General features: G+C 64.3%; 84 protein-coding genes and 5 pseudogenes. 44 read left to right on the top strand and 45 right to left on the bottom strand.

What is annotated here, in order from left to right:
* The 4 genes and pseudogenes from CWO91_RS03770 to CWO91_RS03785 all read right to left on the bottom strand — a co-directional run.
* A pseudogene (locus CWO91_RS03770) lies at positions 1-1,765 on the bottom strand (hypothetical protein); the annotation flags it as partial.
* Between the two features lie 529 nt (positions 1,766-2,294).
* Positions 2,295-2,798: an RES family NAD+ phosphorylase gene (locus CWO91_RS03775; RefSeq protein ID WP_130212299.1), complete on the bottom strand. Its 504-nt coding sequence runs from the start codon at positions 2,796-2,798 to the stop codon at positions 2,295-2,297.
* Complete coding sequence (gene parS, locus CWO91_RS03780) at positions 2,795-3,268, bottom strand: type II RES/Xre toxin-antitoxin system antitoxin (RefSeq protein WP_130212300.1); 474 nt, start codon at positions 3,266-3,268, stop codon at positions 2,795-2,797. Before parS ends, CWO91_RS03775 begins: the two co-directional genes overlap by 4 nt.
* An 86-nt stretch (positions 3,269-3,354) precedes the next feature.
* Positions 3,355-3,942, bottom strand: a complete 588-nt coding sequence (locus tag CWO91_RS03785; protein ID WP_130212301.1) for a PadR family transcriptional regulator — start codon at positions 3,940-3,942, stop codon at positions 3,355-3,357.
* A 196-nt stretch (positions 3,943-4,138) separates the two neighbouring features.
* On the opposite strand from CWO91_RS03785, the gene CWO91_RS03790 reads away from it, so the two are divergent.
* The 4 genes from CWO91_RS03790 (at position 4,139) to CWO91_RS03810 (ending at position 10,061) form a co-directional block, all read left to right on the top strand.
* Positions 4,139-4,522 (top strand): nuclear transport factor 2 family protein, encoded by a 384-nt coding sequence (locus CWO91_RS03790; protein WP_130212302.1) that lies wholly within the window; start codon positions 4,139-4,141, stop codon positions 4,520-4,522.
* 113 nt (positions 4,523-4,635) lie between these two features.
* Positions 4,636-6,426 (top strand): acyl-CoA dehydrogenase C-terminal domain-containing protein, encoded by a 1,791-nt coding sequence (locus CWO91_RS03795; RefSeq protein WP_130212303.1) that lies wholly within the window; start codon positions 4,636-4,638, stop codon positions 6,424-6,426.
* A gap of 57 nt (positions 6,427-6,483) precedes the next feature.
* Positions 6,484-7,692 carry an acetyl-CoA C-acetyltransferase gene (locus CWO91_RS03800; RefSeq protein ID WP_130212304.1) on the top strand — a complete coding sequence of 403 codons (1,209 nt, stop codon included), beginning with the start codon at positions 6,484-6,486 and terminating at the stop codon, positions 7,690-7,692.
* Positions 7,693-7,847: 155 nt separating this feature from the next.
* A complete protein-coding gene (locus CWO91_RS03810) occupies positions 7,848-10,061 on the top strand; it encodes an FAD-dependent oxidoreductase (RefSeq protein ID WP_130212305.1) in 2,214 nt (737 codons plus the stop codon).
* A gap of 398 nt (positions 10,062-10,459) precedes the next feature.
* Here CWO91_RS03810 and CWO91_RS03815 read toward each other — a convergent pair whose 3' ends face one another.
* Both CWO91_RS03815 and gstA read right to left on the bottom strand, forming a co-directional pair.
* A complete protein-coding gene (locus CWO91_RS03815) occupies positions 10,460-10,768 on the bottom strand; it encodes a hypothetical protein (protein ID WP_130212306.1) in 309 nt (102 codons plus the stop codon).
* 241 nt (positions 10,769-11,009) lie between these two features.
* Positions 11,010-11,624: a glutathione transferase GstA gene (gene gstA / locus CWO91_RS03820; protein WP_091885197.1), complete on the bottom strand. Its 615-nt coding sequence runs from the start codon at positions 11,622-11,624 to the stop codon at positions 11,010-11,012.
* 126 nt (positions 11,625-11,750) lie between these two features.
* Here gstA and CWO91_RS03825 point away from each other — a divergent pair, with 126 nt between their 5' ends.
* The 3 genes and pseudogenes from CWO91_RS03825 (at position 11,751) to CWO91_RS03835 (ending at position 14,395) form a co-directional block, all read left to right on the top strand.
* Positions 11,751-12,248 carry a MarR family winged helix-turn-helix transcriptional regulator gene (locus tag CWO91_RS03825; protein WP_130212307.1) on the top strand — a complete coding sequence of 166 codons (498 nt, stop codon included), beginning with the start codon at positions 11,751-11,753 and terminating at the stop codon, positions 12,246-12,248.
* Positions 12,249-12,346: 98 nt separating this feature from the next.
* Positions 12,347-13,716 (top strand): annotated as a pseudogene (locus CWO91_RS03830) (glutamate--cysteine ligase).
* 112 nt (positions 13,717-13,828) lie between these two features.
* Positions 13,829-14,395 carry a PAN domain-containing protein gene (locus CWO91_RS03835; protein ID WP_128936825.1) on the top strand — a complete coding sequence of 189 codons (567 nt, stop codon included), beginning with the start codon at positions 13,829-13,831 and terminating at the stop codon, positions 14,393-14,395.
* Positions 14,396-14,514: 119 nt separating this feature from the next.
* On the opposite strand, the gene CWO91_RS03840 is transcribed toward CWO91_RS03835, so the two are convergent.
* From CWO91_RS03840 to CWO91_RS03855, 4 genes are all read right to left on the bottom strand, one after another.
* A complete protein-coding gene (locus CWO91_RS03840) occupies positions 14,515-15,081 on the bottom strand; it encodes a nucleotidyltransferase family protein (protein WP_130212308.1) in 567 nt (188 codons plus the stop codon).
* Positions 15,082-15,209: 128 nt separating this feature from the next.
* Entirely contained in the window at positions 15,210-15,989 is a 780-nt protein-coding gene (gene lepB, locus CWO91_RS03845; protein ID WP_130212309.1) for a signal peptidase I, read from the bottom strand.
* Positions 15,986-17,413 carry a metalloprotease TldD gene (tldD, locus tag CWO91_RS03850; protein ID WP_130212310.1) on the bottom strand — a complete coding sequence of 476 codons (1,428 nt, stop codon included), beginning with the start codon at positions 17,411-17,413 and terminating at the stop codon, positions 15,986-15,988. Before tldD ends, lepB begins: the two co-directional genes overlap by 4 nt.
* A gap of 116 nt (positions 17,414-17,529) precedes the next feature.
* Positions 17,530-18,063: an invasion associated locus B family protein gene (locus CWO91_RS03855; RefSeq protein WP_130212311.1), complete on the bottom strand. Its 534-nt coding sequence runs from the start codon at positions 18,061-18,063 to the stop codon at positions 17,530-17,532.
* Positions 18,064-18,511: 448 nt separating this feature from the next.
* Here CWO91_RS03855 and coxB point away from each other — a divergent pair, with 448 nt between their 5' ends.
* The 9 genes and pseudogenes from coxB to CWO91_RS03900 all read left to right on the top strand — a co-directional run bounded on the left by coxB (position 18,512) and on the right by CWO91_RS03900 (position 25,580).
* Positions 18,512-19,351: a cytochrome c oxidase subunit II gene (coxB, locus tag CWO91_RS03860; protein WP_130212312.1), complete on the top strand. Its 840-nt coding sequence runs from the start codon at positions 18,512-18,514 to the stop codon at positions 19,349-19,351.
* 87 nt (positions 19,352-19,438) lie between these two features.
* Positions 19,439-21,055, top strand: a complete 1,617-nt coding sequence (ctaD, locus tag CWO91_RS03865) for a cytochrome c oxidase subunit I (protein WP_130212313.1) — start codon at positions 19,439-19,441, stop codon at positions 21,053-21,055.
* A 59-nt stretch (positions 21,056-21,114) separates the two neighbouring features.
* Positions 21,115-22,059, top strand: a complete 945-nt coding sequence (locus CWO91_RS03870) for a heme o synthase (protein WP_130212314.1) — start codon at positions 21,115-21,117, stop codon at positions 22,057-22,059.
* 7 nt (positions 22,060-22,066) lie between these two features.
* Complete coding sequence (locus CWO91_RS03875; protein WP_018644977.1) at positions 22,067-22,231, top strand: hypothetical protein; 165 nt, start codon at positions 22,067-22,069, stop codon at positions 22,229-22,231.
* 5 nt (positions 22,232-22,236) lie between these two features.
* Positions 22,237-22,875, top strand: a complete 639-nt coding sequence (locus CWO91_RS03880; protein WP_130212315.1) for a cytochrome c oxidase assembly protein — start codon at positions 22,237-22,239, stop codon at positions 22,873-22,875.
* 79 nt (positions 22,876-22,954) lie between these two features.
* Positions 22,955-23,850, top strand: a pseudogene (locus CWO91_RS03885) (cytochrome c oxidase subunit 3).
* A 99-nt stretch (positions 23,851-23,949) separates the two neighbouring features.
* A complete protein-coding gene (locus tag CWO91_RS03890) occupies positions 23,950-24,351 on the top strand; it encodes a DUF983 domain-containing protein (RefSeq protein WP_130212316.1) in 402 nt (133 codons plus the stop codon).
* Entirely contained in the window at positions 24,348-25,100 is a 753-nt protein-coding gene (locus CWO91_RS03895; protein WP_130212317.1) for an SURF1 family protein, read from the top strand. The genes CWO91_RS03890 and CWO91_RS03895 overlap by 4 nt, the downstream gene beginning before the upstream one ends.
* A gap of 114 nt (positions 25,101-25,214) precedes the next feature.
* The gene (locus CWO91_RS03900) at positions 25,215-25,580 is read left to right on the top strand and encodes a nuclear transport factor 2 family protein (protein ID WP_130212318.1); all 366 of its coding nucleotides are present in this window, start codon (positions 25,215-25,217) and stop codon (positions 25,578-25,580) included.
* On the opposite strand, the gene CWO91_RS03905 is transcribed toward CWO91_RS03900, so the two are convergent.
* Positions 25,577-26,917 carry a histidine kinase gene (locus CWO91_RS03905; RefSeq protein WP_130212319.1) on the bottom strand — a complete coding sequence of 447 codons (1,341 nt, stop codon included), beginning with the start codon at positions 26,915-26,917 and terminating at the stop codon, positions 25,577-25,579. The genes CWO91_RS03900 and CWO91_RS03905 overlap by 4 nt on opposite strands.
* An 86-nt stretch (positions 26,918-27,003) precedes the next feature.
* Here CWO91_RS03905 and CWO91_RS03910 point away from each other — a divergent pair, with 86 nt between their 5' ends.
* The 5 genes from CWO91_RS03910 (at position 27,004) to CWO91_RS03930 (ending at position 32,323) form a co-directional block, all read left to right on the top strand.
* Complete coding sequence (locus tag CWO91_RS03910; protein WP_091885239.1) at positions 27,004-27,648, top strand: response regulator transcription factor; 645 nt, start codon at positions 27,004-27,006, stop codon at positions 27,646-27,648.
* 549 nt (positions 27,649-28,197) lie between these two features.
* A complete protein-coding gene (gene thrC / locus CWO91_RS03915; RefSeq protein WP_165405214.1) occupies positions 28,198-29,616 on the top strand; it encodes a threonine synthase in 1,419 nt (472 codons plus the stop codon).
* A complete protein-coding gene (locus CWO91_RS03920) occupies positions 29,613-30,902 on the top strand; it encodes a M16 family metallopeptidase (RefSeq protein WP_130212321.1) in 1,290 nt (429 codons plus the stop codon). The genes thrC and CWO91_RS03920 overlap by 4 nt, the downstream gene beginning before the upstream one ends.
* 36 nt (positions 30,903-30,938) lie before the next feature.
* Positions 30,939-31,526 (top strand): GNAT family N-acetyltransferase, encoded by a 588-nt coding sequence (locus CWO91_RS03925; protein ID WP_130212322.1) that lies wholly within the window; start codon positions 30,939-30,941, stop codon positions 31,524-31,526.
* A gap of 146 nt (positions 31,527-31,672) precedes the next feature.
* A complete protein-coding gene (locus CWO91_RS03930) occupies positions 31,673-32,323 on the top strand; it encodes a hypothetical protein (RefSeq protein ID WP_130212365.1) in 651 nt (216 codons plus the stop codon).
* A gap of 194 nt (positions 32,324-32,517) precedes the next feature.
* Here the strand turns inward: CWO91_RS03930 and CWO91_RS03935 are convergent, their stop codons facing one another.
* From CWO91_RS03935 to CWO91_RS03955, 5 genes are all read right to left on the bottom strand, one after another.
* Positions 32,518-33,003: an ATP F0F1 synthase subunit B gene (locus CWO91_RS03935; RefSeq protein WP_130212323.1), complete on the bottom strand. Its 486-nt coding sequence runs from the start codon at positions 33,001-33,003 to the stop codon at positions 32,518-32,520.
* Between the two features lie 5 nt (positions 33,004-33,008).
* Positions 33,009-33,575, bottom strand: a complete 567-nt coding sequence (locus CWO91_RS03940; protein WP_130212324.1) for a F0F1 ATP synthase subunit B — start codon at positions 33,573-33,575, stop codon at positions 33,009-33,011.
* A 65-nt stretch (positions 33,576-33,640) separates the two neighbouring features.
* Positions 33,641-33,871, bottom strand: a complete 231-nt coding sequence (locus CWO91_RS03945) for a F0F1 ATP synthase subunit C (protein ID WP_007599451.1) — start codon at positions 33,869-33,871, stop codon at positions 33,641-33,643.
* 53 nt (positions 33,872-33,924) lie between these two features.
* Positions 33,925-34,674, bottom strand: a complete 750-nt coding sequence (locus tag CWO91_RS03950; protein WP_128936811.1) for a F0F1 ATP synthase subunit A — start codon at positions 34,672-34,674, stop codon at positions 33,925-33,927.
* 108 nt (positions 34,675-34,782) lie between these two features.
* Complete coding sequence (locus CWO91_RS03955; RefSeq protein ID WP_130212325.1) at positions 34,783-35,157, bottom strand: AtpZ/AtpI family protein; 375 nt, start codon at positions 35,155-35,157, stop codon at positions 34,783-34,785.
* 75 nt (positions 35,158-35,232) lie between these two features.
* Here CWO91_RS03955 and CWO91_RS42680 point away from each other — a divergent pair, with 75 nt between their 5' ends.
* The 3 genes from CWO91_RS42680 to CWO91_RS03970 all read left to right on the top strand — a co-directional run bounded on the left by CWO91_RS42680 (position 35,233) and on the right by CWO91_RS03970 (position 36,674).
* A complete protein-coding gene (locus tag CWO91_RS42680) occupies positions 35,233-35,475 on the top strand; it encodes a hypothetical protein (RefSeq protein WP_165405215.1) in 243 nt (80 codons plus the stop codon).
* A 41-nt stretch (positions 35,476-35,516) separates the two neighbouring features.
* The gene (locus tag CWO91_RS03965; RefSeq protein ID WP_130212326.1) at positions 35,517-36,038 is read left to right on the top strand and encodes a hypothetical protein; all 522 of its coding nucleotides are present in this window, start codon (positions 35,517-35,519) and stop codon (positions 36,036-36,038) included.
* Positions 36,039-36,200: 162 nt separating this feature from the next.
* Positions 36,201-36,674, top strand: a complete 474-nt coding sequence (locus CWO91_RS03970) for a secondary thiamine-phosphate synthase enzyme YjbQ (RefSeq protein WP_130212327.1) — start codon at positions 36,201-36,203, stop codon at positions 36,672-36,674.
* A 69-nt stretch (positions 36,675-36,743) separates the two neighbouring features.
* Here CWO91_RS03970 and CWO91_RS03975 read toward each other — a convergent pair whose 3' ends face one another.
* On the bottom strand, positions 36,744-38,378 hold the full coding sequence (locus tag CWO91_RS03975) for an MFS transporter (RefSeq protein WP_245471112.1): 1,635 nt from the start codon (positions 38,376-38,378) through the stop codon (positions 36,744-36,746).
* Positions 38,379-38,672: 294 nt separating this feature from the next.
* Between CWO91_RS03975 and CWO91_RS03980 the strand changes: the two genes are divergently transcribed.
* Positions 38,673-39,344, top strand: coding sequence for a response regulator (locus CWO91_RS03980; RefSeq protein ID WP_130212328.1), 672 nt, complete (start codon positions 38,673-38,675; stop codon positions 39,342-39,344).
* Between the two features lie 6 nt (positions 39,345-39,350).
* Here the strand turns inward: CWO91_RS03980 and CWO91_RS03985 are convergent, their stop codons facing one another.
* Complete coding sequence (locus CWO91_RS03985) at positions 39,351-42,191, bottom strand: ATP-binding protein (RefSeq protein WP_130212329.1); 2,841 nt, start codon at positions 42,189-42,191, stop codon at positions 39,351-39,353.
* Between the two features lie 199 nt (positions 42,192-42,390).
* Between CWO91_RS03985 and CWO91_RS03990 the strand changes: the two genes are divergently transcribed.
* From CWO91_RS03990 to CWO91_RS04000, 3 genes are all read left to right on the top strand, one after another.
* On the top strand, positions 42,391-42,810 hold the full coding sequence (locus tag CWO91_RS03990) for an organic hydroperoxide resistance protein (RefSeq protein ID WP_130212330.1): 420 nt from the start codon (positions 42,391-42,393) through the stop codon (positions 42,808-42,810).
* A 35-nt stretch (positions 42,811-42,845) separates the two neighbouring features.
* Positions 42,846-43,868, top strand: a complete 1,023-nt coding sequence (locus CWO91_RS03995) for an alpha/beta fold hydrolase (RefSeq protein ID WP_130212331.1) — start codon at positions 42,846-42,848, stop codon at positions 43,866-43,868.
* 72 nt (positions 43,869-43,940) lie between these two features.
* Positions 43,941-44,495 carry a cytochrome P460 family protein gene (locus CWO91_RS04000; RefSeq protein WP_130212332.1) on the top strand — a complete coding sequence of 185 codons (555 nt, stop codon included), beginning with the start codon at positions 43,941-43,943 and terminating at the stop codon, positions 44,493-44,495.
* A gap of 36 nt (positions 44,496-44,531) precedes the next feature.
* On the opposite strand, the pseudogene CWO91_RS04005 reads toward CWO91_RS04000, so the two are convergent.
* Both CWO91_RS04005 and hemA read right to left on the bottom strand, forming a co-directional pair.
* Positions 44,532-48,040 (bottom strand): annotated as a pseudogene (locus CWO91_RS04005) (PAS domain-containing hybrid sensor histidine kinase/response regulator).
* Positions 48,041-48,360: 320 nt separating this feature from the next.
* Complete coding sequence (hemA, locus tag CWO91_RS04015; RefSeq protein WP_130212367.1) at positions 48,361-49,590, bottom strand: 5-aminolevulinate synthase; 1,230 nt, start codon at positions 49,588-49,590, stop codon at positions 48,361-48,363.
* 334 nt (positions 49,591-49,924) lie between these two features.
* Between hemA and aroQ the strand changes: the two genes are divergently transcribed.
* Entirely contained in the window at positions 49,925-50,356 is a 432-nt protein-coding gene (gene aroQ / locus CWO91_RS04020; protein ID WP_130212334.1) for a type II 3-dehydroquinate dehydratase, read from the top strand.
* A gap of 41 nt (positions 50,357-50,397) precedes the next feature.
* Here aroQ and CWO91_RS04025 read toward each other — a convergent pair whose 3' ends face one another.
* The 6 genes from CWO91_RS04025 to CWO91_RS44000 all read right to left on the bottom strand — a co-directional run bounded on the left by CWO91_RS04025 (position 50,398) and on the right by CWO91_RS44000 (position 57,832).
* Positions 50,398-51,459, bottom strand: a complete 1,062-nt coding sequence (locus CWO91_RS04025) for an MBL fold metallo-hydrolase (RefSeq protein ID WP_130212335.1) — start codon at positions 51,457-51,459, stop codon at positions 50,398-50,400.
* Between the two features lie 290 nt (positions 51,460-51,749).
* Positions 51,750-53,891 (bottom strand): methyl-accepting chemotaxis protein, encoded by a 2,142-nt coding sequence (locus tag CWO91_RS04030; protein WP_130212336.1) that lies wholly within the window; start codon positions 53,889-53,891, stop codon positions 51,750-51,752.
* Positions 53,892-54,055: 164 nt separating this feature from the next.
* The gene (locus CWO91_RS04035) at positions 54,056-54,778 is read right to left on the bottom strand and encodes an outer membrane protein (RefSeq protein ID WP_130212337.1); all 723 of its coding nucleotides are present in this window, start codon (positions 54,776-54,778) and stop codon (positions 54,056-54,058) included.
* A gap of 225 nt (positions 54,779-55,003) precedes the next feature.
* The gene (locus tag CWO91_RS04040) at positions 55,004-55,324 is read right to left on the bottom strand and encodes a hypothetical protein (protein ID WP_130212338.1); all 321 of its coding nucleotides are present in this window, start codon (positions 55,322-55,324) and stop codon (positions 55,004-55,006) included.
* 91 nt (positions 55,325-55,415) lie between these two features.
* On the bottom strand, positions 55,416-56,927 hold the full coding sequence (locus CWO91_RS04045) for a fused MFS/spermidine synthase (protein ID WP_245471116.1): 1,512 nt from the start codon (positions 56,925-56,927) through the stop codon (positions 55,416-55,418).
* Complete coding sequence (locus CWO91_RS44000) at positions 56,810-57,832, bottom strand: hypothetical protein (protein WP_245471113.1); 1,023 nt, start codon at positions 57,830-57,832, stop codon at positions 56,810-56,812. Before CWO91_RS44000 ends, CWO91_RS04045 begins: the two co-directional genes overlap by 118 nt.
* Positions 57,833-57,949: 117 nt before the next feature.
* On the opposite strand from CWO91_RS44000, the gene CWO91_RS04050 reads away from it, so the two are divergent.
* Entirely contained in the window at positions 57,950-58,234 is a 285-nt protein-coding gene (locus CWO91_RS04050) for a hypothetical protein (protein ID WP_130212339.1), read from the top strand.
* 11 nt (positions 58,235-58,245) lie between these two features.
* Here the strand turns inward: CWO91_RS04050 and CWO91_RS04055 are convergent, their stop codons facing one another.
* From CWO91_RS04055 to CWO91_RS04090, 7 genes are all read right to left on the bottom strand, one after another.
* Positions 58,246-59,184, bottom strand: coding sequence for an AEC family transporter (locus CWO91_RS04055; protein ID WP_130212340.1), 939 nt, complete (start codon positions 59,182-59,184; stop codon positions 58,246-58,248).
* Between the two features lie 125 nt (positions 59,185-59,309).
* Positions 59,310-59,519 carry a hypothetical protein gene (locus tag CWO91_RS04060; protein ID WP_130212341.1) on the bottom strand — a complete coding sequence of 70 codons (210 nt, stop codon included), beginning with the start codon at positions 59,517-59,519 and terminating at the stop codon, positions 59,310-59,312.
* Positions 59,516-59,869 carry a hypothetical protein gene (locus CWO91_RS04065; protein WP_130212342.1) on the bottom strand — a complete coding sequence of 118 codons (354 nt, stop codon included), beginning with the start codon at positions 59,867-59,869 and terminating at the stop codon, positions 59,516-59,518. Before CWO91_RS04065 ends, CWO91_RS04060 begins: the two co-directional genes overlap by 4 nt.
* Before the next feature lie 179 nt (positions 59,870-60,048).
* Positions 60,049-61,668: an ABC transporter ATP-binding protein gene (locus CWO91_RS04070; protein ID WP_165405216.1), complete on the bottom strand. Its 1,620-nt coding sequence runs from the start codon at positions 61,666-61,668 to the stop codon at positions 60,049-60,051.
* 2 nt (positions 61,669-61,670) lie between these two features.
* Positions 61,671-62,510 (bottom strand): ABC transporter permease, encoded by an 840-nt coding sequence (locus CWO91_RS04075; RefSeq protein ID WP_130212344.1) that lies wholly within the window; start codon positions 62,508-62,510, stop codon positions 61,671-61,673.
* Complete coding sequence (locus CWO91_RS04080) at positions 62,507-63,478, bottom strand: ABC transporter permease (RefSeq protein ID WP_130212368.1); 972 nt, start codon at positions 63,476-63,478, stop codon at positions 62,507-62,509. The genes CWO91_RS04075 and CWO91_RS04080 overlap by 4 nt, the downstream gene beginning before the upstream one ends.
* A gap of 246 nt (positions 63,479-63,724) precedes the next feature.
* Positions 63,725-65,275 (bottom strand): ABC transporter substrate-binding protein, encoded by a 1,551-nt coding sequence (locus CWO91_RS04090; protein WP_130212345.1) that lies wholly within the window; start codon positions 65,273-65,275, stop codon positions 63,725-63,727.
* 441 nt (positions 65,276-65,716) lie between these two features.
* On the opposite strand from CWO91_RS04090, the gene irr reads away from it, so the two are divergent.
* On the top strand, positions 65,717-66,214 hold the full coding sequence (gene irr / locus CWO91_RS04095; protein WP_130212346.1) for a Fur family transcriptional regulator Irr: 498 nt from the start codon (positions 65,717-65,719) through the stop codon (positions 66,212-66,214).
* A gap of 57 nt (positions 66,215-66,271) precedes the next feature.
* On the opposite strand, the gene CWO91_RS04100 is transcribed toward irr, so the two are convergent.
* On the bottom strand, positions 66,272-67,834 hold the full coding sequence (locus CWO91_RS04100) for a winged helix-turn-helix domain-containing tetratricopeptide repeat protein (protein WP_130212347.1): 1,563 nt from the start codon (positions 67,832-67,834) through the stop codon (positions 66,272-66,274).
* A gap of 133 nt (positions 67,835-67,967) precedes the next feature.
* On the opposite strand from CWO91_RS04100, the gene mddA reads away from it, so the two are divergent.
* Both mddA and CWO91_RS04110 read left to right on the top strand, forming a co-directional pair.
* Positions 67,968-68,753: a methanethiol S-methyltransferase gene (gene mddA, locus CWO91_RS04105; RefSeq protein ID WP_165405217.1), complete on the top strand. Its 786-nt coding sequence runs from the start codon at positions 67,968-67,970 to the stop codon at positions 68,751-68,753.
* An 85-nt stretch (positions 68,754-68,838) separates the two neighbouring features.
* A complete protein-coding gene (locus CWO91_RS04110) occupies positions 68,839-69,261 on the top strand; it encodes a GFA family protein (protein WP_130212348.1) in 423 nt (140 codons plus the stop codon).
* A gap of 156 nt (positions 69,262-69,417) precedes the next feature.
* Here the strand turns inward: CWO91_RS04110 and CWO91_RS04115 are convergent, their stop codons facing one another.
* A complete protein-coding gene (locus CWO91_RS04115) occupies positions 69,418-70,977 on the bottom strand; it encodes a winged helix-turn-helix domain-containing tetratricopeptide repeat protein (protein ID WP_130212349.1) in 1,560 nt (519 codons plus the stop codon).
* Between the two features lie 392 nt (positions 70,978-71,369).
* Between CWO91_RS04115 and pcaB the strand changes: the two genes are divergently transcribed.
* Complete coding sequence (gene pcaB, locus CWO91_RS04120) at positions 71,370-72,731, top strand: 3-carboxy-cis,cis-muconate cycloisomerase (RefSeq protein ID WP_130212350.1); 1,362 nt, start codon at positions 71,370-71,372, stop codon at positions 72,729-72,731.
* 113 nt (positions 72,732-72,844) lie between these two features.
* Positions 72,845-74,101, top strand: a complete 1,257-nt coding sequence (locus tag CWO91_RS04125; RefSeq protein ID WP_130212351.1) for an aminopeptidase — start codon at positions 72,845-72,847, stop codon at positions 74,099-74,101.
* Between the two features lie 103 nt (positions 74,102-74,204).
* Here CWO91_RS04125 and CWO91_RS04130 read toward each other — a convergent pair whose 3' ends face one another.
* The gene (locus tag CWO91_RS04130) at positions 74,205-74,840 is read right to left on the bottom strand and encodes a hypothetical protein (protein WP_245471114.1); all 636 of its coding nucleotides are present in this window, start codon (positions 74,838-74,840) and stop codon (positions 74,205-74,207) included.
* 240 nt (positions 74,841-75,080) lie between these two features.
* Here CWO91_RS04130 and CWO91_RS04135 point away from each other — a divergent pair, with 240 nt between their 5' ends.
* Positions 75,081-75,536: a cupin domain-containing protein gene (locus CWO91_RS04135; RefSeq protein WP_130212352.1), complete on the top strand. Its 456-nt coding sequence runs from the start codon at positions 75,081-75,083 to the stop codon at positions 75,534-75,536.
* A gap of 83 nt (positions 75,537-75,619) precedes the next feature.
* Here the strand turns inward: CWO91_RS04135 and CWO91_RS04140 are convergent, their stop codons facing one another.
* From CWO91_RS04140 to CWO91_RS04170, 7 genes are all read right to left on the bottom strand, one after another.
* Entirely contained in the window at positions 75,620-76,672 is a 1,053-nt protein-coding gene (locus CWO91_RS04140; RefSeq protein WP_130212353.1) for an amidohydrolase family protein, read from the bottom strand.
* Positions 76,673-76,903: 231 nt separating this feature from the next.
* Complete coding sequence (locus tag CWO91_RS04145) at positions 76,904-77,425, bottom strand: hypothetical protein (protein WP_165405218.1); 522 nt, start codon at positions 77,423-77,425, stop codon at positions 76,904-76,906.
* 65 nt (positions 77,426-77,490) lie between these two features.
* Positions 77,491-78,306, bottom strand: coding sequence for an MBL fold metallo-hydrolase (locus CWO91_RS04150; protein ID WP_130212355.1), 816 nt, complete (start codon positions 78,304-78,306; stop codon positions 77,491-77,493).
* A gap of 71 nt (positions 78,307-78,377) precedes the next feature.
* Complete coding sequence (locus tag CWO91_RS04155; RefSeq protein ID WP_130212356.1) at positions 78,378-78,773, bottom strand: type II toxin-antitoxin system VapC family toxin; 396 nt, start codon at positions 78,771-78,773, stop codon at positions 78,378-78,380.
* A complete protein-coding gene (locus tag CWO91_RS04160; RefSeq protein ID WP_130212357.1) occupies positions 78,770-79,024 on the bottom strand; it encodes an AbrB/MazE/SpoVT family DNA-binding domain-containing protein in 255 nt (84 codons plus the stop codon). The genes CWO91_RS04155 and CWO91_RS04160 overlap by 4 nt, the downstream gene beginning before the upstream one ends.
* 85 nt (positions 79,025-79,109) lie before the next feature.
* Entirely contained in the window at positions 79,110-80,636 is a 1,527-nt protein-coding gene (locus tag CWO91_RS04165; protein ID WP_130212358.1) for a permease, read from the bottom strand.
* Positions 80,633-81,382: an ABC transporter ATP-binding protein gene (locus CWO91_RS04170; RefSeq protein WP_130212359.1), complete on the bottom strand. Its 750-nt coding sequence runs from the start codon at positions 81,380-81,382 to the stop codon at positions 80,633-80,635. Before CWO91_RS04170 ends, CWO91_RS04165 begins: the two co-directional genes overlap by 4 nt.
* 250 nt (positions 81,383-81,632) lie before the next feature.
* Between CWO91_RS04170 and CWO91_RS04175 the strand changes: the two genes are divergently transcribed.
* The 6 genes and pseudogenes from CWO91_RS04175 to CWO91_RS04200 all read left to right on the top strand — a co-directional run bounded on the left by CWO91_RS04175 (position 81,633) and on the right by CWO91_RS04200 (position 88,429).
* Positions 81,633-82,508: a branched-chain amino acid ABC transporter permease gene (locus CWO91_RS04175; RefSeq protein WP_128936774.1), complete on the top strand. Its 876-nt coding sequence runs from the start codon at positions 81,633-81,635 to the stop codon at positions 82,506-82,508.
* Between the two features lie 5 nt (positions 82,509-82,513).
* Positions 82,514-83,665 carry a branched-chain amino acid ABC transporter permease gene (locus CWO91_RS04180; RefSeq protein WP_130212360.1) on the top strand — a complete coding sequence of 384 codons (1,152 nt, stop codon included), beginning with the start codon at positions 82,514-82,516 and terminating at the stop codon, positions 83,663-83,665.
* A complete protein-coding gene (locus CWO91_RS04185) occupies positions 83,662-84,420 on the top strand; it encodes an ABC transporter ATP-binding protein (RefSeq protein WP_060737253.1) in 759 nt (252 codons plus the stop codon). The genes CWO91_RS04180 and CWO91_RS04185 overlap by 4 nt, the downstream gene beginning before the upstream one ends.
* A 4-nt stretch (positions 84,421-84,424) precedes the next feature.
* On the top strand, positions 84,425-85,213 hold the full coding sequence (locus tag CWO91_RS04190) for an ABC transporter ATP-binding protein (RefSeq protein WP_008541389.1): 789 nt from the start codon (positions 84,425-84,427) through the stop codon (positions 85,211-85,213).
* A 78-nt stretch (positions 85,214-85,291) separates the two neighbouring features.
* Positions 85,292-87,129 (top strand): annotated as a pseudogene (locus tag CWO91_RS04195) (AMP-dependent synthetase/ligase).
* Between the two features lie 100 nt (positions 87,130-87,229).
* Positions 87,230-88,429, top strand: a complete 1,200-nt coding sequence (locus CWO91_RS04200; protein WP_130212361.1) for an ABC transporter substrate-binding protein — start codon at positions 87,230-87,232, stop codon at positions 88,427-88,429.
* A 183-nt stretch (positions 88,430-88,612) separates the two neighbouring features.
* Here CWO91_RS04200 and CWO91_RS04205 read toward each other — a convergent pair whose 3' ends face one another.
* Together CWO91_RS04205 and CWO91_RS04210 are read right to left on the bottom strand one after the other, a co-directional pair.
* Complete coding sequence (locus CWO91_RS04205; RefSeq protein WP_130212362.1) at positions 88,613-89,728, bottom strand: lysozyme inhibitor LprI family protein; 1,116 nt, start codon at positions 89,726-89,728, stop codon at positions 88,613-88,615.
* A 314-nt stretch (positions 89,729-90,042) separates the two neighbouring features.
* Complete coding sequence (locus tag CWO91_RS04210; protein ID WP_130212363.1) at positions 90,043-90,774, bottom strand: transglutaminase-like cysteine peptidase; 732 nt, start codon at positions 90,772-90,774, stop codon at positions 90,043-90,045.
* Between the two features lie 622 nt (positions 90,775-91,396).
* Between CWO91_RS04210 and CWO91_RS04215 the strand changes: the two genes are divergently transcribed.
* Positions 91,397-97,285, top strand: a complete 5,889-nt coding sequence (locus CWO91_RS04215) for a VCBS domain-containing protein (protein WP_433995545.1) — start codon at positions 91,397-91,399, stop codon at positions 97,283-97,285.
* Between the two features lie 145 nt (positions 97,286-97,430).
* A complete protein-coding gene (locus tag CWO91_RS04220) occupies positions 97,431-99,662 on the top strand; it encodes a CHASE2 domain-containing protein (protein ID WP_130212364.1) in 2,232 nt (743 codons plus the stop codon).
* Positions 99,663-99,731 lie beyond the last annotated feature (69 nt).

Consider the following 99,731-nt stretch of genomic DNA (forward strand, 5'->3'; position numbering starts at 1 on the left):
CGATCGGAGCGGGCTCCATCGGGGCAGCCATGGGCATCCGCGGCGCAGGGGCGGGCGGCACGGTGCGCACCGCGCGCAGATCGCCCTCGATCATGGAGAGGCGGTCGACGACGTGGCCGAGCGTGTTGTGAACGGCTTCGAGCGAATCCTGCGTGTGCCGGTTGGTCTCGGCCTGGCTGAAGCGGATATCGGAGAGCTCGCGCTTGACGAGATCGACCACGCCGGAATCGGCAGTCGGCGCCGAACTGCGGCTCTCGGCCAGCGCGGAATAGGTTGCCTGCTGCCGTTCCAGGTGCCTGAGGATGTCGTGCAGCCCGTCCTCGACGCGGCTCAAATTGCCGCTGCGCGGATCGGAGGCGGTCTCGATCCGCTCCAGCAGATACGAGACGCGCTGCTCGAGATGGGCGAAGGTCGAGGCCGAGTCGTTGCCGACCTGCATGCGGTCGAAGCGGTCCGACAGCGCGCGGATCGCAGCTTCCAGGTGCTCGGTGCTCTCGGACGGCTGAGGCCGCTCGCGCGTCTCGAGTGCGGCGGTGAGCGCCGCGATGCGCTGCTCCAGCACCGCGAAGCTGTCGCTGGGGCCGGAGGCGCGGGTGATCTGGTCGACCTTGGACGACAGCAGCTGCACGTCTTCGGACAGACGCGCCAGCGCTTCGTTGGAGGCGACGTTGGAGACGATGCTGCGCAGCGCCGAGATCGCGTCTTCGAGCTGGCGCACCGTCGAGGGATCGTCATTGGCGCGCAGGATCAGATCGAGCTTGGCGCCGAGATTGCGGATCGCCTCGTCATAGCCGGTGAGCTGCTCGGCCGGGGTCAGCGTGCGCAGCACCTGCTTGATGTCGGACAGCGCCCGCTCGATGCCGGAGAGAACCTGGCCGTCGGTGCCGTTGGAGCGGGTCTCGTCGATGCGACGGTGCAGCGAGCGGATCTCGTTCTCGATCGATTCGATCGCGCGCCGCGGCATCGCCTCGGTGATGGCGTGGCGGATCTCGGCAAGCTCACTGCGGAAGGCGGTGATCGCCTGCTCGGTATTGTCAGGGCGCTGGAGCGACTCGATCTGGCTCGTGATCTTGAGCAGATGGCGCTCGAGCGACGAGAAATCGGGCCCCGGCTGCGGGGGCGGCGGCGCGTAGGCGGGGGCGGGTGGCGCCGCCATGGGCGCAATCGACGGCGCGGCGCGCGGTGGCATCTGCCTGGGCGTAAAGCCGTCGAGCTCGCTCTGCCGCGCCGTGATCTCGGCGACCGCGACGTCGAAGGACGCGGGGCTCAGCGGAGGAGAATTGCGATAGACCTGGGCTGCCGCGCGCTCGACTGCATCGGCCTGGCGCTGGCGCGTCTCGACCGGTGACGGTGCCGGCCGCTGGGCCTGAGGCTGCTGCGGCTGCGGCTTCGAGATCTGCGACAGCCGCGCATCGAGCCGCGAGATCGCATCATTGAGCTGGCGCGCGACGCCCTGCTCGCGCGACATGTCCTGCCGCGAAGTATCCTGGCGCTGGGCGGGCTTTGAAATCCGTTCGATCTGCTGGGTGATCGCGTCGAGCCGCTGGTGGATGTCGGCGACTTCGCGGCTTTCCTGGCTCGGTCCTTGCGGGATGTGGTGCGGACGCTGCTCGTAAGGTGCGCGAAAGTTCGGTGGCGCTGTCTCGCCGAGCGTGGAGTTCAGCCAATCGTTGAGTGACATGCCGGCTCTGCGCGCAGCAGCCTCGGCCCGCTCCCGGACGGAGGGATCGATGCCGTCAACACTCCACGATACGCGCGAATTCATGACTCTGTCCGGTTCCGACTCCGGCGCCCCACCCGGCGCCTCCAGCCTCCCCACGCGTGCCCGGTTGCAAACACAACCGAATTTGGCGCAGGTCGTCTGCCTCGAAAACCGACTTTTTCCTGTTACGGTAAATAACGAGTTAAGGAACGCTGGCGCAGGTGTCTTAAAGTTGGGCGGGGGAAGCCCCGAGCGGCGTCACTGCATCCTTCGCGACTTGCTGCTGCCGCACACTCCGCTGTCATCGCCCGCGAAGGCGGGCGATCCAGTACGCCGCGGCGGCTCGATTCCAGCCGCGCTGCCTCGGAGTACTGGATGCCCCGCCTGCCGCCTTCGCTAAAGCTTCGGCGCCCCTGGACCTCAACCCCGGCGAAGCCTTGGCGTAGCCGGGTCGCGGGGCATGACACCGTGGGTGTGGTGACGGCCTCTGTCACGTCGGGCTCGACAGCCCTCAGCCCTTCTCGCGCTTGCCGTCTTCCAGCGGCACCACCGTTGCCTTGCCGCTCATCGCCGACCATGCCTCGCGCACGGCTTAGCGGCCTGGGGGATGCAAACGCGTGTCCAGTGCGAACGGCTCCTGGGATCTCAGCTTGTAGGCGCCGGCCGCATTCGCGCCGATGAAGATCAAGTTCCAGCTCGCCGTCGACACCACGCTCGGAATCACAACGAAGCGATGTTTTGCTAGCAACTCATCCCCGAATGCCTGCTGACCTGCACTTGGTATCCCGGGTCTCAGCCAACTGGGGTTTGGAATAGTGCCGGGCTCGACCACGAAGACGCCGGTCGGATCGATTGTCGCGGACGTCATCACATGGGGCACCAGGTCCAGTGCTCGAAATCCCTTATGGACGGCGACCTCCAGAATCGCTGTCGCGGGATCGATTGAACAATACACCGCACGAACGCCTCTGCTATTCCAGCGGCCGCCGGCGAGAAACGCGCCTTCGCCGCTGTCCCAAGTCGCTGCGTATTTGGATTGATCAAGACGCCAGGCCACCAGCTCGGAGCTTCCGAGCGCGGCGGGAAGCGGCGTCACGCGTACACGCCATATTCGAGCCGTGCCAGAAAGTCTTCGACCAGTTCAACGCCGGCTGGCGTCGCCAGCAGGTCGATCGGCCTGCGTTGATCGAGGCCGATGGCCGGACGCTCCAGCCACTGCTCGGCCTCCTCCTTTGATCCGAAAATCGAAGTCGCTTTCGCCAATATCTCTGCAAGCTTCCACGCGCGGCCGCTCTGCTCGGGGCTGAGTTGCCGAATATCTTCGGCGGTATGGCGTTGGTACGTTCGATGGCTCATTCCGATCGCCCGCGCGAACGAATCGTCCCAGCGGAGAAACGCGAAGTTTGCGACCAGATACACCAGCGCCTTGGATGGAAGACCGCTCACGAGAATTTCGTGAGCCTCCAGCGGGCTCCGGGGCATCTTTCGGAAGGTGGAGGTTCCTCCGAGAAGTCGGGCAACCGCTGCCAGCCTGGCAACGTCAGGAGATTGAGCAAGTTCGTTCATGGGCAAGTCTCGCCACTTGTCATGTATAATATGACAAGTGTCGCCAGGACTTTCAAGTGCGCGGCAAGATGACCGGCGGGCCGAATTCAGCTCTTCTCGCGCTTGCCATCTTCCAACGGCACCACCGTTGCCTTGCCGCTCATCGCCGACAACGCCTCCAGCGCTTCCTCGCAGAAATCGGCCACCATCTGCTCGTGCCGGGCGCCGAGGCGGAGCAGGAGCAGGTTGCCGAGATCGAGCCGGCCCTCCGCCGTTCCGTCCGGAAAACGCTTCTTCAGGATGCGCTCGTAATTGGCGTGACGGTCGCGATGGTGCTCCAGGCGGGCCATCAAATCGGTGCGCAGGGGCTCGATATCGATGCTGTCGAGCGCATGGAGGCGGACCAAGAGGTCGTCCTTGGTCGAGGCCGGCGTGCTTGGCCGCGCGGCCCAGTGCCGCAGCGCTGTTCTGCCCTCGGGGGTGAGCGTATAAACCAGCTTGTTCGGCTTGCCCGTCTGCACGACCTCGCGGCCCTGGATGTAGCCGCGGTCACGCAGCTTGGAGAGCTCGCGGTAGATCTGCTGGTGGTCGGCCTTCCAGAAGAAGCCGATCGAAGAATCGAACGTCTTGGCGAGCTCGTAGCCCGTCATCGGACGTTCCGTCAGGCATGCGAGGATTGCGTCGCCGAGCGCCATGACCGGCCTCCCTTCTTAGGTCTGACCAACCTGCTTGACTTTATGCGCATCGGCGCATATGCGTCAATGTGCATATGAGGCAGCTTGCGGACGGGGCCCAAGACCCCGACTGAAAATCCAGCGGAATCAACCTTCTCGCTACTGTGCATGGGGTTGTTTTCGCATTTATGCCCTTGCCCTAGGGAGGCACCTGAGAATGACCGGCCTCGATTCCTGGTACGCCTACATGAAGTCTCACGACCGCGCCGCGCTCTGGGACCTTCTGCACCCCGATGCCGTGTTCGAAAGCCCCGTCGTGCACACCCCGCAGCGCGGGCGCGACATCACTTTCAAATACCTCTCCAGCGCCGAGAAGGTGCTCGGCGGCCCCGGCTTCACCTATGTCGGTGAATGGCGCAGCGACAATGGCGCCGTGCTCGAATTCAAGAACGTCATCGACGGCATCGAGATCAACGGTGTCGACATCATCAGCTTCGATAGCGAAGGACGCATCACCCATTTCAAGGTGATGGTGCGTCCGCTCAAGGCCATCAACATGCTGCATCGCCTGATGGCGGAGCAGCTTGCCGCCCAATCATGACACTGCCCCGAGGGTGCAGAAGCCGCTAAGCTCGCGACTGCGCCGCAGGGACTTCACGAGAATTCCACCACCTCAGAGCCCGATCACTTCAAGGCCCATGCCGGGAGAACGCCATGCCGATCTATAAAGCCCCTGTCGAAGACGTGAACTTCCTGCTCAACGACGTCTTCCAGATCGATCGCTACGACAATCTGCCGGGCTTCTCGGACGCGTCGAGCGATGTGCGCGAGGCGATCCTCGGCGAAGCTGCCAAGCTCGCCGAAGAGGTGCTGCAGCCGCTCAACCGTGTCGGCGATCTCGAAGGCTGCAAGCGCACTGAAGACGGCAGCGTCACCACGCCGAAGGGTTTTAAGGAGGCCTTCAAGCAGGTCGCCGAGGGCGGCTGGCTCGGTCTGTCGGCGCCGACGGAATATGGCGGCCAGGGCCTGCCGGTGACGTTGAGCCAGGCGGTCAACGAATTCCAGATCTCCGCCAACATGGCCTTCTCGATGTATGGCGGTCTCACCATGGGCGCGACCGCGGCATTGCTGGTGCACGGCACGCCCGAACAGAAGCAGACCTACGTGCCGAAGATGGTCGCCGGCGAATGGACCGGCACCATGAACCTGACCGAGCCGCATTGCGGCACCGATCTCGGCATGCTCCGCACCAAGGCGGTGCGCCAGGCCGACGGCAGCTTCAAGATCACCGGCACCAAGATCTTCATCTCGGCCGGGGAGCATGACCTCGCCTCCAACATCATCCACCTCGTGCTCGCCCGCATCGAGGGCGCGCCCGCCGGCATCAAGGGCGTGTCGCTGTTCGTGGTGCCGAAATTCCTGGTGAACGCCGATGGTTCGGTCGGGCAGCGCAATGGCGTGGTCTGCGGCTCGATCGAGCACAAGATGGGCATTCACGGCAATTCCACCTGTGTGATGAACTACGACAACGCCACCGGCTGGCTGATCGGCGAAGAGAACAAGGGCATGCAGGGCATGTTCGTGATGATGAACGAGGCTAGGCTCGGCGTCGCCGTGCAGGGCCTCGCGCAGTCCGAGGTCGCCTATCAGAACGCGGTCGCCTATGCCCGCGAGCGCATCCAGGGTCGCGCACTCACCGGCGCCAAGGCGCCGGACAAGCAAGCCGACCCGATCATCGTGCATCCCGACGTGCGCCGCACGCTGCTCTCGATTCGCGCCTTCAACGAGGCCGCGCGCGCCTTCGTGATCTGGACCGCGCTGAAGAGCGACGTCGCCCATCGCTCCGAGGATCCCAAGGATCGCCAGGCTGCCGACGACCACATGGGCCTGATGACCCCGGTGCTGAAGGGTTTTCTCACCGATTACGGCTTCGCCAACGCGGTGCAGGCGCAGCAGATGTATGGCGGCCACGGCTACATCGCCGAGCAGGGCATGGAGCAGTTCGTGCGCGATGCGCGTATTGCGATGATTTATGAAGGCGCCAACGGCATCCAGGCGCTCGACCTCGTCGGCCGCAAGCTGCCCCGCGACGGCGGCCGCGCCATCATGGCCTTCTTCGGCGAGGTCATGGCTTTCGCCAAGGAGAACGGCGGCGACGAGGCGCTAAAACCGTTCATCACCCCGCTCTCGACCTCGCTCGGCCATCTCCAGCAGGCCACCACTTGGCTGATGCAGAACGCGATGGCGAAGCCGGACAATGCCGGCGCTGCCGCAACCGATTACCTGCATCTCTTCGGCTTCGTCGCGCTTGGCTACATGTGGGCGAAGATGGCCAAGGTGACGCAGGCGAAGATTGCCGAGAGCGGGGCGACGCCCTATCTCTCGACCAAGCTCGTCACCGGCCGCTTCTTCATGGAGCGGATGCTGCCGGAGACCGCCGCCAATCTCGCGCGCATCCAGGCCGGCTGCGCCACCATCATGGAATTGCCGGCGGAAGCATTCTGAGCCTGCTACCGCTGCCCGCTCCCAATCGTTCTCGAAACATCACATCAGGAGGGCGTCATGCCTGAGGCTTTCATCTACGACCACGTTCGCACCCCGCGCGGCCGCGGCAAGGCGGACGGCGCGCTGCACGAAGTCACGGCGCTTGCGCTCGCCACCGTGCCGCTGAAGGCGCTGAAGGACCGCAACAACCTGCCCAAGGATTCCGTCGATGACGTCGTGCTCGGCGTGGTCGATCCCGTCGGCGAAGCGGGATCCGACATCGCGCGCTTTGCTGCGCTCAAGGCCGGTCTCGGCGAAGCCGTGCCTGGCGTGCAGATCAGCCGCTTCTGTGCCTCAGGTCTCGACGCCGTGAACTTTGCCGCCGCGCAGGTGATGAGCGGCCAGCATGAGCTGGTGATCGGCGGCGGCGCCGAATCCATGAGCCGCGTCGGTATCGGCGCCTCCGGCGGCGCCTGGCCGATGGATCCCTCGATGGCGGTGCCGGCCTACTTCATGCCGCAGGGCGTTTCGGCCGATCTGATCGCCACCAAATACGGCTTCTCGCGTGACGACGTCGACGCCTACGCGGTGCAGAGCCAGCAGCGCGCGGGGAAGGCCTGGGACGAGGGCCGCTTCAACAAGTCGGTGGTGCCGGTCAAGGACATTAACGGCCTCACCATCCTCGCCAAGGACGAGCACATGCGTCCCTCGACGACGATGCAGTCGCTGGCGCAGCTGCAGCCGTCGTTCACGATGATGGCGCAGATGGGCGGCTTCGACGGCGTCGCGCTGCAGTCGCACCCCGAGATCGAGCGTGTCAACTACGTGCACCACGCCGGCAACTCCTCGGGCATCGTCGACGGCGCCGGCGCCGTGCTGCTCGGCAGCAAGGAAGCGGGTGCGAAATACGGCATGAAGCCGCGTGCAAAAATCCGCGCCTTCGCCAATATCGGCTCGGAGCCGGCGATGATGCTGACCGGTCCGGTCGACGTCACGGAGAAGCTCTTTGCGCGTTCCGGCATGAAGAAGTCGGACATCGATCTGTTCGAGCTCAACGAGGCCTTCGCCTCGGTCGTGCTGCGCTACATCCAGGCCTTCGACATCGACAATGCCAAGATCAACGTCAACGGCGGTGCGATCGCGCTCGGCCATCCGCTCGGGGCGACCGGCGCGATGATCCTCGGCACCGCGCTCGACGAGCTCGAGCGCACCAATAAGTCCACCGCCCTTGTGACGCTGTGCATCGGCGGCGGCATGGGCACCGCAACCATCATCGAGCGGGTGTAACGAGCTGCCGTAGGGTGGGCAAAGCGAAGCGTGCCCACCACTGCTGTCTCCGCGAACGATGGTGGGCACGGCGCAAGAGCGCCTTTGCCCACCCTACGAGACCTTAAGTCAACCGCCGCGCCTGGCATCGGCTGCGGCACCGAGGAGCAACCAACATGTCGTACAAGAACTTTAAGGTTGAGACCGATTCCGACGGCATCGTGCTCGTCACCTGGGACATCCCGGGCCGTTCGATGAACGTGCTCGACGAGACCTCGACCAGCGAGCTCGACGCGATCGTCAAGGCGACCACGGCTGACGCCGCGGTGAAGGGCGTCGTCATCACCTCGGCGAAAGAAGCGTTCTGCGCCGGCGCCGACCTGTCGATGCTCGAAGGCATGAACCAGGCTTATGCCAAGGTGTTCAAGGAGCAGGGCGAGACCGCGGCGAACCAGATGCTGTTCGACCAGAGCCGCCGCTTCTCGCAGGTGCTGCGCTCGATCGAGACCTCCGGCAAGCCGTGGGCGGCGGCGATCAACGGCCTCGCGCTCGGCGGCGGTTTCGAGATCACGCTGTGCTGCCACTATCGCGTTGCCGCGGAGAATCCCAAGACCCGCCTCGGCCTGCCCGAGGTCAAGGTCGGCCTGTTCCCCGGCGCCGGCGGCACGCAACGCGTGCCGCGTCTGGTGCCGCCGCAGGACGCGATGACGATCCTGCTCAAGGGTGATCCGGTCACGATCGAGAAGGCGAAGGCGCTGAACCTGATCCACGCCATCGTTCCCGCGGCCGAGCTCATCAAGGCGGCCAAGGACTGGATCAAGGGCGGCGGCAAGGCCGTCGCGCCCTGGGATGAGAAGGGTTTCAAGCTCCCCGGCGGCCCGGTGTTCTCCAAGGCCGGCATGATGATGTTCCCTGCTGGCAACGCGATCTATCGCCGCGAGACCTACGACAATTATCCGGCCGCGCGCGCGATCATGAGCTGCGTCTATGAAGGCCTCCAGCTGCCGATCGACGCCGCGCTTCGCGTGGAGTCCCGCTATTTCACGTCGGTGCTGCGCTCGAAGGAAGCGGCCGCAATGATCCGCAGCCTGTTCCTCTCGATGCAGGAATTGAACAAGGGCGCTCGCCGTCCGAAGGACGTGCCGCCCACCAAGGTGAAGAAGATCGCCGTGATCGGCGCTGGCTTCATGGGCGCGAGCGTCGGCTACGTGTCGGCCCGCGCCGGCCTCGACGTGGTCCTGATCGACCGCGACCAGGAGAGCGCTGACAAGGGCAAGGCGCATGCGCAGAAGGTGATCGAGGAGCAGATCAAGAAAGGCCGCGCCAAGCCTGGTGATGCCGAAGCTCTGCTCGCGCGCATCACGGCGACGGCGGACTATGCCGCGCTGAAGGACATCGACCTCGTCATCGAGGCCGTGTTCGAGGACCGCAAGGTCAAGGCGGAGACCTTTGCCAAGGCGCAGGAATACCTGAAGCCCGACGTGATCTTTGCGTCCAACACCTCGACGCTGCCGATCACCTCGCTGGCCGAGAGCTTCAAGGACCAGGGCAAGTTCGTCGGCATCCACTTCTTCTCGCCGGTCGAGAAGATGATGCTGGTCGAGATCATCCTCGGCAAGAACACCGGCGACGTCGCCCTGGCGACCGCGCTCGATTACGTCCGGCAGATCGGCAAGACGCCGATCGTCGTCAATGACAGCCGCGGCTTCTTCGCCAACCGCTGCGTCGGCCGCTATGTCGCCGAAGGCAACGAGATGTTCCTCGAAGGCGTGCCGCCGGCGATGATCGAGAACTGCGCCAAGATGGCCGGCATGCCGGTCGGCCCGCTCTCGCTGTCGGACGAAGTCGCACTCGACCTCGGCCTCAAGATCATGAAGGCGACGGAAGCCGATCTCGGCCCCAACGCCATCAACCCCGACCAGAAGAAGCTGATGGTCGAGATGGTCGAGAAGCAGGGCCGGCTCGGCCGCAAGAACAGCAAGGGCTTCTACGACTATCCCGAGAAGGGCAAAGGTCAGAAGAGCCTGTGGCCGGGCCTCTCCGCGCTGCAGCCGAAGCAGCTCGACCCTGATACGCTCGACGTCGAGGAGCTGAAGCAGCGCTTCCTGGTGGTGCAGGCGGTGGAAGCCGCACGCACGGTGGAGGACCACGTCATCACCGATCCGCGCGAGGCCGATGTCGGCTCGATCCTCGGCTTCGGCTTCGCGCCGTTCACCGGCGGTACGCTGTCCTACATCGACTTCATGGGCACGAAGAAGTTCGTCGAGCTCTGCCACAAGTTAGAGGCCAAATACGGCTCGCGCTTCACCCCGCCGAAGTTGCTTGAAGAGATGGCGGCGAAGGGCGAAACCTTCTACGGCCGCTTCGCGCCGAAGAAGACGGCGGCCTAAGAGAACCTGTAGCCCGGATGGAGCGAAAGCGAAATCCGGGACAGCATCTCCGCGGATGCAGTTACCCCGGATTGCGCTTTGCTCCATCCGGGCTACGCAGAAACACAGGGCCGGATCATCGATCCGGCCTTTTTTATTTTCCGTCATCGGGCGGCGAGAATGCGCGGCCCTCCTCAAATCCCACCCACGCTCGCTCTGCACTGGCACCGCTCTTGCTAACGAATCCACCGGATGACCATTAGCATTGAAGGTGTCCCGCAATGATCCCGACGGTGTCTCAAGACAGCGCAGCCGGCGTTGCGATAAGACACGCGCCCCTTTTTCTGGTGGGTCGGCCGTGGCCGCTCCGCAGGCTTCTCCGGCGGCGCAGAAAAATCCCCTCGTGGGTCGGCCTGGCCCTACTCGTTCTCTTCTTCGATATGGCGATGGCTATGCTTGCCTGGTTCGCCGTCGATCTCGTCCTGCATTGAGAGCTTCCCTCTGTGCAGGTGGAACGTCGCCGCCAGATAGGCAAGCTGGCCGGCAATAAGACAGCCGACGACGATCGGAATGCCGGTCCAAAATCCGAAGCCTGAAGTCTGAAGGACGGTTGCGGCAAGGATCGCGGTCGCCGGCGAGACCACCGACAAAGCCCAGACCCGGAAGAATAGCCCCGTCGCCAATCCAGTGATTGCGCTCGCGAGCAAGAGAAGGAGTACGGTTGTCACGCGAGCTTCCCAGTTCGGGGGCCCGCATCGCGGGCCCTAGCTGAAGTAGAGCCAACCGGATTGCTCTCACAAGGATGGTGACCTACGCCGAGCACGCAAGGCGGAGTTATTGTTAACTCCGACAATGCTCGTAAAATTGATATCAAGACATCTCGAACCTCCGGGTTTCCCCGAGCGGTTCAAGCAAAAGAGCCGGATCATCGATCCGGCTCTTTATCATCTCATCTGGTGTGGTCTGGCCTTAGGCTGCCTGGACCAACCCTTCCTTCTTCAGCGCTTCCTGCACCTGCGGCCGCGCCGCAACGCGGGCCTTGTAGGCGGTCAGATTGGGCATCGCGGAGAGGTCGAACTTCATCCGGTCGCCCCAGGTCAGCATCGTGAAGAGATAGCCGTCGGCAACCGTGAACTGCTTGCCCATGAGGTAGTCGCGGCCGGCGAGCTGGCTGTCGATATATTTCAGCTTGCCCATGACGCGATCCCTGAAGAAGGCCTTGGCCTCGTCGTTCAGCGCCGGGGCGAACAGCGGGCCAAAGCTCTTGTGCACCTCCGAGGTGAGGAAGTTGAGCCATTCGAGCAGCTTGTAGCGCTCGGAACTGTCGCGGGCGGGGGCCAGCGCTTTGCTTGATGCCTGATCGGCGATCATCTGGACAATCACGGGGCCTTCGGTCACGATCTCACCGCTATCGAGGCCCAGCGCAGGAACCTGGCCCTTGGGGTTCAGCTTCAGATAATCCTCGCCATTTTCGAGCTTCTTGGCCCGGATATCGACCTTGACCAGCTCATAGGGCAGGCCGGCTTCCAGGAGCGCGATGTGGGGGGACAGGGAGCAGGCGCCGGGCGAATAGTACAGTTTCATGGAATTTCCTTCTCGTGACGCTTGGTGGGGGCGAAAGAACGACTACATGCGCTTGCATGAAATAGTCAAGATTGATGCAGGTGCATCGAGTGAGGTAAAGAGCGGGCGACGAGTTTGAGCGCGACCATGAAACGCAAACCATCGACCGAGGCAACTTCGGCCTGGATCCGCCTGATGCGGGTGCAGAGCCGCGTGCTCGACTGCGTCGAGCAGGACCTGAAGAAGGCGGGGTTCCCGCCGCTCGCCTGGTATGACGCGCTGCTCGAATTGTCCCGCGCCCCCGCTGGCGAGCTGCGGCCGGTGGAGCTCGAACGCCAGATGCTGATCCCGCAATACTCGACCTCGCGGCTGATCGACCGCCTGGTCGACGAAGGCCTCGCCTCGCGGCGCGAATGCAAGATCGACAAGCGCGGCCAGTTTGTCGAGATCACGGAAGCCGGCCGCGAGTTGCAGAAGCGGATGTGGGGCGCTTATTCGGCCGCAATCGAGAAATATGTCGGTTCGAAACTATCGGACGCCGACGCCGTCAAGCTCAGTGGTCTGCTCGATCGCCTGGGCTGCTCGTGCGGCGAGATGAAATTGCCGCCCGTCGCCAACGTCAACGAAAGCACATCGTCGCGATGATCGCGCGCCAAACCAGCACGTCCGCGCGCCCGGCGGGTTCGCGGACCCTCCCCGTCACCCGCGCGTTCGGTCGAAGCGCTTTTTGATTAGAGTTTGATATGGCGCGAGACCAGATCGATATGACGCCACTACAATCGCGCGACGAGCTCGTCGCGTGGTTCGAGGCCGGCTGCAAGGACCCATCCGAATTCCGCATGGGGACCGAGCACGAGAAGACGCCGTTCACGCTCGAAGGCCACCGTCCCGTGCCTTACGAAGGCGCGCGCGGCATTGGCGCGCTGCTCGAGGGCATGAAGCTCCTGCTCGGCTGGGAGCCGATCATGGAGAGAGGCAACATCATCGGCCTCTACGACGTCACCGGCGGCGGTGCCATCTCGCTCGAGCCCGGCGGACAGTTCGAGCTCTCCGGCGCGCCGGTCGAGAACGTGCACCAGACCCAGAGCGAGCTGATGGCGCATCTGGCGCAAGTGCGCGAGATCGCAACGCCGCTCGGCATCGGCTTCCTCGGGCTCGGCATGACACCGTCCTGGTCGCGCGCGGACATCCCGGTGATGCCCAAGGGCCGCTACAAGATCATGACCAATTATATGCCGAAGGTTGGCCAATACGGCCTCGACATGATGTATCGGACCTGCACGGTGCAGACCAATCTCGACTTCTCCTCGGAAGCCGACATGGTCAAGAAGCTGCGGGTCTCGCTCGCGCTTCAGCCGGTCGCGACCGCGCTGTTCGCCAATTCGCCGTTCACCGAAGGCAAGCCGAACGGCTTCCTCTCCTTCCGCTCCGAGATCTGGCGCGACACCGACAATGCGCGTTCGGGCATGATGCCGTGGGCGTTCGAGGACGGCATGGGGTTCGAGCGCTATGTCGACTACGCGCTCGACGTGCCCATGTATTTCGTCAAGCGCGGCGAGGACTACATCGACGTGTCGGGCTCCTCGTTCCGCGCCTTCTTCGACGGCCGCAACAACAATCTGCCCGGCGAGCGACCGACGCTGTCGGACTGGGCCAACCATCTCTCGACGATCTTTCCCGAGGTGCGGCTCAAGCGCTATCTCGAGATGCGCGGCTCCGATGGCGGCCCGTGGGGCCGGTTGCCGGCGCTGCCGGCGTTCTGGGTCGGGCTGCTCTACGACGACGTCTCGCTCGACGCCGCCTGGGAAATCGTGAAGCACTGGAGCGCGCCTGAACGTCAGGCCTTGCGCGAGACGTGCCGCGCTTCGGCTTCAAGTCGCGGATCAGGGATCGCTATCTCTTCGAGATCGCCAAGGAGTGCCTCGTCCTGGCACATGCCGGCCTGCGCCGGCGCGGCCGGATCGACCAGCTCGGCCGCGACGAGACGCGGCATCTGGAGCCGCTCGATCGCATCATCGATTCCGGCCGGACGCCGGCCGAGGAGATGCTGGACAAGTTTAATGGTCCCTGGAAGGGTTCGGTGGAACCGGCCTACGCGGAATACGCTTTCTAGACCAATAGACTAACGATCGGGAACTGAGCGTTCATCGCACGTACAGGTTTGCGGCGATCAAATGATCGGCTGAAAAAACCTGAGCGTCGTCAATAACTCGAAAGCTGTTCCGATGGGGAAGGGTCGCCTGTCCGGGGGCGTCATCGCAAGCGTCGTGGCATGCGCCGCGCTGCTTTCGCTCGTGTTTGCGAGCGTGCCGGCGCCCGCGCAGACGGCGTTCGACCGCCCGGGAGGCGACTATTTCAACACGCCGGTCACCTCGGGCGATCCCGAGGACTGTGCGCTGCTGTGCGAGCGTGACCGCCGCTGCCGCTCCTGGAGCTTCAACTATCCCGATGTCGAAGGCGGCTCAGCGGTGTGCTGGCTCAAGAACACGGTGCCGGCGCGGGTGCCGGGCAATTGCTGCATCTCCGGCGTCCGCGGAGCCGGCGTGATCGAGCCGCGCATCGAGGGCGTGGAAACCTCGATCGATCGTCCGGGCGGAGACCTGCGCAATTTCGAGCTCAAGGTTGGCGAAGGCGAGGAGGCCTGCAAGGCGGCCTGCACTGCCGACAACAAATGCCGCGCCTTCACCTATGCCCGCCCCGGCTACACCGGGCGCGAGGCACGCTGCTTCCTGAAGAAAGAAATCAAGCCGCCGCGGCGGAAGGCGGGGTTCACATCGGGCGTGGTGCGATAGTTCTATGCCCCGGACGCAGTAGCCGTAGGGTGGGCAAAGGCGCGAAGCGCCGTGCCCACCATCTTTCCCGCCGGCGCGGGGTTGGTGGGCACACTTCGCTTTGCCCACCCTACGGCACCTCACTCCGCCGCAATTACCGTAAGCTCTGGCCACAGCGCCTTCCATCGCGCGACCTTCGCCTCGTAATTGGCGGCGGAAAAATTCAGCGCCCGATTGGGCCGCACGATCAGCCTCGCGACGTCGTCGAATCCGTGCGGCGCATAGACCTCGAAATTCCCGTCGGCCGGCCGGATGCCGAGCTGCGTATTCTCCGTCAGGAAGCGGTCGATGCCGTCGGTCGAGCGCATCAAGGGCGGATAGGGCAGGCCATGCTTGTCGGGGTACCACAGATGCACACGCGCCTGGTTGCGAATCTCGACCTTGGCGGCGAGATGCGCGAGCCGCGCATTCAGCTTGCGGATCACCGCGTCCTCCGCCTCCCATGAGGTGTCGGGGTCGAAATAGAACACGTCGTAATCGGCGATACCGTGATCGATCGGGCGGCCCGTGAGCACGTCCCACACCGACTGCACCAGACAACCTGCGACCAGCCACGCATCCGTCAGCGCGAGTCGACCGAGCTCATCGACGATCGCGGCGTTGATGGGGTTTTGCAGAGCGAGAGCGAGGAATTCGTCTTTGCTCATGGCAGACCGTAGGAATCGTAGCGTGGGCAAAGGCGCGCTCTTCGCGCGTCGTGCCCACCATCTCTCCACGTTGCGACAGAAGTGGTGGGCACGCGTCCGCTTTGCCCACCCTACGATCTACGCTTTAGTCAATGCACGGCGGTGAAGAACCGCGCGAGCCTGAAGCCGGAGAGCCAGGTCCACACCGGTTGGCCGCGGATGCCGAGATCCCAGGAGCCGAGCACGGCGTCCGCGCGGCCGACCAGATTGTCGATCGGCAACAAGCCCACGCCGCCGGAGCGCAGCGGCACGCGGCTGTCGGCGGAGTTGTCGCGGTTGTCGCCGAGCACGAACAGATGGTCTGCTGGCACCGTCACTTCCGGCGTGTTGTCGAGCGGGCCGTTGTCGCGCATCTTGAAGATCAGGTGCGACACGCCGTTCGGCAGCGTCTCGATATAGCGGTAGGCGGGCTCGCGGCCGCCATTGTCGTCCTCGGCAGCGCCAACGCCATCGGGCTTCAGCTCAGCGGGGCGGTCGTTGATGAAGAGCTGGCCCTGCCGCATCTGGATGCGATCGCCGGGCAAGCCGACGACGCGTTTGACCCAGGCCTGCGAGCGATCACCGGGCCAGCGGAACACGACGACATCGCCGCGCTTCGGCGTCTCCGCGAAGACGCGGCCGGTCTCCGGCAGGTTGATCTGGATCGGCAACGACGAGGTGCCATAGCCATAGGGGAATTTCGATGCGAGCAGCGCATCGCCGATCAAAAGCGTCGGCTCCATCGAGCCTGACGGCACGTAGAACGGTTCGGCCAGCGCGCCCTTGGCAATGAACACGGCGGCGACGATGCCGGCGAGCTGCATCAGCTGCCCGCCCCAGCCGCTGCTCTTCCGCTTGGTGGTGACAGTCACCTTTTCTTCAACGCTCATGCGCCCGTCCCACCCACCGTGATGCGTTCCATCAGAAGCGACGGCTGGCCGACGCCGACAGGCACGCCCTGGCCGTTCTTGCCGCAGGTGCCGATGCCCGTGTCGAGCGCGAGGTCGTTGCCGATCATGCGGATGCGATGCAGGTCGGTCGGCCCGTTGCCGATCAGCATGGCGCCCTTCAGGGGCGCTCCCAGCTTGCCGTTTTCGATCTTGTAGGCCTCGGTGCACTGGAACACGTACTTGCCCGAGGTGATGTCGACCTGGCCGCCGCCGAAATTCGCGGCGAACACGCCGTTCTTCACCGAGGCGAGGATCTCGGCGGGATCGCGCTCGCCCGCGAGCATGTAGGTGTTGGTCATGCGCGGCATCGGCACATGGGCGTAGCCCTGGCGGCGGCCGTTGCCGGTCGGCTTCATGTTCATCAGGCGCGCGTTCTGGCGGTCCTGCATGTAGCCGACCAGAATGCCGTCCTCGATCAGCACGGTGCGATTGGTCGGCGTGCCCTCGTCGTCGATCGAGAGCGAGCCGCGGCGCGAGGCGATGGTGCCGTCGTCGACCACGGTGACGCCCTTGGCCGCGACCTGCTGGCCCATCAGGCCGGCGAAGGCCGAGGTCTTCTTGCGGTTGAAGTCGCCCTCGAGGCCATGGCCGACCGCTTCATGCAGCATCACGCCGGGCCAGCCGGCGCCGAGCACGACGTCCATCTCGCCGGCCGGAGCCGGAATCGATTCCAGATTGACCAGCGCCTCGCGCAGCGCGCCGTCGGCAGCTTCGCGCCAGGATCTGCTCTCGATGAATTCGCCATAGCCGGCGCGACCGCCATAGCCCTTGCTGCCGCTCTCCTGGCGGTCGCCCTGGCCGGCGACGACGGAGATGTTGACGCGCACGAGCGGGCGGATGTCGCGATAGCTCTCGCCGTCCGGCCGCAGGATCTCGACGACCTGCCAGGTCGCCCCTAAGCTGACGCTGACCTGCCGCACCCGCGGATCCTTGTCGCGCAGATAGGCATCGATCTCGGCGAGCAGTTTTACTTTGGTCTCGAAGCCGGGGGCATCGAGCGGATTGTCGTCACTGTAAAGCCGCACGTTGGTATGCGCTGGCGGGGCGGCAAAACTGCCGGAGTAGCCGCCGCGCACGGCCGCGACCGCGTCCGCAGCGCGAATCAGCGCCGGTAGCGACACGTCGGAGGAATGCGCATAGCCGACCGCATCGTCCTTGACGGCGCGCAGGCCAAAGCCCTGCGAGGTGTCGTAGGTCGCCTGTTTCAGCCGCCCATTGTCGAACATCAGCGCTTCGGTCTGGCTGTATTCCAGGAACAGTTCTCCGTCGTCGGCACCGGCAAGCCCGCGCGCGACCTCGTTGCGAACCTGGTCGCGATCGAGATTGGCGCGGTCGAGCAGGGAGGTTGTGGCAGGGTTGGTCATGCGTCCGTCCATTATCGGGGGATGTGGGGCAAGATAATGGTTTCGGGCCGGTTCCGCGAGGGCGCGAAGCCTCACATTACGGAAACAATAGGATCGCAACCGCCGGTACAGCTGTCCTACGGCAGCTTGTCGTAACCCTCACCCAGCCCGTTCAGGCTGAGCGGGAAGCCGATGCCTTCTTCCGGGGTCTCGAAGATGATGAAGGTCGCGGTCTTGGCGCTGCGGAGCTGGCCCAGCAGCTTGTCGTCCATCACCACTTCCGCGACGCAGCCGTTAGGCAGGCATCTGACGAAACCGGCGCGGCCGACGTCCTGGTTGTCGAGCTTGAGGCCGAGGCCGGAGGGCAAGAGCACGCCGAGCGGGGCGACCACCCGCATCAGGCGGCTCTTCTGGTCGGCGGTCTTGAGCACGATCACGGTCAGGCCGGCATTGGAGCGGTCTTCCGCCACCACGCTCTGGATCAGCGCGCATTGCTCGGTCTGGGCGCCGGGCGGGGTGTCACAGCGGATCTGCCAGTCGCCATGGACGGAGCGCACCGCGCCCTGCGCACGGGCAAGGCCGGGCAGCGCCAGGAAGGCGACCGCCGCCAGCAGGGCGGCCAGCATCGTGAGGCCGCCAGCCTGCCTTGCCATGCATCTCGAAAGCCCCATCGGGTCGGTCCCTCTGCTCGCCTGGGTCGCTCGCACCTGACGGACTGATACGGGAAAGACGGCGTCTTGAAGGCAATTCCCAAGCAAATTCCGCGCCGCCGCGCACCACCATCGCCCGCACGAATCAGGTTCCTGCGCGGCTGTCTGCCAGTGCCTACCGCGGGCAATTCCGCTGTCAAGCCGCAGCATACCGGGAAACGGTATTTTTGTCTGATCTTACTAGGAAATATCTTGCGGGTGATGCTTGGCAGATGAGGCCCAAGACTGCATTGCGATAGATCAAGAATTATGGTTTGAGAGGCTTGATTTCGGCGTTCTAGCGATCTGGCCCCAATCCCTCTTAGAGGTATTCTTGTGCGGCGGTTTGTCAGACGGGCGGATCGAATAAGCGTTTCCCGGAAACAGGGGAATGCACGTGGGGTGATTTCGTAAGGGGAGCGCGAACGGCATGAGGATGTCGATGGGCCGGATGGGCCGGCAGTTGCTGGGATTGGCCGTGGCGGGTCTGACGCTGGCGACGGGCGGTGTGGCATTCGCCGAGCTCGGGCAACCGGCGCCGTGGGAGTGGACGCTCCAGCAATCCGGCTCGCCGGTGATGGACAACATCGTCTGGTTCCACAACTTCCTATTGGTGCTGATCACCCTGATCACGCTGTTCGTCCTGGCGCTGCTCGTGGTCGTGGTCATCAAGTTCAATGCGAGGGCCAATCCGGTGCCTTCGCGGACCACCCACCACACGCTGATCGAGGTGGTGTGGACCCTGGTTCCGGTGCTGATCCTGGTCGGCATCGCGGTGCCGTCGTTCCGCCTCCTGTTCCTCGAGCTCGATGTGCCGAAGGCGGATCTGACCGTCAAGGCGACGGGCAAGCAGTGGTACTGGTCCTATGCCTATCCTGATAACGGCAAGTTCGAGTTCGACTCGCTGATGGCCCAGGACAAGCAGCCCCGCCTGCTCGGCGTCGACAACGAGATGGTGGTGCCGGTCAACAAGGTGATTCGGGTCCAGACCACGGGCGCGGACGTCATCCACGCCTTCGCGCTGCCGGCTTTCGGCGTCAAGATCGACGCCATTCCGGGGCGGCTGAACGAGACCTGGTTCAAGGCCACCAAGACCGGCATGTATTACGGCCAGTGCTCGGAACTGTGCGGCAAGGATCATGCCTTCATGCCGATCGCGATCCGCGTGGTCAGCGACCAGGAGTTCGCCTCCTGGGTCGAGACGGCGAAGAAGAAATTTGCGAGCGGCCGCACCAGCACCTACGCCTCCGCGGCCGGCCCGACGCAGTAAGCGCCGGGCGAAGGCTCGAGGGACTGAAAGCGACATGAAGGGCGGGACCGCGTAAGGTCCGAATGGGACGCAAGGCAGGATTTGAAAATGGCAACGAGCGCAGCGGCACACGGCGATCACGCGCATCATGACGAGCACGCCCATCCGACCGGATGGCGGCGCTACGTCTATTCGACCAACCACAAGGACATCGGCACGATGTACCTGATCTTCGCGGTCATCGCCGGCGTCATCGGCGCCACGATGTCGATCGCGATCCGGGCCGAGCTGATGTATCCGGGCGTGCAGATCTTCCACGAGACGCACACCTACAACGTCTTCGTGACCAGCCACGGCCTGATCATGATCTTCTTCATGGTCATGCCCGCGATGATCGGCGGATTCGGCAACTGGTTCGTGCCGCTGATGATCGGCGCGCCCGACATGGCGTTCCCGCGCATGAACAACATCTCGTTCTGGCTGCTGCCGGCCTCCTTCGCGCTGCTGCTGATGTCGACCTTCGTCGAGGGCGAGCCGGGCGCCAACGGCGTCGGCGCCGGCTGGACCATGTATGTGCCGCTGTCGAGCTCCGGTCATCCGGGCCCGGCCGTCGACTTCGCGATCCTGTCGCTGCATCTGGCGGGCGCCTCGTCGATCCTCGGCGCCATCAACTTCATCACCACGATCTTCAACATGCGCGCGCCGGGCATGACCCTGCACAAGATGCCGCTGTTCGTGTGGTCGATCCTGGTGACGGTGTTCCTGCTGCTGTTGTCGCTGCCGGTGCTCGCCGGTGCGATCACCATGCTGCTGACCGACCGCAATTTCCACACGACGTTCTTCGCGCCCGACGGCGGCGGCGATCCCGTGCTGTTCCAGCACCTGTTCTGGTTCTTCGGCCACCCCGAGGTGTACATCCTGATCCTGCCCGGCTTTGGCATGGTCAGCCAGATCGTCTCGACCTTTTCGCGCAAGCCCGTATTCGGCTATCTCGGCATGGCCTACGCCATGGTCGCGATCGGCGGCATCGGCTTCGTAGTGTGGGCACACCACATGTACACGGTCGGCATGTCCTCGGCGACGCAGGCTTATTTCGTCGCTGCCACCATGGTCATCGCAGTCCCGACCGGCGTGAAGATCTTCTCCTGGATCGCCACGATGTGGGGCGGCTCGATCGAATTCCGCGCGCCGATGATCTGGGCCGTGGGCTTCATCTTCCTGTTCACGGTCGGCGGCGTCACCGGCGTCGTGCTGGCGAACGCGGGCGTCGACCGCGTGCTCCAGGAGACCTACTACGTCGTCGCGCACTTCCACTACGTGCTGTCGCTCGGCGCGGTGTTCGCGATCTTCGCCGGCTGGTACTACTGGTTCCCGAAGATGTCCGGCTACATGTACAATGAGTGGCTCGCCAAGCTGCACTTCTGGGTCACCTTCGTCGGCGTCAACCTGGTGTTCTTCCCGCAGCACTTCCTCGGCCTGTCGGGCATGCCGCGCCGCTACGTCGACTATCCCGACGCGTTCGCGGGCTGGAATCTGGTCTCTTCGGTCGGTTCCTACATCTCAGGCTTCGGCGTCTTGATCTTCCTCTACTGCGTGATCGACGCTTTCGCCCGCAAGGTGCCGGCGGGCGACAATCCGTGGGGTGCTGGCGCAACTACCCTGGAATGGACGCTGCCCTCGCCGCCGCCCTTCCACCAGTTCGAAGTGCTGCCCCGCGTGCAGTAAGCCATCGTCCGCGGCGCCTGTGACGGGCGCCGCGGCTGTTCACGAAGCGAGTTGATTAAGTGTCCGTCCTCGACCACAACGCCATCGACATCAATCCCCGCATCTCCGAAGCGGAGGTCGGCGATTACATCGCGCTGCTCAAGCCGCGGGTGATGTCGCTGGTGATCTTCACCGCGCTGGTCGGGATGGCGATGGCACCCGGGTATTTCCACCCCGTGCTGGCGATCACCTCGCTGCTCTGCATCGCCGTCGGTGCCGGCGCCTCCGGCGCGCTCAACATGGCGCTCGAAGGCGACATCGACGCCAAGATGTCGCGCACGGCGAACCGGCCGATCCCGCGCGGCCGCATCACCCGTCCCGAGGCGATGGCGTTCGGCATGACGCTCGCTTTCTTCTCGGTGATGACGCTCGGTATCCTCGTCAACTGGATCGCGGGCGCGCTGCTCGCCTTCACCATCTTCTTCTACGTCGTGATCTACACGATGTGTCTGAAGCGCTGGACCGCGCAGAACATCGTGATCGGCGGCGCCGCCGGCGCGCTGCCGCCGGTGGTGGCCTGGGCCGCCGTGACAGGCACGGTCGACGTCGAGCCGCTGCTGCTGTTTGCCATCATCTTCTTCTGGACGCCGCCGCACTTCTGGGCGCTGGCGCTGTTCCGCTCCGACGATTACGCCCGCGCCGGCATTCCGATGCTGCCCAATGTCGCCGGCCCCGACGCGACGCGCCTCCAGATCCTGCTCTACACCATCGTGCTGATCGGGGTCGCCGCGGCGCCCTGGGCGCTCGGCTATTTCGACGCCATCTACGGCATCGTCTCGCTGATCCTTGGTGCCGGCATGCTGGTGCTCGCCATCAACGTCTACATGCGCCGCGAGCGCAGCCAGTCGCTGCGCGCGACCCGCAAGCTGTTTGCCTTCTCCATCCTTTATCTGTTCGCGCTATTCGCGACTTTGCTGGCCGAGGTCGTGTTCCGGGCGCTTGCTCCGATGGCATGGGGCGCATGAGGCAGGGATGGCCGACAAACCCGAGCCAGATGGAATCGTCCTCACCGAGGCGCAGAAGAAGAGCCGTCGTCAGCGCTCGATCGCGATCGCGCTCGCGCTCGGCGTGCTCGTGGTGCTGTTCTTCGCCGTCACCATGGTCAAGGGACCGGCAGTTCTAGTGCGACCGATGTAGGAAAGATGGATCACGAGCCGACCATATCGGAGGACGTCAGCGCCAAGCCGGCCAAGCGCCGCGGGCTGGGTCGCGATGTGGTGGTCGCCTCGATCTGCGGCGGCGTGGTGGCGCTGATGGTGGGGGCATCCTACGCGGCGGTGCCGTTCTACAACTGGTTCTGCCGCGCCACCGGCTTCAACGGCACCACCCAGGTCGCGACCTCCGCGCCGGCGACCGGCCCGATCGCGCGAAAAATCTCGGTGCGTTTCGATTCCAACGTCGCGCCCGGCCTGCCCTGGAAATTCGAGCCCGAGCAGAGCGAGATCGAGGTCAATATCGGTCAGGTCACGACGGTCTACTACACCGTGACCAACCAGGCCGCGCGCACCACCGCGGGCCAGGCCGCCTATAACGTCGCGCCGCTGACGGTCGGGTCATACTTCCAGAAGATCAACTGCTTCTGCTTCACCGAGCAGACCATGGCGCCCGGCGAGAAACGGGAGATGCCGGTCGTGTTCTACGTCGATCCGTCGATCGCCGACGACCACGAGAATGACGGGCTGAACACGATCACGCTGTCCTACACGTTCTATCCGGTGAAGGATCCCGTGGTGAAGCCGCTGGCATCCGGCGAAGGCGACAAACGCAAGGGAAATCTCTGATCGCCGGGCTCACGACTCGGGGGTTGGACACAAGGGGATAAGTGCCTGATAGGCACGGGATTGAGGAGAGAGACCGCATATGGCAACGGCGCACACCAAGCATCACGACTATCATCTGGTCGATCCCTCTCCCTGGCCGGCGTCGGCTCGCTGTCGGCCTTCATCATGGCGGTCGGCGCGATCGCCTGGATGCACCACATGTTCTCGGCTGCGCCGATCGTGTTCGGCGTCGGCACCGTCGGCGTGCTCTACACCATGGCGAGCTGGTGGGGCGACGTGATCAAGGAAGCCCAGTACAAGGGCGACCACACCCGCGTCGTGCAGCTCCATCACCGCTACGGCATGATCCTGTTCATCGCGTCCGAGGTGATGTTCTTCGTGGCCTGGTTCTGGGCTTATTTCAACGCGGCGCTGTTCCCCGCCGACGCCGTCCATGCCACCCGCGATGCGGTGTTCGGCTGTGGCCTCGGCACCCAGGCCGGCGCCTGCTCCGTTCCCGGCACCTGGCCGCCAAAGGGCATCGAGACCTTCGATCCCTGGCATCTGCCGCTCCTGAACACGCTGATCCTGCTCACCTCCGGCACCACCGTGACCTGGGCGCACCACGCGCTGCTCGAGAACGATCGTCAGGGCCTGAAATACGGCCTGATCCTCACCGTCGTGCTGGGTGCGCTCTTCACCTGCGTGCAGGCCTATGAGTACAGCCACGCGGCGTTCTCGTTCGGCGGCAACGTCTACGGTGCGACCTTCTTCATGGCGACCGGCTTCCACGGCTTCCACGTGCTGGTCGGCACCATCTTCCTGCTGGTCTGCCTGATCCGCGCCTATGCCGGCCACTTCACGCCGAAGCAGCATCTCGGCTTCGAGTTCGCCGCGTGGTACTGGCACTTCGTCGACGTGGTCTGGCTGTTCCTGTTCCTCTGCATCTATGTCTGGGGACAGGGCGCCGAGACCATGGCCCACGGTGCTCACTGAGCCGGTGAGGCAGATGATCAGAAGGGGCGGCCGCTGGGCCGCCCTTTCGCTTTCCGGCCGCCGGAAGCTTCGGCGGAAACTGTGATAGAGTTTGCCATCATGAACGACACCGCCGGCCCATCCGAGTCTGAAACCACCGTCCTGCAAAGCGCGCTGCGTGGGCTCGCCTGCAAATGTCCGCGCTGCGGCCAGGGCAAGCTCTATGCGGGCTTCCTGACGCTCGCGCCTCGCTGCGACCGCTGCGGGCTCGACTACGCTTTCATCGATAGCGGTGATGGTCCGGCGATCTTCATCATCATGCTGGCCGGAGCGATCGTGGTCGGCTGCGCGCTTGTCGTCGAGGTCAAGTATCAGCCGCCCTTCTGGCTGCATGCGGTGCTCTGGCTGCCGCTGATCCTCGCCACCACGCTATTGCCGCTGCGCGCGATGAAGTCGCTGCTGATCGCGCTGCAATTCCACCACAAGGCGGCGCCGGGCCGGCTCATCGACCGCGCGAAATGAACGGGAGTGTGCGCAAGCCTCGCGTGGCCGGCTTTGCGCTGTTCACGTTGCTCCTGACGGCCGTCTTCGTCGCACTCGGCATCTGGCAATTGCAGCGCCGGACAGCCAAGCACGAGCTGATCGCCGCTCTCACCGAACGGCTTGCAGCCGCGCCGGTCGCGCTGCCGGCGCCCGCGCAATGGGCTGCGCTCAATCCCGCGCGCGACGAATTTCGCCGCGTCAGCTTCACCGCAATCTACGCAGCCCTGCCCGATGCGATGGTCTATTCATCCGGCTCGGCCGTGCGCAAGGACGCCGCCGGCCCCGGCACCTGGGCGTTCCTGCCGGCGCGGCTTCCGAGCGGCGAGATGGTCGTGATCGATGCCGGCTTCGTGGAGAACACGATGCAGGATCGCAGCGTCGAGGATCGCGCGGTGAGGCAGCTCGTCACGGGTCAGCCGGTCGTGCTCACCGGCTACCTCCGGTTCCCGGAACCAGCAGGCTGGCTGACACCGGCGGAGAACCGCGACAAGCGGCTCTGGTTCGTGCGCGATCATCGGGGAATCGCGAGCGCGCTCGGCTGGGGGACGGTCGCGCCGTTTTATGTCGACCTCGAGCAGCCGATGCCCGAGAACGGCATTCCACGTCCCGGTCCGCTCGACCTGCATTTGAAAGACGATCACCTGCAATACGCCATCACTTGGTTCACGCTCGCAGGCGCCCTGTTGATCGCTTTTGCGGTGTGGGCGAAGGGGCGGCGGCCGAGCTGAATTTGTCCGTAGATCCACGAGGGAACCCGGTATCGCCCGGGCTTTACCGTTCAGCGCATATTCACGAGTGTAGCCCTAAGCGGCCAGTGCTTGTCTGCGGCAGAGGATTGCAGCGTGAGTGATTTCGATCAGATGGGAATTGTCGTCGATTGGGTGGACGCCTGTCGGAAGGGCGACCTCACGTCGCTGCTCGATCTCTATGCCGACGACGCCCAGCTCGAGTGCATGTGCAACGGCATGCACCGATATTGCGGCCGGAGCGAGCTCGAAGCCTATTGGCAGCCGCGCCTCAGCGCCTTCGCGTCAGTGGGTTTCGGACTGGAGGAGATCCATCCCGCGCCGCATGGCGTCGAACTCGAATATTCCGTCGCCGGCGCGCTGCACATTCATGCTTCGTTTCGCTTCAGCCCCGAAGGCAAGATCCGCAGCACGCTGTGCGCGCCGGCGCGGCAGAGCGCGCATGCCGGTTGCGCGTGCTAGCCTGATGATGGCGCATCCCGCGTCGTCTCGACCGGAAGACGGCAGCGTACATAGGTTCGGTCATCCGCGCGCAGCAGTGACAGCGATCCGCTGAGCGCGCGCACGCGCTCATGCATGCCGGTCAGGCCCCGGCCGAAGACGTTGCCGGCGGGAAAGCCACCGCCATCGTCGGAGATCTCGATGAGGAGCGTCTCGCCTGCGACGGTCGCCTGCACATGGGCATTGCCGGCTTTGGCATGGCGTAGCACGTTGGTGAGTGCCTCCTGGATCACGCGATAGACGGTCTGGGCCAGCGGTCCGTCGATCCCGTTGAGACCGGGATCGATCGTGGCCGTCAGGCCGATATGCGGTGACTGCTTGCGAAAGTTTTGCAGCAGTGTCTGCACGCTGGTCGCGAGGCCCAGTTCCTCGATATAGAGCGGTCGCAGCCGGTCGAGAATACGGCGGTTGGTCTGCTGGAGCGCCTCGACCGATTGCAGCACATCCTGCGCCGAATTGCCGAGATTTCCTGCAGGTGAAGATGCCTCGATCAAGGCGATCGTCCCGGCGCGGATGCTGAACAACAGCGGCCCGAGTTCGTCATGCATCTCGCGGGCGAGATCGCGCCGCTCGTCATCCTGGAGCGACACCAGGCGGTGCAAGAGGTCGCGATTGTCCGCGCTCAATTGCGCCAGCGTTGCGGCCAGCGCGTTGGCCTCCTCGCAGCTCTGCCGGATCTCCGACGGACCGGCGACGGGAATCGGCGTTGCGTAGTCGCCGCGCCGTATCCGCGTGAGCCCCTCGCCGAGATTTCGCAGGGGCCGCAGCGCCGATCCCGCGAAGACATAGGCGATGGTGCCCGTGAGCACCGTGAGCGCCAGGACGAGGCAGATCAGCGCGAGAAAGCCGATCCATTTCTCGAACAAGTCGGCCGACAGGTCCGGGAGGAAGACGAGATCTCCTACACGCCTGCCGTCGATGATCACCGGGGACGCCGCGTCCGTCTCCGGGATGACAAGCAGCTCGATGAACCATTGCGGCACGCCATGCAGGTTGCGCAGGCCGCCTTTCGGGGAGGGCGCGGGACCCTCCTCGGCGGCGCGGAATTGGATATCGGAGGAGGTACCCAATGAATGGACAAAGGCATCGAGTGTCTGCCGTGGATTGTCCGACGCGCGCAGGGTGTTGTTGAGCGCGGTGGCGATTGCCCGGGGCAAACGCTGGCGCGGCTCATTCTCCTCAGCGAGCTGGCCCCCTGCGAAGGTCTGAAGCAGCATGCCGCCCAGGACCAGTGCCGCGAGAAGGCTCGCGCCGAGCGGAAGAAACAATTGCGTCCGGAATGAGAGCCGTTGCCACATTAGGTCAATTCTAACGTGTTTTGGTGGGAATCTCTCTTTCCATTTGTTCCCGCCGGTCTATGAGTCGAAAAACAAGAGAGCGCGCGATGCAAGATACCGCCAGACCGGCGACCAGGGTCCTGATCGTCGACGACCATCCCGTGGTGCTGTCCGGTTGTCGCACCCTGTTCGCCTCCGACCACTCGATCCGTATCGACGAGGCGACCGACGCCAAATCCGGGCATCGCGCCTATGTCAGCAAGCGTCCCGACGTCACCGTAATCGACATCAGCCTGCCTGATGTCTCCGGATTCGAGCTGATGCGACGCATCCGCAAGGACGATCCGGGCGCCAAGATCATCATGTTCAGCATGAATGACGATCCGGCCTTCGTGGTCCGGGCGGTCGAGCTTGGGGCGCAGGGCTATGTCTCCAAGGGTGACGATCCCAGGATCCTGCTGAAAGCGGTGCGCAAGGTGGTCGCCGGCGACAATTTCATCTCGCCGCAGCTTGCGGAAGCCGTGACGTTTTCAGGCGCGGCGATCAAGGCCAATCCAGCCTCGCAGATGACGCCGCGCGAGCTCGAGATTCTCCGCCTGCTCGGACGCGGCGACAAAATCGTCGAGGTGGCCGAGGCGCTCGGCATCTCCTACAAGACCGTCGCGAACACCACGTCCCTACTCAAGCAGAAGCTCGGGGCCAAGAACCATTCCGATCTGATCCGGATCGCAGTGGAAATCGGGATGAATTGATCTCCCGCCAACGACCGAACCGGCTGCTCCAGGATGCAGCGGTTCGGTCGACGGATCGGTGTCGCCATCGGTCGGGCAATGCATGGGCACAATGGCCGGCACCCTCCGCCGACCCAATCGGTCGCCACGGCATTGGTTCCTCAGGCAGGTCGTAGGTTCGGGAAAGAATGGCAATATGGAGCAAGTTGTTGCTCCAATCCGCGATAGAATGCCCTGAGCGCGCCGGGAAAAACAGGAACATCTTCCGTCGCGTGCCGTTTTGGCTCTTGACGATTTGACGACAGCTGACGAAAGCTTGGGCGAACAGTTTTAGCGGGTCAGGGGACCCGACGAGGCAAACCGGTCTGCACACAACGACAGACCTTCCAAGAGAAGGGCTGCGGCAACGCCGCAGCCCTTTTTCATTGAGCAACGGGAGCGACCGGAAGCGGTTTCCCGATGCCGCAAAACACTTTATGGTGGCCCAAAGCCTCTGGCTGTTAACAAGTAGTTTCGTAAAATCAAAGGCTTACGAGCGAGCTCAGGCTCGGTCGGCCTTTGGAGGGCAGTTTGACTCGTTATATCTCGACCCGGGGCGAGGCCCCCGAACTCGGCTTCTGTGACGTGATGCTGACCGGGCTCGCCCGCGATGGCGGCCTGTATGTGCCGGCCAGTTGGCCGCAGCTTTCGGCGCAGACGATCGCCAGCTTCTTCGGCCGTCCCTATTGGGAGGTCGCGGTCGACGTGATTCGCCCCTTCGCCGGCGGCGAGATCACGGACGCCGAGCTTGGCCGTATGGCCAACGAGGCCTACGCCACCTTCCGCCATCCCGCGGTGGTCCCGCTGCGCCAGATGTCGCCGCATCAGTTCGTGCTGGAGCTGTTCCACGGCCCGACGCTTGCCTTCAAGGACGTGGCGATGCAGCTGATCTCGCGGCTGATGGACCATGTGCTCGCCAAGCGCGGCCAGCGTACCACCATCGTGGTTGCGACCTCCGGCGATACCGGCGGCGCCGCGGTCGAAGCCTTTGCGGGTCTGGAGAATGTCGACCTCATCGTGCTGTTCCCGCACGGCCGCATCTCAGAGGTCCAGCAGCGGATGATGACGACGACGGGTGCGGCCAATGTGCACGCGCTCGCCGTCGAAGGCACCTTCGACGACTGCCAGGCGCTCGTGAAGGGGATGTTCAACAACCATCGCTTCCGCGATGCGACCTCGCTGTCCGGCGTCAACTCGATCAACTGGGCGCGTATCGTTGCCCAGGTGGTCTACTATTTCACCTCGGCCGTCGCCGTCGGTGCACCGGCGCGCGCGGTGGATTTCGTCGTGCCGACCGGCAATTTCGGCGACATCTTTGCCGGCTACGTCGCCAAGCGCATGGGCCTGCCGGTGCGCACGCTGCGCATCGCCGCCAACGTCAACGACATCCTGGCCCGCACGCTCAAGACCGGGATCTACGAGGTGCGCGAGGTGCACGCCACGGCGTCGCCGTCGATGGACATCCAGATCTCCTCGAATTTCGAGCGGCTGCTGTTCGAGGCCGGCCGGCGCGACGCGGCCGGTGTGCGTCGCCTGATGGATTCTCTGAAGCAGTCCGGGCGCTTCGTGCTGCCCGATGCGACGCTGGCCGCGATCCGCGGGGAGTTCGACGCAGGCCGCGCCGACGAGACCGAAACCGCGGCTGCGATCCGCGCCGCCTGGCGCGAGGCGGGCGAGCTGGTCGATCCGCATACCGCAGTGGCGCTCGCGGTCGCCGACCGCGACACCACCGACACGACGGTCCCGAGCATCGTGCTCTCCACGGCCCATCCAGCCAAATTCCCCGACGCGGTCGAGGCGGCCTGCGGCCAGCGGCCGCAATTGCCCGCCTGGCTCGACGGATTGATGACCAAATCCGAGCACATGAAGGTGATGAAGAACGATCAGGCCGAGGTCGAGCGGTTCGTGCTGTCGGTCAGCCGCGCCGCAAAGCAGGGAGTTGCCGGATGAGCGTCGAGATTTCCAAGCTTGCCTCCGGCCTGACCGTCGTCACCGACAAGATGCCCCATCTCGAGACTGCGGCGCTCGGCGTCTGGGCCGGCGTCGGCGGGCGCGACGAGAAGCCGAACGAGCACGGCATCTCGCATCTTCTGGAGCACATGGCGTTCAAGGGCACGACCAAGCGCTCCTCGCGCGAGATCGTCGAGGAGATCGAAGCGGTCGGCGGCGATCTCAATGCCGGCACCTCGACCGAGACCACGTCCTATTACGCCCGGGTGCTGAAGGCCGACGTGCCGCTCGCGCTCGACGTGCTCGCCGACATCCTCGCCAATCCCGCTTTCGAGCCGGACGAGCTGGAGCGCGAGAAGAACGTCATCGTGCAGGAGATCGGGGCTGCGCAGGACACACCCGACGACGTCGTGTTCGAGCATCTGAACGAGCTCTGCTATCCCGACCAGCCGATGGGCCGTTCGCTGCTCGGCACCGCCAAGACGCTGCGCGGCTTCAACCGCGACATGCTCCGCGGCTATCTGTCGACGCATTATCGCGGGCCCGACATGGTGGTGGCCGCTGCCGGCGCGGTCGATCACAAGCAGGTTGTCGCCGAGGTCGAGAAGCGTTTCGCGAGCTTTGAAGCGACGCCGGGACCGAAGCCGCAATCCGCCCAGTTCGGCCAGGGCGGCGCCAAAGTGGTGCACCGCGAGCTCGAGCAGGCGCATCTGACGCTGGCGCTCGAGGGGGTGCCGCAGACCGATCCGTCGCTGTTTTCGCTCCAGGTCTTCACCAACATTCTCGGCGGCGGGATGTCGTCGCGGCTGTTCCAGGAGGTGCGCGAGAAGCGCGGCCTCTGCTACTCCATCTACACCTTCCACGCGCCCTACACCGACACCGGCTTCTTCGGCCTCTACACCGGCACCGATCCCGCCGACGCGCCGGAGATGATGGAGGTCGTGGTCGACATCATGAATGATTCGGTGGAAACCCTGACCGAGGCCGAGATCGCGCGGGCCAAGGCGCAGATGAAGGCGGGCCTGTTGATGGCGCTGGAGAGCTGCTCGTCCCGTGCCGAGCAGCTCGCCCGGCATGTGCTGGCCTATGGCCGGCCGCAGACGGTGCAGGAGCTGGTGGCCCGAATCGACGCCGTCAGCGTCGAATCGACCCGGGATGCCGCGCGTGCGCTGCTTTCGCGCAGCCGCCCTGCGGTCGTCGCATTGGGCAGCGGCAGGGGGCTGGACACGGCGGTGTCTTTTGCGGAAGGATTGACCCGGGCGCGCGCCAAGGCTCGGCTGCATTAGGAGCCGCGCAGGGGCGCCGCCCCCGGAAGCATCACCATGGCCCTCTTTCGCCTGCCATCCAGTGGACCCGCCGCACTCGCGCCGCGCGGCAACGGGTTGCTGCTGCGCGCTCCGCAGATGTCGGATTTCCTGCAATGGGCTCACTTGCGCGAAAGCAGCCGCGACTACCTCACTCCCTGGGAGCCGATCTGGCCCTCGGACGACCTCACCCGGTCCGGCTTCCGCCGCCGTCTGCGCCGCTATTCAGAGGACATCGCCGCGGATCGTTCCTATCCCTTTCTGATCTTTCGCGAGCTCGACGGCGCCATGGTCGGCGGCATCACGCTGGCCAATGTCCGGCGCGGCATCGTACAGGCCGGCACCATCGGCTACTGGATTGGGCAGCCCTACGCCCATCGCGGCTACATGACCGCGGCACTGCGGGTGCTGCTGCCGACGCTGTTCGGCGAGCTCAACCTGCACCGGGTCGAGGCCGCCTGCATCCCCACCAATGCGCCGTCGATCCGGGTGCTGGAGAAGTGCGGCTTCTCCCGCGAGGGGCTGGCGCGCCGCTATCTCTGCATCAACGGGATCTGGCAGGATCACCTGCTGTTCGGCCTGCTGCATGAGGATTTTCGCGGCTGAGCCGCCACCTCCTGCGGCCAAAGTCTTGATCGTCCCGCCTTGCTTGCTGCCGTAATTTACCTGCCTTGGGTTCGCCGATTTTGGCGATATAACGGCGCGGGCCGGCCTGCGATCGGCCGGAATGCTGTCATGGAGTATGGGTGTCGATGGTGAAGGAGCTTCGGTCATCGCGGAATGCGTTGCGGCAGGGGACGGCGGTCGCGCTGGCGTTGTCGATTGCGCTCGCGTCCGTTTCGCCGGTGGCGGCCCAGTCCTTGAGCGACCGCTTCAAGAGCCTGTTCGGCGGCAAGTCTGACGAGCCGGCCCAGCCCAAGCCGGCGCCCGCGCCCGGCCAGCCAGCCGATGACGACGTCGATTGCCCGCAGGTCACCGTGCGCGCCGGCGCCTCCACCTATGCGGTTGGCGCTGGCGGCAAGCCGGCCGTCGGTAATGAGATCCGCTTCCAGGCTACGATCACCAAAATGGCGCGCGAATGCGCCCGGAGCGGCGGCGATATCACCGCCCGGATCGGAATCCAGGGCCGTGTCATCGCCGGTCCCGCCGGCGCGCCTGCGACGGTCGAGGTCCCCTTGCGTATTGCCGTGGTGCAGGGCGGCGTCGGCGAGAAGGTGATCGCCTCGAAGGCCTACCGGACCACGGTCGAGATGTCGGAGGGCGGCAGCGTGCCCTTCACCTTCGTCGCCGAAGATCTGGCCTACCCGATCCCCTCAGCTGCGGTCGCCGATTCCTACATCTTCTATGTCGGTTTCGACCCGCAGGCGCTCTCGCCCGAGCCGAAGGGGCGGAAGAGGAAGTAGGGTAAGGCTCGTGCCCCGGACGCAGCGCAGCGCTTCTTAGCGGTGCGCTGCAGAGCCGGGGCCCACGACGCGGCACAACTGGGTCCCGGCTCAGCGTCGCGTCATTGCATGCCGCGCCGCGTCCGGGACATCTTTCAGACAACAAAAAAGCCGGCGCACATCGCGCCGGCTTTTTGTTTGGTGAAGGCAAAATCTCAGTTCAGCTTCTGCCGAACCTCGTTGATGCCCTTGGCGAGCAGGTCGTCGGCGACCTGGCCCTTGACCGACTGCGACAGGATCGCCGAGGCGGCCTGGACGGCGGCTTCGGCGGCTGCGGCGCGGACATCGGCCAGCGCCTGGGCCTCGGCGAGCGCGATCTTGCTCTCCGCGGTCTTGGTTCTGCGGGCGACGAAGTCTTCCATCTTCGCCTTGGCGTCGGCCGCGATGCGCTCGGCTTCGGACTTGGCATTGGCGATGATGTCGGCAGCCTCGCGCTCGGCCGCGGCACTGCGCGCCTTGTAGTCGGCGAGCACCTTGGCTGCCTCCTGCTTGAGACGTGCGGCGTCGTCGAGCTCGGCCTTGATGCGGTCGGCACGATGATCGAGCGCGGTCATCGCCGTCTTGAAGATCCCGAGATAGCCGAACACGACCATCAGGATCACGAAGGCGACGGCGACCCAAAATTCAGGTTCGAAGAACATCTCGACTAACCCTTCAAGGACGCATCGACCGCGGCATTGACCGACGCTGCGTCGGGAACGACGCCGGTGAGCTGCTGCACGATCTGGCCTGCCGCATCCGCCGCGATGCCGCGGACGTTGCTCATGGCGGCAGCGCGGGTCGAGGCGATGGTCTTCTCCGCCCCGGCGAGCTTGGCCGCCAATTGCTCTTCCAGCGCCTTGCGCGCGGCGTCCGCCTGCGCATTCGCCTTGTCGCGGGATTCGTTGCCGATCGCCTGTGCCCGCGTGCGCGCCGAAGCGAGCTCGCTTTCATAGGCCTTCAGCGCCGCGTCGGACTGGTCCTTCAGCTTCTGCGCTTCGGCGAGGTCGCCCTCGATTTTGTTCTGCCGCGCCTCGATCGCACCGCCGATGCGCGGCAGAGCGAGCTTGGACACGATCACGTAAAGCAGGACGAAGAAGATCGCGAGCGACACCAGCTGTGAAGCAAAGCTGCTGCTCTCGAACGGCGGAAAACCGCCACCGTGGTGACCACCGTCAGCCTCGGTGTGAGCGCCCGCCGCCGGACCTTTTGCGCCGCCATGACTCTCAGCCATGGAGTTCTCCTGTTGCTGTCACGCGCGCCGTCCCAGGGGCTGGAACGGCGCGAAAAACGTCGTCCTCAGAGCGGAACGAACAGCAGCAGCAGCGCGATCAGCAACGAGAAGATGCCGAGCGCTTCGGTCACGGCGAAGCCGAAGATCAGGTTGCCGAACTGGCCCTGAGCGGCCGACGGATTGCGAACCGCCGCGGCGAGGTAGTTGCCGAAGATCACGCCCACGCCGACGCCCGCACCGCCCATGCCGATGCACGCGATGCCCGCGCCGATAAGTTTTGCTGCTGCCGGATCCATTTTAGACTCCTTGGAAGAAAGATTGCGTTGTGGGTGGAAATTCCCCGGACCGCTCAGTGTCCCGGATGAATGGCGTCGTTGAGGTAGATGCAGGTCAGGATCGCGAACACGTAAGCCTGGAGGAACGCGACCAGGATCTCGAGCGAAGTCAGCGCGACCGTGAGCGCCAGCGGCAGCACGCCTCCGACCCAGCCGACGGCGCCGAGCGAGAAGCCGAGCATGGCGACGAAGCCCGCGAACACCTTCAGCGCGATGTGGCCGGCCAGCATGTTGGCGAAGAGACGGACGCTGTGGGAGACCGGCCGCAGGAAGAACGACAGGACCTCGATGAACATGACCAGCGGCAGGATGTAGATGGGGACGCCGTGGGGAACGAAAATCTTGAAGAATTTCAGGCCGTTCTTGTAGACGCCGTAGATCAGGACGGTGAAGAACACCAGGAGCGCGAGCGCCGCGGTGACGATCAGGTGGCTCGACACCGTGAAGGTGTAGGGGATGATGCCCACCAGGTTCGAGACGCAGATGAACATGAACAGCGAGAAGATCAGCGGGAAGAACTTCATGCCTTCCGCGCCGGCCGTCGAACGGATGGTCGAGGCGACGAATTCGTAGGAGATTTCAGCGACGGACTGGAGGCGCCCGGGAATCAGCTGCGTGCCGCTGGCAAGCATCAGGATCGAGATGATCGCGACCGCCACCAGCATGTAGAGCGACGAATTGGTGAAGGCGATCGTATGATTGCCGATATGGCCCAGGGTGAAGAGAGGCTCGATGTTGAACTGGTGGATCGGGTCGATTTTCATCAGCGCGGCATCTCTTGGTCTGCCGGGCAATGCCGGCGGGTCTCGGTCTGCCGGCCCGGCCGGCCCGTACCGGCGAGCCGGCACGATCATTCCTCTCCTGGGGATCGCTTAAGAACCACCGCGCCTGTTTTGACCCGCGCCCGCCGTTCTCACCACATTCACCACGCCGGCGACGAAGCCCAGCAGCAGGAACACGATAAATCCGAAAGGCGACGTCGACAGCAAGCGGTCGAACCCCCAGCCAATCCCCGCTCCGACAACGACGCCGGCGACCAACTCCGAGGATAACCGGAAACCAAGCGCCATCGCCGAGGCTCTGGCCGCTCCGTCGTCACCGTCACCTGCGGGTTGCTCGGTCTTGCTCCGCCGGTCCCGAAGTTCGGACAACCGCTGATCAAGACTTCCGAGCCGTTCGGAAAGCGCAGCTTCCTCGGACGATTTATCGCGATCTCCATTCTCACCGTGTCCCGTGCCCTGTGTCATGCAACGAAGACCCGAAACGCCGCGGCTGAATGGAAATTACGCCCGCCACCCTCAAAAGCCGCGCGGACCATACTGATGGCCTATAATCAAGTCAAGCCAAGTCACGATTGCGTCGCTTTCTGTTATGTATCTGATTTGGTTGATGATATTTGCGCGCACGGCAGCGCGGCACACAGCGTGACGCCGCACCGCAGCAGCTCTCCGCATGATCGGCGGATGCAGCCGCCATTTCGCCGCGCTGCCGGGATCAAAGGGACCGTCGCGGTCGTTGATATCGGTGGTGCGTTTTGGGCGGCGGATGGCCTCGGCGGGGTGTAGAATTGCGAAAGTGCCACCTGCACGTCGTGGCGGAGCGCAAGATGAGACCTGTGACGTCATCCACAACATCATGGTTTGCGGTAGCCGCGTTCGCCGTGGTGATGGTCGTCAGCGGTGGCTTCGCCGCCGCGCAATCCGCTCCCGACAGTGAAAACGGCCGCTACAGCATGACGCCGATCCCCGAGGGCGTGTTGCGGCTCGACACCCGCACCGGCACCATGTCGACTTGCACCAAGAACGGAGCCGGCTGGGCTTGCTACGCGGTGCCCGACGAGCGGTCCGCACTCGATGCCGAGATCGGCCGGCTTCAGGCCGAAGTCGAGAAGCTGAAGGGCCAGCTCGCGGCCGGGCCGACGGTGTCGGGCAAGATCGACGAGCCGCTGCCGAAGTCCGATTCGCTCAAGAAGGCGGAGCCGAAAGCCGCCGAGGGCGAGCGCAAGATCGAGATCCCGCTGCCGAGCGACCAGGATCTCGACCGTGTGATGTCGTTCCTGGAAAGAGCCTGGCGCCGGCTGATCGACATGGCCAACCGCGTGCAGAAGGACGTGTCGGGGAAGATTTGAGGACCCCTTCGCGCGGCCAAAGCATTGAGCTCTTGTAGGGTGGGCAAAGGCGCTCTTGCGCCGTGCCCACCCTGTTTCCACGATGACGAGAGAAGACGTGGGCACGGCGCTTTGCGCCTTTGCCCACCCTACGACAGCGTCCGGAGTTGAAGGGATTTTTTGATGACATCAGGCAAGTCCGTAACGCGTTCGGCGCCCTCGTCGGTGCAGGCCGCCACCGTCACATCGTCGCTGCTCACCGTGCAGACGCCGGGCCGCGGCTTCACCGATCTGACCAGCGAGGCAGCCAAGTTCATCGCCGAAGCTCACGCGCGCGACGGCGCGCTGACATTGTTCATCCGCCACACCTCAGCCTCGCTGACGATTCAAGAGAATGCCGACCCTTCAGTGCTCACCGATCTCACCACGGCATTGTCCCGGCTCGCGCCGGAGAACGCCGGATGGACGCATGACACCGAGGGGCCCGACGACATGCCCGCGCATATCAAGACGATGCTGACGGGGGCCTCGCTTCAGGTCCCGGTCGTGAACGGAAAGCTCGCGCTCGGCACCTGGCAGGCGATCTATCTGATCGAACATCGCAGCCGGTCGCATCGGCGCGAGGTGGTGCTGCAGTTCGTCGGCGCGACGTCATAAGCAAAACGGCCGCGGAATCCGCGGCCGTTCGTGTCTGATCGCCGGAGCTTTGGTTCCGGCTGATCTCAACTAGATCTGCTTGATGTCGACATCCTTGGTTTCCGGCAGGAACAGGAAACCGATCACCAGGCTCATCGCGGCAATGGCGACCGGGTACCACAGGCCGGAATAGATGTTCCCGGTAGCAGCCACGATCGCAAACACCGTCGCCGGCAGGAAGCCGCCGAACCAGCCGTTGCCGATGTGGTAGGGCAGCGACATGCCGCTGTAGCGGATTCGGCTTGGGAACAGCTCAACCAGCCAGGCGGCGATCGGCGCGTAGACCAGGGTCACGTAAATCACGAGAATCCAGAGCAGGACCGTCGTCATGACATAGTTGATGTCGTTCGGATCGGCGGAAGCCGGATAGCCATGAGCCTTGATCGCTGCGGGCAAAGCCTTGGCGAAATCGGGCGAGGTGGACGTGAGCGTCTGCTCGCCGATCTTGACCGTCGCCGCCGTGCCCTTCGGCGCATCCTGGTTCTGGTAGTTCACCGACAGGTTCACCAGTGCGGCCTTGGCGATGTCGCAGCCAGTGGTGAACTTCTCAGTGCCGGTTGCCTTGAACTGGAACGAGCACTCGCTGGGGTCGGCGATCACCGTCACTGGCGAGGCTGCCAGCGCGGCTTCGAGCTTCGGATTGGCGAAGTGGGTGATGCCCTTGAAGATCGGGAAGTAGGTCACCATCGCAAGCAGGAAGCCGGCGAGGATGATCGGCTTGCGGCCGATCTTGTCGGACAAAATTCCGAAGATGATGAAGAAGGGCGTACCCAGGGCGAGCGCAACCACGATCATGATCTGCGCCGGCACGGCCGGTACCTTCAGGGTCTGGGTGAGGAAGAACAGGGCATAGAACTGTCCACCGTACCACACCACCGCTTCACCGGCCGTGGCGCCAAACAGCGCCAAGATAGCGATCTTGGCATTGCTCCATTCGCCGAAGGCTTCGGTGAGCGGGCGCTTCGAGGTCTTGCCCTCTTCCTTCATGCGCTGGAACACCGGCGACTCGTTCAGGCTCAAGCGGATCCAGATCGAAACCGCCAGCAGGACGCCGGAGAGCAGGAACGGAATGCGCCAACCCCAATCGCCGAATGCCTCTTCGCCCATCGCCGTGCGGATGCCGAGGATCAGCAGCAGCGCCAGAAACAGACCGAGCGTCGCGGTGGTCTGAATCCACGACGTGTAATAGCCACGCCGGTTCTGTGGGGCATGTTCGGCAACGTAAGTCGCCGCACCGCCATATTCACCGCCGAGTGCCAGGCCCTGGATCAGGCGCAGACCAATCAGCACGATCGGCGCGGCGAGGCCCCAGCTCGCATAGCCCGGCAGCAGACCGATGAAGAAGGTGCCGACGCCCATCAGCGTCATGGTGACGAGGAACGTGTATTTGCGGCCGATCATGTCGCCGAGCCGGCCGAAGATCAGTGCGCCGAAGGGGCGGACTGCAAAGCCGGCTGCGAAGGCGAGCAGTGCGAAGATGAAGCCGACATTCGGCGGCACGTTTGAGAAGAAATATTTTGCCAGGAAGGCGCCGAGCGTGCCGTAGATGTAGAAATCGTACCATTCGAAGACGGTGCCAAGTGAAGAGGCGAAAATGACCTTTCGCTCCTCGCCAGTCATCCCTCGGGTGCGGACGGTCCCGCCCGCGGTCGCAGCCATGGTCATCAGTTTTCGCTCCCCAAACCGTTGTTTCGCAACCCGGCTCCTGTCGGAAAGCCGGGCGACCTGATCGTTAAGGTAACATCGCCGTGAAACCCTCCCCAATACGACTTTTGGCCTTGCGCACTGACGCGCAGCTGACGGTGCTGGTATCGGGTGCGGCGCGGCCGGACGAGGTTGTGGATTAACCCCTTTGCAGCAAAGGGATAATGTGCACTTGCATGCCACGGCCGGGCAGGGAAGAATTGACCCGCCGCCGCATCGACTCGCCGGCCGGTCGCGAACGACAGCAAGAGAACGATGAACGCTCCCACGACCCATCTCGTCATTGCCGATGATCACCCCCTGTTCCGCGACGCGCTGCGACAGGCGGTGGCGGGCGTCCTGACCTCGGCCAGGATCGACGAGGCCGGATCGTTCGAGGATCTGACCAAGCTGCTGGAACAGACCTCCGACGTGGATCTGGTCCTGCTCGACCTCTCGATGCCCGGGATCTCCGGTTTTTCCGGCCTGATCTATCTGCGCGCGCAATATCCGGCGATTCCGGTCGTGATCGTCTCGGCCTCCGACGACAGCGCCACGATCCGCCGCTCGCTCGATTTCGGCGCCTCCGGCTTCATCCCGAAGCGGTTCGGTGTCGAGACGCTGCGCGATGCCATCCTCAAGGTGATGGAAGGCGACGTCTGGGTTCCCGCCGACACCGATCTGTCGGCCGCTGCCGACCCCGACATGACGCGCCTGCGCGATCGCCTGGTGACGCTGACGCCGCAACAGGTCCGGGTCCTGATGATGCTCTCGGAGGGCCTCCTCAACAAGCAGATCGCCTACGAGCTCGGCGTCTCCGAGGCCACCATCAAGGCGCACGTCTCAGCCATCCTGCAAAAGCTCGGCGTCGAAAGCCGCACCCAGGCAGTCATTGCCGCGGCGAAGATCGCCGGCGGCCAATGGAAGCAGGGCACGCCGACGGGGTGAGGGCCGCTACAGCGTCGTCAGAAGCGCGCTGGCGGCGCGGATGTCCGCCGAGTCCGAGCGCTCGACAAAGCCATCGAGGGCCGATCGAAGTGATCGCTTCGCCTCCTCGCGGCGGTCGCGTTTGGCAAGGGGCCCGGCGAGATCGATTGCGGCCCGCAGCTCCCAGGCTTTTGCGCCTTGGCGGCGACTCAAATCCAGGGACTGCACAAAATGGGCTTCGGCTTGCTCAGCCCTTGGCTGCGGCAGCGACAATAGCACTCTGCCTTTCATCCGCAGCAGCTCCGGCATGTAGAGATGATCGCCGCTCTGTTCGACCAAGCGGATCGCATCATCGAGCAGGCGCGCACTCTGCTCGATCTGTCCGAGTGCCAACAAGCCCTGAACCATCGCGATGTTGAAGGTCGTGGTGAGCAGCTCGTAGCCGGCATCGTGGAGCTCGCGCAGACAAGCCCTGATCGTCTCGACGCCGTCGGCGGCGTTTCCCCGCCGGATTGCCAGCTCGCCTTTGACACCTCGGCCGACCGCGAGGTACGGGCCCATCGAGCGCGATTCGGCGTGTGCGATGAAGCGGTCGATGTTCGCTTCCGCGCCGTCGAGATCTCCGTTCCAGAGGTCGATCGAGACCGCCCAGATCAGCGAGATGCAGAGCGTGATCGGATGATCCATCTGCGCGGCTTCGGTGACCGTCTGCCGCGCCAGTTGCTGCGCCTGCACTGGCCGGCCCTGCAACCAAAGCTCTCGTGCGAGCGAAATGCCGGCCCGGTTGCGGTGATCGAAGCCGTAGACCGTGCTGATCCGTTCCGTGCCAGGCCCCCGCCAGGCGGCCTCCAGCATCGTCAGAGCATCGCGATGCTCGCCGGCCAGATGCAACGAGACGCCCAGAAGTGAATGGGCGAGTGCGATCGAGGCCGCATCGCCGAGTGCTTCGGCGACGGCAAGGCTCTGCTGGGCGTAACCGAGCGCGGCGTCGAACTCTCCCATCCGCTCGTGGAAGATATGCATGCGGCCGAGCAGCTGGAGCCGGTTGATCTCGTCGCCACGCGCCTCCGCGATCGCAAGGCCCCGGCTTAGGGCGGCGCGCGCCGCTTCGCTGCCGCCCCGCGTGAACATCAAGGTGAGGCCGAGGGCAGCCTGGATGTGCATTTCCTCAGTGCTGCCGCGCGAGGAGGGATCGATCGCAAGCAGCGCCCGTTCCGACCAACGCCGGCATTCGATCAAGAGCGACATTGCGAGGAAGATCGGTGCCGCCGCAGCGACGAGCGCAATGCCGATACTGGCGTTGCCGTCCGTGCCGAAGCACCAGTCCAGCGCGGCGCGCACGTTGTGAAGTGCGGAGAAGTGGATCGCCCGTTCGTCGGCGCTCGGCACCATGGCCCATGTCGAGCCGGCCTGCTCCAGCCATTGCCGGTAGTAGATGGCATGACGTGCGGCGAGTTCCGCGTCGTTCGGTTCGATCTCGAGCAAATAGGCGCGCGTCGTGTCGAGCAGGCGGTAGCGCATCATGGCGCCGATCGGTCGCGGCGCGACCATGGACTTGGCGACGAGGCTGTCGATGGCGCCGAACAGGTGGGAGCGATCGACGCGTTCGTCCGGGACGACCTCGAGCGCGGCGTCGATGGTGAAGTGCCCGGCGAACACCGCAAGCCGGCGCAGCACCAGGCGCTCGGTGTCGGACAGGAGCCCGTAGCTCCAGTCCAAGGTCGCCTGCAACGTCTTCTGCCGCGGCGGCGCGGTGCGCTGGCCCTGCCAGAGCAGATTGAGGCGTTCGTCGAGCAGCGTTGCCGTCTGCTCCAGGCCATAGGCTTCGACCCGGCCGGCGGCGAGCTCGATCGCCAGGGCCATGCCGTCGAGCTTGCGGCAGATCCTTGCGATGATCGCGGCATTGGCATCGTCGAGCGCGATCTCCGCGCCGCTGGCCGTGGCACGTTCGAGGAAGAGTTGCAGGGCGGGATAGGTCCGCGCGGCAGCGACCGTTAGCCCGGAGCCGTCCGGCGGAACGGCGAGCGGCGCCAATCGATAGACCTGCTCGCCCTCGACGCGCAGGGCTTCGCGGCTCGTGGCCAGGATATGGACATGCGGCGCGGCGTGGAAGATCTCCGCAGCCAGCGGCGCCACGGCGGCGATGACGTGCTCGCAATTGTCGAGGATCAGCAGCATCTTCTTGTCGTGGAGATGCGCGAGCAGTGCGGGCAAGGGATCGTCGGTCTGCGCCGGCAAGCCCAGCATTAGCAGGATCGAGGTGATCACGAGATCGGGATCGCTGAGCGCGGCAAGATCGACGAAGTGAGCGGCATCGGCGAAGGTCTCGAGCAGGTCGTGCGCGATCGCGATCGCCACGGCGGTCTTGCCGACGCCGCCGGGGCCGGCGATCGTGACGAAGCGCGAGGCGATGAGTTTGTCCGAGACGGCGGCGATCGCATCGTCGCGTCCGACCATCCGTTGCAGCCGGTTCGGCAGCTTCACCGGCGACAAGCCGCCCTGCGGCGCCGGGCGCCGCTCTGGCGGGATGATCGTCTGCGAGATCGGCGCCACGAAGCAATAACCGCGGCCGGACAGCGTGGTGATGTAGCGTGCGCCGTCCTTGCCGTCGCCGAGCGCCTTGCGAAGAGCTGCGATGTGAAAGCGCAAACTGGCTTCTTCAACGGTCAGGCCAGGCCACACCAGCGCCATCAGATCCCACTTGCTGACGACCTCGTTCGGCCGCGACATCAGCGCGATCAGAATGTCGAACGCTTTCGCGCCGAGCGGCAGCGCGACGCCATCGCGCGTCACCAGCCGTTCATGCGGCGTCACGGTGAATGGCCCGAACGATAGGGTTCCTGCCGCAGCCCCCGCCGGTTCAGTCATGACGAAATCCTGATCCTTTCCAGGGATCCGATAGCCAGACGGGTGCGATCCGGCAAGGCGCGTGCCTGCATCGGCATCAGACCGTGGATGCAGGCCTTGTGAGGCGCGCGAACCCAAGACCTCACAACTTCTCACAACTCCAAACGGGTGTGCTGCGGCAGCCGCTGCTAGTCAGTTGCGCGACGGCAAGGAGAGCTTCATGACGCAAGCGGCAAAACTGCTTTACACGGCCAAGACACACACCAGCGGCGGTCGACACGACGGCATGTCGCGCAGTTCCGACGGTCGCCTCGACGTCAAGCTGTCGCCGCCGGGCAGTGCAGGCATCGGCACCAATCCTGAGCAATTGTTCGCGGCCGGCTGGTCGGCCTGTTTCGAAGGCGCGATGGAGATCGCCGCGCGCAAGCGCAAGATGGATCTTCCCAGGAAGTGCGCGATCGATGCGGAGATCGATCTCGTGCTCGACGAGGGCGCGTACTCGCTGAGGGCGCGCCTCAATATCAGTCTGCCGGGTCTCGATCGCGAGATTGCGCGCGGCATCATCGATGAAGCGCATCAAACCTGCCCCTATTCCAAGGCCGTCCGCGGCAACATCGACGTCACGGTCGCGCTGATCTGACGCATCATCATCTACCCCAACAAGGGAGCACCACCATGAAGCAGATCATCGACCAGCACCGCCGCCAGTTCTTTGGCGTTGCCGCGGGAACCGTTGCCATTGGTCTCGGCGTGATCGCCCGCGCCGAGACCGAGGCGCCGCGGTCCTCCGCATCGAACGCATCCTACGCCGCGATCAAGCAGATCGATGCCGGCGTTCTCAACGTCGGATATGCGGAGGCGGGCCCCTCGAACGGTCCCGTGGCGATCCTGCTGCACGGCTGGCCCTACGACATTCACGCCTTCGTCGATGTCGCGCCGATCCTGGCAAAGGCCGGCTATCGCGTGATCATTCCTTATCTGCGCGGCTATGGCACGACGCACTTCCTCGCCGGCGAGACGCCGCGCAACGGCGAGCCTGCTGCGATGGCCGCCGACATCATCGCGCTGATGGACAAGCTCGATATCAAGAAGGCCGTTGTCGCCGGCTTCGACTGGGGCGCGCGCACCGCGGACATCATCGCCGCGCTGTGGCCGGACCGCTGCCGGGCATTGGTGTCGGTCAGCGGCTATCTGATCTCCAGCCAGGCCGCGGGCAATGCACCGTTGCCGCCGCAGGCTGAACTACAATGGTGGTATCAGTTCTATTTCGCGACCGAGCGCGGCTGCGCCGGATACGAGAAGTACACACATGATTTTGCCAAGCTGATCTGGAAGCTCGCCTCGCCGCAATGGAAGTTCGACGACGCCACCTTCGATCGAAGCGCGGCGGCGTTCGACAACAAGGATCATGTCGCGATCACGATCCATAACTACCGCTGGCGGCTCGGGCTTGCCCAGGGCGAGCCGAAATACGAGCATCTTGAAAAGAAGCTCGCGGCAGCTCCCATCATCGACGTGCCGACGATCACGATGGAAGGCGACGCCAACGGCGCGCCGCATCCCGACCCGAGCGCCTATGCCAAGAAGTTCTCAGGCCGATACGAGTTTCGCCTGATCACCGGCGGCATCGGCCACAATTTGCCGCAGGAAGCACCGCAAGCCTTTGCCAAGGCCGTCATCGACGCCGATGGCGGCTGAACATCTGTCAGCATCTCGGTCCAGCCAGGCTGGACCGAGGATCGCCCGTCGAACCCAGCTTGATGAAACGTCATGACGCCATCCGAACCTGAAAAGAAGAAATCTCCCTACGCCACGATGATCGTGCTCACCGTGGGCCTCCTCGTCGTGCTCCTGACCTGCGTGCCGTATCTCGTCACGATCGCTTCCGCCGAGGGGCCCGCGACGGCGGACGCCTCGCCGATCTTCGGCGTCACGATTCCGCCGGGCTACAAGCAGTGGGAGCTGATCGCGCCAGCCGAAGAGGCGGCGCCGCTCGACGAGCTTCGCACTGTCGTCGGCAACCAGACCGCAATCGACGCCCATCAGGCCGGAAAGCTTCCGTTCCCGGACGGCACCGTTCTGGTCAAGCGCGCCTGGAAGCGGAAACAGTCCCCTGAATTTGCGTCCGCGACGATTCCCGGCGCTGCTACGACGGTCCAGGTGATGGTCAAGGACTCCAAGAAATACGCCTCAACCGGCGGCTGGGGGTTTGGCCGTTTCATTGACGGCAAGCCGGTCGACGAGGCCCAGCATCGCACCTGCTTCGCATGCCATGAAGCGCGGGCCAAGGGACGCGATTACGTCTTCACGCGGCTGGCACCCTAACCGGAAGACCCGCTGGCCATCGCAAGCAAGGCTGCTTCACTCCGCCGCCATCATCTGCTGCGTGCGCCACTGGCCGAGCAGGGCACGGAGCGAGGCTGGCTTCACCGGCTTGTTGAGCACGGCGATCTTCTCGTCGCGCGCAGCCATTTGCACGGCGGGGCTGCGATCGGCGGTGATCAGGATGGCGGGGATGCCGTCGCCGAAGCGGCGGCGGATGTCGCGGATGGCGGCGATGCCATTGCCGCGGTCGAGATGATAGTCGACGAGCAGGCCGGTGACGCGTCGTCCGGCGGCCTCGATCGCGGCGATCGCGCCCTCGGGGTCGGCGACCGCGATCACCTCGGCGTCCCAGGCCTTCAACAGCGTGCGCATGCCGTCGAGGATCGCCGCATCGTTCTCGATGCAGACGATCAGCGCGCCCGAGATCGGCGTGCGTGCCAGCGGCGTCGCGCTGGTCACGGCCGCGGTGTGGGTGATCGCCTTCGCCGTCGGCACCGTCACCGAAAATACCGAACCGCCGCTTGCATTGCCGTCGATGGCAATGCCGTGCTTGAGCACGCGCGCCAGCCGCTCGACGATCGAGAGTCCCAGCCCGAGGCCGCGCGCGATTCGCGCGCCCTGCTCCAGGCGGTGGAATTCCTTGAAAATCTCGGCGCGCTTGACCGGCGGGATGCCGACGCCGGTGTCGTAGACGCAGATCCTGAGCGAGGCGCCGCGGCGGCGGCAGCCGACCAGCACGCGACCGCGCGGGGTGTACTTGATCGCGTTGGAGATCAGGTTCTGGAGCAGGCGCCGCAGCAGGAGCCGATCCGACTCGACGGGCAGCGAGCAGGGCACGAAGGCGAGCTCAAGGCCCTTGGCGCGCGCGATCGGCGCGAACTCGATCTCCAGCGAGCGCATCAAATCGGCCATTTTGAAGCTCGAGATCGAGGTCGTCATCGCACCGGCATCGAGCCTGGAGATATCGAGCAGCGCACCGAGGATTTCCTCGATGGCCTGGAGCGACTCGTCGATGTTCTCGACCAGCCGGGTCTCCTCGCCATTGTGCTGGCGCTCGACAAGGCTGGTGATGTAGAGCCGCGCCGCGTTCAGCGGCTGGAGAATGTCGTGGCTGGCGGCGGCAAGGAAGCGCGTCTTGGAGATGCTGGCATCCTCTGCCGTGCTCTTGGCCAGCGCCAGCTCCGAGTTCAGCCGGGTCAGCTCCTCGGTGCGGTCGCGGACGCGCTTTTCCAGCGTCGCATTGGCACGCTCCAGCGCTTCCGCCGCCTCAAAGGTGGGCGTGACGTCGGTGAAGGTGATGACGAAACCGCCGCCGGGCATGCGGTTGGTGAGCACCTCGATCACCATGTGGCGTTCCGGCAGACGCTCGAGATAGGGCTCGCTGTCGGTGGTGTAGGCGGCGAGCCGCTGCTCGATCATCACGTCGCGGTCGCCCGGCTCGGGCGGATCGCTCACGCCCAGGAATTCCAGGATTTCACGCAAGGGCGTGCCGAACTGGATGAAATGCGGGGGAACGTTGAGCAGATCGCCGAACTGCCGGTTGGAGCAGATCAGTTGCAGATCGGCATCGAACACCGCGATGCCCTGACGCACATGGTTGAGCGCGGTCTGGAGGATCTCGCGGTTGAAATGCAGCGCCGCATGGGAATCGTCGAGCAGTTTCAGCGCGGCCTTCGCCGATACGGTTCGTTTGCGCAGGAGCAGCGACATCACGAGCCGCGAGGAAGCTGCGCCGATCGAGGACGCGATCATGTGCTCGGCGTGCTGCAACAGCTCGAAATCGGCGGGCGCCCCGGGCTCCAGCCGGACATTGCGCCGCGCCGAGAAGGCCTCGAACGAATGGCGGGCGCGGTCGGGCCCGAGATATTGCGCCACCGTGGTCTGGATATCCTGCACGGTGACGGTGGTGCGCCAGCGGCGGAAGCTCGGGGAGATCGGCGCGAGCGTGTTGGGGACAAACAGATCGGCCTGCACCAGCTCGATCGAAGACGGCCGCGCGCCAGCGAGAGGAGTACGTAGGTGAGAATGTTGAGCGACAGCGACCAGATGACGCCGTGCATCAGCGGCGGCAGATCGGCGCCGAACAGCGCCTGTGGCCGCAGCGCCTCGATTCCGAACGGTCCGTGCTGGAGCAGCAGAATGCCCGTCGTCGAGGAATCCATGAAGCTCGGGATGAACAGCGTGTAGAGCCACACCGCGAAGCCGACCAGCATCCCGCCGATCGCGCCGCGCGCCGTCGCCCGCCGCCACAGCAGCCCGCCGAAGAAGCTTGGTGCAAGCTGGGCGATGGCGGCAAAGGACAACAGGCCGATCGCTGCGAGCTGGGTGTTGCCGAGCGCGCGATAGTAGAAATAGGCCATCACCATGATGGCGAAGATCGCAAGCCGCCGCGAGCGCAGCAGGAAATCGCTGAAATCGGCGCCGCCGGTTCGTCCCTCCGGCCGTCGTTGCAGCACCAAGGGCACCACGAGGTCGTTCGAGACCATGATGGAGAGCGCGACGCATTCGACGATCACCATGGCGGTCGCCGCCGACAGTCCGCCGACGAACACGGCGACGCTGAGCAGATTCGCGCCGCCCTCGATCGGCAGGGCCAGCACGTACATATCGGGGTCGGCCGTGCCGAACGGGAAGCTGACGAGGCCGGCCAGCGCGATCGGAATCACGAACAGATTGATGGCGACGAGATAGAGCGGGAACAGCCAGCGCGCGCGGCCGACTTCGGCGTCGGACGAATTTTCCACGACGCTGACGTGGAACTGGCGCGGCAGCATCATGATCGCGCACAGCGACAGCAGCGTCATGGTCAGGAAGTTGCCGATCGACGGCGAGTAGTTGATGGCGCGCACCGCCTCCGGCGTCTTCATGGCGCGCTCGATCAGTTCGGGCGGCGAGAACATCCAGAAGGTGACGAAGATGCCGGCAGCCAGGAAGGCGACCAGCTTGACGATGGATTCGGTCGCAACCGCCAGCATCAGGCCGTGCTGGTGCTCGGTGGCGTCGGTATGGCGGGTGCCGAACAGCACGGCGAAGGCCGCCATCGCCAGCGTCACCATCAGCGCCATGTCACCGAGGATCGGGATGTGGGAGAAGGCCTGGTCTTCGCTCAGGATCGTCCCGAGCGAGGAGGCGACCGCCTTGAGCTGGAGCGCGATATAGGGCACCGAGCCGATGATGGCGATCAGCGCCACGGTGGCCGCCACCGCCTGGCTCTTGCCGTAGCGCGCGCCGATGAAATCGGCGATCGAGGTGATGTTGTGGGCTTTGGCGAGCTGGATCACGCGCCGAAGCACGCCGGCGCCGAGCCCGATCATCAGGATCGGACCGAGATAGATCGCCAGGAAGTCGGTCGAGGTGCGGGTGGCAAAGCCGACCGAGCCGAAGAAGGTCCAGGAGGTGCAGTAGATCGCCAGCGACAGCGGGTAGATCAGCCCGGAGGCGCGGCCAGGCCCGGCCGGCGAACGGCGGTCGCCGTGGCTCGCCACCAGGAACAGAAAGCCGATGTAGCCGAAGGCGGCGGCGATCACGCTCCAGTCGTGCAGCATGGCGAGCGCGCTTCTCCCTGGGCGCTGGCCGCGCCCGATCTCATTTTCCCAGCAAATCTAGCGCGTTGAGCGGTCGCAAGCGACAGCGAAATGCCCGGTGGGGCCGGGAACTGGGGTTGTCGTTAAGCCTTAGCGCCGGCGGCCGGCCCTCACCCTCCCCTGGAGGGGCAGGGCTATCGCGCGCAGCGCGAGCGGGGTGGGGTGATCTTTCCACACGGGCAGCGTTCGAGGTGGAGAGACCGTCACCCCACCCCGTCTCACATTTCGCTGCGCTCAATGTGCGCCGACCCTCCCCCTCCAGGGGAGGGTGAAAGGAGCGCCTACTCCGCCGCCAGCGACTTCTGGCGCAGCGGCAGGCCGAGACGACCCCAAACTTGCAGCAGAGCCTCGGCGAGCTGATCGATCAGGCCGTCATCGTGATAGGGCGAGGGCGTGATGCGCAGCCGTTCGGAGCCCTTGGCGACGGTCGGATAGTTGATCGGCTGGATATAGATGCCGTGCTCCTCGAGCAGCAGGTCGGAGGCCTGCTTGCACTTTTCGGGATCGCCGACGAACAGCGGCACGATGTGGGTGTCGCTCGACATCACCGGCAGGCCGGCGGCAGTGAGGATCGCCTTGACGCGGGCGGCGCGGTCCTGGTGGCGCTCACGCTCCCAATTCGAGGTCTTCAGATGCTTGATCGCGGCGGTTGCGGCCGAGCAGATCGCCGGCGGCAGCGCGGTGGTGAAGATGAAGCCCGGCGCATAGGAGCGCACGGCGTCGATGATCTGGCCGTTCGCGGCGATATAGCCGCCGAGGCAGCCGAACGCCTTGGCCAGTGTGCCCTCGAGGATGTCGATGCGATGCATGACACCATCACGCTCGGCAATGCCGCCGCCGCGCGGGCCGTACATGCCGACCGCATGGACCTCGTCGACATAGGTCATCGCGCCATATTTCTCGGCGAGGTCGCAGATCTTGGCGAGCGGAGCGACGTCGCCGTCCATCGAATAAAGACTCTCGCAGGCGATCAGCTTGGGCCGGTTCGCCCCCGCCGCTTTCAACAGCTCTTCAAGGTGAGCAAGATCGTTGTGGCGGAACACGACCCGCTCGCAGCCGGAATGGCGGATGCCCTCGATCATCGAATTGTGGTTGAGCTCGTCCGACAGGATCAGGCAGTTCGGAATGAGTTTCGCGATGGTCGCGATGCCGGTCTGGTTCGAGACATAGCCCGAGGTGAACAGCAGCGCGGCTTCCTTGCCGTGGAGATCGGCCAGCTCGGCCTCGAGCTGCACCAGCGGATGATGCGTGCCGGCGATGTTGCGGGTACCGCCGGCGCCGGTGCCGACGCGGGTTGCGGTCTCGACCATGGCGCCGACCACCTTGGGGTGCTGGCCCATGCCGAGATAATCGTTGGAGCACCAGATCACGACGTCGCGCTTGCCCTTGGGCGAGTGCCAGACCGCGTGCGGGAACCGGCCGGCCGTGCGCTCGAGGTCGGCAAACACGCGGTAGCGTCGCTCGGTGTGGAGACGGTCGAGGGCGGAACTGAAGAACTCGTTGTAATCCATCGGCGAAACCTGCAGCGGAACCTGGCCCAAGGCGGCCGTCCAATTTTTAGAGCTTTTCCAGCTCCGATGTCCATGCGCCTGCGCACACTTGCGGCAAGGCGGCCGTGCCAATTGGTAACGCCGGTCTGGCGGCGATTGTTGATTTGGATCAACCGCCTAACACGGGCCCGCCGGCCGGGACCGGAGTTACCGGGGAGGCAGGGCTGCCGTGGACATTTTGTCCATGACCGCGCTCCGTCCATGATTGCGGAGCCGGTCGCGCCGACGCCCATAGCCTCGTCCCGGGCAGGGCGCGGCTCGGTCGTGCCGACAGCTCATGCGAAAGGACGCCCCGATGAAACGTGTGATGATCCTCAACGGTCCCAACCTGAACCTGCTCGGCGTGCGCGAGCCGCACATCTACGGCACGACGACGCTGGCTCAGATCAACGCGAGCTGCGAGGCGGCCGCCGCAGAACTCGGGCTCAAGTTGGCCTTCCACCAGTCCAACCATGAGGGCGTGCTCGTCGATTGGATTCAATCGGCGCGGCAGGATGCCGAGGCCATCATCATCAATCCCGCCGGCTTTTCCTTCACCTCGGTGGCGATCATGGATGCGATCAAGATATTCGAAGGCCCGGTGCTGGAAGTCCACATCTCCAACATCCACGCTCGCGACGAATATCACCGCCACTCGAAGATCTCCTTCGTGGCGACCGGCGTGATCTGCGGCTTGGGCCCGTACGGCTATATCACGGCGCTGCACGCGATCGCGAATATGAAGTGAGATCCTCTCCCTCTCCCCGCGGGCGGGGAGAGGCGAAAAACTCACGTCGTCCTGAACCGCAACACGCTGTCCTGCGTCTCCGCCGTCAGCCGACCCTCGACGATCATGTAATTGACATGGGCGACCAGTTCGCCGGCGGCAAAGCCCATCTGGTGCTCGTCCAGCACATGCTTGTTGAACACGACGGGCACCAAGGCGCGCGAGGTCTGCGGCACCTCGCGGCAGGCCTCCGCGATCAGGCGGCAGCGCTCCTCGTGGTGATCGGCGAGCTGCTTGATGCGGGTCTTGAGCCCGTAAAACGGCACGCCGTGGCCAGGCAGCACCAGCACGTCGTAGGGGAGCGTCGTGGTGAGGCTGGCGAGCGAGGCCAGATATTCGCCGAGCGAGTTCTGGTCGGGTTCGACCGCCCAGACGCTGACATTCGGCGAGATCTTGCTCAGCACCTGGTCGGCGGAGAGGAACAGCTTGTCGTCGGCACAATACAGCATCACCTGGTCGAGCGCGTGGCCGCCGCCGGTGATCACCTTGAAGCGGCGCGAACCGATCACGACGTCGTCGCCGTGGGAGATGCGGCGGTAGGACGGCGGCAGCACCGAGACGCGCTTGAGATAATCCTGGCCGCGGCCGAGCAGCTTTTCGGTGAGCGATTCGTCCATGCCATGGCGGCGGAAGAACAGCCGCTGCGCCTCGCGCCGCTCCTCGGTGCCGCGGTTCTGGTGATAGACCGACTGCAGATATTCGACCTGCGACATCACTAGCGGGCAGTTGAACCGTTCGACGATCCATCCGGCGAGACCGACATGATCGGGGTGCGAGTGGGTGACGATCAGGCGCGTGATGTTGACGCCCTTCAGCGGCCCGTCGAACAGTTTTGTCCAGGCCTCGACCGTCTCCTCGTTGCCGAAACCGGCATCGATCATCGCATAGCCGTCGCCATCGGCGAGCAGGTAGATGTTCACGTGGTTGAGGCGAAACGGCAGCTTCAGCCGCGCCCACAGCACGCCGGGCCGCACCTCGACCACTTCTTCGGGGCCGGGATGCTGTTCCCAGGGGTAGCGCAAGGCCTCGGCCGAGGACTGTGCGGTGTCGGTTTTCGAATTCATGCTACCGGCTTAAACCCGCCGCGTGCGGGGCGCCAGCCGAAAAAGGATGCTTGGCGGCTGCCGCATAGCGGTCATACCGGCAGTGTTTTTCCGTGATGTGGGACAGTCGCGCCCCGAGTTCGGTTACCTCTCCCGCTTGCGGGGGAGGTCGGCGCGAAGCGCCGGGTGGGGGCTCTCTCCTCGCGGGACATTCCCAGTAAGCTGCGAACTGTCCCATTGCGGAAACACCCTCACCCCAGCCCTCTCCCGCAAGCGGGAGAGGGAGTGCAGCCCCGATGTGGCCGGCGTCCTTACGCCGCCCGCATGTTGTTGAGGAACGCGTCGATCTCCCCGCGCAGCATGTCGGCCTCGCGGCGCAGTGCGTCGGAAGCGCCCAGCACTTCGCTCGCCGCAGCGCCCGCTTCGGCGGATGCGGTGGAAACGCCGACGATGTTGCTGGAGACCTCGCTGGTGCCGCCGGCAGCGTGCTGAATGTTGCGGGCGATCTCGCGGGTGGCGGCGCCCTGTTGCTCGACTGCAGCCGCAATCGTCGTGGTGACGTCGTTGATCTCGCCGATGATCCGGCCGATGCCCTGGATGGCGCCGACTGCCGAGGTCGTGATCTCCTGCATGCTGGCGATCTGGGTGCGGATCTCCTCCGTCGCCCTGGCGGTCTGGCTCGCGAGGCTCTTCACCTCGGAGGCGACCACTGCGAAACCGCGGCCGGCCTCGCCCGCGCGTGCCGCCTCGATGGTGGCGTTGAGGGCGAGCAGGTTGGTCTGCGAGGCGATGGTCTGGATCAAATCGACGACGACGCTGATGCGGCTCGCGCTGTCGGCGAGGCTCTGCACGGTCGTGTCGGTGGCGCCGGCCTCGTCGACCGCCTTCTTGGCGATCTCCGCAGAGGTCACCACCTGGCGGCTGATCTCGGCGATCGAGGACGACAGCTGCTCGGTGCCGGCCGAGACGGTCTGCACGTTGACCGAGGTTTCCTCCGCGGCGGAGGCGACCGCGTTCACCAGCGCGTTGGACTGGTCCGCGGTATTCGACATGCTCTGCGCGGTCGATTGCATCGAATTGGCCGACTGCGCGAGGTTGTCGAGCGCGGAGCGCACCGTGCTTTCGAACTCGGCGATCTTCGCCTCCACGAGCGCGGCACGCTCGGCTTTCGCGACACGATCCTTGTCCTGCTCGCTGGCGAGGGCCCGGGCCTCGATCATGCTGTCGCGGAACACGTGAAGCGTGTCGGTCATCGCACCGATCTCGTCATTGTGCTTCGTGCGTGCGATCTCGGTGTCGAGATCGCCGGCCGACAGCAGCTGCATGGCGCGCTGCAGGCCGCTGACGCGGCGCAGGATGTTGCGGCCGACATAGAGCCAGACGAACAGCGCCGAGCCGACAAGCATCATAGCGCCCAGGGCCAGCATCGCCGTCGTCGCAAGCGAGATCTCCTGCCGCGCCTGGAAGGTCGACGCGTTGGTCTCCTTCTGCACGGCGTCGACGAGCTGCTGCACGCTGATGCCGAGGCCGACATTGAGCTTGCGCGTCTCGTCCAGGATGGTCTGGCCGTAATCGACGGAGTCGAGCTCCTTCTCACGCAAATTGAATACGCCGGTCTTGCCGGTGCCGAGCGCGAGCAGCTTTTCCGCCGTCTCGCGCAGCATCTTGGTGCCCTGATTGTTCGGCAACAAATCGAGGTTGGACCGCAGGCGTCCCTGCGCCGTCTTGAATTCCTTCTGGATGTCGTCGAGCTTGTCGGCCGTGTTCGCCGACAGCGCCGCGCTCATGTCGGCGGCGGCGAGATTGCCGCTGGCAACGACGTTGCCGAGCTGCCCGACGGTCTGCGCGGCTTCGGTGGCATCTTCGGCGGAGAGGTTGGCCGACCCGAGAATGGCGTTGACTTGGGTCTGGGCGTTCAGCATGGCCGGACTGGCCGCGCCGACGAACGCGCTCTGCGCGCTGCGCAGGGCGTCATATTGCTTGTCATGCAGGGCGGCGATATCCAGCCGCTCGCGGGCGGCCTTGGCCAGACTCTGGGCCGCCTCGTTGATGCTCTTGATGGTCTCGCTAAGTCCGGAGACGACGGTCTTGTCAGCGCCGAGCTCGATGATCTCGTTGAGTTTCTGCTGTGTCTGCTCCTGCAATTCCTTCAGCTTCTTGGTGCGCTCGTTTAGGGCGTCCTCGGTTTGAGCCGCAAGCAGGGCAGGTCCCTGTGCCGCAAGGCTCGCGCTCAGTGCCGACAATTGCAGGCTTGCAGCAAGGCGCGGAATGTCCCGCCCGCTCAGTTCAGTCATGCGCCCGCCGAGATTCTGCAGCACCAGACCGGCGCCGGCCGAGATCACGAGGCCCATGCCGGCGATCACTGCGAAGGCCGCGAACAGGCTGCCGCGCACGCCCCATTTCGGCAGTTTGAAACGCGGCTTGAATCGGCCGAGACTGAGACGGATCACCATCGAAATTCCCCCACGCCCTTGCTTCTGTTTTGTGGCCGGGAGTATCGGGCACGCCGGTTAAAAAATCGCAATTTGTGCAATCGGTTGCGCGCGTTCCGCAGAGCGAAAAAAGAAGGGCCGGCAACATCGCCGGCCCTTCGTGATGATAAGGTTTTGCTAACCGCTCAGTAGCGCGCGGCCGGGCTGGCCCAGTTGAAGCGGTAGTTGACGCCCGCCTTGAAGGTGTGGTCGTCGGTGGTGAAGTTGCCGGTGCCGACCAGCGGGCCCGCGGTGAAGTGAGCATCGCCAAAGTTGTAGTACTGGTACTCGGCCTTGGCCGACCAGTTCGGTGCGAACATGTATTCGAGGCCGGCGCCGACGGTGTAACCGTTGCGGTGATCGCCATCGATGACGAAGCCGGTCGGCACGCCGCCGACCGTCACCTTCTCGTTGTTGTCCGAATAGGCATAGCCGCCCTTCACGTAGAGGAGGCCCGGACCCCAGGTGTAGCCGACACGGCCGGTGATCGAGCCGAGCCCGCGCTGGTCGTTGGTGTAGGCGACGCCGCCCGGGAACATCGCGCCGACGCTGCCGGAGAGCCAGGAATACTGGCCCTCGACGCCGACCACGAAGTTCGGGTTGAACTGCCAGTCCGCACCGACCTGCACACCGCCGAGGAAACGGCCGTTGCCGTTGTTGCCGGTGGAGAGGCCGTTGAAATTGTTGTCGCTGGAGAACGCGCCGCCGACATGGCCACCGATGTAGAAGCCGGTCCAATTGTAGATCGGCGCGACATAGGCAGGCGCGGGCGCCTTGTAATAGTTGCGATTGCCGAGATCGGCACCGACGGCCGGCGCGGCCATGCCCACCACGAGCAGCGCAACGGTCCCAAACAAAATCTTCTTCATCGTCTTGAACTCCAACACATAAGGTCCCCGGCAGGCGCGCATTCCGCGCCGTCGTTGGTTTTGCAGATAGCTCGCTTTTGACGAAAATGCTGTCACATGCGTGGCACAGCGGCGCCCAACGTAACTTATTGGGCTGCAAATGATTTTCGTGCTTAATGCCGGCTTAAGAAATGCTGAAGGAAGGCTTAACTTCGCGCCTCGCAGGTAACTTGTGCGCGCCTCTTGTTAACCAAGACGCCGCCGCGCCTCGTCGCGCATCTGCGCGCGAAAGGCCGCACGCTTTGCCGGCCGGTCCTCCTCGCGCACGTCGTGACGATCGAAGATGTCGAACTTCTCCAGGATCGGATAGCGCTCGCTCGCCATCGCGAGCACGCGCAGCACTTTGGTCGCCGATGGTGTCGGACCGCTGACCTCCCAGCGCCGGATGGTGTCGGCGCCGCCCTTCTCCGGCAATCCGCACAGTCTGGCCATGTCGGCCGCGGTGAGCTTGCGTTCGAGCGCATCGGAGAGATCAGCGCGGAGTTGCTTCAGTTCGGGGCCGGTCATGCTGCTTGTGCCGAATGGACGTCGAGCAGACTGCGCTAGGCGTGATTCGGGTTGATCCTGTGGCAATGTCAGCAAATGTATTGTCCTTCGGTCATTCCAGGTCGAGGAAGTAGCGCCATTCCGTCCCCATGTTGTCGTCGGTGATCGGCGTATTGCCTTTGGTGGCGGCCAGAAGCTGGGGACATTCCTCCACCATCGGACCGTCCTTGCGATAGTCGCTCATCAGCGTATCGAGCACGGCGCGATCGGCTTCGCTTCCGCCTGCGAATTTGGACTTGCCATCGATGCTGTAGCGCTCGAGGGTCTTGCGCCAGCGTCCATAATTCCAGTCGATCGGCGACTCCGACACCACCATGTGGTTGAGGAAGCGAGCGCCGTGGGCGAAGGCGGCGCAGGCGGTGCGCTGGGCGCGCCGCGAATTGGTGGTGTTGTAGAAATAGATGCCGCCTTTGTTAAGATGCTGCTTCACCATCGCCAGGAACTCGGACGACAGCAGATTGGTGGTGTTGGCTCGAAAATGCCAGGTGGTGTTGGAGACGACGGCGTCGAAGCGCGCCTCAGGATGATGGCCAAGCCAGCGGCGGCCGTCGTCCTCGATGATTCGGACCTTGGGATTGGCGAGAATCGATTTGACTTCGTCTTGCGCTGCGATGATCTGGAGATAGCCGCGGTTGATCTCCACGATGGTGAGCGAGGCGACATCGGGGTTGTTGGCGATGACCTGAGCCCAGGATCCGGAAGCAAGTCCGATCATCAGCACGTCGCGCGGCGCACCGTGAAAGAGGCTCAGCGCATAGGGGCGCACGATGACGTTGCGGTCATGCTTGAGATCGGTATTGAAGCAGCCGTCATACATGCCGTTGCCGGACACGGTGCCCTCGGTGTCGACGGTGATGATGCCGCTGTGGTTTTCCACGACCTGTACGAAATCCTGGTTTGCAGCCGACTTGCTTTGAAGGTTCTCCAGCAGCCGTTGTGCGAACAGGGCGTTGGCGGCGATGCCGAGGACGAGCACCGTGCCCGCGATGGCGCCGAAGCGCAGGCGTTCCCGCAGCGCCGCCGGATACGAGAAGGCGAGCACCATGGCGCAGAGCGTTCCCGCGATCAGCAGCAGCACGGCAATCTGCTTCAGGCCGAGATGGTCCGTCAGCACGAAGCCGGTCAGCACAGCGCCGCTGGCGCAGCCAATGATGTTGGAGAAATAGAGCAGTGCGGTCTGCTGGCCCGCGCGCGCGTCGGCCGCGATGCCAAACTGGGACAGATAGGGCAGCAACGCGCCCCATTGCCGGGCGATCAGATAGGTCATGATCACCGCATTGAACATCAAGGCGAGGACGTTTGACGCCAGCTGCGTCATCAGCGGTAGGAACGCGGCGGCGAATCCATTGGCCCAGACGAGGTCCATCGCGGCGTGCGCAATTGCCTCCCGCGCGGACCGCGTGGCGCAGATCTGCCCGGCGCGCCGCGCTCCGACCGCGACACCGATCAGGAAGCTGCCCAACGTGATCGCGAAGGCAAGCGAGCTCGAACCCGAGGCGAAGGAGATGGTGCGGAAGAGATAGATCTCGTAGGACAGCGCGATGAAGCCGCCGGCAGCCGCCATCGTGGCGACGAAACCCATGCGAAGAACGGGGGCCGCCGTGCGGTGGATGGCGGGCTTCGGCGCGGGGGCAGCCGGCGCACCGCCCAGAACGTGTGCCGCGACGCGCCGACGCCAACCGCAATGTTGATTCCCGCCGCGATCATGACCGCGCCCTGCATGCCGGCGAAGGGAAAGATGAGCACGGCCGAAATCAGGCAGGCGGCGCCTGCGCCGAGGGTATTGACGAAATAGAGTGTGCCGACCGAGCTGCCGATCTCGCCGGACATCCTGACGAGGTACGAGACGAGGATTGGTAGGGTGGCGCCCATCAAGAGTGTCGGCAGCAGCACCAGCAGCAGATTGATGATGGCGATCGCCGGCAATGACATGTCGGCGGTGACGCGGCCGACGAGGTCGAAGACTCCGAGCGAGACCAGGCCGAAGGCGGCGGTCGCGAGCTCGATGATCCCGAGCAGCAAGAGCGGGTTGACGCTGCCGCGTTTCGACAGCCAGCCACCGGCGAGGCTTCCGAGTCCGAGGCCCAGCATGAACGCCGTGACGACAATGGTCACCGATTCCGTGTTGACGCCGAATATCCGGAACAGGCTGCGCTGCCAGGTGAGCTGGTAGATCAGCGCCGGGAAGCCGGAGAAGAAGAACAGGATGCAAAGGAGGCGGATTCGCGCCGGCATGGCAGCTTGGGACGGGGCCGCAGGCAGCTCGACAGTCGTCATCTCCGGTTCCCTATTTTGAATGGACAACCTAGGGAGGAAAGGTAAGCAAAGATTGCTGTGAGTTGCGCAAACCGTCGGAATGCCAAAGTTCGTGCCAAGATTGGCGGACAGGGTTAAGCGAACGCCAATGTGCCATTTCGGGCGAGGTTCCCGTAGAAAATACGAGAGAGGAGAGGTGCCGGGATTCCTCATCTGACGTCCGGCCAGCAAGCTGCTTGCGCAGCCCGCCGCTGGGCGGCACCTTGAACCCCGTTCGGCGTTGTAGGGTTGGCCTGTGGCACTGCTGCGCCGCAGACGGAGCGATCAGCCATGACAAGCATCAAACTCGCCATTACCGCACTCATCACGACCGGGCTGCTTGCCGCGCCTTTCGCGGCTGAGGCGAAAAAGGTCCGGGCGAGCCGGCATTACAGCACCGGTGTGGTGGCGCCGACCTATGGCGGTGCCGGAACGCCGGCAGCGCAGCCGAGGGCGTCCTACGGGTCATCCGGACAGACGGTCGGCACCGTCACGGCGCCGTCGGTCGGCTCGTACAATTGGCCGTCGGTCGGCGTGACCAACTCGGTCCCCACCTGGAGCAACACCACCAGATAGACCGATGCCGATCAGCGTGTGCCGGTCGCGAGGCCGGAGAGCAGATAGAGCACGACCAGCAACGTTGCGACCGACAGCATCGTCGTGATCGAGACCGTGGCCGCAACCAGCTTCTCCTCGACCTTGTGCTCGTGCGCGAGGACGTACACGGTTTTCGCCGTCGGCACGGCCGCGCAGACGATCGCCGCGACCATGTAGAGAGGATCGAGGCCTAAGAGCACACAAAGCCCGTAGACGATCAGAGGCATGACCACCAGTTTCACCGCCGCGAGCGCAAACGATGCCTTCAGGTTGGATCGCAGGCCCTCGACGGACAAACCAAGTCCGATGGCAAACAGCGCGGACGGCGTGAGCGCGGCAGCGATCATGTTCAGATAGGTCGCGACCGGCGCCGGAATCGGCAAGCCCGTGATCGCCCACACCAGACCAATAAGCGTCGACAGCACCATCGGATTGAGCAGGATCTGCTTCGCCAGTCCCGTGGGATGCGCGGACCCGTGCGGGTCGCATCCTTCCAGCAGGATGACCGTGATCGGAAACATCACGGCGGCCACGAACACTGTCGCCACCGCGGCGGGCAGGACGGCGGACTGGCCGTAGATCGCGTGCAGGATCGGCAGCGCGACGAACCCGGTGTTGGTCATCGCCGCCGCCATCCCATGGATGGTACTGCTGGCGAGATCGTGTTTGCCACCCGCGCGGACCGCCAGGAACACCAGCGCGAAGCAGATCAGTGAGCCGCCGCCGAATGCGAGCAGGAAGCGCCATTCCAGCAGATTGCGGGCCGGCTCCTGCGCGATCGTGACGATCAGCAGCGCCGGCATCGCCACGTTGTAGGCAAAGTGCACCAGGGCATCGGCAAGCGAGCGGGAGAGGTAGCCGAGCTCGCCGGCGAGCCAACCGGTGACGATGATCGCGAATACGGGAAGAACGAGGCTGGCGACCTCCATCCGACTTCCCCCCTCATTGCCAAACGGCAGCGAGGTTAGCCCGGCGATGGTTTGTCGTCACTGAGTGATTTGATCGACCCGACCCGAGTGATCGTTCAAGTCGCAAAGGACGAGGATCTTCCTCGCTAGATTCCCCTGCCGCCCTGCTTCCCGATCACGCAACGCCATGCCGCCAGGCGCTCAGCCGGATGCTGATTCATCCAGTCGGCGAGCTGCGGTGCGCCCATCAGGCAGGACTGCACCGAGACCTCAGCAAAATCGGAAGTGGTCACGATCTGCTCGTGACAATTGGTCGGAGTCGCGAGGCTGCAAAGCACGGCGATGATCTTGATCACGAGAGCTTACTCCGATCGCCGCCGGTGATCGTGCGGCCCGTTGCTCTATCCTGCCCGTCGCTGGCCGGATCGGATGGTGGGAAGATGCTGTCGTAGATCGCGCGTGCCTCCTGAATGAGGCGCACGCGCTCGCGCTCAGATCTCGAGACAAATCGAATAACTTCGCCCATGTTGGCTCCGATTATCAGTGGGCAAGCAGGCCATGAGATGACGATGATCATCCAATCAGCATCTATGGCGCCGCCCTCGACTTCGAAACGGCGTGCCCGTTCACGACGGAATAAAAAGCTCGTGACCGCGCCGGCGTCCCAACGTCGGGTGTTCTTGTGCCAGGTTCTGAGGCTGTTCACTGCCTTCTATCGCGCGACTGCAACTAACGCGCGAACGAATGCCGGTGACAGCTTACTCTTGCCGTCATCGGCAAGGCAGTCTCGCGAAGCAAATGCTGATCGAGCGAATTTGTTTCGCCCGTATCAAGTGCAAGTTTTTGGAACAATCTTGCGGTTCGAAGAAACTGGGCGACCGTCGCTCACGCTGCCGGCGCGCGCTCCTTCCGCCCCGGCACCGCCGCCAGCAGTTCACGCGTATAGGCATGTTCGGGCGCGGCGAACAACTGCGCGGTCGGCTTGAGCTCGACGATGGCGCCGCGCTGCATCACCGCGATGCGGTCGCAGATCTGGGCGGCGACGCGCAGATCGTGAGTGATGAACAGCATCGAGAGGCCGAGGCGCGCCTTGAGGTCTTCGAGCAGCTTCAACACCTGCGCCTGCACGGAGACGTCGAGCGCGGAGACGGCTTCGTCGGCGACGATGATCTCGGGCTCGAGCGCGAGTGCGCGCGCAATGCCGATGCGCTGGCGCTGGCCGCCGGAGAATTCATGCGGGTAGCGCTCGAGCGCGCCGGCGTCGAGGCCAACCATCTTGAGGAGATCGCGGGCCCGGTCGAATGCGACCTTCGGATCAGTGCCGGCCGCGATCGGGCCGTCGGCGATGATGTGGCCGATCTTGCGGCGCGGATTGAGCGAGGCGAACGGATCCTGAAAGATCATCTGGATGCGATGGCGCTCGGCGCGTAGCGCCTTGCCCGTCAGAGAAGTGAGGTCGGTCTCGCCGATTCGCACCGTGCCGCGGTCGGCCTCGATCAGCCGCATTACGAGCCGCGCGACCGATGACTTGCCGGAGCCGGATTCGCCGACGAGGCCGAGCGTCTCGCCCTTGAGGATGTTGAAATTGACCTCGCGCGCGGCATCGACGCGGCGGTCCTGGCGAAACCAGCCGCCCGAGGTGACATAGGTCTTGTCCAGCCCGATCACCTCGACAGCCCGGGCATGATCGTCGAGAGGCTCGCGCACCGGCGGGTCCATCGATGGCACGGCGGCGAGCAACGCCTTGGTGTAGTCGTGCTGCGGTTCGCTGAAGACGGCTGAGGCCGAGCCTTCCTCCACGACCTTGCCATGGCGCAGCACCACGACCTGGTCGGCGATGTCGGCGACCACCCCGAAATCATGGGTGATGAACATCACCGCCATGTTGCGATTGCGCTGGAGGTTGCGGATCAGTTTCAGGATCTGCGCCTGCGTGGTGACGTCGAGCGCGGTGGTCGGCTCGTCCGCGACCAGCACGGCGGGCTCGAGCGCGAGCGCCATCGCGATCATGGCGCGCTGGCGCTGGCCGCCGGAGAGCTGGTGCGGATAGGCGCGCACGATGCGCTCGGGGTCGGGCAGGCCGACCTCACGCGCCAATGCGAGCGCTCTCGCGCGCCGTTCCTTGGGCGTGAGCAGGCCGTGCGCCTCGAACATCTCGGCCATCTGGTCGCCGATCCGCATCAATGGATTGAGCGCGGTCATCGGCTCCTGGAAGATCATCGCGAGCCTGCGGCCGCGCAGATCGCGCCAGCCGTCGTCGTCCAGCTTGAGCAAGTCGCGGCCTTCGAACTGGATCTCGCCGGAGCCGATGGACACTGTGTCCGGCAACAGGCCCATCAGCGCATGCGCGCACATCGACTTGCCGGAGCCGGATTCGCCGACGACGCAGACGATCTTGCCGGGCCGCAGATCGAGCGACACGCCATCGACGGCGAACGGACGCTCGGCGCCCTTGGGCAGCGCGATCCTCAGGTTCTTGATGGAGACGGCGGGCGGTGCGGTCATCGTCAGCGTCCCTCCCGCGACAGGCGTGGATTGAGGGCGTCGTTGAGGCCTTCGCCGATCAAATTGAGGCCGAGCACCGAGATCAGGATGGCGACGCCGGGAAACACAGTGATCCACCAGGCCTGGCGGATCACGGTGCGGCCGGCGCCGACCATGTAGCCCCAGGAGATCAGATTGGGATCGCCGAGGCCAAGGAACGACAGCGAGGATTCCAGGAGGATCGCGGTCGCCACCATCAGCGAGGCCAGCACGATCACGGGCGACAGCGCGTTCGGCAGGATCTCGCGCAGGATGATCCAGGTGTTGCTCTGTCCGGTGACCACCGCGGCCTGGACATACTCGCGCGTGCGCAGCGACAGCACCTCGCCGCGTACGAGGCGGGCGACCGGCGGCCAGCTCACCACCGCGATCGATGCCACGATCGAATAGATCGAGGGCTGCAGGATCGCGACCAGCACGATCGCGAGCGCGAAGCTCGGAATGGTCTGGAAGAACTCGGTGAAGCGCATCAAGGCGTCGTCAACCTTGCCGCCGAAATAGCCGGCCATGGCGCCGATCGGCACGCCGACGACCAGCGCGACCAATGTAGAGACCAAACCGACCAGCAGCGAGACGCGGGCACCAAAGATCATGCCGGCGAACACGTCGCGGCCGAGCGCGTCGGTGCCGAGCGGCACGGTCGACAGCGTGAAGGGCGGCAGGAACGGCCGCTGCACCATGCGCCAGGGCGAGTTCGGGAACAACATCGGCCCGAACACCGCGACCGAGATCGCAAGCAGCAGGATGACGAACCCGATGACGCCGCTCGGGCTCTTCAGCATCGATTTCCAGAACTGTTTCATGAGGCGAATTCGATGCGCGGATCGACCAGGCGGTAGACCAGGTCGGTGATGAGGTTGAAGATCAGCACCATGGCGGAGCAGATCACGAAGACGCCGAGCAGCAGGTTGTAGTCGCGCTGGAGCAGCGCGTCGTACATCAGCCGTCCGATGCCGGGCCAGGCGAACACGGTCTCGGTGATGACGGCGCCGCCGATCAGGGTGCCGGAATGCACGCCGGCGAGCGTCACGACGGGGAGCAGCGCATTGCGCAGCACGTGGCGGCGCTGGATCACGGCATCGGACAGGCCTTTGGCACGCGCGGTCTTGACGAAGTCGAGCCGCTTCACCTCGAGCATCGAGGCGCGCGTCATGCGGGTGTAGGTCGCCATGAAGAACAGCCCGAGCGTCATCGCCGGCATGATCAGGTGTTTTGCGACGTCGACCGCGTGGGCGAGGCCAGTGAGATTGGCGCCGACCGTCTCGTAGCCGAAGCTCGGCAGCCAATCCATGGTGACCGAGAACAGCAGGATCCCCATCAGCGCCACCCAGAAGATCGGCATGGCGTAGAAGATCAGCGCGAACACCGTGATGGCCGTGTCGAGGAAGGTTCCGGCAAAGCGCGCGGCGAAGGTGCCGAAGAGAATGCCGAGCATGAGCGAGATCGCAAATGCCGTCAGCGTCAGCAGCAGCGTCGCCGGCAGCCGTTCGCCAATCAGCTTTGCGACCGGCGCCTGCTGGCGGAAGGAGAAGCCGAGGTCGAACGTCACGACGCCCTTGACGTAGATGAAGAGTTGCTCGGGCAGCGGCTTGTCGAGGCCGAACTTTTCCCTGAGCTGCTTGACGAAGACCTGGTCACTGGCCCCGGCTTCGCCCGCCATCACGACCGCGGGGTCGCCGGGCGCAAGCCGGATCAGGAAGAAATTGAGGACAACGATCGCGAGCAGGACGATCACGCCCTTCAGGACACGCTGAGCGACGAAAGAGAGCATCTTAGATGGCGATCGGATCAGGTTGAACGCAGCCAGAATCACGGTGCGCTCCCTCTCCCGCTTGCGGGAGAGGGCAGGGGAGAGGGTATTTCCGCAGAGAGGACGCCAAGAGGAGAAAGCCCTCTCCCGCCGCGCTCTGCGAGCGCGTCGACCTCCCCCGCAAGCGGGGGAGGTGCAGCGAGTTTGCGGCTCGATCGGAGGTCATGTGGCGAGAGCCATGGCAGAAAGATCAGACGCGAATTGTAACTATTTGTCGAGCCATGCGTCCTTGAAGCCGTCATTCACCCCGATCCCCGTGGTGATCAGGTTCTTGACCTTGCAGCGCATGATGGTCGGGAATTGCAGCTCGAGCATCCAGGCCACCGGCACGTCCTCGACCAGGATCTTCTGCGCCTTCTCGTAGATCTCCTTGCGCTTGGTGTCCGGGGTCGCGACGGCGCCGTCGGCGAACAGCTTGTCGATCTCCGGGTTGGAGTAGCCTTCGACATTGTTGAACACCTGGCCCTTGGCGATGGCGCTGGAGACGTAATTGCGTCCCACCCCGAGCGCGGGATCGCCGTACTGGTAGAGATAGGTGAAGGCGATGTCGTAGTCCCAGTCGCCGATCTTCTGGTTGCCGCCGGCAACATCGGTGGCGATCGTCTCGATGTTGATGCCGACGTCCTGGAGGTTCTGCTTCACCGCTTCACCCCAGCGCTGCCAGGTTTCGCCATAGGCGAGCGGCAACAGGCGAATCTTCTCGCCCTTGTAGCCGGCTTCCTTCAGCAGCGCCTTGGCCTTGGCCGGATCGTACGGATATTTCCTCACGTCGTCGGTGTAGTATTTGATGGTCGAGGCGGACGGGCCGGTCGCGACCTTGCCGAGCCCGTTCCAGATCACATCCTTGGCGAAGTCGCGGTCGATCGCATACATGATTGCCTGCCGTACCCGCTTGTCGGCGAGCGGGCCCTGGCGGTTGTTGAGCCACAGCCAGGCCAGCGGCGAGAAGAATTCCCAGCCGGCGCCGGTGACGCAGGTGTCCTTCAGCTTGGACAGGCGCGGCACGTCGAAATTCTCGACCGAGCCGCCGGGCAGCACGTCGACCTTGCCGGTCTCATACGCCACCGAGCGGGCGGCGGCGTCGGGAATGATCTGCCAGTAGATCTCGTCGAGATAGGGTTTACCCTTCTCGTAATAGTTCGGATTCTTGACCAGGCGGATGAATGAGCCCTTCTGCCACTCCTTGAACATGAAGGGGCCGGTGCCCACAGGCGCGTTGTTGTAGGGATTGGTCTTGAAGTCGGTGCCTTCATAGAGATGTTTCGGCACCATCGGCATCGAGCCAACCTCGAAGATGCCGAGGAACGGGCCGAACGGTTGCTTCAGCGTGAACGCCACCGTGTAGTCGTCGGGCGCCTCGACCTTGTCCACTTGGGCGAGGTTGTTGCGAGCGCGCGCATGGGTCTGCTTCAGCATCTCGACCGAGAACAGCACGTCCGCGGCGGTGAAGGGCTTGCCGTCATGCCAGGTCACGCCCTTCCTGAGCTTGAAAGTGTAGGTCTTGGCGTCCTCGCTGACGCTCCAGCTCTCGGCGAGCTCCGGCTGCGGCTCGAGCTTGGGATTGTAGCGCAGCAGCCCCTCGAAGATGTTGCCCGACACCATCTGGGTCGGACCGTTCTGGACCATTGCAAGCATCAGGCCGGGCGGCTCGGGCTGGATCACGGCGTTGATCACGCCCCCCGTTTTCGGCTCTTGCGCCAGTGCGGGGGCCGTGAGGCCGCAAGCCAGGAGGAGACCAAGCAACACTCGTTTTGGCATGTCGTATCTTTCTCAAGCGAGACCAGCCGTGAGCGCTTCGCAACGTCCTCGCGCGCAAAGCGACGGCCGGCCCATCCCAGTCCCCATCCGATATCGAGGCTCACATAGTCTCGTTCGGCGCCGCAAGATGAAAGTCTCGACAGTGTCCGCACAAAAAATGTACAGCGCGTCCTGAAATCAATTCGCTGGTCTGTCATGGTGGGCGCGGCCACGGTCTCGGCGATTGGCGGATGCTCGATGACCAGCGACACAGCGTCGCGGCGGTCCGTGGATGCGCAAGCGCCATCACACGTGACCGGGAATAAACCGGGCTGCCTCGCGATCGGTCGGAAGCGTCCCGGATTTGATCCGGATCAAAGCCGAGCCGCCGCTTCTGCGATCGAATAGCAACTGGCGGGGCCCGGCACTGCGCGTCCTCCCTTTGAGCCGTGAGACGATCGAATGGACATCCAGGCCACGACTATCCCAGTGGGCGACGACAGCGGACCGGATGTTGCCGCGCCGCCGGATGGACCAATTCTGCCACCGGATGAGGGCGTGCAGCGTTGTCTGCAATTGCTTGTTGATGCCGACCTGCGCCCGACGCGCCAGCGTCTGGCGCTCAGCCAATTGTTGTTCCTCGGCGGCCACCGTCACGTCACCGCGGAGAAGCTCTATGACGAGGCGATGGCGGCGAACATGTATTTGTCGCTCGCGACCGTCTACAACACCTTGAACCAGTTCACCGAAGCGGGCCTGTTGCGCCGGATCGCGGCCGACGGCATCAAGTCGTTCTTCGACACCGACACATCCGTGCATCCGCACTTCTACCTCGAAGGCGAGGATGTGCTGGTCGACGTCGTCGAGGGCCTGACTTTCAACAGAGTGCCCGAGGCGCTTCCCGGCCACGAGATCGCGCGGCTCGACGTCATCGTGCATCTGCGCCGGAAGCGCGCGTAGCACCGCTGTGCTCTTACCCTCCCCTGGAGGGACCCTGGAGGGGGAGGGTAAGAGGAATCACCGCAACCCTGCGCGCCGAAATCCCTCCAGATAGTGCTCGCGATCGGCCTCATTGGCCCACGGCAATTGCGTCGCGATCCAGTGCAGCGAGATGCCGGGCTGGGTGCGGCGGAGCTCGCCCAGCGCTGTCTCCGCAAGCTTTCCGTCGCCGGTCATGCCGGCGGAGACTGCGAGCACGCGGTAGGCGCCGGTGAGGTCGCCGCGGTGGCGGATCGCCTCGCGCGCGTGCGCGATCGCCTCGTCATAGTGCCGCTCGGTAAAGCGCGCATAGCCGGCAATGCCGTGATAGATCGCCAGCGACGGATCGCGCGGCGAGAGCCGGATCGCCCTCTGCGCCGCCTCGAACGACTCCTTCGAGCGTCCGGCATAGGACAGCGCCAGCGCGTAATAGCCCTGCGCCAGCGAGAAGTTCGGATTGAGCGTGAGCGCCTGCTCGAACTCGGACAGTGCGTCGACCAGCCTGCGGGTCGAGAACAGGACGCTCCCGAGCGCGGCATGCGCCCAGGCATCCTCATGGTCGCAGCGCACGGCAGCGAGCGCGGCGGCTTCCGCAACCGGCGCCACCGTGGCAAGCTCGGTCCAGCCGAGATGCACGCCGAACATATGGTTTGCCGCCAGCACCGACAGCGCCTGACCATAATTCGGATCGATCTCGATCGCGCGCTCCAGCAGCGCCTTCGCTGTCTCGTGATCCCGCCGCGTCACGCGCCAGTAGTGCGACAGCGCCCGCATCAGCAGATCCCAGGCATCCAGGCTCGCAGGCGGCTTGCGGTGAGCGCGAAAACTTTCCGCCGCATGGATCTGCGGCTCGATCGCCGCCACGATCGCGTTGGTAATCTCGTCCTGCACGGCAAAGACGTCGACGAGCTCGCGGTCGTAGCGTTCGGCCCAGAGATGGCCGCCCGATGTGGCGTCGTTGAGCTGCGCGGTGATGCGCACCCGGTTGTCCGCCTTGCGCACGCTGCCTTCGACGATGTAGCGGACGCCGAGTTCCTCGGCGATCTGCCTGACGTGGACCGCGCGTCCCTTGTAAGTGAAGGACGAGTTGCGGGCGATCACCATGAACCAGCGCTGCTTCGACAGCGCGGTGAGGATGTCCTCGCTGATTCCGTCGCCGAAATAGTCCTGTTCGGGATCGCCGCTCATGTTCTCGAAGGCGAGCACCGCGACTGCCGGGCGGTCCGAGACGGTGTGCGGCCGGGCAGGAACGGATACAGCGGGCCCAGACGAAGCCGCCAGGTCTTTCCGGATTTCTTCCCGGACTTCGCCGACGAAACGAAAACCCTTGCGCGGAATGGTCTTGATCAGCCGCTGGGTCGCGCCGTCATCGCCAATCGCCTTGCGTGCAGCGTTGATTCGGCTGTTCAGGGCGGAATCGGAGACGATGCGGTCGCTCCAGATCTGGCTGATCAGGTCACCCTTGCTGACCACACGCGCGCGTTGCACGACCAGATAGAGCAACAGATCGAACACTTGCGGCTGCAACGGCACGGCGACCCCGGCGCAGGTGAGTTCCCGCAGGTCGCCGTCGAGCACATTGTTTTCAAAGCAAAATCGCACGTTTTCGTCGTCTCAAGCAAAACTCAAAGGCGTCTCAGGCGAAAATCAATTGTCAGCGAAAGTCTCAGGCCCGTCCGAGGTGCATGGTGGGACTACCAACAAGTGCCGATGTTTTGGCACAACGGAGCTTTCCATGTCCCAGATTGATCAGGTTCATTCGATCAGCCCGGCGGTTACGGGCTCACGCATATTCAAGTTCGTCGCCTTTCTGTACGGAATTGCGGCATATCTCGTGTTTTTCGTCACCATCCTCTACGCCATCGGCTTTGTCATGGGGCTGGTCGTGCCGAAGACCATCGACACTGGAACCGCCACGCCGCCGGTTGAGGCAGTCATCGTCAATCTCCTCCTGATGTCGCTGTTTGCCATCCAGCACAGCGTGATGGCGCGTCAGGGCTTCAAGGCCTGGTGGACGCAGTTCGTCCCGAAGCCGGTCGAGCGCAGCACCTATGTGCTGCTGGCGAGCCTGTCATTGCTGCTCCTGTTTTGGCAGTGGCGTCCGCTGCCTGCGGTCATATGGGAGGTCCAGGATCCCGATCTTGCCGTGACGCTCGTCACATTGTCCTTCGCAGGTTGGGTGCTGGTGTTCACCTCGACCTACATGATCAACCATTTCGAATTGTTCGGCCTGCATCAGGTGACGAACCATCTCGTCGGCAAGGAAGCGGCGCCTGCGCGGTTCAAGACGCCGCTGCTCTACAATTTCGTTCGCCATCCGATCTATCTCGGCTTCATCATCGCGTTCTGGGCGGCGCCGGTCATGACCGCGGGCCACCTGCTGTTCGCCGCCGTGACGACGCTCTACATCTTCGTCGGCATCGCGCTGGAGGAGCGCGACCTCGTCGATCTCTTCGGCGACGACTACCGGCAGTACAAACAACGCGTGTCGATGCTTATTCCCTGGCGCAGATCAGTATAGTCTTGGCCTCGTTCCGCGCGTCCACCGAAAGGAGGATGCGCGGGGCGCCGACGCGCGATAACGATCCTTCATCATGGAGACACCAATGAAACATGTCGGAAACTGCTTCTGTGGCGCGGTCACGGTCGAGGTCACGGGCGCGCCGGAGGCGATGGGCTATTGCCATTGCCGCTCTTGCAGGTCGTGGTCGGGCGGACCGGTGAACGCCTTCAGCCTGTGGAAGCCTGAAGCCGTGCGCATCACCGAAGGCGCCCAGAACGTCGAGACCTTCGCCAAGACGCCGCTCAGCCAGCGCAAATATTGTAAGAAGTGCGGCGGTCATCTCATGACCAACCATCCGCCGCTTGGTCTTGTCGACGTCTTCACTGCCACCATCCCGACGCTGGCTTTCACGCCCGGCGTCCACGTCAATTACGCCGAGACGGTGCTGCCGATGCGCGACGGCCTGCCCAAGCTGAAGGATTTTCCCGCCGAGTTCGGCGGCAGCGGCGAGATGATGCCGGAGTAGGACTCTTCGACTCTCCCCGCTTGCGGGGAGAGGCCGGATTGCATCGAAGATGCAATCCGGGTGAGGGGGAGCCTCCGCGAATCGAACTGTCACCGTCCTTGCGGAGACTCCCCCTCACCCCAACCCTCTCCCCGCAAGCGGGGCGAGGGAGAAGCATCATCTCATCCCCGCGCGCCGCAATCCTTCCAGATAATGCGCGCGATCCTCGTCGCGCAGCATCGGCAGCTCGCGCGTGATCCAGGCGAGCGAAATGCCGGGCTGGGCGCGGCGCAGGCCTTCCAGGGCGGACGCAGCGAGAACCGAGCTTCCCGACATGCCGGCGGCGGCGGTCAGCACGCGATGCGCGCCGACGAAATCGCTGCGTTGCCGCAGCGACTCGCGTGCCATCTGCACGGCGCCATCGTAGTCGCGACCGATGAACCGGGCATAGGCCGCAACTCCGCAATAGATCGCGGCGAGCGGATCGCGCGGACTCAGCCGTAGCGCGCGGCGCGCGGCGGCATCGCCGTCCTGCCATCGTCCCGCGTAGCACAGCGTCACGCCGTAGAAGGCATATGCCATTGCGAAATTCGGATTGAGCTTGAGAGCCAGCTCGAACTCCGCCAGTGCGTCGTCGAAGCGGCGGCGGAATAAATAAGTATAGGCGAGGCCGTGATGCGCCCAGGCGTCGTCGCGATCGGCCTCCACCGCCGCCAGCGCCGCGCGTTCGGCGACCGGCACGGTTACAGCCATGTCCGCCCAGCCCATATGCGCGCCGAAGATATGGCTGGTCGCGAGCAGGCCCAGCGCCTTGCCATAGGCGGGATCGATCGCAATCGCCTGTTCCAGCAGCGCTTGCGCGGCCGCATTGTCCTCGCGCGTGATGCGCCAGTAATGCGACAATGCGCGCATCACGAGATCCCAGGCATCCAGGCTGCCCGGCGGCTTCTGCTGGGCGCGAAAGCTCTCGGCGGCATAGAGCTGCGGTTCGATCGCCGCGACGATCGCCTCGGTGATCTCGTCCTGCACGGCGAAGACGTCGGCGAGCTCGCGGTCGTAGCGTTCGGCCCAGAGATGGCTGCCGGTCGAGACGTCGTTGAGCTGCGCCGAGATGCGCAGGCGCTCGCCGCTGCGCCGCACGCTGCCTTCGACCACGTAGCGTACGCCGAGCTCGCGCGCGACCTCGTGGAGGTGCACGGCGCGGCCCTTGTAGACAAAGGAGGAGTTGCGCGCGACGACGAAGAACCAGCGCAGCTTCGACAGCGCGGTGATGATGTCCTCGCTGATGCCGTCGGAGAAATAGTCCTGCTCGCGGTCGCCGCTCATATTGGTGAAGGGCAGCACGGCGATCGCGGGCCGGTCGGGCAGCGCGAGCGTGGTCTGCGGCGCCGACGCGCCGCGGCCGGGTTCCGGAACGGCCGCACCGCGCTTCGCCTCGACGTCGCCGACGAAGCGAAAGCCCTTGCGTGCGATGGTGCGGATCAGGGCTTGGTTCGCGCCATTGTCGCCGATCGCCTTGCGCGCCGCGTTAATCCGGCTGGTCAAGGTCGATTCGGACACGCTGCGGCCGTGCCAGATCTTGTCGATCAGCTCGTCCTTGCTGACCACCCGGTCGCGGTTCTCCATGAGATGCACGACCAGGTCGAAAACCTGCGGTTCCACGGCAACGGGAACCTGCTCGCGGCTCAGCTCGCGCCGGTCGGTGTCGAGAAGGTGATCCCGGAACAGAAACTGCACGTCGAAAACTCAGTCCTCACAACGACATCAGGCAATAATAAAATCAAAATGGATTGCGACTTGAAGTCTGTGAGTCCGCCGAACGGTCTGTCAGGTTCACCACGATCGCGTGATGGCAGTTATGCTGTTTTCGGATGGGAATACCAGCCGCTGAGCGAGTGTGGCGATTTAGGCCAGATGCCGCGCTTTGGGCTCTCTCTCGTCATTCCGGGGCGCGCCACTTGGCGCGAGCCCCGGAATCCATTTGTCCGCATCGCTTGCCGCGCAATGGATTCCGGGCTCGCGCTTCGCGCGCTCCGGAATGACGGGAGTAGTGCCCTTGTCCATTGCCGAACAGCGCGGCCTGCGTAAGCTGCCTTCACACAAAACACACCAGCCACGAAGAAACGCCCATGCCCGCTTTTCCCGCTTCGACCACCGTGCTCGACTCCATGCTGTTCCGCGACGCCTTCGGCACGCCCGAGATGCGGGAGGTGTTCTCCGACGTTGCGCTGGTGGCGCGCTATGCCGAGGTCGAGGTTGCGCTGGCGAAGGCGGAGGCCGGATGCGGCGTGATCCCGCAGGACGCCGCCGACCAGATCGCGGCCCGCACCAATGTTGCCGCGCTCGATTTCGATCTGTTGCGGCAGGAGACCGACGTCGTCGGCTATCCGATCCTCCCTCTGGTGCATCAGATGGTGAAGCAATGCGGCGCGGCCGGCCGTTACGTGCATTGGGGCGCGACCACGCAGGACATCATGGACACCGCGGTGGTCCTGCAACTGCGCGCCGCGCTCGAGATCGTCGAAAAGGACATTGCCGAACTCCGTCGTATCCTCGCCGACCTCTCCAAGCGATATCGCGACACGCCGATGGCGGGCCGCACCCATCTGCAGCAGGCGCTGCCGGTGACGTTCGGCTACAAGACCGCGATCTGGCTCGCGATGTTCGATCGCCATGCCGAGCGGCTGGCGCAGTTGAAGCCCCGCGTCCTGGTCGGCCAGTTTGCCGGCGCCGCCGGCACGCTGGCCTCGCTCGGCGACAAGGGGTTCGAGGTGCAGGAGGCGCTCTGCGCCGAGCTGAAGCTCGGCGTTCCCGCCTCGACCTGGCACGTCGCGCGCGACGGCTTTGCCGAGGCCGTGAACTTCCTGGCGCTCGTCACCGGCTCGCTCGGCAAGATCGCGCTCGACATCATGATCATGGCCTCGACCGAATTCGCGGAAGTCTACGAGCCCTTCGTCAAGGGGCGCGGCGCCTCCTCCACCATGCCGCAGAAGCGCAACCCGATTTCCTCCGAACTGATGCTGGCGGCGTCCAAGGCGGTGCGCCAGCATGCAGGCCTGATGCTCGATGCCATGGTGCAGGACTTCGAGCGCGCCACCGGCCCCTGGCACGCCGAATGGATGGCGATCCCCGAGAGCTTCGTGCTGAGCGCCGGCGCGCTGCACCAGGCGAAGTTTGCGCTCGCAGGCCTCATCGTGGACGAGGCGAAGATGAACGACAATCTCGCCATCAGCCGCGGCCTGATCGTGGCCGAAGCCGTCATGATGGGGCTCGCCCCGCAGATCGGACGGCAGGAGGCGCATGACGTGGTCTATGATGCCTGCCGGCTCGCCAATGACAAAGGCTTGACGCTGGCGGATGCGCTCTCATCCGACGCCCGCGTCTCAAGCCGCATCGACCGTGCCACGATCGAGGCGCTCACCTCACCGAAAAATTACCTCGGCCTTGCCCCCGCCATGGTCGACCGGGTGCTGAAATCGGCAACGCGTTGAAAACCAATATGCGTGAAACTGCGTATCTTATCCGTGTCGCAAGGTGCTCGCGCACTTGCGCCTCGCGATGCTAGACTTAGATTGAACGAGAGACTTCCGGCAGAGGGCCCCGCATGACTGATCACCGCAATTCCGCTACTCCCATCGATCCCGCGAAACTCGACCGGCTGGCCGAGGTGGCGGTGAAGGTGGGCCTGGGCTTGCGGCCGGGACAGGATCTTCTTCTGACGGCGCCTGCGATCGCGCTGCCGCTGGTGCGGCGGATCGCCGTGCACGCCTACAAGGCCGGCGCCGGCATCGTGACGCCGATCCTGTCGGACGAGGAGATGACGCTGGCGCGCTACCGCCACGGCCAGGACAACAGTTTCGATCGTGCCGCCGGCTGGCTGTACGAGGGCATGGCGAAGGCCTTCTCGGACAACACCGCACGGCTCGCCATCGTTGGCGACAATCCGATGCTGCTGTCCGGCGAGGATCCCTCCAAAGTGGCGCGCGCCAGCAAGGCCAACTCCATGGCTTATCAGCCGGCGTTGGAAAAAATCGTCAATTTCGACACCAACTGGAACATCATCGCCTATCCGAGCCCGTCCTGGGCCAAGCAGGTGTTTCCTAATGATCCCGAGGACGTCGCGATCGGCAAGCTCGCGGATGCGATCTTCGCCGCGTCCCGCGTCGACCGTGAGGACGCGATAAGCAACTGGGCGAGCCACAATGCGGTGCTGCGCGAGCGCACCAACTGGCTCAACGGCCAGCGTTTTCGCGCGTTGCAATATTCGGGTCCCGGCACCGACCTCACCATCGGCCTCGCCGACGGCCACGAATGGGAGGGCGGCGCCTCGCTCTCCAAGAACGGCATCAGCTGCAACGCCAACATCCCGACCGAAGAGGTTTTCACCACGCCGCATTGCCGCCGCGTCTACGGCCACGTCGTGAGCTCGAAGCCGCTGTCCTACCAGGGTACGCTGATCGACAACATCGCGGTGCGCTTCGAGGACGGCAAGATCGTCGACGCCAAGGCCTCGCGCGGCGCGGAGGTGCTGAACAAGGTGCTCGACACCGACGAGGGCGCTCGCCGCCTCGGCGAGGTCGCGCTGGTGCCGCATTCTTCACCGATCTCGCAGAGCGGGCTGTTGTTCTACAACACGCTGTTCGACGAGAATGCGGCGTCCCACATCGCGCTCGGCCAGTGCTACTCGAAATGCTTCGTCAACGGCGCGCAGCTCACGCCGCAGCAGATCGCCGCGCAAGGCGGCAACCAGAGCCTGATCCATATCGACTGGATGATCGGCTCTGCCGAGACCGACATCGACGGCATTCTCGCCGACGGCAGCAAGGTGCCGGTGTTCCGCAAGGGCGAGTGGGCGAAGTAGCGAGCTAGATTTGATCCAATAGCAGCCCAGGACGCGGTTCACCTCTCCCGCAGGGAGAGGTCGGATCGCATCGAAGATGCGATCCGGGTGAGGGGTTCTGGTCTCACTGAACGCCGCGGCCCTTCATCCGGATTGCACTGGACGATGCTTCGCATCGCCAGGGGCAATTCGACCTCTCCCCGTCGGGGAGAGGTAAGCATCCCGGCGACAGTCTTTCCCCAGACTCATGCTCTGGCGTGCTACTCTCACGCCGCCGCGTTGCGCAGCATTGGGTTGTTGTTGATGCTGAAGCGGTTGAACAGCGTCGTGAACGGGCTGCCGTCGGTGGCCCGCACGATGGCGTCGGAAGCAGCGACTGCCTCGTAGAGCTGCGGGCCTCGTTGATGTCGTCCTCGTCGTCGAGTGTCGCCTCCAGCGCATCCGCCGCGCGCCGCATCTCCACGAGAGCGGAAAATTTGAGGATGTCGAGCCAATAGGGGTGGGCGACGACGAGCTGGATGAACGCCTCGAAATTCCCCGCGATAATGCCAGCGCGCCCCTCTGACGATATATAGAGCACATTCTGCGACGGCAGCAGCACGAACGTGCCGCTGGAACCGTCGCTGCCGATCTGCTGGGGGTTTTCGACGCCGTCGATGGTGAACCAGGGCTCCTCGTCCGGCGTGAAGGATACATCGAGGCTGCCGAGCCAGGCGACGGCTTCGCGGTTGGCTGTCAGAACCTCGGGCTTGACGGGCATCGGCATTGGCTCCTTCCATGGTCACTTTCGCGCATTTTGTCGCACCCCGGAAAAGAGGGGTTCATGTGCGCGAATTCGCAGCGGAATCTCAACGTTAGCTGCTTCGCACCTGCAACTTAGGGCTGATTGTCGGGGCCTGCGTAAGGAAGAATTAAAAGGCGGTCACTAGCGTTGCGACCATCATTGGAAACAATCCGGGCTCCGGCCCGGCCAAACCTATTTTATTCCCCGAGGAAACAGATGTCGCGCGCAATGATTGAAATCGGTAGTTGCAATGTGGATCTGGAGCTGCGGCCGATCGAGCCGTCCTGGATCATCGAGGGTAACCCGGTGTCGCGCTCGCGCGTCCTGTCCACCAGCGCCGACGGCACGGCGCAGACCATCATCTGGGCCTGCACCGAAGGGCGCTTCAACTGGTACTACGACATCGACGAGACGATCATGATCATGGAAGGGTCGATCGTGCTCGAAAGCGACGGCATGCCGGCGAAGCGCTACGGCCCCGGCGACGTCATTTTCTTCCGCGACGGCGCGCATGCCAAATGGCATGTCGAAGGGCACGTCAGGAAGATCGCGTTCTGCCGCAAGACCAATCCCGTGATGATCGGCTTCCTGATCCGCGTGGTCAACAAGCTCAAGAAGATGTTCACCTCCAGCGGCGAGCGCCGTCCGGCTTCGCTCATGGGCGCAGGCTAGAGCTCACAATAAGGTTTCAAGGACGCTTCCCAGCGGCCACGACGGAAGAGGGGTCGGGATCAACATCCCGGCCCCTTTTCTCGTCACGACGGCAGTTCGAGCCGATAGAAATTAATCGCGGTCTGCGAGAACAGCGCCGTCTTCTCGGCCTCGCTCAGGGGCGATGCGATGCGCTTGAAGGCGTTGAAGATCACCTGGTAACTGCACTGGCCCTTGTCCGGCGGGAAATTGCTCTCGAACATCGCTCGCTTTGGGCCGAACGCTTCGATGCAGGTTTCGACGTAAGGCCGCCAAGCCGTGGCAAGCTGCTCGGATGACGGCGGCCTCGCGCGCAAATGGAAGTCGTAGCCGAGCAGGCACATTGCGAGCCCGCCGAGCTTAACCACCACATTCTCGCATTTCGCGATCTCGCGGATCGAGGCGCGCCACTGCGGAAACACTTCCTCTCGTCTGCCGGCAAAGCGTCCGACGCCGGCCGGGCCGCCGCAATGGTCGAGCACGATCCTGGTGTCGGGGAAGGCGCGCGCAAGCTCGGTGAGCTCGCCGATCTGCGGATGAAACAGCCAGGCGTCGAAGCTGAGGTTCAACGGCGCGAGGCAGGCAAAACCCTTGCGGAAGGTCGGATCCCGCAACAGGCCCTTCGGTCGGTTCGCATACATGCCGGCGACGACGGGGTCTGCGTCCCAGGCCGAGGAATGCCTGATGCCGCGGAAGCGGCCGTTACCCGCCGCGATCTCCGCTTCCAGCACCGGCTTGGCTGCGTCGCCCAGCAGCAGATTGGCGTGGCTGACGATGCCCGCACAGATCGCCGCCTTGCCGTAAGCACCGCTCGCGCTCATCGCGGCGACGCCATTGGCGAACTCGACCTCGCCGACGGGCCGGAACGCCTCTGGCCCATGCGCGCGATACATCGAGCGGCAATCGACATAGACGGTTGCGATGACGTTGTGGCCGGAGGCGATGTCGGCTGCCATCTCCTCGATCAGATAGCGATGCCCGCGATTCCAGAGATGGTGGTGAGGATCGACGATCGGCCGGGCCGCATCGATGATCTCTTCGTGGTGCTGCGCGAGCCAGTCCTCGCGCGGCTCGACAAACAGCCCGCTCGTGTTGGCGGGCAACCCGCTTGCGGCCATCGGCGTTCGCTCCCTCTGTGTTCTGTGCTGGGAGCCTAGCATCTCATGTCTTCGTGCAGCAGCGCGCGCCATGCAACCGCACCCGTCATCGCGAGCACAGCGGCGGTGTGACTGATATCGACTAGATGAAGCTCGATTGCCGCCACACGGAAGGTACGCTCCCTCTCCCGCTTGCTTGCGGGAGAGGTTGCAGCGCGCCCCGGAGCTGACTGATTCAAGAGCGATTCAATCTTAAGCCTTGCGCCGCTTCGCCTTCACGTCGACGACGAGCCGCCAATCGGTTGCGGTCGCAGGCTTGACCTCGCCGAGCCAGTGGAAGGAAGCGCCGGTGATCTCCGTAAAGCTCCAGCGCGTCAGCTCGCCGGCTTCGGTCGTGCCTTCCTGTACGATGTCCGCGCCGCGCGGACGGCCGATCTGCTGCCGGAACACGCTGCGGCCGGGATCGAACCAGGAAATCCGCCAGGCGGCGATGGTTGGGTCATAGACACGCAGTGTCGTGCCGTACCAATTGCCGGCGATCGGAAAGGCCGGGCTGCCCGCGGGACGAGGAATGATCCAGACGTCCTGCACGGCGCGCCCTTCCAGCACCCAGCCGAAATGGATTTCGCCGGGTGCGGCGTGTTTGGTTCCATCGGGCCCGTGGGCGGTGATTTCGGCGTCCCAGTCGCCGACGAAACGGCCGTAAAGCTGCAGCGCCGCCGCGTGGTCCGGGTTTGGTCCGTCCGCGTGCAACAGTCTCGCAAACTCTGTCATGTCGATCTCCTGTTGCCAGGAGATCAGCACGAACGGGCCTCAGCGGACTTGGAGAAAATTGCGCGTCAGACCCCGTCGAGGATGATCACCGTCGGCTTCGACGGCAGCGCATCCCGCGAGATCCGGAACGACCGCTCGATGCGCCGGTCGATCTCGAACTGCTGGCCGATCCGGCGCATGAAATCGTCGAGCGGGGTGGCGAAGCGGTGCATCGGCAGCACCACCGAGGCGCGCAGCCGTTTGGTGATCTCGGAGATGCCGTCCAGCGACATGGTGTAGGTGCCGTCGATCGGCACCATCACGATGTCGAGCCGCCCGATCTGGGCGAAATGGCTGTCGTCGAGCTTGTGATGGAGATGGCCGAGATGACCGATGCAGAGGCCGGCGACCTCGAAGATGAAGATCGAGTTGCCGTCGCGGATCATGTCGGCGCCGGAATCGTCGCCGAAATAGCGGCGGATGTCGGTGGTCACGTTGCGGATGAAGGTGTCGCCGATGCGCTCGGAGATCACCGCGGGCTTGCCATCCTCGCCCCAGCCGTGCAGCACATGGGGAATGCGCTTGTCCGGAAATAGGGTGTAGTGGGTGCTGTGGGCCCGGTTCATGGTGACGACATCGGGTCGCCGTCCCACCTGATAGGCGCCGCTATAGTCGGTGGCGATGCGCAGGCCCCCGGGCGTATCGATGAAATAGGTGGAGTGGCCGGCATAGGTGATCTCGACCTCGGCTGAGCCGCCGGCCTGCCGGAACGCGACCGGCAGCGCGCGGGGCGCCGCATTCGCCATCGCCAGGCATTCGCTGCGTTGAGGTGGCTGCTGGGCGAGGGCAGGAGCCATCAGCCAGCCGAGGATCGTAAGAGCCGTCAGCAATAGTCGGGTCATCACAAGACTATCCGTGGTTCAGCCGGCAGTCCAATGAGTGTATCGTCGAATTATCCCGACGTCATGCAGCGCTAAGGCGTCCGCGCCAATCCGCCGCCTGCCTCGATCAGTTTCACGGCCTTCTTGTCGAAAGACACGAAGGTGTCGGCTCCGAGCCAGTTGCCTTCGTGGGCGATGACGCCGTCGGCGAAATCGCCGCCGGCATCGAGCAGCGCCAATCCTGCTTCCGCTACTGGCCGGTTCGCCGCTACATTGGCGGCATTGATCAAGCGTCGAATTGAAATCGCGATGTCGGCAGCAGAAATCTTGTAGCCACGTGAGAGAACCCAGGTCAGCTCGCACAGTGCGGTGATCGAGATAGCTATCACGTCTGCTTTCTTGAGAATGGCCTGAGCCGCCTTGCTCCGCTCGGCATCATCCTCGACGAGAACCCGTACCAATACGTTGGTGTCGGGTGTTATCTTCATCGCTTGCCAGCCCAGCCGTCAGCGATAACCTCGTTCATCTCCTCGATCGACAACGACCGCCCATTACTCTTTGTCTTCAGAATGCCGAAAGCATCTGAGATCTTGCCGGTGGGCCGAGCTGCTTTCACTTCAACGCGCCCGCCCGGAAGCTTTTCGATCGAGATCTTGTCACCCGGATGCACACCTAGGTGCTCCAGCAAATCTTTCCGCAGCGTGACTTGTCGCTTGGCAGTGACGGTGAGCTCACTCATGGGCCGCCTCGTAAGGCTCTGACATGCAACGAAATGTAAGGCAAATCAACCTTACCTTCAAGGTGGCCCTCACTCACGCCTTTTATTATTCGCGCCTCGGGCTGAACTTCCAGGTGATGGCGACAAGGCTAGCTGTGATCAGGCCGCTGATGAGGCCGGCGATGGGAAGAGCAAGCAGCAGCGCGGCGCTGGCGGCCCAGCCGATCGAGGAGAAGGCCTCGGCAAAGGTCGCAAGTCGCGAGGAGGTCTGGCGGCGGCGGAATTGGCTGCGCCGCGCCTGCACCCGGAACCAGAGCTGGATCGCGGTGGCGGAGGCTGCGCTGATGATGATCGCGCCGGCGCTGATTGCCGCCTGGAATGGCGAGGCGAAGGCCAGTGCCGCAACCAGCGGGCAGAAGATCACGGCGGTCGCGATCAGCACCACCTCGATCTTGGCGCGGATGACGCTGGAGGGCGTCAGCGGCGCGGTCGCGACCAGGTCGGGCGCGTCCTCGCCCGAGATCGTCAGCCAGGCAAGCCCGCCGGCGAGCTGTCCCGCCGCCATCACGATGACAGGCGTGATCAGCGTCAGCGCCGCCGAGCTGTCGGCAAAATTGCGCCAGAGCAGCAGCGCCGGTGGCACCAGGTAGAGCAGCTGCATTAGGGTCTGCGAGATCAGCCAGGGATCGCGCCAGAGCAGCGAAAATTCCTTGCGCCGCAGCGCCTGCTGCCGCGATCCGCCGCGGAAGGGGCGCTCCTTGGCGCGCACGCGGCCGGCTGTGCCATACGCCGCCGCGTCGATGGCGGTGTCGGCAAAGCGGCCGGAAAAGATCGCCATGACGCTTCCGAGCAGCACCAGACCGAGCGCCAGAAGCAGCAACAGCGCCTCGCTGTCGCCCATGGTCGCCCGCGCCGGCCACCACCAGATGCTGTCGATATCGGGCGCGTAGGCGGCCACGCGACCGGACGTCAGGATGGTGAAGCGCGACAGCGTGCCGTAGGACATGATCGCGGCGACCTGGAGCGCGATCACGAAGCCCGCGCCGATGATCGCGGCGAGGATCTGGGCGATGAGACGCGTCCGCGCCGGGCCGATCAGCCGAAACAGGAGAATGGTGACGGCAATCGCGATCGCCGCCGCCGACAGGCCCACCGCGACCACGACGCCGAACGCGCTGAGCCATCGCGCGCCGCCGCCGATCACCAGCACGTCGATGAAGGGCGTCGAGAACAGCAGCGCCATTGTCGTGACGGTGAGCGCGATCGCGGCAATGCGCACCGAGAACAGATTGGCCAGCATTGCTGGCGAGGACATGATGAGGTCGAGATCGGCGCGGGCGTAAAACACCCGCGTCACCGATTCGATCGCCTGCGACAGCATCAAGGTCCAGGCGAGAAAGATCGTCGCCGAGATCACGATCAGCGAGGATTTGTCGAGCGGCAGTTGCAGGTCGGCGAAGCGGCCGATCACCGCCCAGGCCGGCAGGTGAAGGAGTGCCGCGAAGAACAGCAGGCCGATCATGGCGGCGCGTGCCCGCTTGCGCCGTCCGCCCGTCATCATGGCGAACCATTCACGCCAAGCGAGCCGGAGCTCGTGACGGGCGAACCAGGACAGCGCGGTCGCCGAGCTCATGCGGCGTCCGGAAGCGTCACCAGCGCGATGAAGAGATCTTCAAGGCTGGTATCGGCATGGCCGTTCTGCCGGCGCAGTTCGTCGAGCGTGCCTTCGGCGACCAGTTGGCCCGATGCGATCACGCCGATGCGGTCGGCCATGCGCTCGGCCACCTCCAGAATATGCGTGGTCATGATGACGGTGCAGCCGGCGCGGACGCGCTCGCCGAGGAGGCCCTTCACGTGGCGGGCGGAAACGGCATCTAACCCCGTCAGCGGCTCGTCGAGGATGATGAGGCGGGGATCGTGCACCAGCGCGCCGGCCAGTGCCACCTTCTGGCGCATGCCCTTGGAAAAGCCCTCGCAGCGTTCGTGCCGGTGCGGCGCGAGGCCGAGCGAGCCGAGAAGCTCCTGCGCAACCGGTTCCGAGCTGGACGGCGCGATGCCCCAGAGACCGGCGACGAACTCGAGATATTCGAGCGGTGTCAGCTTGTCGTAGATCATCGGCTCGTCGGACACCCACGCCATCACCTGCTTGGCGGCGGCGGGGTTTTGGAGCGCATCGATGCCGAAGATCGAGACGCTGCCGGCATCGGGCCGCAAAAGGCCCGCGACCATGCGCAGGGTGGTGGTCTTGCCGGCGCCGTTGGGGCCGACCAGGGCATAGAACTCGCCGGCATGAATGCTGAGATCGAGGCCATCGACCGCCAAACGGTCAAAACGCTTGGTTAACCCCACGACTTCCAGCGCCAAGCTGCCCGGCTTCATGACGTCCACCATCCGGTTTTGCATCGCCCGCGACCATGACTTGAAGATGTTTCGGCACCGTGAATCTACGGCCGACAAATTCCGTCATCCTAAAGGCAAGTCACCGTTTGTTGACAGCGCTTGGCGGTTCAGGCTGAATTGGTCTCGGACAAATGGCGCTGACGCAGCGAAACGACTGCGTAGCGACTGGACACAAGATGCGACAAGGCGGTCAGGAAGAGCCGCCGTTGCATCGGGAGGATGCGCGGCGATGCTGGATTTCGTTCAGCAGCTGGTCAGCGGTGTTGCGCTCGGCTGCGTCTACGGCCTGATCGCGCTCGGCTTCGTGCTCGTCTACAAGGCCACCGAGGTCGTCAATTTCGCCCAGGGCGATCTGATGATGCTCGGCGGCTTCTTCGCTTTCACCTTCATCGGCATGATGGGCCTGAACTACTGGATCGGCTTTGCCGGTGCGGTGGCCGCCATGGCGCTGTTCGGCATGCTGGCCGAGCGGGTGGTGGTGCGGCCGATCCTCGGCTATCCGCAATTCTCCATCATCATGGCGACGATCGGGCTCGGCTATTTCCTGCGCTCGATCGCCGGCATGATCTGGGGCACCGACGATCTGAAGATCGAGACGCCGTTCAGCCAGGGCGTGCTGCGCATGGGCTCGCTGGTGCTCGCCTACGACAAGCTCTCGGTGATCGCAGCGACGATGATCCTGTGCACGCTGCTCTGGCTGTTCTTCAACAAGACCACGCTCGGCACCGCGATGCGCGCCAGCTCCGAGAATATGCTGGCGGCCTATTACATGGGCATTCCGGTCAAGCGCGTGGTGTCGATCGTCTGGGCCATCAGCGCGGCGGTCGCGACCTGCGCCGGCGTGCTGCTGGCGCCGATCACCTTCATTCACTCCAATGTCGGCCTCGTGCTCGGCCTGAAGGCGTTTCCGGCCGCCGTGCTCGGTGGCTTCGGCTCGATCCCGGGCGCAGTCGTTGGTGGCGTGCTGATCGGCGTCATCGAGAGCATGGCCGGCTTTTATTTGCCCGAAGGCTGGAAGGACGCCGCGCCCTACATCGTGCTGCTCACCGTGCTGCTTTTGAAGCCTGAAGGCCTGTTCGGCCTCCACGTCCGCAAGAAGGTCTGAACGCCATGCGCTTCCTGTTCAAGACCGACTATGAAGACGACATCAAACTGTTTCCGCATTCGGGCTACGTCGTCACCTATGGAATCCTGGTCGCGCTGCTGCTGATCGCACCCTATGTGCTCTCCAGCTATCTGATGAGCCAGCTCGTCTTCGTCTGCATCTATGCGACCGTCGGCGTGGCGCTGCTGATCCTGACCGGGTTCACGGGGCAGGCCTCGCTCGGCCACGCCGCGTTCCTCGCGATCGGGGCCTATACCGCTGCCTATTTGCAGACATACAACGTGCCGTTTCCGGTCTACTTCCTTGCCGCCGGGGCCTTGACCGGCATCATCGGCGCGTTGGTCGGTTTTCCCGCCCTGCGCCTGACCGGCATCTACCTCGTCATCGCCACCATCTCCTTTGCCTTGATCGTGGAGGAGGTCCTGGCGCGCTGGGAGAGCGTCACCAACGGCAACGAGGGCATGCGGATCAAGACGCTGTCGCTGCTCGGCGTCACGGTCCCGCGTGACAGCCCGGCCTTCTATTACCTGTGCCTTGCCGTGTTGGTGCTGACCATCGTCGGCACGCTCAACCTGTTGCGTTCGCCCACGGGCCGCGCCTTTGTCGCGATCCGCGACTCCGAGACGGCGGCGCGCAGCATGGGCGTCAACGTCGCGCTCTACAAGGTCAAGTCCTTTGCGATCTCGGCGGCGATCACCGGCCTTGCCGGCGTGCTGTTCGCGCATAAGCTCTCCTTCATCTCGCCGGAGATGTTCACGCTGCAGCTCTCGATCGAATTTATCATCGTGATCCTGATCGGCGGCGCCTTCAGCCTGCACGGCGCGGTGCTGGGCGCGATCTTCATCGTCATGATCGATCCGTTCTTGACTTACCTCAAGGACGACATGCCCGGCATCATCGCCGGCGTCACCGCGACCTTTGGTGCGAGCCCGGCGACTGCGGGCAACGTCCAGTCAAAAGTCGCGGCCTTCGCCTCGCTCAACGGCCTGAAAGGCGCGATCTACGGCATCATCATCGTGCTGTTCGTGCTGTTCGAGCCGCTCGGGCTCTACGGCCGCTGGCTCAAGATCAAGCTCTTCTTCCAGCTGTTCCCGCTCTACAAGCGCGCCACCTTCAAGCGACAGAAGATCTACGTGAAGTCGGAGCGCAACCGATGAGCTATTTTCGCGCCGAGAACCTGTCGCTGCACTTCGGCGGTCTCAAGGCCGTCGATGCGGTCTCGTTCGCGGTCGAGAAGGGAGAGATCCTCTCGATCATCGGTCCCAATGGTGCCGGCAAGAGCTCGATCTTCAACCTGATCTCGCGGATCTACCGGCCGACCTCGGGCCGCATTTTCTTCGAGGACCAGGACATCACGGAGCAGCCGCCCTACGACATCGCCAAGCTCGGCATCGCCCGCACCTTCCAGAACATCGAGCTGTTCGAGAACGCGACCGTGCTCTCCAATCTGCTGGTCGGCCGCCATCGCCATTCCACCACACAACTCTGGCAGGAGCTGCTGTTCCTGCCGAGCGTGCGAGCCAACGAGAAGGTGCACCGCCGCCGGGTCGAGCAGGTGATCGAATTCCTCGATCTCGAACCCTATCGCGACAAGCTCATCTCCGGCCTTCCCTATGGCGTACGCAAGGTGATCGAGCTGGCGCGCGCGCTGTGCTCGGAGCCGAAGCTGATCCTGCTCGACGAGCCGTCCTCCGGCCTCAATGTCGAGGAGACCGACGACATGTCGTTCTGGATCCGTGACTTGAAGAACGAGCTCGGTGTCACCGTGCTGATGGTCGAACACGACATGTCGCTGGTCAATCGCGTCTCCGATCGCGTCATCGCGCTGAACTACGGCCGGGTGCTCGCGATGGGCTCCCCGGCCGAGGTGCAGCAGCACCCCGACGTCGTCGCCGCATATCTGGGAGCCTGAGGCGATGGATGCCACCGCGACACCCGAGACCATCCTGAAGCTCTCGAACATCGAGAGCTATTACGGGCCGATCATGGCGATCCGCGGCATCTCGCTGGAGGTGCCGCGCGGCCGCATCGTCACGCTGCTTGGCGCCAATGGCGCCGGCAAGACCACGGTGCTGAAGACGATTTCGGGCATCCTCGATCCGCAGAAGGGCGCGATCGAGTTCATGGGCAAGCCGATCCAGCGCATGGAAGCCGACAGGATCGTGCGGCTCGGCCTCAGCCACGTGCCGGAGGGGCGCGAAGTCTTCCCGTTCCTCTCGGTGCGCGAAAACCTGATGATGGGCGCCTATCCGCGCCGGGACCGCGACGGCGTCGCGGAAGATCTGGAGCGCGTCTACGGCTATTTCCCGCGCCTGAAGGAGCGCATCAACCAGCCGGCCGGTCAACTCTCCGGCGGCGAGCAGCAGATGCTGGCGATCGGCCGCGCCCTGATGAACCGGCCGACGCTGTTGCTGCTCGACGAGCCTTCGCTCGGCCTGTCGCCGCTGCTGGTGAAGGAGATCTTCACCATCATCCGCCGCGTCAACGAGGAGCAGGGCATGTCGATCCTGCTGGTCGAGCAGAACGCCAAGGTGGCGCTGGAGACCGCGCATTACGGCTATGTCCTGGAGATCGGCCGGATCGTGATGAACGACACCTGCGACCGCTTGATGCATTCCCAGGACATCCAGGAATTTTACCTTGGCGCCAAAGAAGCGGGCGCGAGAGGCGAACGGCGCTGGAAAAAGAAGAAAACGTGGCGTTAGATGGAGGAGCCCCTCCGTAAGACATAGACCGCCGGCAAGGCAGGCAGCGGAAGGGAAAGCGACAAGGAGGAGAGGCGCATGGCCCGACCGGCGGTGCTGACGGTCGCTGATACGATCGCGAAGAGCTTTCTGCGCGCCGTCGAGACGCGGGGCGACAGGCCGGCGATCCGCGAGAAGAAATTCGGCATCTGGCAGCCGACGAGCTGGCGTCAATGGCTGGAGATCTCAAAGGAGGTCGCCTACGCGCTTCGCGCAATCGGCTTCATGCCCGGCGACGTCGGCTCCATCATCGCCAATGCCGTGCCCGAATGGGTCCATGCCGACATGGGCATCCTGTGCGCCGGCGGCGTCTCTTCCGGCATCTATCCCACCGACGCATCCTCCCAGGTCGAATATCTCGTCAACGACTCCAGAACAAAGGTGATCTTCGTCGAGGACGAGGAGCAGCTCGACAAGGTCCTCGCCTGCCGGGCCCGCTGTCCTACCTTGCAGAAGATCATCGTGTTCGACATGGAGGGCCTCCGCGGCTTCTCCGACGACATGGTGATGTCGCTCGACGAGTTCCGCGCGCTCGGCTGCAATCACATGGTCGGCCGCGAGGCGCTGTGGCAGGAGATGATCGACAGCCGCAGCGCCGGCGACCTCGCGATCCTCGTCTACACGTCGGGCACGACGGGGCCGCCCAAGGGGGCGATGCATGCCAACCGCAGCGTGACGCATCAGATGCGCCACGCCAACGATTTCATCCCGGCGCAGGAAGACGAGGACCGGCTGATCTTTCTGCCGCTCTGCCACGTCGCCGAGCGCATCGGCGGCTACTACATCTCGGTCGCGCTCGGCTCGGTGATGAACTTTGCCGAGAGCCCGGAGACCGTGCCGGATAATTTGCGCGAGGTGCAGCCGACCGTTTTCCTGGCGGTGCCGCGCATCTGGGAAAAATTCTATTCCGCCATCACCATCGCGCTGAAGGATGCGACGCCGCTCCAGCAATGGGTCTATCGCCGCGCCATCGGTGTCGGCTACCGCATGGTCGATTGCCGGCTCGAGGGCAAGGCGCCGTCGCTGTCGCTGCGCCTCGCCAACCGCCTCGCTTATCGCATCGCATTCCGCAACATCCGCCGCATGATCGGGCTCGACCGCTGCCGCATCGCCTTCACCGGCGCGGCGCCGATCGCCCCAGAGCTGATCCGCTGGTATCTCGCGCTCGGCATCGACATGCACGAGTCTATGGCCAGACCGAGAATTGCGGGGTGGCCACCATGATGCCGGCGGAGCGGATCAAGCTCGGCTCGGTCGGCACGGCCGTCCCCTGGGGTGAGGTCGCGCTGTCGCCCGACGGCGAGATCCTGATCAAGGGCGACTTCCTGTTCATGGGCTACCTGAACCAGCCGGAGAAGACGGCCGAGACCATCGATCAACGCGGCTGGCTGCACACCGGCGACGTCGGCACCATCGACAATGAAGGCTTCGTCCGCATCACCGACCGGATGAAGGACATCATCATCACCTCGGGCGGCAAGAACATCACGCCCTCCGAGATCGAGAACCAGCTCAAATTCTCGCCTTACATCTCGGACGCCGTGGTGATCGGCGACAAGCGGCCGTATCTGACCTGCCTCGTGATGATCGACCAGGAGAACGTCGAGAAGTTCGCGCAGGACCACGACATTCCGTTCACCAATTATGCCAGCCTGTGTCGGGCGACGGAGATTCAGGACCTGATCTGGCGCGAGATCGAACAGGTCAACGGCAATTTCGCCCGCGTCGAGACCATCAAGAAGTTCTACCTGATCGAGCGCCAGCTCACCCCGGAGGACGAGGAACTGACGCCGACCATGAAGCTGAAGCGCGGCTTCGTGAACAAGCGCTACGCTGCCGAGATCGAGGCGATGTATCGCCAGCGCGCGGTGGCGTGAGGCGCATGGCCGGAACGCCGTGCGCCAGGCGACGCTGAAATCAGCGAAGGAGCGATGGCCACGCCCTTCGCGCAACACGGGCCAGGGAGAGGAGATATCAATGTCGAAGTCGTTCAAGGCGTTCGGCCTTGCGGTGAGCGCAGTGGTGCTCACGCATCTGCCGGCCGCGGCGCAGACCAAGGTCACCAATGAGGGCATCTCGGCATCCGAGATCGTCATCGGCACTCACCAGGATCTGTCGGGTCCGATCAAGGGTTGGGGCGTCCCGGTCGCAAACGGCATGAAGATGGCGACCGAGGAGATCAATGCGTCCGGTGGGATCAATGGCCGCAAGATTCGGCTGGTCGTCGAGGACAGCGGCTATGATCCGAAAAAGGCCGTGCTGGCTTCGCAAAAACTGATCGAGCGTGACAAGATCTTCGCGATGGTGGGGCCGATGGGATCACCGACAGTGCTCGCCGCGCAGGACATCCTGTTCGACGCCGGCGTCATGCAGCTCTTCCCGCTGACGGCGGCCGAGTTCACCTTCAAGTTCGATCCGGCCAAGCCGCAGGAGCGGCTGAAGTTCAACAACCTCCTGCCGTACGTCGAGAGCACGCGGGCCGCGCTGAAATACATGATGGAGTGGAAGGGCTTCAAGAAGCCCTGCATCATGCATCAGGACGACGAGTACGGTAAGAACGTGCTCGACGGCTTCAACCAGCAGCTCACCGCAATGAAGGCGCAGCCGGCTTCGATCACGAGCTACAAGCGCGGCGCCTCCGATTTCAGCGCGCAGATCGCCAAGATGAAGTCCGATGGCTGCGACCTCGTCCTGCTCGGCACTGTGCTCCGCGAGACCATAGGGGCGATGAGCGAAGCCAAGAAGCTCGGCTGGGACGTCACCTTCCTCGGTGCGACACCGACCAACGTGATGGAGGTGCCGATGCTCGGCAAGGAAGCCGTCGAAGGTCTCTACGCCGCCAGCGGCTTCGAGATTCCTTACGAAGACACCGCCAAGGGCAAGGTCAAGGACTGGCTGGTCAACTACAAGAAGATGTTTGGCACCGACGCCAACACGCAGGCCATCATCGGCTACAATGCGGTGACGACGTTTGCGTTCTATGCGAACAAGGCGGGCAAGGATCTCACGGGTCAGAAGATGCTGGATGCGCTGGAGTCGGGCGACAAATTCCTCGACATCTTCAACTCGCCCCCGACCAAGTTCTCCAAGACCGACCACCTCGCCAACACCATCACTCAGGTGCAGCAGGTCAAGGGCGGCCGCTGGGTGCTGGTGAAGGACAATCTGATGTTTTGATCTCGGCCTCTCCCCGCGTGCGGGGAGAGGCCGGAATTTGCGCAAGCAAATTCCGGGTGAGGGGGAGTCTCCGCGAGTCCGGCTTTCACTGTGTTTGTGGAAGCAGCCCCTCACCCCAACCCTCTCAGCGCGAGCGAAGCTCGTCGCGGCCCCGTAAGAACGGGGAGAGGGAGAAGAGGGAGCCTACGATCCCCCACCCGCTGTCCCCGAATTCACCGGGGCCAGCTCGTCCTCCCGGCAGCGCCAGCCATCGGCGGCTTTCACGAAGGCGAAAGTCCGCTGGATCCGCAGGCGGCGCGTGACGTTGAAGGCTTCTGCGTCACGCTCCTTGTTGCCGGCTCCCGGCTGCGGACGACCGGTTCTGGCGTCCCAGCAGGTACCGGTGCAGGTGGAGGCGACCTTGCTGCACATGGTGAAGGGCGCCAGCACGGCCATCTCGATCTCGCCCGTGACCTGCGCCTCCTGCTCGGTCACCTGGCTGTCGAGCGCGTAGACGCGGTTGATGCGGAGGAAATTTCCACACGAATTGGCGGCGTGAATCCGCGCGGCGCAGAAATCGACCGCGTCGGTGTCGGGCGAGTGGGCCGCGACCTGCCGGCCGAACACTTTCTTGGGGTCGCCTCTCGCGGCGCGAATCTCGTCGGTCTTGCGCTTCAAATGTTCGGCGAGACAGTCCTCCGCGGACTCCAGCTCCAGGAGCGGCACGTTCTCCTTGCCGACCAGATTGCATTTGCGGTCGCGCTCTCGCGTCCACCTTCCATATTCGGCGAAGGCAAAGCGCGCTGCGGTCGGGTCCAGCTTGCCGATCAGGCCGAGCACTTGGCTGTTCAACTCGGTTTCGACAAGTGCCAGCGCTGGGTCCGCGCAGATCAGCGCGCCCGCCGCGGTGTTGGCGGCAAGACAGTCGAAATCCGGATCGCGCACGATCGCGGCGCGCTCCTCGGTCACCTTGAGCAGGCAGGCCTTCACCCGGTCGAAATCGTCGGCGCGAATCGCGGTCTGGCCGACGATGCCGCAGCTGAGGTTGCGCTGCCGGTTCCAGATCGCATTCTCCTCGATCGCGGGCAGGCGATCGGGCAGGCGGGCGAGCCGTGCCTCGATCGCCGTGCTCAGCTTCTCGGCGGCGGCGGCAAGCTCGGAATCACCGCAGAACAATTGGTTGCCGGGATCGCGAATCTGCTGGCAGTTGTTCTTGGCGAACAGCGGCAGCCTGTCGGCGATGGGGCGGTCGGATTGCGCGGAGGCTGGTGCCGCCGGCAACGCCAGCAGCGCAAGCACAGTCATCACGATGAACCGCATTCCAGTTGCCCCCGCATAGCCGCCGCCATGCTAGCGCCCCGGACGATGTGACGGAATGGCTTTGTGGCTGGACGGCTTATTCCAGAAGCGAGCTACAAGGTTCTGCAGCGTCGTCCCGGCGAAGGCCGGGACCCATAACCCTGGGGAGACGTTTGACGAAGATTGGTGGTTATTCGGCTTGCCTTTGGTACATGTACCTGCGTTCACCGAAAGATCACGCGGTATGGGTCCCGGCCCCCCGTGCGCAACTGCGCACTAGGCCGGGACGACACCGTATTGGGTTGCCTCGTCGCGCGCCTATAGAGGATCCGGGTTCAATGCGTCTCGGGGGCGACCATCGAGAACCGCACGGGTTCGTCGACATATTTCATCACGGCCGATTGGTAGAGCACGAACAGCGGCTGGTAGATCTGTGCAGCGTCGTCCTCGACCATCGCCATGCGGCGGTTGTCGAGCATCAGCCAGTGGCCGTCGAGCCGTGCGGCGGCCACCGCATGCGCCTCGCCGGCGCGGGTGTCGCGCACCACGACGATGCGGAGGTCTTCGGCGGCAACGCCGGCGAGCCGCAATGCGGCGAGCTTGGCAATGGCATAGTCTTCGCAATCGCCCGCGCCGCGCTGGAAGGTCGCAAGCGGCGAGCTCCAGACGTCATCGGTGCCGTCATTGGCGGCCCGGATGGCGAGGTTGATGGCGCGGTTGGCTTCGCCCAGCCGCGCGCGGCCGTCGCGATCACGGGTCTGGTCGACGATGGCGAGCAGTTTCAGGGCCGCGGGCGATGCGCAATGGTCCCGGTCGCCATCGCACAGCGCGAGCTGCACCATGTCGTCGTCGAGCTTGCCCTTCAGCGCGAGCCATTTCCGTTGCAGGCTGCCCGACGAGATGGCGAAGGCGAACACGCCGAACGGCTCGGCGGATTTGCGCACGAGGACGCCGGCGCCCGGCGACAGCAGCGTGCCGGCGCGAAGCTCGGCGACCGATCCGAGCAGGATCAATGCGCACAAGACAAGGATTGCGCGCCAAGCGCGCGAGCGAGCAGCGGTCTCCATCTGACATCCCCTTCCCGGCTTCGCGAGATCCCCCTCGATCTCGACGTGCCGGGCTTTGTTGCTTTCGCGGAGATAGTGCGAGATGGGCCGTTTTGTTCTGCTTAACGCGCCCGGCAGGGGTCCCGAAACCGGGGAACAGGCTGAAACGCGCCTGCCCAGATTGCATAAAATTTTACGAATCAGGGGCTAGGGGAAGCGCCGCCTGCCGCGAAATGGAAGCAATTGCATGTCCTGGTTGTGCGCGCGGCGATTCCGCGTCCTATGGCTAACGACCCCGTTATTTCACGGGTTCTGTTAGTTGGGTCACAGATTTGGTTCCGTATTTGCCGCAGTGTGCTGCGGGGCACCACGAACAAAAGATGACACAAGTATTTGTTGCCAGATCTATACAATGGAATACGTAGAGGGACCGGAAATGGGCTCAAACAGGCCAAATTATACTCCAAAATATTTCTCGAATTGCCCCGCTTCCTCTATGGAGACTTGGTCCGATAGAGCCGATGGCGGCTTGGTGACGCGAAATCACACAAGCAATAGATGGTTTCGCTAAGGACTTGGTAATGCTATGCAAGCTTAGGCGGTCGATACTTACTTAGATTTTAACCCTTTTTACGGTGCCCGATTGAATTACGCTGGCAAATTTGACGCCGCGATGTCCTTGGACGGCCAGGATTCCCGTTCGCTCGCCGATGGCCATGTCGATTTCTCTGCTGCCAAGCCCTTTATCGCCAAGGCGCATGGTCACGTGCCCGATGGCGCGTTCGTTGTTCCCGATCCCAACCTGATCTTCAATGGCGAGTTCAAGCGCGCAGGTCTCGACCTCGTGCTGTCCCATGAGGGTCATGAGTTCGTCGTTCACGATTATTTTAGGGGCGACAAGCGCGCGGCGATCGCCTCGCCCGATGGCGCCCACCTCAGCGGCGACGTCGTCAGCGCGCTCACCGGCCATGTGCAATATGCGCAGGCCGCGCCTGGCGCTGCCGCGGCCCAGGTCATCGGTCACGTCACGAAACTCTCCGGCAGCGCGACCGCGATCCGCAATGGCGTTTCGGTCATCCTGAACAACGGCGACAATGTCGAGAAGGGCGATGTGGTCTCGACCGGCGCCGATTCGACGCTCGGCATCACCTTCATCGACGGCACCGTGTTCGGCTTGTCCTCCAATGCGCGGATGGTGCTGAACGAGATGGTCTACGACCCCAACGGGTCGAGCAACTCCTCGCTGCTGAGCCTGGTCGCGGGCACCATCACCTTCGTCGCCGGCGAGACCGCCAAGCACGGCGACATGAAGATCGACACGCCTGTCGCCACCATGGGCATCCGCGGCACGGCGGTGCTGACCCAGATCAATTTCGTCGTTCCCGCCGGCGGCGGCGATCCGCAGCCGCAGGCGAGCTTCCAGGTGCTGGTCGAGCCGAACGGCACCACGGGCTCCTACATCCTGTTCGACAAGGTCACGCTGCTGCCGATCGCGACGGTCAACCAGGCCGGCCAGATGATCCAGATCAGCGGCGGCAACGTCTCGATCTCCAATGCGCTGATGTCGCCGGATGTGCAGAAGCTGATCACGGACGTGTTCACGCTGAAGTTCACCGACAACAACACCAACACCAAGCTGACCACGAACTTCACCGACACCATCACGCCGATCAGCCAGGATGTGGTGTTCAAATCGGGGTCGGGCGCCATCGCGGTCGCGACATTCGTCAATCTCAATCCGCAGGGACAGGAGGCGCCCCACACCTCCACGTCCACGGCCACCCGTGTTCCCGGCCAGCCGCTGGTGCAAAGCCTCGATTCCAGCGGCAACGTGAAGACGGCGTTCGCGCTCACCGAGCGCGCGGACACCACGGGCGACACGACGCATGCCGACACGGTCTCCGGCCGGATCACCTTCGTCGATCAAAACCTCGGCGACCTGCCGACGGTGTCGGTGAGCCTCGCCGAGGCGCCGAACTACGTCTACAAGAATGCCGGTCAGCAGGACGTTACCGGCTCGCTCACCGCGCTCCAGAAGCAGGACATCGCGGCGACGCAGATCCAGATCAGTGTCGTTGCCGACGCCGGCAACAACAACAACGGCTCGGCGGTCTGGACCTACACGGTCCCCGATCACGTCTTCGACTTCCTCGCGGCCGGCGAGACGCTGACGCTAACCTACTTGGTTCGCGTCGATACAAATTTCGCGGTGAACCCCGAGTCCAAGTTCATCCCGATCACCATCACGATCACGGGAACGAACGACAAGCCCACCGTCGCGACATCGGGTGGCACCGTCATCGAGAAGGTCGGGACCGGCAACGAGGCTCTGGACACCATCACGGGCACGGTCAGCTTCACCGACGTCGATCTGACGGATCGGCCGATCGTGAGCGCGGCGCTCTCGTCGACCCAGCCGTTCAAATATCTCGATGCCGAAGGCCACGATATCACCGCGACGCTGACGCCAGAGCAACGCGCCGCGATCGCCGCCGTCGAGGTGCCGCTGACCGTGGTGCAGGGCGCGGGAAACAGCAACAACGGTTCGGCCACCTGGACCTACAGCGTCCCCGATCATCTCTTCGATTTCCTCGCCGAAGGCGAGACGCTGACCCTCAACTATGTGGTGCAGGTCGATGATGGGCACGGCGGTGTGGTCAGCACCCCGATCAGCGTGTCCATCAACGGTGCGGACGTCAATGTCGAGGGCACCAACGACGTGCCGACGATCGTCGAAGACTCCACGATCCCGACCGGCGCGGTGACGGAGGATGCGGCGACCCTGACGGCCGAGGGTACTATTACCTTCAACGATCCCGATCTCACGGACACGCACAGCGCGAGCTTCGCGCTGAAGTCGACGACGTCGAGCGCGCATCTGCCCGGCTTCGGCGACGGCAGCTCGCATATCGGCACTTTCGCGCTTCTGCCGGTGATCGAGAGCCCCGGCGTCAGCACGCGAGGATCGGTGGGCTGGACCTTCACGCTCGACGATAACGATCCGGTGCTCCAGTCGCTGGCCGAAGGCCAGACCATCACCCAGGTCTACACTGTTACCGTCGACGATCATCACGGCGGGACGGTCACCCAGGACGTCACGGTCACCATTACCGGGACCAACGATGCGCCGACCGTCACCAGCAGCGCCGCGGCTGCAACGGGCAAAGTCATCGAGGACACGGGCCTGACACTGTCGATCGACGGCACGCTGGCGATCCAGGATCTGGACCTGATCGACACCCATACGGCGCAGGCGGTGTTCAAGTCGTCGTCCTCGAGCGCGCACCTGCCGGGCTTTGTTGAGGGCGCCACGAATATCGGCACCTTCACGATCGATCCGTCGGTGTTCGAATCCAACACCGACACCAACAACGGCGCTACGTTGGGTTGGCACTTCACGCTCGACAACAGCAATGCGATGCTGCAGTCGCTGGCGGAAGGGCAGACTATCACCCAGGTCTACACCGTCACCTTCACTGACAATCACAATGCGACGGTCACGCAAGACGTCGCCGTCACCATCACGGGCGTCAACGATGCGCCGACCGTCACGAGCGATGCCTTGGCGGCAACGGGCGAGGTCACCGAGGACACGGGTCCGACATTGTCGATTGACGGCACACTGGCGATCCAGGACCTCGACCTGATCGACACTCATACCGCGCAGGCGGTGTTCAAGTCGTCATCCGTCAGCTCGGCTCTGCCGGGGTTCGACGCCAACAGCACGAACATCGGCACGTTCACGATCGATCCATCGGTGCTCGAATCCAGCACCGACACCAATAACGGCGCTACGCTCGGCTGGCACTTCACGCTCGACAACAACGACGCGATGCTGCAATCGCTCGCGCAGGGCCAGACCATCACCCAGGTCTACACCATCACGTTCGACGATCATCACGGCGGCACCGTCAGCCAGGATGTCACCGTCACGATCAACGGCGTCAACGACGCGCCGACCATCACGAGCGATGCGGCCGCGGCAACGGGCGCGGTCACCGAGGATGAGGGCTCGTCGCTGTCGGCATGCGGCACGCTGGCGATCCAGGACGTCGATCTGATCGACACCCACACGGCACAGTGGTCGTTCAAGTCGTCGTCCGTCAGCTCGGCTCTGCCGGGCTTCGAGGACGACAGCACGAACATCGGCACCTTTACGCTCGACGCGGTGTCCGAATCCGCTAGCGACACCAGCAACGGCGCGACACTGGGCTGGCACTTCACGCTGGACAATAGCGATCCCGTGCTGCAGTCGCTGGCGGAGGGGCAGACCATCACCCAGGTCTACACCGTCACCTTTACCGACGATCACGGTGCGCAAGTCTCGCAGGACGTGACCGTCACGATCACCGGCACTAACGATGCGCCGGCCGTTTCCTATGTGACATCGAACTACATGAATTTCGACGGCCACACCATCGCGGTCGGCGACGTGCCGACGGTCGCCACCGATGACGTGACGCTGGATGGCTGGGTCAACTGGAACGGCGCAGCAGATGCCGGCCACGGCCAGATCCTGTTCTACAACGGCAACACCTCGACCACCGGCTTCGGTCTCCTTGGCACCGTCAACACCGATGGCACTGTGGAGCTGCAGATTCTCGCGGGCGGCGTCCAGATCGCCGATACCGGCGTGGCGCTCACCGCGTCGCAGTGGCACAACATCGCGCTGACCCGCGACAACGACACCTTCACGCTCTATCTCGACGGACACCTCGAATATTCGCAGTCATGGACGGTCAACCCGATCGACGGCAGCCCGTCGAATCCGTCGGCGTCCTACATGATGATTGGCGCGGCGAGCGACTCAGGCGCGGCGGGCTTCGGGGCGGAAGGCTTCTTCGGCTCGATCGCCGATGTCAGCCTCTGGACCGCCGCGCTCACGCAGGCGCAGATCCAGTCGATCGATTTCACCGGCCTCACCGGCAGCGAGGCGAATCTTGCCGCGTATTATCAGCTCGGCGACGGCAGCGGGACCACGGCCGCCAATACGGTCAACTCTGCCCACAGCCTCGCGGTCGAGGGCACCGCGGGCTGGGCTAGCGGGACCACCGGTCCGGGCGGCGCCGTCGCCGACCTGATGGAAACCAATGCAGGGCAGCTTTCGCATGGCGTGCTGACGGTCTCCGACGTCGACGCGATCGATCACGTCACGCTGTCGGTCAGCCAGGTGCAGGTCTCTCTCGACGGCGTGCCGCAAACCGGCGGCGTCGGCGGGCTGTCGCATGCGGACCTTTTGAACTATCTCACCGTGCCGTCCGGCGACATCCTCGACGGCACCGCCACTCACGCCCAGTTCACCTGGAATTTCAATTCGGGCAGCCAAGCCTTCGACTTCCTCGCCGCCGGCCAGACGCTGTCGCTGCAATACACGATCGTTCCGTCGGATGCCGAGGGCGCTGGCACGGGCGGCGTCGTCACCGTCAACATCGCCGGCAGCAACGATGCGCCGACACTTGCCGATCTCCACATCGGCCCGCTCACGGACACGACCGCTGCCGACACCTTCTCCGATCTTACCGGTCAACTGGCCGGCACCGACGCCGATAGCGGCGAGACGGCGACGCTGACCTATGCCGTCCTCAATGCGGATTGTCATGGGACGGCGACGGGCCTGTACGGCACGCTGACGGTCAACCCGGACGGCAGCTACAGCTACGTTCCCAATCCAGCGGCCATCAACGCGCTGTCGGACGGGTCCTATGCGGATATTTTCACGGTCCAGACCACGGACGCGCATGGTGCCACCGGCACGGCAACGCTCACGGTAGACGTGACCGGCGCCGACGACGCCTGCGGCCCGGTCATCGACACCACGAGCTTCCAGGTCGAGCACATCCTCGAGAACAGCAACGAGATCATCACCGATCTGGTGGTCACCGACACCGATTCCGGCGCCGCGACGGACACTTTCACCGTCACGTTGTCGACCGCGCACCCGGACGTCAGCAGCGTCAGCGTTTATCCGACGAGCGGCTCGCTCGACGCAATCAACGCGGGCCTCGCGAGCGGCGCCGGCATCAGCTACGATCCGACAGGCGCCAGCACCGATGATTATCCGGTGCCGCCCGCAACCGACCAGATCACGCTGACCGTTGCCGACTCGGCCGGCCACTACGACACCGTCAACTTTATCTTCGTCGAGGGTGGCGACGGCCAGGGCGTCAAACTCGAAGGCACCGACGGCAAGGACGTCATTTTCGCGACCAAGACGGGGGACACGCTGACCGGCGGCGGCGCCAAGGATCAGTTCGTGTTCTCGCCAAACAACTCCGGAGGCGATAGCCAGCATACCATCACCGATTTTGTGGCTGGCCTCGACAAGATCGACCTGCGACAGTTCTCTGACGTCAACTGGAGCACCATCGACATCGACGCTTCGCAATCGGACGGCACCCTGGTCACATGGCAGCACCAGGTAATTTCGTCCGATCCCGACAGTGCCCCGGTCACGGAGAACGAGTCGCTGCTCCTGAAGAACGTGATCGCGGCAAATCTCAAGGCCAGCGATTTCATCTTCCACATCACCTGATCTGCCCGGGCCTCCCGCCAGCCGGCGGGCATCTTGACCGCGGCAAAAAATCCATAATCCTCAGCTGCCAGGGCATGGCAAATCGCGCGCGGACGCTCCATGATCGGTGCGCACGGCAGGAGGCGGGACAGGAAGCCCGACCGGCATGAAACGTCTAAAAATCCTGCGGCGGTGGTTTGCGCGCAAGTTCGGCTTTGCGCGGCTGATGTGCCTTGCGCTGCTGGTCCTGTTTGCCGGCGCCCGTCTCTGGGACCCGCCGCCGATCCAGGAATTGCGGCTGCGCACCTTCGACATGTTCCAGTTGATCGATCCGCGCCACAAGACGGTGCGGCCCGTCACCATCGTCGACATCGACGACAAGAGCCTCGGCAAGCTCGGCCAATGGCCGTGGCCGCGGACGCGGATCGCCGATCTGATCCAGAACCTCACCAACAACGGCGCGGTGGCGATCGGCTTCGACGTGGTGTTCTCGGAAGCCGACCGTCTCAACCCGGATCTGGTCGCGAGCCAGATGCGCTATCTCGACGAGGTCACCCGCGCCAAGCTGCGCGAGCTGCCGACCAACGACCAGATCCTCGCCGAGGCGATCAAGCGCTCGCGTGTGGTGCTGGGCGAGACCGGGCTTCCAGGCGTGTTGTCCGAACTCGACAAGTCGCTGCCCCTCACCGGCGTCGCGACGGTCGGCGAGGAGGGCGCCGAGCGCTTCCTGTTTGAATTCCCGGGCTTGTTGCGCAATGTGCCGATCATCGAGAAGGTCGCGGCTGGTCGCGGCCTGTTCTCGATCAGGACCGAGCGCGACGGTCTGATCCGCCGCGTGCCGATGATCATGCGCGCCCAGGGCAACATCATGCCCTCGCTCAGCCTCGAGATCCTGCGCGTCGTGACGGGGACGCCGACGCTGCTGGTGCGGACCGACAAGACCGGCATCAGGGCGATCCGCCTCAAGGGCGTAGAAATTCCGACCGACAAGAACGGCCAGCTTTGGGTGCATTACGCCCGCCGGGATCCCTCGATCTACGTCTCGGCGGCCGACGTGCTCGACAACAGCGTGCCGCCGAACAAGATCGCCGGCAAGCTAGTGCTGGTCGGCACCTCCGCAGGCGGGCTCAACGATATCAAGACCACGCCGGTGTCCTCGACCATGCCGGGTGTCGAGATCCATGCCCAGGTGCTGGAGAGCGTACTGAGCGGCGCTGTGATCTCCCAGCCGAACTATGCGCTCGGCGTCGAGCTGATCGCCGCGCTGGCGATCGGCCTGCTCGTCATCATCTTCACGCCGAATCTCGGGCCGGTGCGGCTGGTGCTCGCGGGCGCGATGTTCGCTGCCATACTGGTCGGCGTGTCCTGGTTCTTTTACGCGCAGTACCGCTACCTCATCGACTTCACCTATCCGCTGCTCTCGACCACCGCGGTCTATCTGACGCTGATCTTCGCCAGCTTCGTGCGCGAGCAGCGCCAGCGCGTGCAGATCCGCGGGCAATTCGCGCAATACATGTCGCCGGTGCTGGTCGAGCAGCTCGTGCAGTCGCCGGAAAAACTCGTGCTCGGCGGCGAGGAGCGCGAGATGACGATCATGTTCTCCGACGTGCGCGGCTTCACCACGATCTCGGAGAGCTACAAGCACGATCCGCAAGGGCTGATCGCGCTCATGAACCGTTTCCTGACGCCGCTGACCGACGTCATCATCGAGCGCAAGGGCTATATCGACAAGTACATGGGGGACGCCATCATGGCGTTCTGGAACGCGCCGCTCGATGATGCCGAGCACGAGGTCAATGCCTGCGAGGCCGCGATCCAGATGCTGGAGCAGATCGACGCGGTCAACAAGGACCGCGAGCAGGAAGCTGCCGACGGCGGCCACGTCTACATTCCGCTCAATGTCGGCATCGGTCTCAACACCGGCATCGGCGTGGTCGGCAACATGGGCTCCGACCTGAAGAAGAACTATTCCGTGCTCGGCGATAGCGTGAATCTGGCCTCGCGCCTCGAGGGGCAGACCAAGGAATACGGCTTCCCGATCATCGTCGGCTCCCGGACGGCGCTCGCCGCCAAGGACAAGTTCGCGATCCTCGAGCTCGACTTCATCATGGTCAAGGGCAAGACCGAGCCGGAGGTGATCTACGCCATCGCCGGCCGTGAGGACGTGATGCATTCGGGCGCCTTCCAGCGCCTGCGCAACATCACCATCGAAATGCTCGGCTGCTATCGCGGCCGCAACTGGCAGGGCGCGCTGGATGCCATCGAGCGCGGCCGCCGCAGCGAAGACGCCGACACGCTGGAAAAGCTATTCAGGCTCTATGAGGCAAGGATCAAGGATTTCCAGATCAACCCGCCGCCGGAAGGGTGGACCGGGGCGTACGCGCTGCTGACGAAGTAGCAAGTTGCGTGATCGGGCTCCGCCGTCGCCCACACTCCGTCATTGCGAGCGAAGCGAAGCAATCCAGAG

The organism is Bradyrhizobium genosp. SA-3 (genome assembly GCF_004212635.1).
Classification (GTDB): Bacteria; Pseudomonadota; Alphaproteobacteria; order Rhizobiales; family Xanthobacteraceae; genus Bradyrhizobium.

Excerpts from the sequence above, each read along its gene's own strand:
- parS (WP_130212300.1), bottom strand. The coding sequence starts at position 3,268 with ATGAACGAACTTGCTCAATCTCCTGACGTTGCCAGGCTGGCAGCGGTT.
- CWO91_RS03785 (WP_130212301.1), bottom strand. The coding sequence starts at position 3,942 with ATGGCGCTCGGCGACGCAATCCTCGCATGCCTGACGGAACGTCCGATG.
- CWO91_RS03790 (WP_130212302.1), top strand. The coding sequence starts at position 4,139 with ATGACCGGCCTCGATTCCTGGTACGCCTACATGAAGTCTCACGACCGC.
- CWO91_RS03795 (WP_130212303.1), top strand. The coding sequence starts at position 4,636 with ATGCCGATCTATAAAGCCCCTGTCGAAGACGTGAACTTCCTGCTCAAC.
- CWO91_RS03800 (WP_130212304.1), top strand. The coding sequence starts at position 6,484 with ATGCCTGAGGCTTTCATCTACGACCACGTTCGCACCCCGCGCGGCCGC.
- CWO91_RS03810 (WP_130212305.1), top strand. The coding sequence starts at position 7,848 with ATGTCGTACAAGAACTTTAAGGTTGAGACCGATTCCGACGGCATCGTG.
- gstA (WP_091885197.1), bottom strand. The coding sequence starts at position 11,624 with ATGAAACTGTACTATTCGCCCGGCGCCTGCTCCCTGTCCCCCCACATC.
- CWO91_RS03825 (WP_130212307.1), top strand. The coding sequence starts at position 11,751 with ATGAAACGCAAACCATCGACCGAGGCAACTTCGGCCTGGATCCGCCTG.
- CWO91_RS03835 (WP_128936825.1), top strand. The coding sequence starts at position 13,829 with ATGGGGAAGGGTCGCCTGTCCGGGGGCGTCATCGCAAGCGTCGTGGCA.
- CWO91_RS03840 (WP_130212308.1), bottom strand. The coding sequence starts at position 15,081 with ATGAGCAAAGACGAATTCCTCGCTCTCGCTCTGCAAAACCCCATCAAC.
- lepB (WP_130212309.1), bottom strand. The coding sequence starts at position 15,989 with ATGAGCGTTGAAGAAAAGGTGACTGTCACCACCAAGCGGAAGAGCAGC.
- tldD (WP_130212310.1), bottom strand. The coding sequence starts at position 17,413 with ATGACCAACCCTGCCACAACCTCCCTGCTCGACCGCGCCAATCTCGAT.
- CWO91_RS03855 (WP_130212311.1), bottom strand. The coding sequence starts at position 18,063 with ATGGGGCTTTCGAGATGCATGGCAAGGCAGGCTGGCGGCCTCACGATG.
- coxB (WP_130212312.1), top strand. The coding sequence starts at position 18,512 with ATGAGGATGTCGATGGGCCGGATGGGCCGGCAGTTGCTGGGATTGGCC.
- ctaD (WP_130212313.1), top strand. The coding sequence starts at position 19,439 with ATGGCAACGAGCGCAGCGGCACACGGCGATCACGCGCATCATGACGAG.
- CWO91_RS03875 (WP_018644977.1), top strand. The coding sequence starts at position 22,067 with ATGGCCGACAAACCCGAGCCAGATGGAATCGTCCTCACCGAGGCGCAG.
- CWO91_RS03880 (WP_130212315.1), top strand. The coding sequence starts at position 22,237 with ATGGATCACGAGCCGACCATATCGGAGGACGTCAGCGCCAAGCCGGCC.
- CWO91_RS03890 (WP_130212316.1), top strand. The coding sequence starts at position 23,950 with ATGAACGACACCGCCGGCCCATCCGAGTCTGAAACCACCGTCCTGCAA.
- CWO91_RS03895 (WP_130212317.1), top strand. The coding sequence starts at position 24,348 with ATGAACGGGAGTGTGCGCAAGCCTCGCGTGGCCGGCTTTGCGCTGTTC.
- CWO91_RS03905 (WP_130212319.1), bottom strand. The coding sequence starts at position 26,917 with ATGTGGCAACGGCTCTCATTCCGGACGCAATTGTTTCTTCCGCTCGGC.
- CWO91_RS03910 (WP_091885239.1), top strand. The coding sequence starts at position 27,004 with ATGCAAGATACCGCCAGACCGGCGACCAGGGTCCTGATCGTCGACGAC.
- CWO91_RS03920 (WP_130212321.1), top strand. The coding sequence starts at position 29,613 with ATGAGCGTCGAGATTTCCAAGCTTGCCTCCGGCCTGACCGTCGTCACC.
- CWO91_RS03925 (WP_130212322.1), top strand. The coding sequence starts at position 30,939 with ATGGCCCTCTTTCGCCTGCCATCCAGTGGACCCGCCGCACTCGCGCCG.
- CWO91_RS03930 (WP_130212365.1), top strand. The coding sequence starts at position 31,673 with ATGGTGAAGGAGCTTCGGTCATCGCGGAATGCGTTGCGGCAGGGGACG.
- CWO91_RS03935 (WP_130212323.1), bottom strand. The coding sequence starts at position 33,003 with ATGTTCTTCGAACCTGAATTTTGGGTCGCCGTCGCCTTCGTGATCCTG.
- CWO91_RS03940 (WP_130212324.1), bottom strand. The coding sequence starts at position 33,575 with ATGGCTGAGAGTCATGGCGGCGCAAAAGGTCCGGCGGCGGGCGCTCAC.
- CWO91_RS03945 (WP_007599451.1), bottom strand. The coding sequence starts at position 33,871 with ATGGATCCGGCAGCAGCAAAACTTATCGGCGCGGGCATCGCGTGCATC.
- CWO91_RS03950 (WP_128936811.1), bottom strand. The coding sequence starts at position 34,674 with ATGAAAATCGACCCGATCCACCAGTTCAACATCGAGCCTCTCTTCACC.
- CWO91_RS03955 (WP_130212325.1), bottom strand. The coding sequence starts at position 35,157 with ATGACACAGGGCACGGGACACGGTGAGAATGGAGATCGCGATAAATCG.
- CWO91_RS42680 (WP_165405215.1), top strand. The coding sequence starts at position 35,233 with ATGGCCTATAATCAAGTCAAGCCAAGTCACGATTGCGTCGCTTTCTGT.
- CWO91_RS03965 (WP_130212326.1), top strand. The coding sequence starts at position 35,517 with ATGAGACCTGTGACGTCATCCACAACATCATGGTTTGCGGTAGCCGCG.
- CWO91_RS03970 (WP_130212327.1), top strand. The coding sequence starts at position 36,201 with ATGACATCAGGCAAGTCCGTAACGCGTTCGGCGCCCTCGTCGGTGCAG.
- CWO91_RS03975 (WP_245471112.1), bottom strand. The coding sequence starts at position 38,378 with ATGACCATGGCTGCGACCGCGGGCGGGACCGTCCGCACCCGAGGGATG.
- CWO91_RS03980 (WP_130212328.1), top strand. The coding sequence starts at position 38,673 with ATGAACGCTCCCACGACCCATCTCGTCATTGCCGATGATCACCCCCTG.
- CWO91_RS03985 (WP_130212329.1), bottom strand. The coding sequence starts at position 42,191 with ATGACTGAACCGGCGGGGGCTGCGGCAGGAACCCTATCGTTCGGGCCA.
- CWO91_RS03990 (WP_130212330.1), top strand. The coding sequence starts at position 42,391 with ATGACGCAAGCGGCAAAACTGCTTTACACGGCCAAGACACACACCAGC.
- CWO91_RS03995 (WP_130212331.1), top strand. The coding sequence starts at position 42,846 with ATGAAGCAGATCATCGACCAGCACCGCCGCCAGTTCTTTGGCGTTGCC.
- CWO91_RS04000 (WP_130212332.1), top strand. The coding sequence starts at position 43,941 with ATGACGCCATCCGAACCTGAAAAGAAGAAATCTCCCTACGCCACGATG.
- hemA (WP_130212367.1), bottom strand. The coding sequence starts at position 49,590 with ATGGATTACAACGAGTTCTTCAGTTCCGCCCTCGACCGTCTCCACACC.
- aroQ (WP_130212334.1), top strand. The coding sequence starts at position 49,925 with ATGAAACGTGTGATGATCCTCAACGGTCCCAACCTGAACCTGCTCGGC.
- CWO91_RS04025 (WP_130212335.1), bottom strand. The coding sequence starts at position 51,459 with ATGAATTCGAAAACCGACACCGCACAGTCCTCGGCCGAGGCCTTGCGC.
- CWO91_RS04030 (WP_130212336.1), bottom strand. The coding sequence starts at position 53,891 with ATGGTGATCCGTCTCAGTCTCGGCCGATTCAAGCCGCGTTTCAAACTG.
- CWO91_RS04035 (WP_130212337.1), bottom strand. The coding sequence starts at position 54,778 with ATGAAGAAGATTTTGTTTGGGACCGTTGCGCTGCTCGTGGTGGGCATG.
- CWO91_RS04040 (WP_130212338.1), bottom strand. The coding sequence starts at position 55,324 with ATGACCGGCCCCGAACTGAAGCAACTCCGCGCTGATCTCTCCGATGCG.
- CWO91_RS04045 (WP_245471116.1), bottom strand. The coding sequence starts at position 56,927 with ATGGCGGCTGCCGGCGGCTTCATCGCGCTGTCCTACGAGATCTATCTC.
- CWO91_RS44000 (WP_245471113.1), bottom strand. The coding sequence starts at position 57,832 with ATGAGGAATCCCGGCACCTCTCCTCTCTCGTATTTTCTACGGGAACCT.
- CWO91_RS04050 (WP_130212339.1), top strand. The coding sequence starts at position 57,950 with ATGACAAGCATCAAACTCGCCATTACCGCACTCATCACGACCGGGCTG.
- CWO91_RS04055 (WP_130212340.1), bottom strand. The coding sequence starts at position 59,184 with ATGGAGGTCGCCAGCCTCGTTCTTCCCGTATTCGCGATCATCGTCACC.
- CWO91_RS04070 (WP_165405216.1), bottom strand. The coding sequence starts at position 61,668 with ATGACCGCACCGCCCGCCGTCTCCATCAAGAACCTGAGGATCGCGCTG.
- CWO91_RS04075 (WP_130212344.1), bottom strand. The coding sequence starts at position 62,510 with ATGAAACAGTTCTGGAAATCGATGCTGAAGAGCCCGAGCGGCGTCATC.
- CWO91_RS04080 (WP_130212368.1), bottom strand. The coding sequence starts at position 63,478 with ATGCTCTCTTTCGTCGCTCAGCGTGTCCTGAAGGGCGTGATCGTCCTG.
- CWO91_RS04090 (WP_130212345.1), bottom strand. The coding sequence starts at position 65,275 with ATGCCAAAACGAGTGTTGCTTGGTCTCCTCCTGGCTTGCGGCCTCACG.
- irr (WP_130212346.1), top strand. The coding sequence starts at position 65,717 with ATGGACATCCAGGCCACGACTATCCCAGTGGGCGACGACAGCGGACCG.
- mddA (WP_165405217.1), top strand. The coding sequence starts at position 67,968 with ATGTCCCAGATTGATCAGGTTCATTCGATCAGCCCGGCGGTTACGGGC.
- CWO91_RS04110 (WP_130212348.1), top strand. The coding sequence starts at position 68,839 with ATGAAACATGTCGGAAACTGCTTCTGTGGCGCGGTCACGGTCGAGGTC.
- pcaB (WP_130212350.1), top strand. The coding sequence starts at position 71,370 with ATGCCCGCTTTTCCCGCTTCGACCACCGTGCTCGACTCCATGCTGTTC.
- CWO91_RS04125 (WP_130212351.1), top strand. The coding sequence starts at position 72,845 with ATGACTGATCACCGCAATTCCGCTACTCCCATCGATCCCGCGAAACTC.
- CWO91_RS04130 (WP_245471114.1), bottom strand. The coding sequence starts at position 74,840 with ATGCCCGTCAAGCCCGAGGTTCTGACAGCCAACCGCGAAGCCGTCGCC.
- CWO91_RS04135 (WP_130212352.1), top strand. The coding sequence starts at position 75,081 with ATGTCGCGCGCAATGATTGAAATCGGTAGTTGCAATGTGGATCTGGAG.
- CWO91_RS04140 (WP_130212353.1), bottom strand. The coding sequence starts at position 76,672 with ATGGCCGCAAGCGGGTTGCCCGCCAACACGAGCGGGCTGTTTGTCGAG.
- CWO91_RS04145 (WP_165405218.1), bottom strand. The coding sequence starts at position 77,425 with ATGACAGAGTTTGCGAGACTGTTGCACGCGGACGGACCAAACCCGGAC.
- CWO91_RS04150 (WP_130212355.1), bottom strand. The coding sequence starts at position 78,306 with ATGACCCGACTATTGCTGACGGCTCTTACGATCCTCGGCTGGCTGATG.
- CWO91_RS04155 (WP_130212356.1), bottom strand. The coding sequence starts at position 78,773 with ATGAAGATAACACCCGACACCAACGTATTGGTACGGGTTCTCGTCGAG.
- CWO91_RS04160 (WP_130212357.1), bottom strand. The coding sequence starts at position 79,024 with ATGAGTGAGCTCACCGTCACTGCCAAGCGACAAGTCACGCTGCGGAAA.
- CWO91_RS04165 (WP_130212358.1), bottom strand. The coding sequence starts at position 80,636 with ATGAGCTCGGCGACCGCGCTGTCCTGGTTCGCCCGTCACGAGCTCCGG.
- CWO91_RS04170 (WP_130212359.1), bottom strand. The coding sequence starts at position 81,382 with ATGAAGCCGGGCAGCTTGGCGCTGGAAGTCGTGGGGTTAACCAAGCGT.
- CWO91_RS04175 (WP_128936774.1), top strand. The coding sequence starts at position 81,633 with ATGCTGGATTTCGTTCAGCAGCTGGTCAGCGGTGTTGCGCTCGGCTGC.
- CWO91_RS04180 (WP_130212360.1), top strand. The coding sequence starts at position 82,514 with ATGCGCTTCCTGTTCAAGACCGACTATGAAGACGACATCAAACTGTTT.
- CWO91_RS04185 (WP_060737253.1), top strand. The coding sequence starts at position 83,662 with ATGAGCTATTTTCGCGCCGAGAACCTGTCGCTGCACTTCGGCGGTCTC.
- CWO91_RS04190 (WP_008541389.1), top strand. The coding sequence starts at position 84,425 with ATGGATGCCACCGCGACACCCGAGACCATCCTGAAGCTCTCGAACATC.
- CWO91_RS04200 (WP_130212361.1), top strand. The coding sequence starts at position 87,230 with ATGTCGAAGTCGTTCAAGGCGTTCGGCCTTGCGGTGAGCGCAGTGGTG.
- CWO91_RS04205 (WP_130212362.1), bottom strand. The coding sequence starts at position 89,728 with ATGCGGTTCATCGTGATGACTGTGCTTGCGCTGCTGGCGTTGCCGGCG.
- CWO91_RS04210 (WP_130212363.1), bottom strand. The coding sequence starts at position 90,774 with ATGGAGACCGCTGCTCGCTCGCGCGCTTGGCGCGCAATCCTTGTCTTG.
- CWO91_RS04220 (WP_130212364.1), top strand. The coding sequence starts at position 97,431 with ATGAAACGTCTAAAAATCCTGCGGCGGTGGTTTGCGCGCAAGTTCGGC.